The sequence below is a fragment of the Wenjunlia tyrosinilytica genome, from assembly GCF_014646055.1.
Classification (GTDB): Bacteria; Actinomycetota; Actinomycetes; order Streptomycetales; family Streptomycetaceae; genus Wenjunlia; species Wenjunlia tyrosinilytica.
The window spans coordinates 1-86108 of record NZ_BMMS01000034.1; the positions used below are offsets into that span (position 1 = coordinate 1).

75 protein-coding genes and 1 pseudogene are annotated in these 86108 nt (G+C 70.7%); 45 read left to right on the forward strand and 31 right to left on the reverse strand.

Features of this window, described 5'->3' with window-relative positions:
- Window positions 1-318: 318 nt before the first annotated feature.
- The 12 genes from IEY86_RS29365 to IEY86_RS29420 all read left to right on the forward strand — a co-directional run bounded on the left by IEY86_RS29365 (window position 319) and on the right by IEY86_RS29420 (window position 11049).
- Window positions 319-1857 (forward strand): GntP family permease, encoded by a 1539-nt coding sequence (locus IEY86_RS29365; RefSeq protein ID WP_229698861.1) that lies wholly within the window; start codon window positions 319-321, stop codon window positions 1855-1857.
- A 280-nt stretch (window positions 1858-2137) separates the two neighbouring features.
- Window positions 2138-2977, forward strand: a complete 840-nt coding sequence (locus IEY86_RS29370; protein WP_229698862.1) for a hypothetical protein — start codon at window positions 2138-2140, stop codon at window positions 2975-2977.
- On the forward strand, window positions 2977-3702 hold the full coding sequence (gene cpaB / locus IEY86_RS29375; RefSeq protein ID WP_189134930.1) for a Flp pilus assembly protein CpaB: 726 nt from the start codon (window positions 2977-2979) through the stop codon (window positions 3700-3702). Before IEY86_RS29370 ends, cpaB begins: the two co-directional genes overlap by 1 nt.
- Before the next feature lie 12 nt (window positions 3703-3714).
- The gene (locus IEY86_RS29380; protein ID WP_189134931.1) at window positions 3715-5316 is read left to right on the forward strand and encodes a CpaE/TadZ family protein; all 1602 of its coding nucleotides are present in this window, start codon (window positions 3715-3717) and stop codon (window positions 5314-5316) included.
- Window positions 5313-5747: a TadE/TadG family type IV pilus assembly protein gene (locus IEY86_RS29385; RefSeq protein ID WP_189134932.1), complete on the forward strand. Its 435-nt coding sequence runs from the start codon at window positions 5313-5315 to the stop codon at window positions 5745-5747. Before IEY86_RS29380 ends, IEY86_RS29385 begins: the two co-directional genes overlap by 4 nt.
- Before the next feature lie 7 nt (window positions 5748-5754).
- Entirely contained in the window at window positions 5755-7092 is a 1338-nt protein-coding gene (locus tag IEY86_RS29390; protein WP_189134933.1) for a TadA family conjugal transfer-associated ATPase, read from the forward strand.
- Window positions 7093-7094: 2 nt separating this feature from the next.
- Window positions 7095-8045 (forward strand): type II secretion system F family protein, encoded by a 951-nt coding sequence (locus IEY86_RS29395; protein WP_189134934.1) that lies wholly within the window; start codon window positions 7095-7097, stop codon window positions 8043-8045.
- A 1-nt stretch (window position 8046) separates the two neighbouring features.
- Window positions 8047-8934 carry a DUF5936 domain-containing protein gene (locus IEY86_RS29400; protein ID WP_189134935.1) on the forward strand — a complete coding sequence of 296 codons (888 nt, stop codon included), beginning with the start codon at window positions 8047-8049 and terminating at the stop codon, window positions 8932-8934.
- Between the two features lie 84 nt (window positions 8935-9018).
- Entirely contained in the window at window positions 9019-9246 is a 228-nt protein-coding gene (locus tag IEY86_RS29405) for a hypothetical protein (protein WP_189134936.1), read from the forward strand.
- Entirely contained in the window at window positions 9243-9836 is a 594-nt protein-coding gene (locus tag IEY86_RS29410; protein WP_189134937.1) for a pilus assembly protein TadG-related protein, read from the forward strand. Before IEY86_RS29405 ends, IEY86_RS29410 begins: the two co-directional genes overlap by 4 nt.
- Before the next feature lie 32 nt (window positions 9837-9868).
- Entirely contained in the window at window positions 9869-10432 is a 564-nt protein-coding gene (locus IEY86_RS29415; RefSeq protein ID WP_308425185.1) for a hypothetical protein, read from the forward strand.
- Between the two features lie 8 nt (window positions 10433-10440).
- Complete coding sequence (locus IEY86_RS29420; RefSeq protein ID WP_189134938.1) at window positions 10441-11049, forward strand: OmpA family protein; 609 nt, start codon at window positions 10441-10443, stop codon at window positions 11047-11049.
- Here the strand turns inward: IEY86_RS29420 and IEY86_RS29425 are convergent.
- Window positions 11024-11434 carry an ATP-binding protein gene (locus IEY86_RS29425; RefSeq protein ID WP_189134939.1) on the reverse strand — a complete coding sequence of 137 codons (411 nt, stop codon included), beginning with the start codon at window positions 11432-11434 and terminating at the stop codon, window positions 11024-11026. The genes IEY86_RS29420 and IEY86_RS29425 overlap by 26 nt on opposite strands.
- Before the next feature lie 133 nt (window positions 11435-11567).
- Here IEY86_RS29425 and IEY86_RS29430 point away from each other — a divergent pair, with 133 nt between their 5' ends.
- Window positions 11568-11987, forward strand: coding sequence for a hypothetical protein (locus tag IEY86_RS29430; protein WP_189134940.1), 420 nt, complete (start codon window positions 11568-11570; stop codon window positions 11985-11987).
- Here the strand turns inward: IEY86_RS29430 and IEY86_RS29435 are convergent.
- On the reverse strand, window positions 11965-12165 hold the full coding sequence (locus tag IEY86_RS29435; RefSeq protein ID WP_189134941.1) for a hypothetical protein: 201 nt from the start codon (window positions 12163-12165) through the stop codon (window positions 11965-11967). The two genes, IEY86_RS29430 and IEY86_RS29435, sit on opposite strands and share 23 nt — an antisense overlap.
- An 84-nt stretch (window positions 12166-12249) precedes the next feature.
- On the opposite strand from IEY86_RS29435, the gene IEY86_RS29440 reads away from it, so the two are divergent.
- Complete coding sequence (locus tag IEY86_RS29440; protein ID WP_189134942.1) at window positions 12250-12765, forward strand: hypothetical protein; 516 nt, start codon at window positions 12250-12252, stop codon at window positions 12763-12765.
- Here the strand turns inward: IEY86_RS29440 and IEY86_RS29445 are convergent.
- Window positions 12749-13168, reverse strand: coding sequence for a DUF192 domain-containing protein (locus tag IEY86_RS29445; protein ID WP_189134943.1), 420 nt, complete (start codon window positions 13166-13168; stop codon window positions 12749-12751). The genes IEY86_RS29440 and IEY86_RS29445 overlap by 17 nt on opposite strands.
- 10 nt (window positions 13169-13178) lie before the next feature.
- Between IEY86_RS29445 and IEY86_RS29450 the strand changes: the two genes are divergently transcribed.
- Window positions 13179-13889, forward strand: coding sequence for a prepilin peptidase (locus tag IEY86_RS29450; RefSeq protein WP_189134944.1), 711 nt, complete (start codon window positions 13179-13181; stop codon window positions 13887-13889).
- Window positions 13890-13948: 59 nt separating this feature from the next.
- Here the strand turns inward: IEY86_RS29450 and mgrA are convergent, their stop codons facing one another.
- Window positions 13949-15037 (reverse strand): L-glyceraldehyde 3-phosphate reductase, encoded by a 1089-nt coding sequence (mgrA, locus tag IEY86_RS29455; protein WP_373287109.1) that lies wholly within the window; start codon window positions 15035-15037, stop codon window positions 13949-13951.
- Window positions 15038-15191: 154 nt separating this feature from the next.
- Here mgrA and IEY86_RS29460 point away from each other — a divergent pair, with 154 nt between their 5' ends.
- From IEY86_RS29460 to IEY86_RS29475, 4 genes are all read left to right on the forward strand, one after another.
- Window positions 15192-15953: an isoprenyl transferase gene (locus IEY86_RS29460; protein WP_189134945.1), complete on the forward strand. Its 762-nt coding sequence runs from the start codon at window positions 15192-15194 to the stop codon at window positions 15951-15953.
- 351 nt (window positions 15954-16304) lie between these two features.
- A complete protein-coding gene (gene phoH2, locus IEY86_RS29465; protein ID WP_189134946.1) occupies window positions 16305-17639 on the forward strand; it encodes an RNA 5'-3' helicase PhoH2 in 1335 nt (444 codons plus the stop codon).
- Window positions 17640-18173: 534 nt separating this feature from the next.
- The gene (locus tag IEY86_RS29470; RefSeq protein WP_189134947.1) at window positions 18174-18878 is read left to right on the forward strand and encodes an aggregation-promoting factor C-terminal-like domain-containing protein; all 705 of its coding nucleotides are present in this window, start codon (window positions 18174-18176) and stop codon (window positions 18876-18878) included.
- Window positions 18879-19068: 190 nt separating this feature from the next.
- Window positions 19069-20412, forward strand: a complete 1344-nt coding sequence (locus tag IEY86_RS29475; RefSeq protein WP_189134948.1) for an AI-2E family transporter — start codon at window positions 19069-19071, stop codon at window positions 20410-20412.
- Between the two features lie 15 nt (window positions 20413-20427).
- On the opposite strand, the gene IEY86_RS37665 is transcribed toward IEY86_RS29475, so the two are convergent.
- The gene (locus IEY86_RS37665; protein ID WP_265805827.1) at window positions 20428-20562 is read right to left on the reverse strand and encodes a hypothetical protein; all 135 of its coding nucleotides are present in this window, start codon (window positions 20560-20562) and stop codon (window positions 20428-20430) included.
- Between the two features lie 188 nt (window positions 20563-20750).
- On the opposite strand from IEY86_RS37665, the gene IEY86_RS29480 reads away from it, so the two are divergent.
- Window positions 20751-21653 carry a hydrogen peroxide-inducible genes activator gene (locus tag IEY86_RS29480; protein ID WP_229698867.1) on the forward strand — a complete coding sequence of 301 codons (903 nt, stop codon included), beginning with the start codon at window positions 20751-20753 and terminating at the stop codon, window positions 21651-21653.
- A 249-nt stretch (window positions 21654-21902) separates the two neighbouring features.
- Here the strand turns inward: IEY86_RS29480 and IEY86_RS29485 are convergent, their stop codons facing one another.
- The 5 genes and pseudogenes from IEY86_RS29485 to IEY86_RS29505 all read right to left on the reverse strand — a co-directional run.
- Window positions 21903-24032: an ATP-binding SpoIIE family protein phosphatase gene (locus tag IEY86_RS29485; protein ID WP_308425186.1), complete on the reverse strand. Its 2130-nt coding sequence runs from the start codon at window positions 24030-24032 to the stop codon at window positions 21903-21905.
- A gap of 46 nt (window positions 24033-24078) precedes the next feature.
- Complete coding sequence (locus tag IEY86_RS29490; RefSeq protein WP_189134949.1) at window positions 24079-24735, reverse strand: class I SAM-dependent DNA methyltransferase; 657 nt, start codon at window positions 24733-24735, stop codon at window positions 24079-24081.
- Between the two features lie 184 nt (window positions 24736-24919).
- Window positions 24920-25606, reverse strand: coding sequence for a cytidylyl-2-hydroxypropylphosphonate hydrolase (fomD, locus tag IEY86_RS29495; RefSeq protein ID WP_189134950.1), 687 nt, complete (start codon window positions 25604-25606; stop codon window positions 24920-24922).
- 105 nt (window positions 25607-25711) lie between these two features.
- Window positions 25712-27097, reverse strand: a complete 1386-nt coding sequence (locus IEY86_RS29500; protein ID WP_189134951.1) for a class II fumarate hydratase — start codon at window positions 27095-27097, stop codon at window positions 25712-25714.
- 386 nt (window positions 27098-27483) lie between these two features.
- Window positions 27484-27695, reverse strand: a pseudogene (locus IEY86_RS29505) (LysR family transcriptional regulator); the annotation flags it as partial.
- 73 nt (window positions 27696-27768) lie between these two features.
- On the opposite strand from IEY86_RS29505, the gene IEY86_RS29510 reads away from it, so the two are divergent.
- Window positions 27769-28302: a DinB family protein gene (locus tag IEY86_RS29510; RefSeq protein WP_189134952.1), complete on the forward strand. Its 534-nt coding sequence runs from the start codon at window positions 27769-27771 to the stop codon at window positions 28300-28302.
- A 95-nt stretch (window positions 28303-28397) separates the two neighbouring features.
- On the opposite strand, the gene IEY86_RS29515 is transcribed toward IEY86_RS29510, so the two are convergent.
- The 8 genes from IEY86_RS29515 to IEY86_RS29550 all read right to left on the reverse strand — a co-directional run bounded on the left by IEY86_RS29515 (window position 28398) and on the right by IEY86_RS29550 (window position 38136).
- Complete coding sequence (locus IEY86_RS29515; protein WP_189134953.1) at window positions 28398-29954, reverse strand: alpha/beta hydrolase; 1557 nt, start codon at window positions 29952-29954, stop codon at window positions 28398-28400.
- A gap of 422 nt (window positions 29955-30376) precedes the next feature.
- The gene (locus IEY86_RS29520; protein ID WP_189134954.1) at window positions 30377-31159 is read right to left on the reverse strand and encodes a GntR family transcriptional regulator; all 783 of its coding nucleotides are present in this window, start codon (window positions 31157-31159) and stop codon (window positions 30377-30379) included.
- 59 nt (window positions 31160-31218) lie between these two features.
- A complete protein-coding gene (locus tag IEY86_RS29525; protein ID WP_229698864.1) occupies window positions 31219-31902 on the reverse strand; it encodes an HAD family hydrolase in 684 nt (227 codons plus the stop codon).
- A complete protein-coding gene (locus tag IEY86_RS29530; protein WP_189134955.1) occupies window positions 31899-32996 on the reverse strand; it encodes an ABC transporter ATP-binding protein in 1098 nt (365 codons plus the stop codon). Before IEY86_RS29530 ends, IEY86_RS29525 begins: the two co-directional genes overlap by 4 nt.
- A 5-nt stretch (window positions 32997-33001) precedes the next feature.
- Entirely contained in the window at window positions 33002-33895 is an 894-nt protein-coding gene (locus tag IEY86_RS29535) for an ABC transporter permease (RefSeq protein WP_189134956.1), read from the reverse strand.
- Window positions 33883-34884: an ABC transporter permease gene (locus IEY86_RS29540; RefSeq protein WP_189134957.1), complete on the reverse strand. Its 1002-nt coding sequence runs from the start codon at window positions 34882-34884 to the stop codon at window positions 33883-33885. Before IEY86_RS29540 ends, IEY86_RS29535 begins: the two co-directional genes overlap by 13 nt.
- A gap of 7 nt (window positions 34885-34891) precedes the next feature.
- A complete protein-coding gene (locus tag IEY86_RS29545) occupies window positions 34892-36052 on the reverse strand; it encodes an ABC transporter substrate-binding protein (protein WP_189134998.1) in 1161 nt (386 codons plus the stop codon).
- Between the two features lie 428 nt (window positions 36053-36480).
- Window positions 36481-38136 carry a fumarate hydratase gene (locus tag IEY86_RS29550; protein ID WP_189134958.1) on the reverse strand — a complete coding sequence of 552 codons (1656 nt, stop codon included), beginning with the start codon at window positions 38134-38136 and terminating at the stop codon, window positions 36481-36483.
- A gap of 243 nt (window positions 38137-38379) precedes the next feature.
- Here IEY86_RS29550 and IEY86_RS29555 point away from each other — a divergent pair, with 243 nt between their 5' ends.
- Together IEY86_RS29555 and IEY86_RS29560 are read left to right on the forward strand one after the other, a co-directional pair.
- Window positions 38380-39060: a DUF1707 SHOCT-like domain-containing protein gene (locus IEY86_RS29555; RefSeq protein ID WP_189134959.1), complete on the forward strand. Its 681-nt coding sequence runs from the start codon at window positions 38380-38382 to the stop codon at window positions 39058-39060.
- 427 nt (window positions 39061-39487) lie between these two features.
- Window positions 39488-39892, forward strand: a complete 405-nt coding sequence (locus IEY86_RS29560; RefSeq protein ID WP_189134960.1) for a WhiB family transcriptional regulator — start codon at window positions 39488-39490, stop codon at window positions 39890-39892.
- Window positions 39893-39999: 107 nt separating this feature from the next.
- Here the strand turns inward: IEY86_RS29560 and glpX are convergent, their stop codons facing one another.
- Complete coding sequence (gene glpX, locus IEY86_RS29565) at window positions 40000-41031, reverse strand: class II fructose-bisphosphatase (RefSeq protein WP_189134961.1); 1032 nt, start codon at window positions 41029-41031, stop codon at window positions 40000-40002.
- Window positions 41032-41173: 142 nt separating this feature from the next.
- Here glpX and IEY86_RS29570 point away from each other — a divergent pair, with 142 nt between their 5' ends.
- Complete coding sequence (locus IEY86_RS29570; protein WP_265805810.1) at window positions 41174-41698, forward strand: DUF4245 domain-containing protein; 525 nt, start codon at window positions 41174-41176, stop codon at window positions 41696-41698.
- A 117-nt stretch (window positions 41699-41815) separates the two neighbouring features.
- Here IEY86_RS29570 and IEY86_RS29575 read toward each other — a convergent pair whose 3' ends face one another.
- From IEY86_RS29575 to xseA, 3 genes are all read right to left on the reverse strand, one after another.
- Window positions 41816-42406, reverse strand: a complete 591-nt coding sequence (locus IEY86_RS29575) for a malonic semialdehyde reductase (RefSeq protein WP_189134963.1) — start codon at window positions 42404-42406, stop codon at window positions 41816-41818.
- Window positions 42407-42539: 133 nt separating this feature from the next.
- The gene (locus IEY86_RS29580; protein WP_189134964.1) at window positions 42540-42848 is read right to left on the reverse strand and encodes an exodeoxyribonuclease VII small subunit; all 309 of its coding nucleotides are present in this window, start codon (window positions 42846-42848) and stop codon (window positions 42540-42542) included.
- A 104-nt stretch (window positions 42849-42952) separates the two neighbouring features.
- Entirely contained in the window at window positions 42953-44179 is a 1227-nt protein-coding gene (gene xseA, locus IEY86_RS29585) for an exodeoxyribonuclease VII large subunit (protein ID WP_189134965.1), read from the reverse strand.
- Between the two features lie 53 nt (window positions 44180-44232).
- On the opposite strand from xseA, the gene IEY86_RS29590 reads away from it, so the two are divergent.
- Both IEY86_RS29590 and ppgK read left to right on the forward strand, forming a co-directional pair.
- Window positions 44233-45231, forward strand: a complete 999-nt coding sequence (locus tag IEY86_RS29590) for a 4-hydroxy-3-methylbut-2-enyl diphosphate reductase (protein ID WP_189134966.1) — start codon at window positions 44233-44235, stop codon at window positions 45229-45231.
- A gap of 29 nt (window positions 45232-45260) precedes the next feature.
- Entirely contained in the window at window positions 45261-46061 is an 801-nt protein-coding gene (ppgK, locus tag IEY86_RS29595; protein ID WP_189134967.1) for a polyphosphate--glucose phosphotransferase, read from the forward strand.
- 45 nt (window positions 46062-46106) lie between these two features.
- Here the strand turns inward: ppgK and IEY86_RS29600 are convergent, their stop codons facing one another.
- Complete coding sequence (locus IEY86_RS29600) at window positions 46107-46760, reverse strand: DUF6542 domain-containing protein (protein ID WP_189134968.1); 654 nt, start codon at window positions 46758-46760, stop codon at window positions 46107-46109.
- A 312-nt stretch (window positions 46761-47072) separates the two neighbouring features.
- On the opposite strand from IEY86_RS29600, the gene IEY86_RS29605 reads away from it, so the two are divergent.
- The 5 genes from IEY86_RS29605 to IEY86_RS29625 all read left to right on the forward strand — a co-directional run bounded on the left by IEY86_RS29605 (window position 47073) and on the right by IEY86_RS29625 (window position 56695).
- Complete coding sequence (locus IEY86_RS29605) at window positions 47073-50039, forward strand: polysaccharide lyase 8 family protein (protein WP_189134969.1); 2967 nt, start codon at window positions 47073-47075, stop codon at window positions 50037-50039.
- Between the two features lie 81 nt (window positions 50040-50120).
- On the forward strand, window positions 50121-51194 hold the full coding sequence (ychF, locus tag IEY86_RS29610; RefSeq protein WP_189134970.1) for a redox-regulated ATPase YchF: 1074 nt from the start codon (window positions 50121-50123) through the stop codon (window positions 51192-51194).
- A 361-nt stretch (window positions 51195-51555) separates the two neighbouring features.
- Entirely contained in the window at window positions 51556-54201 is a 2646-nt protein-coding gene (locus tag IEY86_RS29615) for an AfsR/SARP family transcriptional regulator (RefSeq protein ID WP_189134971.1), read from the forward strand.
- 90 nt (window positions 54202-54291) lie between these two features.
- Window positions 54292-55032: a DUF4232 domain-containing protein gene (locus IEY86_RS29620; protein WP_189134972.1), complete on the forward strand. Its 741-nt coding sequence runs from the start codon at window positions 54292-54294 to the stop codon at window positions 55030-55032.
- 358 nt (window positions 55033-55390) lie between these two features.
- A complete protein-coding gene (locus IEY86_RS29625) occupies window positions 55391-56695 on the forward strand; it encodes a M64 family metallopeptidase (protein ID WP_189134973.1) in 1305 nt (434 codons plus the stop codon).
- Between the two features lie 137 nt (window positions 56696-56832).
- Here IEY86_RS29625 and IEY86_RS29630 read toward each other — a convergent pair whose 3' ends face one another.
- The 3 genes from IEY86_RS29630 to IEY86_RS29640 form a co-directional block, all read right to left on the reverse strand.
- Window positions 56833-57420, reverse strand: coding sequence for a Uma2 family endonuclease (locus IEY86_RS29630; protein ID WP_189134974.1), 588 nt, complete (start codon window positions 57418-57420; stop codon window positions 56833-56835).
- A 49-nt stretch (window positions 57421-57469) separates the two neighbouring features.
- The gene (locus IEY86_RS29635) at window positions 57470-58624 is read right to left on the reverse strand and encodes a MalY/PatB family protein (RefSeq protein ID WP_189134975.1); all 1155 of its coding nucleotides are present in this window, start codon (window positions 58622-58624) and stop codon (window positions 57470-57472) included.
- 156 nt (window positions 58625-58780) lie between these two features.
- The gene (locus IEY86_RS29640; RefSeq protein ID WP_189134976.1) at window positions 58781-60013 is read right to left on the reverse strand and encodes a PucR family transcriptional regulator; all 1233 of its coding nucleotides are present in this window, start codon (window positions 60011-60013) and stop codon (window positions 58781-58783) included.
- A gap of 308 nt (window positions 60014-60321) precedes the next feature.
- Between IEY86_RS29640 and lysA the strand changes: the two genes are divergently transcribed.
- Entirely contained in the window at window positions 60322-61662 is a 1341-nt protein-coding gene (gene lysA / locus IEY86_RS29645; RefSeq protein WP_189134977.1) for a diaminopimelate decarboxylase, read from the forward strand.
- 82 nt (window positions 61663-61744) lie between these two features.
- Complete coding sequence (locus tag IEY86_RS29650) at window positions 61745-63202, forward strand: APC family permease (RefSeq protein ID WP_189134978.1); 1458 nt, start codon at window positions 61745-61747, stop codon at window positions 63200-63202.
- A gap of 388 nt (window positions 63203-63590) precedes the next feature.
- Here the strand turns inward: IEY86_RS29650 and IEY86_RS29655 are convergent, their stop codons facing one another.
- Complete coding sequence (locus IEY86_RS29655; protein ID WP_265805825.1) at window positions 63591-64523, reverse strand: glutaminase; 933 nt, start codon at window positions 64521-64523, stop codon at window positions 63591-63593.
- A 223-nt stretch (window positions 64524-64746) separates the two neighbouring features.
- Between IEY86_RS29655 and IEY86_RS29660 the strand changes: the two genes are divergently transcribed.
- From IEY86_RS29660 to IEY86_RS29680, 5 genes are all read left to right on the forward strand, one after another.
- Window positions 64747-65499, forward strand: a complete 753-nt coding sequence (locus IEY86_RS29660; protein WP_189134980.1) for a GntR family transcriptional regulator — start codon at window positions 64747-64749, stop codon at window positions 65497-65499.
- Window positions 65500-65900: 401 nt separating this feature from the next.
- Window positions 65901-66341, forward strand: a complete 441-nt coding sequence (locus IEY86_RS29665; protein WP_189134981.1) for an RpiB/LacA/LacB family sugar-phosphate isomerase — start codon at window positions 65901-65903, stop codon at window positions 66339-66341.
- Between the two features lie 13 nt (window positions 66342-66354).
- Window positions 66355-66768, forward strand: a complete 414-nt coding sequence (locus tag IEY86_RS29670; protein ID WP_189134982.1) for a (deoxy)nucleoside triphosphate pyrophosphohydrolase — start codon at window positions 66355-66357, stop codon at window positions 66766-66768.
- Between the two features lie 146 nt (window positions 66769-66914).
- The gene (locus IEY86_RS29675) at window positions 66915-69458 is read left to right on the forward strand and encodes a SpoIIE family protein phosphatase (protein ID WP_229698865.1); all 2544 of its coding nucleotides are present in this window, start codon (window positions 66915-66917) and stop codon (window positions 69456-69458) included.
- A gap of 157 nt (window positions 69459-69615) precedes the next feature.
- Complete coding sequence (locus IEY86_RS29680) at window positions 69616-72258, forward strand: SpoIIE family protein phosphatase (RefSeq protein WP_189135000.1); 2643 nt, start codon at window positions 69616-69618, stop codon at window positions 72256-72258.
- 70 nt (window positions 72259-72328) lie between these two features.
- Here IEY86_RS29680 and IEY86_RS29685 read toward each other — a convergent pair whose 3' ends face one another.
- The 4 genes from IEY86_RS29685 to IEY86_RS29700 form a co-directional block, all read right to left on the reverse strand.
- On the reverse strand, window positions 72329-73096 hold the full coding sequence (locus IEY86_RS29685; RefSeq protein WP_189134983.1) for a succinate dehydrogenase/fumarate reductase iron-sulfur subunit: 768 nt from the start codon (window positions 73094-73096) through the stop codon (window positions 72329-72331).
- A complete protein-coding gene (locus IEY86_RS29690; RefSeq protein ID WP_189134984.1) occupies window positions 73093-75066 on the reverse strand; it encodes a fumarate reductase/succinate dehydrogenase flavoprotein subunit in 1974 nt (657 codons plus the stop codon). The genes IEY86_RS29685 and IEY86_RS29690 overlap by 4 nt, the downstream gene beginning before the upstream one ends.
- 15 nt (window positions 75067-75081) lie before the next feature.
- Complete coding sequence (gene sdhC / locus IEY86_RS29695; protein WP_189134985.1) at window positions 75082-75906, reverse strand: succinate dehydrogenase subunit SdhC; 825 nt, start codon at window positions 75904-75906, stop codon at window positions 75082-75084.
- Between the two features lie 102 nt (window positions 75907-76008).
- Window positions 76009-76305 (reverse strand): Rv0250c family protein, encoded by a 297-nt coding sequence (locus tag IEY86_RS29700; RefSeq protein WP_189134986.1) that lies wholly within the window; start codon window positions 76303-76305, stop codon window positions 76009-76011.
- Between the two features lie 289 nt (window positions 76306-76594).
- Between IEY86_RS29700 and IEY86_RS29705 the strand changes: the two genes are divergently transcribed.
- From IEY86_RS29705 to IEY86_RS29735, 7 genes are all read left to right on the forward strand, one after another.
- Complete coding sequence (locus IEY86_RS29705) at window positions 76595-78691, forward strand: ABC transporter family substrate-binding protein (protein ID WP_189134987.1); 2097 nt, start codon at window positions 76595-76597, stop codon at window positions 78689-78691.
- 177 nt (window positions 78692-78868) lie between these two features.
- The gene (gene typA / locus IEY86_RS29710; protein ID WP_189134988.1) at window positions 78869-80734 is read left to right on the forward strand and encodes a translational GTPase TypA; all 1866 of its coding nucleotides are present in this window, start codon (window positions 78869-78871) and stop codon (window positions 80732-80734) included.
- A gap of 203 nt (window positions 80735-80937) precedes the next feature.
- Complete coding sequence (locus IEY86_RS29715) at window positions 80938-81486, forward strand: hypothetical protein (protein WP_189134989.1); 549 nt, start codon at window positions 80938-80940, stop codon at window positions 81484-81486.
- Window positions 81487-81941: 455 nt separating this feature from the next.
- Window positions 81942-83594 (forward strand): peptide ABC transporter substrate-binding protein, encoded by a 1653-nt coding sequence (locus IEY86_RS29720; protein ID WP_189134990.1) that lies wholly within the window; start codon window positions 81942-81944, stop codon window positions 83592-83594.
- 132 nt (window positions 83595-83726) lie between these two features.
- Window positions 83727-84650: an ABC transporter permease gene (locus tag IEY86_RS29725; protein WP_189134991.1), complete on the forward strand. Its 924-nt coding sequence runs from the start codon at window positions 83727-83729 to the stop codon at window positions 84648-84650.
- Window positions 84643-85581: an ABC transporter permease gene (locus tag IEY86_RS29730; protein WP_189134992.1), complete on the forward strand. Its 939-nt coding sequence runs from the start codon at window positions 84643-84645 to the stop codon at window positions 85579-85581. The genes IEY86_RS29725 and IEY86_RS29730 overlap by 8 nt, the downstream gene beginning before the upstream one ends.
- A 13-nt stretch (window positions 85582-85594) precedes the next feature.
- Window positions 85595-86108: ATP-binding cassette domain-containing protein (locus IEY86_RS29735; RefSeq protein WP_189134993.1), on the forward strand; the 514-nt coding region annotated here is incomplete at its 3' end.

The following is an 86108-nucleotide window of genomic DNA, read 5'->3' on the forward strand; positions in this document are numbered from 1 at the left end:
CCGGCGGTTCCGAGTCCAACTGACCGTCCTGGACTGAGCCCGTAGGACCGTCCCCGGCGGTTCCGAGTCCAACTGACCGTCCTCCGGACGGATCCCGGGCCGGACGCCTGTCCTCCGGCGGTCCCGAGCCCCGAGGACCGTTCCCCCGACGAGCCGATCCCAGGACCGCCACCTCGACGGTCCCCGATTCCGAACGACCGGCCCGCCCGGCGTTCGGCCTCCCGGCCCGGCGGGCGGCCGTGGTTGATCCCGCCACCCTGTCTCGAGCCGCATCGCCGCCCCTTCCGCATGCCACTTTCACCCTCCCGGAGTCTCTTCATGCCAACAACGCCTCCGCCTCCCCACACGGGCGGTCTACTCCTACTGATCCCCGGCACCGCGGGTCTGCTGACCATCGCGGTCCTCGGGATAGCCCTGCTGCTCTACCTGATCATGAAGGTGCGGCTCCAGCCGTTCGTCGCCCTGCTCGGCGTCAGTTTCGTCGTGGCGCTCGGCGCCGGAATCAGCGTGGAGGAGCTCTTCGGGACCGTCCAGCGCAGCACCGTCGTCGGCCTGACCCAGGGCGGGTTCGGCGGCATCCTCGGCAGCGTCGCCATCGTCCTCGGGCTGGGCACGCTGCTCGGCTCGATCCTTGAGGTCTCCGGCGGAGCCGAGGTCCTGTCGAAGTGGCTGCTGAATCTGTTCGGTGAGCGCCGAGCCCCGCTCGCCGTGGGCCTGACCGGTGTCATCTTCGGCATCCCGGTCTTCTTCGACGTCGGCATCTTCGTCCTCGCGCCGCTGGTGTACGCCGCCGCCAAGCGCAGCGGCAAGTCCCTTCTGCTGTACGCGCTTCCGCTGCTGGCGGGGCTGTCGATGACACACGCGTTCCTGCCCCCGCACCCGGGCCCCGTCGCGGCGGCCGGACTGCTGGGCGTCGACCTCGGCTGGATGATCCTGATCGGCGCAGTCTGCGGCATCCCGGCGGTGGCCGCGTGCTGGGTGTTCGCGGCCTGGGTCGGCGAGAGGATCTTCGTCTCCGTGCCGCAGGACATGCTTGAGGCGGCGGAGGAGGCGAAGGCGGCGGTCGCCGCGGACCGCAAGGCGCGTGGGGCGACAGCGAGCACGGCGCACTCGCAGGTCGGAGCGACCCGGGGCGATGGCACCGGCGCGGTGGTGGACGCGGGCCGAACCGATGCGCCCGCGGAGGACCCGGTCCCGCTGTCCACCGTCCTGCTCATCATCTGCACCCCGCTGATCCTCATCCTGATGGCGACCTTCTCCTCGATCACGCTGGACAAGGGCAATCTGCGGTCCGTGCTGGAGTTCATCGGCGACCCGTTCGTCGCCCTGACCGTGGCGCTGCTGATGGCCTACTACCTGCTCGGCGTCCGCCGCGGCTGGAGCCGCAAGAGCCTGGAGACCGTCACCTCGGCCTCGTTGAAGCCCGTCGCGGCGATCGTGCTGGTGATCGGAGCCGGCGGCGTCTTCGGCAAGGTCCTCAGCGCCAGCGGTGTGGCCCAGGCGCTTGCCGACGCCTTCCAGGACGCGGGCCTGCCCGTCATCGTCCTGGCCTGGATGATCTCCTCCGTCATCCGTATCGCCCAGGGCTCGGCGACCGTGGCCATCATCACCACGGCGGCGATCGTCAAGCCGCTGCTGGACGCCGGCGACTTCTCCCAGCCCCACCTGGCGCTGGTGATCGTCGCGATCTCCGCGGGCTCGATCATCGCCTCGCACGTCAACGACGGCGGCTTCTGGATCGTGTCGAGGTACTTCGGCATCTCCGAGCGCGACACCCTGCGCACCTGGACCGTTCTTGAGACGATCCTGTCGGTGACCGGGTTCGCCACGGCGAGCCTGCTGAGCCTGGTCATCTGACCCGGCGACCCCGATCGGACGGCCGAGGCGGATCGAGCCCGCCGAGGCCGTCCGAAAGGGCGTCACCACCCGCCTTCCGCCCCACCGACACAACACCATGGGCAGCGGCGCGCAATCCACCGCGCCGCTGCCCCAAACGCATCCGCAGCGCTGGGTTTCGGTCGCGTTTAGTGAGATTTCCACTGTCCGCGACATCCCCAGATGCCCTGTCCGTGGCTAAGCTGACAACGCGGGTCCGCCGAGGGGGCGAAGTGGGGGTCGGGTGCCAACTGCCATTGCTGTGACCAGCGCTGACCTCCTCCTCCCGGAGTACGGCCCCAGGCCGCACCACAGGCTTCCCGCCGCGGTCGTGCTCCCCGTCTCCGGCGACCTGCTGCCGGACCTCGGCGAGCAGTTGAGCGCGACGACGGCCGCGCTCGACCTCCATGGCCATCTGATCGTCCTCGTTCCCGCCGCGCTCGGTGCCGCGGGGCGCAGACGCCTGCACACCATTCGGGCCATTCTCGAAAGTGACCGGATAGCGCTGGTCGAGACCGACCTTCCGCCGCTCGCCGTCGCCCTGCTCGCCCTTCAGCTGCGCCGGCTGACCGGCACCGACCTCGGCCCCGGCGTGGTCGCGGGTGCCGCGCGGCTGCTGACCTACTACCTGTACGCGGGCGCCGTGCTCGGCAGCGTCACCAGGCTCGACCGCGTCGAGGTCGATCTCAAGTCCCATCTGCGGTCCTGGGTCCCCGGGGCCCAGTTCGCGGTCATGGCCAACCCCGAGGCGGGCCTCGCGGAGGTCGGCCCTCACACCCGCGTCGCCGGGCCCAACTTCCTCACCCACCTGGCCGTCGCCGCCCACGGCATGCACGACGACTGGGTCAGGGAGGACCTCGCCCGCCAGTGGCAGCCCGGGCAGGTGCACGAGGTGCCCCTGCCCGCCGCCTCCACGCAGTGGTGGGGGAACCACAAGCTCGTCGAGTTCGCCGCCTACATCCCCGACATCGGTGTGCTCTACCGGCTCGTCACCTCCGTGCGCAGGGAGTCGTGCGCGTGGTGCGGTCTGGAAGTGATCGGCGACCAGTGCCTGTTCTGCTCCGCCCAGATCGCCCTGAACGAGATAGGTCTGATCGGCTGATGAACTCACGTCAACGGCGCGGCATCATCCTGCTCGTCCTCTCCGTCGTCTGCGCCATCGCGGCCTTCGCCGGGGTGGTGTCGGTGATAAACGACGTGGAGTCCAAGGTCGGCCCCGAGCAGGCCGCCTACGAGCTCAAGGACGACGTGGACGCGTACACGAAGCTCGACGCGGGCCAGTTCCGCAAGGTGAGCATGCCGAAGCGGTGGATCCCCTCGACCGCGGTGCGCGACCTCGATGAGATCAACGGGCGGATAGCGGCCACCAACCTCAAGAAGGGGTCGCTGCTCCAGAAGGACATGACGGCCGACGTCCCCGATCTGCGGCCGGGCCAGCTGGAGATCGCCATCATGATCGACGCCGAGACCGGGGTCGCGGGCAAGATCCGCCCCGGCGACACGGTCAACATCTTCGCCACCTTCGCCGCCGACAACCAGGGCGGGCGGGCCGACGCCAACGGCACCAGGGCGTCCTCGCAGATCATCGTCAGCAACGCCCGGATCATCCACGTCGGCGACACCAAGTCACTGGAGCCGGACCGCGACAAGGTCCGCCGGTCCAGCCAGGGCGTGGCCATCACCTTCGCCCTCTCGCCGATGGACGCCCAACGCGTCGCCTACGCCGAGTCGTTCGCCACCCACGTTCGTCTGGCGCTCGTCGCCCCCGGCGACAAGACTGCGCTGAAGCCCGGTGAGCGCACCTACACCCTCGACCAGGACCAGTGAGAGGGAGTGCCAGTGACCATTCGCATCCTCGGCGGGATCGGCGACGCCGACACGGCAAGGGCACTCACCACCCTGCTCGCGCAGCTGCCGGCCGCCGAGCCGGGGCAGGTCGTCACGGACTCCACCGCCCTGCTGAACACCCTCGGGCGCCTGGCCGACGAGTCCCTGGACGAGCTCCCCGAAGTGGTGCTGGTCCATGAGCGCATCGGGCCCGTTCCCGCGCTGGAGCTGATCCGCGACATCGGTATGCGCTTCCCCGCGGCAGGCGTCGTCCTGATGTCCCAGGCGCCCACCCCCGACCTGTACGCGGCGGCGATGGACGTCGGAGCCCGCGGGGTCGTCGGAATGCCGCTGTCCTACGAGGAGCTGGCCTCCCGCGTGACGGCGGCCGCGAGCTGGGCCTCGGGGGTGCGCCGCCATCTGAGCCCCGGCGGCGCCGAGTTCCCCTCCGGGCCCGGAGGGACGCTGGTGACCGTGACCGGCGCCAAGGGCGGGGTGGGCACGACCGTGGCGGCGGTGCAGCTCGCCCTCGCGGCACGGGCGGCCGGCCGGGCCACCGCGCTGGTGGACATGGACCTCCAGGCCGGGGACGTGGCCTCGTACCTCGAAGTGCAGTTCAGGCGCTCGGTCGCCGACCTCGCGGAGATCAACGAGATCTCGCCGCGGGTCCTCCAGGACGCGATGTTCACCCACCCCACCGGCCTGTCCCTCCTGCTAGCCCCCGCCGAGGGCGAGCGCTCCGAGGACATCACCGACCGGGCCGCGCGCCAGGTGATCAACGCTCTGAGGTCCCGTTTCGAGGTCGTGGTGGTGGACTGCGGAACGCAGATGAACGGGGCCAACGCCGTCGCCGTCGAGATGGCGGACACGGCGGTGCTCGTCACCACCCCCGATGTGGTGGCCGTGCGCGGTGCCAAGCGGATGGTGCGCATGTGGGACCGGCTGCAGATCCGCAAGGCCGAGGACACCGTCCTCCTGATCAACCGCCACACCCGCACGACCGAGATCCAGCCGCCGCTGGTCGAGCGGATCACCGGCACCAAGGCGGCCAAGTCCGTTGTCCCCGCCGCCTACCGGGAGCTCCAGCCAGTCGTCGACGCCGGGCGCCTCCAGGACCTCGACACCCGCTCCACGGTCAAGCAGGCGCTGTGGGCCCTCGCCGCAGAGCTGGGCATCCTGCACTCCAAGAGCCTGGAGCTCGCCGGCGGCGGCCGCAGGGCCGCCCGCCACCAGGCCAGGCAGAAACAGCGCCTCGGCAGACGGGGACGGTCGGCGGGGGACCAGGGACAGGCCAGCATCGAGTTCCTGGGGATGGTCCCGACGATCCTGATCGTGCTGGCGCTGGTGTGGCAGTGCGTGCTCATCGGCTACACCTTCTCCCTCGCGGGCAACGCCGCCGACAAGGCGGCCCGGGCGGTGGCCACCGGGCACTCCTGCGAGGACGGCAAGGAGGACCTGCCGGGATCCTGGGAGGCCACGATCACCTGCACGACCGACGGGGACACCGTCCAGGCGAAGGCGGCGCTCAAGGCGCCGGTCCTCTTCCCCGGGGTGGCGTCGTTCCCGTTCACCGTCCACGGCAGCGCGGGAGCGGCGAAGGAGGAGCGCCCATGAACGCGATCCGGCGGGCGGAGCCGATCCGGCACGGGAAACGGGGCCGCTTCGCAGGACGCCGCGGCCGCGAGTGCGACCGCTCGGGCCGTGAGCGCGGGCAGGCCTCCATCGAACTGCTCGGCGTCCTGCCGATCCTTCTCCTGATCGCCGTCGTCGGCATCCAGCTCGGCATCGTCGCGTACGCCGCCTCCCAGGCGAGCACCGCCGCCCGGACCGCCGCCCGCACGGCCTCGCAGGACCTGCCGGGCAGCGACCCGCAGGGCGCGGGGACCGCCGCCGTCGCCGACTGGCTCCAGGACGACCTCTCCCTCTCCGTCACCGTCGACGACGAGGACGTCTCCGCCACCGCCAGGATCAGCATCCCGGCCCTCGTTCCCGGCATGAAGTCCATCGGCACGATCAACCGAACCGCGCACATGCCCAAGGAGTGAGCACGCGATGACCAGTCTGCGGGCGCGGCTGACGCACGAGGAGGCCCCCGAGCACAGCCAGGAGAGCCACCTGGTCGCCGCCTACCGGGCCAAGCTCCTCCAGGAGATCGACCTCGCCGAGATGTCGGCCCTCACCGCCGCCGAGCGCCGCTCCCGCCTGGAGCGCGTCCTCGGGCACATCATCAGCCGCGAGGGCCCGGTGCTGTCCAACAAGGAGCGCGCCACCCTCGTCCGCCGAGTCGTCGACGAGGCCCTCGGCCTCGGTGTCCTCGAGCCGCTGCTCGAGGACGCGTCCATCACCGAGATCATGGTCAATGGGCCGGACCACATCTACGTCGAGCGCTCCGGACGCGTCGAGCTGCTGCCGACCCGGTTCGCCAGCAACGAGCAGCTGATGCAGACCATCGAACGCATCGTCTCCACCGTCAACCGCCGTGTCGACGAGTCCAATCCCATGGTGGACGCCCGTCTGCCGACCGGTGAGCGTGTCAACGTCATCATCCCGCCGCTGGCCCTGACCGGTCCGACGCTGACCATCCGCCGCTTCCCCAGGGCCTACAAGCTCCAGGAACTGCTGGGGCTAGGCACACTCGACGAGTCGATGGTCATGCTGCTGTCGTCGCTGATCCGGGCGAAGTTCAATGTGATCGTCTCGGGTGCCACGGGCTCAGGCAAGACCACCCTCCTGAACGCCCTGTCCGGTCTGATCCCCGAGGGCGAGCGCATCATCACCGTCGAGGACGCGGCGGAGCTCCAGCTCCAGCAGAACCACGTCATCCGGCTGGAGTCGAGGCCCCCCAATGTGGAGGGCAAGGGCCAGATCACCATCCGGGACCTGGTGCGCAACTCACTGCGCATGCGCCCCGACCGCATCATCGTCGGCGAGGTGCGCGGCGGCGAGACGCTGGACATGCTCCAGGCGATGTCCACCGGCCACGACGGCTCGCTGGCCACCGTCCACGCCAACTCGGCAGAGGACGGGGTGATGCGCCTGCAGACGCTCGCGTCGATGAGCGAGGTCAAGATCCCCTTCGAGGCGCTGCGCGACCAGATCAACAGCGCCGTGGACGTCGTCGTCCAGCTGACCCGCCATGTGGACGGCGCCCGGCGGGTGACCGAGATCGCCATGCTGTCCTCGCGCGGGCGGACGGTGTTCACGCTCACCAGCGTCTGCCGCTTCGTGGCCCGGCCGATGGGCGCCGACCGGATCGTGCGGGGCCACTTCGAGCACTACCCGCTGCCGAGGACGGTCGCCCAGCGGCTCCATCTGGCCGGTGAGCCCGTCCCGCCGAAGTTCGGGGTCGCCTCCTCCGACGACGACCTCGACACGAGGGAGGCGCGGTAGCCGTGGACCGTTCTGCCCTGCCGGCCATCGGCGCCGCCGCGGTGGCCTGTGTGCTCCTCGTGTGGGGAGTGCACTCCTGGTCGCGCGGCCGGGCGCAGAGCGAGGCCCTGGTCGAGCGGCTGGCACTCACCTCGGGGGCGTCGGGCGCCGCTCCCGGCCGGCGCCGTAGGGAGCGCTTCTCGCGGTTCGACGTATACGTACGGGGGACCCGCTACGGGAGGTGGGTGGAGCGCAGGATCGCGGCGACGGGCCTGACGCTGACGCCGGGCGAGTTCACGGCGGGGATGCTCGGCGGTGCCGGGGCACTGTGGATCGTCGCCCATGTCGTCCTCGCCCCGTTCTTCGGGCCGATCGCCGCCGTGCTGGGCTCCTGGGCCGCGTTCGCGTTCCTCAACTGGCGCCGCCAGGTGAGGATCGAACGCTTCATCAACCAGCTCCCCGAGCTCTCCCGCGTCCTCGCCAACGCCACCCAGGCCGGCCTCGCCCTGCGCACGGCGCTGCCGATGGCGGCGGAGGAACTGGAGGCCCCGGCGGGGGAGGAGCTGAGCAAGGTGGCCAACGCCCTGGCCGTCGGGCACTCCCTGGACGACGCCCTGCGTGAGCTCCAGGAGCGCCTGCCCTCACGGGAGCTGGCGGTCCTGGTCACCACCCTCATCCTGTCCGCCCGCACCGGCGGTTCCCTGGTCAACTCCCTGCGCAACCTCACCGAGACGCTGGAGGAGCGCAAGGAGACCCGGCGCGAGGTGCGCACCCAGCTCGCCCAGATCCGCCTGACCGCCTACGCCGTCCCCGTCATCGGCATCGGCGCCCTGCTGATGATCGACCAGATCACTCCGGGCGCTCTGGCCGCGATGACCGGCGGCGGAATCGGCCAGGCGGCGGTCGTCGTGTCGCTGTCGCTGTACGCGCTGGGGTTCTTCCTCATCCGGCGCATGTCCCGCATCGAGGTCTGAGATGGCACTGTTGCTCGCCGCGGCCGTCGGGTTGTGCGTTCTGGGAGCCGCCTACGGCATCGCCCTGTACCGCAGGGACGCCAAACTCCCCACCGACCTGGCCCTCGCCCTCGAAGTCGGCTCCACCAGGACCGGCGCCGTCGGTTCGGCCGTCGACCGGCTGGGGATGCGCTACGCCCCCGCCGTGCTGCGGATGATGGGGCCGGAGCGGGTCGCGAGGACCCGCAACCGCATCGACTACGCGGGCAACCCCGGCGGTCTGACCCTCCAGCGCTATGCCGCCCGCAGGGCCGTGTACGGGGTGCTGGGCGGCACGGCCGCGCTGGTCTTCCTCCTGCGCGGCCAGTTCCTCGTGACCGTCCTGTTCGCCGCCTTCGCCTGGTGGTGGGCGGACGTCGGCATCTGGGCGGCCGTCCGCAAGCGCAAGGAGGAGATCGACCGCACCCTCCCCGACTTCCTCGACGTCCTGTCGGTGGTGGTGAGCGCGGGGCTGGGCTTCCGGCAGGCGCTGGAGCGGGTCTCCACGATGTACCGGGGCCCGTGGTCGGACGAGGTCTCCATCACGCTGCGGCAGATGGAGATGGGCATGGGCCGCCGCCAGGCCTTCGACGAACTGCGGCGCCGCAACGAGTCCGAGCAGGTCGGCCAGTTCGTGACGGCGCTTCAGCAGGGGGAGGACCTGGGCGCGCCCATCGCGGAGACGCTGATGCAGATCGCCCAGGACATGAGGCGCACGGACGCGCAGAACGCCCGGCGCAAGGCGGCGCGCACGGTACCGAAGGCAACGTTGGTGGTGACGACCCTGATGGTCCCGGCGACGCTGATCCTGCTGGTCAGCAGTCTGTTGCTGGGTTCGGACCTCAACATCACGTCATTCATGGGCGGGTGACTTCACCCGTGCCCTCTACCGGATCTGTGATTCCGCCCTACCTTTCTGTTATCGGAGAGTTCCAGCCCCTGGGAGGGGATACGGATGGTCGACCTCGTGACGAAGACGGCGGTCAAGGCTCGGAACGCGGTGGACCAGCGACTGGAGGCGATGAGGTCACGTCAGGGGGACGCGGGGCAGACCGCTGTCGAGTATCTCGGGATCGTCGTCATCATTGCCGCGATCATTCTCGCCCTGTCCGGCACGGACATCGGCCAGGCGATCAAGGACGGCATCATGAGCATGATCGACAAGGTGCTGGGCGCTTCGTGACCTCGTCCCTTCGCGACGACGAGGGGCAGGCGATTCCGCTCTACCTGGTGGCGGGAGTCGCACTGCTCTTCGTCGCGCTGGCCTTTTTCACCGTGGGACGAGCCGAGGACTCGCGCAACCGCACCCAGACGGCCGCCGACGCGGCGGCGATAGCCGCGGCGAAGGCGGACCGGGACGAGTTGCGTCCCGCCTTCCTCGACGCCCTGGACAGCGGGGACCTCGAAGCTCTCGAGGAACTGCTGAAGGGGCTGGACTTCGGCCCCGACCACTGCGCCGACGCGCAGGCCTACGCGGCCGCCAACAACGCGACGTACGTCAGCTGCAATGCTGTTGACGGTCCGCCGGGCTACGAGGTCGAGGTCAAGTCGGCAAAGAGCATGGGCAAGTCCGTGATCGACGGCACCGAGAACAAGCACGCGCAGGCCAAGGCGACGGCCGTCATCGAGCCTCGCTGCGAACTCGCCGACGGGCAAGACGATTCGGGGCCCTATCGGTTCACGTGCGACCAGGGGGAGCAGGTACTCGACGAGGACAACCCCGAATGGGGCCTGGATCTGGGTGACTTCTTCAAGATTCGGCTAAGCGACTGACGGTGATCGACAACATGAGGAACGGGACATTGGTGAAGTCACGTACGAGGGTGGCGGCCGTGGTGCTCGCTGCCGGTCTTGCACTCACCGTCGGCGGTTGCGGCGGCAGCGGCAAGAGCGACGACTCGAAGCGCAGTTCCACGCCCCGGCCCGGGAGTTCCAAGCCGACACAGACGAACACTCCGGTGCCCGAACCCACGGAGACGCTCGCCGAGGTGAAGGGCGAGAAGGACATCGTCGTCGCCATCACCGAAGCGACCCGGGACTCGGGGGGCTTCGTGACCGTCAAGGGCACGCTCACCAATGGTGGCACCCAGAGCTTCAGCGCCACCCGCTGGGTCGGCCAGGAGACGGAGGTCCAGAAGTCCGGATCCTCGGTCGCGGGCGCCGTCCTGGTGGACCTGAAGGGCAAGAAGCGCTACTACGTGCTGCGGGACACTGAAGGCAGGTGCCTGTGCACCACCGGGCTGAACCTCATCAGGCCCAGGGAGACCCGGCCCATCTTCGCCCAGTTCCCCGCCCCGCCCGCCGGGGTGACCGAGGTCGACTTCGAGCTTCCGACCATGCCGCCCGCCAAGATCACGATTTCGGGGTGAGCGCGCCCATGACGCCGAAACCACGCCGACTCACGGCCGGAGCCGTCGTCGCCGCCGCTGGACTGATACTCCTGTGGGCGCACCCCGCGGCGGCCGACGGCCCCACGCCGAGCGCCGCACCCTCCGCGCCCGTCGAGGTCGACGGGCAGGACTCCGATCTCCAGCTCGCCAAGGACGCCCAGCTCGCCCCGCCCAAGGTGCTCGACATCAAGACCGTCATCGAGGACGGCGGGGGCAACGAGCGCCGTTCGGAGACCAACAAGGACGTCACCTTCGCCCTCCAGACGGAGGTGCTCTTCTCCAAGGACAGCGCCGAGCTCTCCCCGGCCGCCATGAACCGGATCAAGGCGATCGCCAACGAGATCGACGACCAGGAGGCCAAGCATGTGCGGGTCTTCGGCTTCACCGACGACCTCGGCAGCAGCTCTCATGGCGATGTGCTGTCCAAGCGCCGTGCCGAGTCGGTCCGGCAGGCCCTCTCGCGCAATCTGGCCCCCGGCGTCACCTATGACGTCAGGGGCTACGGGGAGGACTATCCGATCGCCGACAACTCCACCGAGGAGGGCCGCAGGAAGAACCGTCGGGTGGAGATCACCTTTCCCAAGACCGAGGACTGAGCTCGAACCACACATCCTTTCCGGGACCCGTCGGGCATGTCCGCACACCCCACGCCGAAGCGCACGCCTCCACGAGTAAGAGCCCGCGGCCGCCCTCGTCCCCGGGCTCGGGAGTGCGCTGCTGCGGGAGTTCGGGGCTGTCGTCGTGCACTCCCACGCGGAGCCTGCCGTCCTCCCACTCCATGTGGACGGTGACGGGCAGCCCGGAGTGCACGATGCTGTTGGTGGCCAGTTCGCTGGCCAACAGGCAGGCCGTGTCCACCAGTTCGGGCTGGTGCTGCTGGAAGAGAGCGGTCTTGAGCGAGTTGCGGACCAGGCTCACCATCCACGGCTGCGGAGCGATCCTGAGGGCGTAGCACCATGCGGTTGACGGGGTCTCGGTCATTGCTGCCTCCCGGAGATCGGGGTGGTGCACTTCCGAATTACGGCCCGGGGGGTCGTCCTGTTCAATCGTGGCGGTACCCTGCGGTGCCGTTTGTCCGGCGGGTGGCGCCGCGCGACGCAAGGGAGGTGGCCGGATGGCCATCCGGAAGTCGACGATGCAGGAACAGGTGGGTCAGGCGATCGCGGAGATCGCGCCGGGAGACCGTCCGATCGTCACGCTGCACAGCATCACGGGGCCGAGCCCGTGGCTGATGAACGGGCTGGGCGTCATCGGCCAGCTCTTCGTGAAGTACTACTTCATAACGGTCACCGAGCAGGCCGTGGTGTTCCACAAGGCGAGCCGTGTCAGCAACCGGCCGAAGGAGCTTCTGTTCGCGATCCCGCGGACCCAGGCGCAGACGCTGATCAGCGACATCAAGCGCAACACCCTGTGGAGCTCGTTCCGCTTCCACATCCCGGGTGAGGAGAAGCCCACCCGCATCAACATAGCCCGCTACTGGCGTGCCGAGATGGACCAGCTCGTCGAGGCGCTCACCGGTGCCCGAGCGGCCTGACCGCCGTGCGAGGGGTGGCGGTCGCCGTCGGCACCGCCACCCCGGTCGTGTGCCGGTCCGTGCCCAGCTTCTCGTAGAGGCGGACGGCGTCGGCGTTGGCGTCGTGGACCATCAACACCACCAGTTCGATCGCCGTACGGATTTTTGAGCGGCGGCGGGGGCTACCGCGCTCCAGCATCCACGCATGTCAGGATGAAACGGGCATGTGGTTGATGGTGTCCGGTGGATGGCGTCTTCGGCGGGCGAGAGGCGAGGGGCACGCATGGGCGCGTGGGTGAACGTCGGTGGCCCGGTGGCCGGGGCCGCGGTGGCCATGGCGATCCTGCTGGCCGTCGGAAGCGGTACCGGGAGCGGGGCGCCGGAGGGATGGCGGGCGATGCGTGCCGGGGACGTCCTGATCATGCACCCCAAGCGCGGCTGGACGGCGGTCGAGGGCCGGGCGCTGCGCGGCGCCGCCACCGCGGCCGTCCTGCGGAAGAAGGGCAGGGAGGTCGGCCGGATCGCGATCCGGCTGGGACCGACGGGGGCGGGTGCGTCGGCGGCCGGTCCGCTGAGTCCGCGGACGGAGGTCCGCAGCGGCAGGCAGTATCTGATGGACGGCCGGCTCGTGGAGAAGGTGGAGTACAGCTACCTGCGCCACGGCATGCGGGTCAGCGGGATCGACGTGGTGAGGATCGACGGGCCGGAGTCCGTGCGGATCACCGCGGTCGAGGGAGTCCTGCGGGACACGGTGTTCAGCCAGATCCTCAACAGCCTGAGCTTCAGCGCCCGGGCGTGAGCGGGAAGGCGTCCACCTCCACCCGTGCACCCCGGCGCAGTCCCCAGCGCTCCATCGTGCCCGCCTCGGACTCCAGGACGTGCCGGGAGCGCAGCCGCACCCAGCCGAGGCGGCCGGGCCGCATCGTCCGCACCGACAGCACGGTGAAACGGCGGTCGAGGTAGGCGACGTCGATGGGGAAGCGCATCCCCAGGGTGTGGACACTCGCGGCGGGGGTGAGCAGGACCGCTCCCTCGATGCCGTCCCGGCCGAGCAGACCGCGGGTGCGGGCCCGGTAGGAGGCGGCTATCTCCACAGGGATTTCCAACGGGACGCTCTCACCGTCTTCAATACGGACAGTGCCCCGGCCGTCGCGCCAACGCCCGCGCCCCTCGGGGCGCTCACGTCCGTCACGCCCACGCATCGGATCTCCCATGAACCTGCCGCTCGTCGTCTCCGCCGCCGGGTTCGGCGCGCTCGCCGGGGCGCTGCTGCCCGGCGCCGTCCACCGGATGGCCGTCGAGCCCGAGCAGCCGTGGCGGGACGTCTGCCCCAACGGCCACGCGCTGCGCGGCCTGCTGCCCAAGTGCGGCCGGTGCTCGGCATGGTACGGGCCCGACGCCCGGCTGGCCGCGGCGGTGACGGCGCTCGTGTGCGGGCTGCTGGCGCTGGCCTCGGGAGCGCGGCCGGAGACCGTGGTGTGGCTTCTGCTGGCGCCGTTCGCCGTGCTGCTCGCCGCGGTCGATCTGCGGGTGCGGCGGCTGCCGGACGTGCTGACGCTGCCCATGGCCGCCGGGACGGCCGCCCTGCTGGGTGTGGCCGCGCTGATGCCGCACGGCGGCGGGTCGTGGGTGCGGGCCCTGCTGGGCGCGGGGGCGCTGGCCTCCTTCTACTTCGCGATGTTCCTGATCAGCCCCAGGGGGATGGGCTTCGGCGATGTGAAGCTCGCCCTGACGCTGGGGCTCGTCCTGGGCTGGTACGGCTGGGACACCGTCCTCGCCGGGGCGTTCGCGGGGTTCCTGCTGGGGGCGACGGCGGGGTTGGCCCTGATCGTGCTGCGCAGGGCCAACCGCGGTACCGCCATCCCCTTCGGACCGTTCATGCTCGCGGGCGCGCTGCTGGGGGTGCTGCTCGCGGCGTCCTAGCCGGCCGGGCCAGGGCGCTTCCGGCTGACCGGCCGACCCCTCGCGGCGCCCACGCGCTGTCAGTCCTCGCTGCTGCGGGACCAGATGTTCACGCCCGGCCGGTCCGTGGCGTGCTCGTCGATCTCCGCAAGCTCCTCCTCGGTGAGTCCGGGGCCGTCGAGCGCGGCCACGTTCGCCTCGAGCTGGGCGACGGAGGAGGCGCCGATCAGTGCCGAGGTCACCCTGGGGTCGCGCAGCACCCAGCTGAGCGCGAGCTGGGCCAGGGACTGGCCGCGGCGCTCGGCGACGGCGTTGAGCGCGCGCAGGCGGGCCACCGTCTCGTCGTTGATCAGCCGGGGGTCGAGCGACTTGCCCTGGGCGGCGCGCGAGCCCTCCGGGATCCCGTTGAGGTACTTGTCGGTCAGCAGTCCCTGGGCGAGCGGCACAAAGCCGATGCAGCCCATGCCCTCCTCCTCGAGGACGTCGAGAAGGCTGCCGGTGCCCGAGTCGTCGGTCTCGATCCAGCGGTTGATCATCGAGTACGACGGCTGGTGGATCAGCGCCGGGACACCCATGTCGCGCAGCAGGTGCGCGGCCTCACGGGTGCGCTCGGCGCTGTAGGAGGAGACGCCGGCGTACAGCGCCTTGCCCTGGTGGACGGCGGAGGCGAGCGCGCCCATCGTCTCCTCGAGCGGGGTCTCCGGGTCGAAGCGGTGCGAGTAGAAGATGTCGACGTGGTCGAGGTTCATCCGCCGCAGCGAGGCGTCCAGCGAGGACAGCAGGTATTTGCGCGAGCCCCACTCGCCGTAGGGGCCGGGCTGCATGTCGTACCCGGCCTTGGTGGAGATGACCAGCTCGTCCCGGTACGGGCGGAGATCCTGGTCGAACAGCTTGCCGAAGTTCAGCTCGGCCGAGCCGGGCGGCGGCCCGTAGTTGTTCGCCAGGTCGAAATGGGTGATTCCCAGGTCGAAGGCGCGGCGCAGGATGGCGCGCTGCGCGTCCAGGGCCCGGTCGTCGCCGAAGTTGTGCCACAGGCCGAGCGAGACGGCGGGCAGCTTCAGACCGCTGCGGCCGGTGCGCCGGTACTGCATCGAGTCGTACCGGTCGTCCGCCGCGCGGTACAGGTAGGGGGACGTCAGCGGGGGTGTCAAGGGGGATGTCGTAGCCACACTCCATCTCCTATCACGTGAGAAAGCTCAGTAGATTTTCGTACTCATACAGGTGTCCGATCGTGTGGATCGTGGAAGCCGATTACTGCGCCGACGCGGGTCCGCAGTAACCTGGCTGAGCGGTGGGTCGGTACGCGGGAGGGCTGGAGCCACGATGAAGCTGCGCGACTTGGTATACGGCCTCTATGCGCGCCGGGTGGAGTCCAAGCTCGACACGACCCAGGTCCCCAAGCACATCGGTGTGATCCTCGACGGCAACCGGCGCTGGGCCCGCGCGTCCGGCGGCACCACGGAGCAGGGGCACCGCGCCGGGGCGGACAAGATCCGGGAGATGCTCGGCTGGTGCGAGGAGACCGGTGTCGAGGTGGTCACCCTGTGGCTGCTGTCCACCGACAACCTCAACCGTCCGGCCACGGAGCTCGACCCCCTCCTGAAGATCATCGAGGGTGCGGTCAGCGGCCTGGCCGAGACCGGCCGCTGGCGGGTGCACCACGTCGGCACGCTCGACCTGCTTCCCGCCCACACCCAGGAGGTGCTCAAGACCGCGGAGGAGGACACCGCCTCGATCGGCGGAATCCTCGTCAACGTGGCCGTGGGCTACGGAGGCCGCCAGGAGATCGCCGACGCGGTCCGCTCCCTGCTCAACGAGCACGCCGGGCGGGGTACCTCGATCGAGGAGATGGCCGAGATCCTCGACGTCGAGCACATCTCCGAACACCTCTACACCCGCGGCCAGCCGGACCCCGATCTGGTGATCCGCACCTCGGGCGAGCAGCGTCTGTCCGGTTTCATGCTGTGGCAGAGCGCGCATTCGGAGTACTACTTCTGTGAGGCCTTCTGGCCCGCCTTCCGCAAGGTCGATTTCCTCCGTGCCATCCGCAACTACGCCGACAGGCACCGGCGGTACGGGGTCTGAACGGGTGTCGGCCCGGCCGCACGGCAGGTGTCACTCGAATGAACGTTGGGCGCCCGACGGCATGCGCGTCCTCGTAAGGGGGAATATCACCTGCAGATCGGCGCTCGGGCCACGGGCGCCGGCTGGCAGCGGGTGGCATGGGGTCATCCGCCCGGGAGGCCCTTTGCGAGCACACGCGCCGTTGCGAGGCAGTGCTGCCGCGGCATACCAGGGGGCCGGCACCCGGCCCTCGGGCCTGGTCCCGGTCCCGTCCCGCGCAACACCGCAGCGACCCGCGTATCCCGTTGGTGCTCGGTTGCGCTATACCGTCCGGGGCGCCGGTGCGCGCCCTGCGAGGGGGTACGTCAACAGGTGGTGGCAACCAAGAACCGCCGGGTGCACGACCGGCGCACTTACGTTCTCGACACCAGTGTGCTACTGGCCGACCCGGTCGCCATGACCCGCTTCGAGGAGCACGAGGTCGTGCTCCCCGTCGTCGTGGTCACCGAGCTCGAGGCCAAGCGGCATCACCCGGAGCTCGGCTACTTCGCCCGCCAGGCGCTGAGGCTGCTCGACGAATACCGGATCAAGTACGGCCGGCTCGACGCCCCCATTCCGATCGGGGAGCTCGGCGGCACCATCCGGGTCGAGCTCAACCACAGCGACCCCGGTGTCCTGCCCCCCGCCCTCCTGCCCAACGGGGCCCGGATGGGGGACAACGACTCGCGGATCCTCGCCGTCGCCCGCAATCTTCAGGCGGAGGGATACGACGTGACGGTCGTCTCCAAGGATCTGCCGATGCGGGTCAAGGCGTCCTCCGTGGGGCTTCTCGCGGAGGAGTACCGGGCAGAGCTGGCCATCACCTCGGGCTGGACGGGGATGGCGGAGCTCCACCCGTCCGCCGAGGACGTGGACGCGCTGTTCTCCGAGGACTCCGTCGACCTGCCGGAGGCGCGCGAGCTCCCCGTCCACACGGGGCTGGTCCTTCAGTCCGAACGCGGCAAGGCCCTGGGGCGGGTCACCGCCGACGGGCGGGTGCGGCTGGTGCGCGGGGACCGTGAAGTGTTCGGCATCCACGGGCGCAGCGCGGAGCAGCGGATCGCGCTGGACCTGCTGCTCGACCCGGAGGTCGGCATCGTCTCCCTCGGCGGCCGGGCGGGCACGGGCAAATCGGCACTGGCGCTGTGCGCGGGTCTGGAGTCGGTGCTCGAGCGCAGGCAGCACCGCAAGGTGATGGTCTTCCGTCCGCTGTACGCGGTCGGCGGCCAGGACCTCGGCTATCTGCCGGGCAACGAGTCCGAGAAGATGAGCCCCTGGGCGCAGGCGGTCTTCGACACCCTCTCGGCGGTGACGTCGGCGGAGGTGATCGAGGAGGTCGTCGGGCGGGGCATGCTGGAGGTGCTCCCGCTCACCCACATCCGCGGCCGTTCGCTGCATGACGCGTTCGTCGTCGTCGATGAGGCGCAGTCGTTGGAACGCAATGTCCTTCTGACCGTTTTGTCGCGGATCGGTGCCGGTTCGCGCGTGGTCCTCACCCATGACGTCGCCCAGCGCGACAACCTCCGGGTGGGCCGCTACGACGGTGTGGTCGCGGTCGTGGAGAAGCTGAAGGGGCATCCGCTCTTCGCGCATGTCACCCTCACCCGCTCCGAACGTTCCCCAATTGCCGCTCTCGTGACGGAAATGCTCGAAGACGGACAAATCTAGAAGAGGCGGTGCGGCGGAGCGCACATTCGGCCGATGCGCCGGGGCGAGGTCGGGAACGGGTCTTTCGAGGCTTTGGTCCCGGCCTCGCCGTCGTTCGCGGCCCGTGCCGGGGATGACCGCGTACGGTGGCCGTACGCCCCTCAAATCCCTTTTGTGCTGCGCGAATGCGCGAGGAACATCAGACTTTAGGGTGCCGGTGGCTACCCGCGCGGGCGAATGAGCAAACTCCCCCCGTAAGAACCGTGTGAGCTTTCCCACGCAACGGAGAATTGCGTCCGCACGTCCGGCTCGGGCAGGGTGTGGGTTCTGTCAGGCCCCGCGTACGGCAGTGATTACGGCGCCTCCTGAGGCGTCAGAGCACTACGCCAGAACTGAAGATGGATGCGCCGTACGCCGCCCGAGCACCATGCGACCCCTTCCCCGGGGACCGCACCGGGCCCGTGCCTTCCGTGACCACTGCCAAGGGAGGGCCAGCGCCAGGGGCACGATTTCGGCCGCGCGGTCACCACGCGGCCGGTGCTGGAAGGAACGCATGTGACTCGGATCTCGGTCCGGGGATTCGCCGTGGCATCCGCCACCGCGGTCACCGCTGTCGGTGCCGTCGTTGGTGTCGCCGCAGGCAACGAGCAGGGAGACACGCAGCCGTCCGCCGAGGCGGCCGGCGCCACTCTCCTCGCCGACATACCCAGCGGGCAGCATGCCCAGCAGGTCTCCGCCAACTTCGGTCAGCAGGCGCAGGCGCAGTCCGACGCCGCCGACGCGGCGGCGAAGAGGACCGCTCAGGACGCCGCCCGCAAGAAGGCCGCAAAGGACGCGGCCGACAAGAAGGCCGCGGCCGACCTCGCCAAGAAGAAGAAGGCCGAGGCCGCCCGTCTGGCCAAGGAGCGCGCGAGCCGCGACGAGTCGCGTCCGCCGGTCGTCGTCCCCAAGTCGACCGGCGGCAGCTACACGGTGGCCCAGGTCCAGGCGATGGCCCGCCAGATGGTCGGCAGCGGCCAGTACTCCTGCTTCAGCAACATCGTCAGCCGTGAGAGCGGCTGGAACTACCACGCCACCAACGCCTCCTCGGGCGCCTACGGTCTGGTGCAGGCGCTCCCGGGCTCGAAGATGGCCTCCGCCGGGGCGGACTGGCAGACCAACCCCGCGACCCAGATCAAGTGGGGCCTGAACTACATGAACAGCCGCTACGGCAGCCCCTGCGGCGCCTGGTCGTTCTGGCAGGCCAACCACTGGTACTAGGAGCCCCCGGCTCCGGGAGTGCCTGACTCCGGAGCCCTCGGTACCGAAGCAACGAAGCAGCCCCCGCCGGCGTCCTTGTCGGTCGGGGGCTGTTTCGCGTTCGGATCGCGTGTGAACGCGGCGATGCCTGGAATGAGCGGCTGAGGTAGCGTCTAGGCCGTTGTTGCTTTGGAAGGGTAGAGATCGCGTCATGTCCCGATTGCACGAGTGGGGCGCGGGATGGGTTGATGCCCTGTCCAGGCTCTCCGGGCGGCTGGCCGAAAGCCGCGCGGAACGACAGCAGGAACTCGAGCGGGAGGAACTCGCCGACCGTCCCGAGCCGGTGGCGGCCCCGCACGCCGGACCCGCCGCCAAGTCCGTCCCCGACCCCGTGGCCATGGTGCCGTGGGGCATGCGGGTCGCCACCGAGGTCGCCTGGCGGCTGCTGGTGCTCGCCGGTGCCGTCTGGGTGCTGATGCGGATCATCAGCGAGGTGCGGCTGGTGGTGCTGGCCTTCTCCGCCGCCCTGCTGATCACCGCCCTCCTCCAGCCGACCGTCTCCTGGCTCAAACGGCTCGGCCTCCCGCGCGGCCTCGCGACCGCCGTCACGTTCCTCACCGGCTTCGTCATCATGGGACTGGTCGGCTGGTTCGTGGTCTGGCAGGTCATGGAGAACGTCGACAATCTGTCCAACCAGGTCCAGCACGGCATCGAGGACCTCAAGCAGTGGCTTCTCGACAGTCCCTTCCATGTGACCGAGAAGCAGATCAACGACATCGCGAAGAACCTCAGCGACGCCATCGGGCACAACACCGAGGCGCTGACCTCGGCCGGGCTCCAGGGTGTCACCGTCGTCGTCGAGGCCCTGACCGGCATCCTGCTCACCGCGTTCTGCACGCTGTTCCTGCTCTACGACGGCAAGCGGATCTGGCGCTGGGTGCTCAAACTCTTCCCGCACGCCGCCCGTGAGGGCCTCACCGGGGCCGGACCCCGGGTGTGGGCGACGCTGACCGGCTATGTGCGCGGCACGGTGATAGTGGCGCTGATCGACGCGGTCTTCATCGGCGTCGGCCTCTTCCTGCTCGATGTGCCGATGGCGGTGCCGCTCGCCGTCATCATCTTCCTCGGGGCGTTCATCCCGCTCGTGGGCGCGGTGGCCTCGGGGGCGCTGGCCTGTGTGGTGGCCCTGGTCACCGAGGGCCCGTTCACGGCGCTGATGGTCCTGATCGTCGTGCTGGCGGTGCAGCAGATCGAGGGCCACATCCTCCAGCCGTTCATCCTCGGCCGGGCGGTGCGGGTGCATCCGCTGGCCGTGGTCCTCGCGGTCGCCTGCGGCTCGCTGATCGCCGGGATCGGCGGCGCGGTGGTGGCCGTGCCGCTGGTGGCGGTCCTCAACACCCTGGTGGGCTATCTGCGCTCCCGCGGCCGTGAGGAGGTGCTCGCGACCACGGGCGGGCAGCCCGGCGCGGCGGCCGTGACGATCGCGGCCGAGCCCGCCCTGCGGCCCGACGCCGGGCCGAGGCCGGAAGACCTGCGGGAGCCCGGCAACGCCTGACGCGGCCGCGCCGCGTCAGGCGCCCAGGGACCGTCGGGCATTGCCCAGGACGGCTTCGGCGTCGAGCGTGATGCCGACGGCCCGGACGACCGAGGCGATCTTGAACGCCTCCTGGAGGGTCTCCCGCCGCACACCCGCCTTGCGCGGCACCCGCTCTTTCGACTCCAGGCACATCCCTCAGCCGCTGCCGACCCCCGTGAGCCGGCCGTCGTGCCGCCCCGTCGCCTCCGCCGACGCCCGGCAGGATGACGCTGCGCATTGATCGGGGCAATCGCTATGATCCAAAGTGTTGATCGGAGGTCCCTGTCAGTTCGCCCGCACAACCCGCACTCGGGCAGCTGCGCGCCTTCTCCGCGGTCGCCGAACATCTGCACTTCAGGGAGGCTGCGTCCGTCATCGGCATGAGCCGGCCCGCTCTGCCGGGGGCGGTGGCCGCGCTCGAGGAGACGCTCGGAACCCAGCTGGTCGAGCGCACCACCCGCAAGGTACTGCTCACCTCGGCAGGGATACGTCTGGCGGCGAGGGCACAGGCGGTCCTGGAAAGCGTCGGAGAACTCATGGACGAGGCCGAAGCGGTCAGGGCGCCGCTCACCGGAGTGCTCCGGTTCGGCGTCATCCCCACCGTGGCCCCCTACCTCCTGCCCACCGTGCTGCGGCTGGTGCACGACCGCTACCCGGAGCTGGAACTCCAAGTCCACGAGGAACAGACCGCTTCCCTGCTCGACGGCCTCGGCCAGGGCCGGCTCGATCTCCTCCTGCTCGCGGTGCCCCTGCACGCACCGGGTGTCACCGAGCTGCCGCTGTTCTCCGAGGACTTCGTCCTGGTCACTCCGCGGATGCACCCCCTCGCCGGGCGTGGTGACCTGCCCCGTGAGGTGCTGCGCGACCTGGACCTGCTCCTGCTGGAGGAGGGCCACTGCCTGCGCGACCAGGCACTCGACGTCTGCCGTGAAGCGGGCAGGGCGCTCGAAGCCCCGGCCACGACGAGCGCGGCAGGACTGTCCACCCTCGTACAGCTCGTCGCCGGCGGCCTCGGGGTGACCCTGCTGCCGCGCACCGCGCTGAAGGTGGAGACGGGGCGCAGCGGACGGCTGTCCACGGCCCACTTCCGCGACCCGGCGCCGGAGCGGCGCATCGCTCTCGCGATGCGGTCCGGCGTGGCCCGGCAGGAGGAGTTCGCCGCCTTCGCCGGGGCGCTGCGCGAGCGGCTGCGCCCGCTGCCGGTGCGCATCGAGGAGTAGGGGAAGGGGTTCGCGGGAACGCGGCAGCCCCGGGCACGGAGGGGGGAGTCACGTGCCGCGGGGCTGCGCTCCGGATCCGGGGGCCACCTTCGGGGGAGGAAGGGGTCAGCCGCCGTTCGCCTTGGCGGCGATCCGGTCACCGACCTTGTCGTCGATGTTCCTCCAATACTCCAAGGCCCTCTCGAGAACGGGTCGAGTCGCCCCGTTCCGCGGCGGGCACCCGGAATCCCCGGTGCCCCTGGCATCCCGTCAATCCGGCTTCCGGTCCTCCGGCCGGGACGGGAGCGTATGCTCGAACCAGACGACCTTGCCCGTGCTCAGCCTCGTGGCGCCCCACCGCTTCGCCACCCGGCTCACCAGATAGAGTCCGCGGCCGTCCTCGTCGCTGGGTGCGGCATGCCGCATCCGGGGCAGTTGCGGAGCGTCGTCGCCCACCTCGCAGCGCAGCACATCCGTCCGCAGCAGGCGCAAGGTGATCGGCCGCTCGGCGAAGCGCACGGCGTTGGTCACCACCTCGCTGACCAGGAGTTCGGTGGCGTCGATCAGCTCGGGCAGGTCCCACCGGCGCAGCGCCCGGCGCACGAGACGGCGGGCCCGTCCCGCCGTCTGCGGGTGCGGCTCCAGGAACCAGTACGCGACATCCTGAGGCGGTATCCCCTCGAACCGGGCCGCGAGCAGGGCCACGTCGTCGTCGCGGTCACCGGGGCCGAGGACGTCCAGGGCCTCGTCGCACAGCGGTTCGAGCGGTGGATCGGAGATCGCCCCGGCAGCGGCGGCGAGCCGGTCGCGCAGCTGCTCCACCCCGGTCCACACGTCCCGGGAGCGCGATTCGACCAGGCCGTCGGTGTAGAGCACGAGGGTGGCGCCCGCGGGCGCGGGCAGCTCCACCGACTCGAAGGCGACCCCGCCGACCCCGATCGGCGCCCCCGCGGGGAGCCGCAGCACCTCGGCGCGGCCGTCGCGGTGGAGCAGGACGGGCGGGACATGTCCCGCGTTCGCCAGCAGGAGCCGGTGCGCCACGGGGTCGTAGACGGCGTACAGGCAGGTGGCCATGCGGTCGCTTCCGAGCCGCTGCGCCTGCTCGTCGAGGTGGTACAGGACCTCCTCGGGCGGCAGGTCGAGCATGGCCAGCGTCTGCACGGTCGTGCGCAGCTGCCCCATGATCGCCGCCGAGGTCATGGAGTGGCCCATGACGTCTCCGACGACGAGCGCGACCCGGTTGCCCGGAAGCGGTATCGAGTCGTACCAGTCGCCGCCGACGCGGGCGGTCTCCGCGGCGGGCAGATAGCGGTGGGCGAGGCGGACCCCGGTGGGTTGGGGCAGGGAGGTGGGCAGCATCGCCCGCTGGAGGGCGTCGGCGATGTACGCCTCACGGCCGTAGAGGACCGCCTTGTCGACACCGAGGGCGGTGTGCGTGGCGAGCTGGGCGGCCACGAGCAGGTCGTCGGGCTGGTAGCCCGCGCGGTCGGGGCCGCGCACGAGGAGCACGGTGCCCAGGACGCTGCGGCGTCCGCGCAGGGGAGCCAGGATGACCCGGGAGCCCGTGGGCAGGACCTGGGGAGCGGCGGGGCCCAGGAGCTCGTTGAGTGCCTGCGCGTGCCGGCCGCCGTCGGCGAAGACCGGGCGGCCCTCGCGGAGGATCTCGGTCAGCGGCCCGTTGGGGTCCAAATGGATCGGTTCCGCGCGCCCGGGCCCGTCGATCCGGTCGGTGAGCAGCGGTGTCGCGGCCCCGTCCACCCCCTGCGGGACGCGGTCGGTGCGGCGCAGCCGCAGCACGACCGGGCCGACCGGACGGTACTGGCCCACCGGCAGCGGGTCGCGAAGGTAGACGACGACCGAGTCGGCGAAGACGGGCACACAGGCGCGGCAGACCCCGTGCAGGGTCGCGTCGAGGTCCAGTCCGCGTCCGATGCGCCGGGCGGCGGCGTCGAGGTAGCGCAGGCGGTCGCGCTCACGGGCGAGAACGGGGTGCTCGGCGGGGCCCTCGGCGACCGTGTGCGGCGTTAGGCCGTCCGGGTGATCCGCGGGACCCACCCCGCCCCGGCGGCCCGTGTCGCGCTCGGTGAGGTGCTCCGCACCGTGCTCGAACGTACGTTCGAGTCCGGGCTCGGTGGCGCACTCGGCTGCCCGCTCGCCCAGCCGCTCGCCAAGTGGCTCGGCGGACCGGTCGCCGCCCCGCTCCGGGGAGCGGTCGGCAGCCCTGTCCGGGGGCCTGTCCCCGGGGCGAGGCGCCCCGGCTCCCGCGGTCGGGCGTCGGGCGGCGAAGCCCTCCAGGGGACGCGGCCCCGTCGCCTCGGCGTCTGCCTGAGCGCCGTGCCCCGCGGGGTGAACGGCGAGTCTGCCGGGGCGTTCGTGGGGGAGGTGGTGCTGATCCGTCACGGCTGTGCCGATCCATCCGAATGGTGCGCTGCTGTTCGAGGTCGCACTACTTCCTTCTGCAGTGCAGGAACAGTTCCTCTTCCGGGGGTACGTCCGAACTCGCTGGTGCATACGTGTACGAGGATCCTCCGAGGACCTCGAATCCGGCTTCCTCGACGAGCTTGTGCAGGTCCTCGCGAAGATATCCGGTCACTCTGATGGTGTTGCCGATGAACGGGATGGAGAAGTCGTCGAGATCCGCCTCCACCATCCCGAGGGCGAAGAGCCCTCCGGGGTTCAGCAGGTCGTGGCACAGTCGCAGAGCGTGGGGGATCTCCGCGCGCGGGAGCATGAGTATCGAGAAGAACGCCGCGACCGCGTCGAAGCGTCCGATGTCCAGCGGTCCCGCCGGAGCCAGATCGGCGAGGTCCGCGTGGTGGAAGGTGGCGTCCGGGACGTTCCGCCCGGAGAGCTCGATCATCTTTCGCGACAGGTCGACGCCGACGACCTCGTGGCCCGCCTCGGCGAGCTGCAGTGCCGTCGGCAGGCCCGTGCCGCATCCGAGGTCGAGCAGACGGGACCCGGCGGGCAGGTTCTTCAGCAGCCACTCGCCCGCCGCGATCTGGCCCTCCTTGTGCGGGAACGCCTCGTCGTAGCGATCGCCTATCGCGTCGAACGCCTCGGCCTGCCCGGTACGGTCGCGCCTGACGTCTGCGTAACTCAAAGGAGTGTGCCGTCCCTTCGCACGGGTCCGCCTTCTCCATGACGCACACCCGAGTGGCTCTGTGTCAAACCCTGACCAGGACCATGGGAATTGCTCTTGGGAACGACGGGCGATTCTGCGTTTGATTACCCCATACCCACCGTGACCCTACTGGGCTACCTCCGTAGCCAAGGTCACGGAATCATCAAGAAAAACGGGCGTCCGGAGCCCGGTCCCAGTCGTCCGGAAGGGCCGGCGTGGCCCAGGACGGGTTCGGTCGCCAGTGCTCCCAGCCGTCGCGGAACGGCCAGCCCCAGGCCTGGACCTCCCGGACGGCGCTCAGCCCCGCGGCCCTGATCCGCTCGGCCTGCTGATCGCCGATCAGCCCGGCCTCACGGGCCGCCGCGAACTCGTCCTCGTCCTTCCACTCCCACGAGCGATCGGGGTAGACGGCGACATCGAGCACATGGTCCTCCGAGTCGATGCCGCCCGCCCAGCGCACGCGCGGCTCCTCGAGGTTGACGTACCAGTTGCGCAGCCGCCATCCCCGGTCCCAGAACAGCCAGACCGACCACGGGTCACCGGGCCGGGCGAGCTTGAGCACCCCGGTGCCGAACCATGTGGACCGCCGTACGTCACGGGGTTTGCGGAAGCGGGTGGCCAGCGGTTCACGGGCGATCTCGGAGCCGTCGTGGAGCACGGGCCGGATGCACTCGGTCCCCGCGGCCAGCCATACGGCGAGCATCTCGGCGTCGTCGCGGACCACGGTCACCGGGCGGCACAGGTGGAACCGCTCGGTCGCGTTGCCCCGGTACCGCCACAGCACCGTCTCCCCGGGCGCCCAATGGCCCGCGGCCTGGTCTCCTTGTGCGCGCACTGTTTCCGCCGTCATGGACAGATCTTAGAGGTGTCGCGCTCGAGCTTCGCCGATATGCGAAACAAATACGGCGCAAATGCGACTGTCGGCGCGTCAATTCACGCCCTCGACTCAAATGCGCTACGGGCGGGTCATCCGGAGCACGTCGAGCGCCTCGTCGAGCTGGGCCTCCGTCAGCATGCCCCGCTCGACGTAGCCGCGCTCCAGCACGACCTGGCGGATCGTCTTGCGCTCGGCCAGGGACTGCTTGGCGACCTTGGCCGCCTCCTCGTAGCCGATGTACCGGTTGAGCGGGGTCACGACGGAGGGGGAGGACTCGGCGTACTCACGGGCCCTTTCGGCGTTGGCCGTGATCCCGTCGATCGTGCGGTCGGCCAGCAGGCGGGAGATGTTGGCCAGCAGCCGTACGGACTCCAGGACATTCCTGGCCAGCACGGGCAGCATCACATTGAGCTCGAAATTGCCGCACGCCCCGGCGAAGGCGATCGCCGCGTCATTGCCGATGACCTGGGCGGCCACCATCAGGGCCGCCTCGGGGACGACGGGGTTCACCTTGCCCGGCATGATCGACGAACCGGGCTGGAGGTCGGGCAGGTTGATCTCGGCCAGGCCGGTGCGCGGACCGGAGCCCATCCAGCGGATGTCGTTGCAGATCTTCGTCAGGCTCACCGCGACGGTGCGCATCTGGCCCGACACCTCCACGAGCCCGTCGCGCGCCCCCTGCGCCTCGAAGTGGTCGCGCGCCTCGGTGAGCGGAAGGCCCGTGTCACGGGCGACTTCGGCGATGACGGCGGCGGCGAAGCCCTTCGGGGTGTTGATGCCCGTGCCCACCGCCGTGCCGCCCAGGGGGAGTTCGGCCAGTCGCGGCAGCGCGGCGTGCAACCGCTCGACGCCGTGCCGGACCTGGGCCGCGTAGCCGCCGAACTCCTGCCCGAGGGTGACCGGGGTGGCGTCCATCAGATGGGTACGGCCGGACTTCACCACATCGGCGAACTCGGCCGACTTGCGCTCCAGCGAGGCCGCGAGGTGCTCCAGGGCCGGGATGAGGTCGCGGACGACCGCGGAGGTGGCGGCGATGTGGATCGAGGAGGGGAAGACGTCGTTGGAGGACTGGCTGGCGTTGACGTGGTCGTTGGGGTGGACCGGGCGGCCCAGGCGCTCGGAGGCCAGGGTCGCGATCACTTCGTTGGCGTTCATGTTCGACGACGTGCCGGAGCCGGTCTGGAAGACATCGACGGGGAAGTGGCCGTCCCAGCGGCCCTGCGCGACCTCCAGCGCGGCCCGCGCCACGGCGTCGGCGATGTCGGGGTCGAGCACGCCCAACTCGGCGTTGACCTTCGCGGCGGCCGCCTTGATCCTGGCCAGCGCCTCGATGTGGGAGCGCTCGATGCGCTGCCCGGAGACGGGGAAGTTCTCCACCGCCCGCTGGGTCTGCGCCCGCCACTTGGCGTCGGCGGGGACACGCACCTCGCCCATGGAGTCGTGCTCGACGCGGAACTCAGCCATGGGTGGACCGCCTCCTGATCGTGGTCGTCCCACGATATTCGCGACGCTCTACTACTTCACAGTAGAACCGCTCAGTAGGACATCGCGTGCGCACGATCCATTCCCGCTGGCAGCCGCCCAGGAGGCTCGAATGGGTTGTACCACGCACAGGCCGGGGAAGAGACGCGGCCGCCGCCGCGTGATCGCGCTGACGGCCGCGTTCGCCTGCGCCCTCGGCGCGGGGGCGCTGCTCGCGCCGGCGACGGCGTCGGCCGACACACCGCCGAGGGCGTCGAGCACGTCGAGCACGTCCGCCGCGGTGGCGGCCAGGACTTCACGAAGAGCGCGGGAACGATCCACCCGGTGGCCGCGCCGAACCTGTGCCTGTCGGCCGCGAAGGACCGCACTTCCCGGGCCGTCGCCGCGAGCGCACGGGCCGCGTCCGTCACGACCACCCCGCGCCCGCGCCGCTCCAGCACAACGTCCTGGTCTCCCGTTCCAGCTTGGAGATCTGCTGCGACACCGCCGACGGCGTGGAGCCCAGGGACGCCGCCGCCGCGCCCACCGACCCGTGCACCACCACCGCGTGCAGCGCCCGCAGGCGCCCGAGATCCATCATGTAGCGATACTAAAACGAGAGGTGAAGCCAAATTTGCTGGTGCTCGTACTTCGCGCTGCCCGATGCTCTTCGCATGATCACCCCTGACACCAAGGACTGGACCTGGGTCGTCCAGCGCCAGTGCCCCGAATGCGGCTTCGACGCCTCCGCCTTCCCCCGCGAGGAGGTGGCGGACCGGCTCCGGCGCAATGCCGAGGTGTGGACGGCACTGCTCGCCGAGGACCCCGAGGGACTGCGGCTGCGCCCCGATCCGCAGACCTGGTCCGCGCTGGAGTACGCGTGCCACGTCCGCGACGTGTGCCGGACCTACGACAGGCGGCTCGGCCTGATGACGACGCTGGACAACCCGCTCTACCCCGACTGGGACCAGGACACCACGGCGGTGGAGGAGCGGTACAACGAGCAGGACCCGGCCACCGTCGCGAACGATCTGCGGACGGCGGCCGGGTCCCTGGCGTCGGGCTTCGACCGGGTCGAGGGCGGGGCATGGGCACGTCCTGGCCGGCGCAGCGACGGCGCCCGGTTCACCGTGGACTCCTTCGCCCGCTACTTCCTCCACGACGTGGTGCACCACCTGTACGACGTGACCGGTGTGAAGGCGGACTGAGTCCCGCGGGTCCGGGGCGAACGGGCCGCCGGACCCGCGGGTGGGGGGGACCGGTTCCGGGGGGAGAACGGGGGGGCCGGTCCCACGTACGGGCCCTACCGCTCGCAGACGGTGCCCTCCTTGGGGAGCGTGCCGTCGAGCAGGTAGGTGTCCACCGCCTTGGTCACACACTTCCCCTTGCCGTAGCCGCCGTGGCCATCGCCCTTGTTCGTGATCGTGACGGCGACGTCCTTGCCGAGGGCCTCGGCCATGTGCCGGGTGCCTTCGAACGGGGTGGCCGGGTCGCTTGTGGTGCCGACGAGGACGATGGGCGCGGAGCCCTTGGCGGAGACGGGCGGGTGCTCCCACTTGCCCTCGACCGGCCACCCGGTGCACATGGACAGGCTCCATGCCATGGACTCGCCGAAGACCGGTGAGACCGCGCGGTACTCGGGGACCTTCGACTTGGCGTACGCGTCCGGGAGGCGCTGCTTCTCATCGGCGCACAGCACCGCGGTGTTCGCGTCGCCCATATTGCTGTAGTGACCCTGCGGGCTCCGGCCCGCCCCCATGTCGGACAGGGCGAGCAGGATGTTCCCGGTCCCGTGTTCCTGGGCCTCCAGCAGCCCCTTCTTCAGCGGTGCCCAGAAGTCCTTCGAGAACATGGCGATGCCGATGGCGCCCCGCGCGTGCTCCTGGGTCAGTTCACGGCCGCTCTTGGTCGGCAGCGGCTTGCTGTCCAGCCGTTCGAGCAGGTCGGTGATCTTCTCGGTTCCCCGCTTCGGGTCCGGGCCGGTCGGGCAGGAGTCGCCGTCGGTCTTCGCACAGGCGGTCATGAAGTGCTCGAACGCCACCTGGAAGCTCTTGACCTTGACCTGAAGCCGTTCCTCGGGACCCTGGGTGGGGTCCATCACGGCGTCGAGGACCGCGCGGCCCACGTTCTTCGGGAACAGATGGGCGTAGACGGCTCCGAGTTCGGTGCCGTACGAGGTGCCGAAGTAGTGCAGCTTGTCGTCGCCGAGGACCTGGCGCAGCAGGTCCATGTCGCGTGCGGCCGAGGCGGTGTCCACATGGGGGAGCACGTCGCCGGAGTTCTTCCGGCAGGCCTTGACGGACGCGGCGTTGGCGGCGAGAGCCAGGGCCATTTCCTCGGCGTTGTCCGGAGTGCCGTCCGTCGTGGCCGACATCAGGTCCCTGGCCTTGTCGCCCAGGCAGTGCACCGGAGCGCTGGCCCCCACGCCACGCGGATCGAAGCTGACCAGGTCGTAGCGCTCGTGAAGCTTCTTGTACTGATCCTTGGCCGCCAGGGGCAAGGTGGTGACACCGGAGCCGCCGGGCCCGCCGAAGTTGAACACCAGCGAGCCGATCCGCTGGTCCGCGTCCTTGGCCCTGGCGCGGATCAGGGCCAGACGGATCAGCTTGCCGTCCGGATTCACCCAGTCCAGCGGGACACTCATCGTTCCGCATTCCCAACGGGTGCCGTCGGCCATGGGGGCGGGCCTGCCCCGACCGCCCTGGAGCGGCGTCGGGGCGGCGCACGCCTTCCAGGCGATCTTCTGTGCGGCGAGCCGGGCGATCGGATCGCTCGCGCTCGCATCGGTGCCGTCGCCATTGCACGCGGAAACAGCCGTCGCGACCAGCAGCGCGGTCGCGGCCAGGGCCCCGGTCCTCATGGATCGCGTCTTCCTCGACAAACTCGGCAAAGTATTCCCTGTCTTGTGCTTCGCGCCCGCCGCCACGCATCGCGGTGGTACTCAGCGAGGGTTCATGCGTCTCGGGAACCCGGCGGATGTCCGCCGCCGCGAAGGATCGGCGCTGTATTTCCCCTCGAAGCTAGCCTTCGACCAGCCCGGAAGGCATGACGGTCTGTACCGGCAGGTTTGCGCCCGAAGGCGGACCCGGTACCGAAACGGCCGGCGCGTTGGCGCGGCCGTCATGTCCGGGCAACCGCAGGGCCGTCGCACCCTGCCCACCGCCGCCATATGACCCAAGGTCAGCTGGACGGCCTTCCCTCGATCCGGCTCAGGGACAACTGCCCCTCGACGGCAACGGGCCCCTGGACGCCTCGGCGTCCAGGGGCGCCAGCCGGTGGGCCTCAGCCCGCGGTCCTGGGGCGGCGGTCCAGCTGCCGTCCCAGCGCCGTGGTCGCCGTCGAGTTGTGCACCGTGAAGGCCACCGTGCCCGGCAGATACCGGTCCTGGGACCACTCCACCGGGGTGCCGCCGGGGTCGGTCGTGCAGCGCCACTCCCGCAGCAGCGGGTCCCCGACCGCGCAGCCCAGCAGCTTCGCGTCGTCGGCGTCCGCCACGACCACGTCGATGGTGTGGTCGGCGTCGGCGAAGATCACCCCGTGCTCCTCCAGGGGCTCGGAATGGGAGACCGCGCCCTTGGGCAGGGCGGCCACGATCGCCCCCACCCGCTCCGGGTACGTGGTGCGCTCGACCATCACCGGCCGCCCCGACAGCGTCCTGAGCCGAAGGACCCGGTGCACCGACGCGCCCTCGGGCAGCCGCAGATGATGCGCCTCGGCCTCGTCGGCGGTCGCGTGCTCGACGCGCACCACACGCCCGCCCGGCTCCTCGCCCAGCGAGCGGGCCCAGCGGGTGAAGCTGCGCAGTTCCTCGAAGCTCTGGAGCCGCGACGGTCCCAGCACCACCCGGCGCGTTCCCCGGCGGGAGGTCACCAGGCCGTCGGCGCGCAGCACCCCGAGGGCCTGGCGGACCGTTCCACGGGAGACCCCGTACCGTTCGGCGAGCTCGTCCTCGGCCGGAAGCCGGGCCCCGGAGGCGTAGTCGCCGCGCAGGATCGCCTGCCTGAGGTCCTCGGCGACCCTGCGGTAGATCGGGCTCCTGCCGCCTGCCGCGCCCGCGACGTCCACGACCCTTGCCTCCTGAGTGAATTCGCCTCCTGCCGGATGAACGACCCTATCCACGTCCACTAGGAGAGTCGGACGAGCGAGCGCAGCAGGGCGAGGTCGGCGTCCACGAGCGTGCCGAGCACCGTGCGGCCCGGTCCCTCGGGGATCGGCGCCAGCGAGGGCACGGCGAGCACCCGGCAGCCCGCGGCCTCCGCCGAGGACACCCCGGCGAGCGTGTCCTCCACGGCCACGCAGTGCGACGGGCTGGCGCCCAGGGCGCCGGCCGCCGCCCAGTAGGGGTCGGGCGCGGGCTTGGTCCGCTCGGTGTCCTCGGCCCCGTACACCGCGTCGAAACGATGGTCGGTGAAGGAGCGCAGGACCAGTTCCACGACGGAGCGGGGGGAGGCGGAGACCAGCGCCGTCGGCACGCCGTGCTCGCGCAGCTCGGCCAGCAGCCGCAGCACCCCCGGCCGCGGCGGCGCCCCGCACTCCTCGATCCGGGCGGCGAACCCCGCCCGCAGGTGCTCCGCCAGCTGTTCGGGGGCGAGCCCGGTGCCGGTGGTGAGGTGCAGATGGGCGGCGGTGTCCTCCACGGCCCGCCCGAGCACGGCGGGCCGGTCGGCCGCGCCGAGGGTGCGGCCCAGCCTGAGCGCCAGGGCCGCGGCGGTCTCCCACCACAGCCCTTCGGTGTCCACGAGGGTTCCGTCCATGTCGAACAGGACCGCGTGCGGGGTGACGGCCCCGGTCGCCGCGGCCGCCGTCACGTGGCCGCCCGCCGGTCGACCAGCACCGGCCGGGCGTGGGGAGCGACGGTCACCAGGGTGCCGGAGGGCAGTTCGGCGGCGGCGTGGGTGGCCATGTCGGCCTTGACCGCCGTGCCGTCGGCCAGCCGGATGCTCAGCCGGGTGGTGGCACCGAGGAAGGTGGTCCCGACGACCCGCGCCGTGCCGCCGTCGTCGGCCGCGACCTCCAGGCCCTCGGGCCTGATCAGCACATCCACCTCGCCGGCGTCGGTGTGCGGGCCCTCGACCGGCAGCCGGGTGCCCAGCACCTCGACCTCGCCGGAACCGCCGACGTGTCCGGGTATGCGGTTCATGGCGCCCACGAACTCGGCGACGAACGCCGTGGCGGGCCGTGCGTACAGCTCGGCCGGGGCGGCGCACTGCTCGAGCCGCCCGCCGCGCATCACCGCGACCCGGTCGGCCATCGACAGGGCCTCCTCCTGGTCATGGGTGACGAAGACGGTGGTGATGCCCAGCTCCAGCTGGAGCCGCCTGATCTCCTCACGCAGGGTGAGGCGCACCTTGGCGTCCAGCGCCGACAGCGGCTCGTCCAGCAGGAGCAGCCGCGGCCGCACCGCCAGCGCGCGGGCCAGCGCTACCCGCTGCTGCTGACCGCCGGAGAGCTGGTGGGGGTAGTGGGTGCCGTGGTCGGGCAGGCCCACCAGCGCCAGCAGCTCCTCGGCGCGGGCGCGCCGCTCGGCGGAGGCGACCTTGCGCATCCGCAGCCCGAAAGCGACGTTGCCGCGGGCGTCGAGGTTCGGGAAGAGGCTGTACGACTGGAAGACCATGCCGGTGTCGCGGCGGTGCGCGGGAACCCTGGTGATGTCCTCGCCGTCGACCAGCACCGCGCCGGAGTCGGGCCGCTCGAAGCCGGCCAGCACCCGCAGCGCCGTCGTCTTGCCGCAGCCGGAGGGACCGAGCAGGGCGACCAGCTCACCCGGCTCGACGGTCAGGTCCAGGCCGTCGAGGGCGGTGGTGGCGCCGAAGGTGCGGCGCAGGCCCCGCAGTTCGAGGGCCGCGCCGGACCCGGCGGCCCGTTCGGCGTCCAGGACGGCCGCGGTGGCAGCTGACGTCATGTCGGTCACTCCTTGTCGGCCGCGGCGGCGGTGGAGACCGCGGTCGCGGGGGTGCGGTTCTTGGCGCCCCGGCCGCCGAGGGCGGCGAGCGCGAGCAGCAGGGCCCAGGTCAGCAGCAGGCTCAGCAGCGACACGGCCACGGAGAGCTGGGCGTTGGAGCCGGAGGCCTGCACGATCCAGACGGCGAACGGCTGGAAGCCGAGCAGCTGGGCCACGGTGAACTCGCCGAGGACCAGGGCCAGGGTCAGGAACGAGGCCCCCAGCAGCGCGGACTTCAGATTCGGCAGCACCACCCGCAGCAGGACGTGCGGCCAGGAGGCACCGAGGTTCCGCGCGGCCTCGACGAGCGTGCGCAGGTCGATCGAGCGCAGCCCGGAGTCGAGCGCCCGGTGGACGAAGGGCAGCGCCATCACCACATAGGCGAGCACCAGCACCACGGGGAAGCCGGGATCCTGGATGGCCACGAACGTCCGGTACAGCGGGGTCCTGGACAGATGGTCCGGGCCCCACTTCAGGACCGTGCCGATGCCCGCGACAAGGGCCACGGACGGTACGACGAGCGGCAGCGAGCAGACCACTTCGAGGACCGGCCGCAGCCGGGGCGCGGACAGCCGCACCGCGATCTCGGCGGGCACCATCAGCGCCAGCACGACCACGATCGTCGCCACGCCGAGGCCGATGGACAGCAGCAGGCTCGAGGTGAAGCCGTCCGCGCTGAAGATGTGCGTGTACGCGTCCAGCGTCAGGCCCTCGTTGGGGATGTCCACCGTGAACACCGCCGAGGCGACCAGCGGAACGAGGAAGTACAGGCCCGCAACCAGCAGGACGGCGCCGCGCCACAGGCGCGGGCGCTGCCGGGCGGGGGCCGCGGCGCAGACGGTCGGATTCAGGCCAGCCACCGGGTGCTCCTTCGCTGGAGGGGCAGATGGACGGCCATGACCAGGCCCGCGACGACCACCATGTCGAGGCTGAGCGCCAGGGCGACGTTCTCCTGGCCGACCAGGACATTGCCGGACAGCGCGTCGGCGATCTGCAGGGTGATCAGCGGAACCGAGCTGCCCACCATCGCCGCCGCCGTCGCGTACGCGGCGAAAGCGCTGCCGAACAGCAGCACGAGGCCGCCGAGCAGCGACGGCATGAGCACCGGCAGCCCGACGTGGTGCCAGTACTGCCAGGTGGTGGCGCCCGAGCTCTGGGCGGCCTCGCGCCACGACGGACGCAAGCCGTCGAGCGCGGGAACGACCGCGAGGACCATCAGCGGGACCAGGAAGTACAGATAGGTCAGCGCCAGCCCCCAGAAGCTGTAGAGGCTCCAGCCGTGCCGGTCCAGGCCCAGCCGGGTGGTGAGCACACCGGCGTTGCCGAGGGTGGCGACGAAGGCGAACGCGAGCGGCACACCGCCGAAGTTCGCCAGGACGCCGGAGGCGGTCAGCACCGCCTCGCGCAGCGCCCGGTGGCGGGAGGTCACCACGGCCTGGGCGAGGAGCAGTCCGAGGACGGCGCCGATGACCGCGCACACCGCGGACAGCTTCACGCTGCCCCACAGGGCGGTCAGGTAGGCCCCGCGCAGGGACTCGTCGAGGTTGCCGAAGGTGGCCGAGGAGGCGCCGGTCTGCGGATCGGTGGAGGTGAACGCTCCCTGCACCATGGCGGCCAGCGGCAGGCCGAAGGCCACGGCGACGAAGAGGAGGAGCGGGACGACGGCGAGCCAGGCACGGCCGGAGCCCCTCCCGGACCGGCGAGCGGTCCGGGAGGGGCGGGCCTCGGCCTGCGTGCCGCCGGCGGGAGCGGCCGCGGCCTCGGGGGAGCCGGCGCCGTGTCGCGCGCCGGTCACCGCCCCGGGGCCGTCGGCGACCGCCGCGTCGCAGGAGTGGGCTGAGGGGGTCATCGCCGGATCAGCCCGCGACTGCCTTGGCCCAGCCCTGCGCGATGGTCTCCTTGGCCTTGGAGGCCTGCGCCTCGGTGGGGAACTTCGGCGTGCCGGCGACGGCCGGGAGCTTGGCGGCGGCGTCCTTGTCGAGGGTGCCGTCGCTCTGCATGGCGGCCATCAGCGCGGGACGGGCGTAGCCCTTGAGCCACAGGTTCTGGCCCTCGGCGCTGTAGAGGTACTCCTCCCACAGGCGGGCGGCCGCGGGGTGCGGGGCGTCCTTGTTGATGGCCTGGGAGTAGTACTGGGCGTAGACGCCGTCGCTGGGGACGGAGACCTTCCAGTCCACGCCCTTGGTGCGGAACTCGTCGGCGTAGCCGGAGTTGAGGTAGTCCCAGTCGATGCTGATCGGGGTCTCGCCCTTTTCGATCGTGGCGGGGGTGGACTCGACGGGGTTGAAGTTGCCGTTCTTCTTCAGCTTGCCGAAGAAGTCCAGGCCCGGCTGGATGTCGTCGAACGAGCCGCCGTTGGCGAGCGCCGCCGCGTACACACCGCCGAAGGCGGAGCCGGACTTGGTGGGGTTGCCGTTGAGCGCGACCTTGCCCTTGTACCGCGGCTTGAGCAGGTCGGCGAAGGTCTTGGGGCACTCCTTGACGCGCTTGGCGTCGCAGCCGATGGAGACGTAGCCGCCGTAGTCGTTGAACCAGCGGCTCTGGGTGTCGCGCTGCTCGGCCGGGATCTTGTCGAACGAGGCGACCTGGTACGGCGCCAGCAGGCCCTGCTGGGCGGCTGCCTGGGCGAAGGAGCTGCCGAGGTCCAGCACATCGGGGGCGCGGCCCTGGCCCTTGCGGGTCTTCACGGCGTTGATCTCGTCCTGGCTGGAGCCGTCGGGGTTCTCGACCGCGACCTTGATGCCGTACTTCTTGGTGAAGCCGTCGATGATGGCGCCGTAGTTGGCCCAGTCGCGGGGGAGGGTGATGGCGTTGAGCTTCCCCTCCTTCTTCGCGGCCTTCACCAGGGCGTCGAGGCCGCCGGCGGCCTTGGCCGAAGCGGCGGTCTTGAGGTCGGTGCCCGCGGCGCCGCCCGTCTTCTCGGTGGGCGCCGCACCGCAGGCGCTCAGGGTAAGGGCCGCGGTGGCGGCCATGCAGGCCAGTCCAGCCACGCGGGCACGGGTACGGGCACGGGACATGGTCACGGGGGCTCCAGTGCTGAGGTCTCGCCAAGGAGGTTGTATGAACAACTTGGCCAAGTACCCCCGACGGCCGTGACGGGACGGTGAACCCCGGAAGACGTTCCGGGTGCGATTGGACGGCGGATGTGAAGGCAAGGCACGAAAACGCGCCCAGGAGGCCCCGATGAAGGGCCTCCTGGGCGGTTTTGCGTTATGGGGCGCTACGCCCCGGGACGGAGCCGGTGACGGCTGTTCCAGGCGCTGGGGCGGACGGGGATGCTGGTGAAGGTGGGTACCGGCGGCTGGGGGGCGAAGAAGTCATTGCCCTTGACTGCTTGCCGATGGCCGTCCTCGCACTGCTCGGCCCCCCGGGGGGCCTTGCGGGCTTCGGACGGCTGCGCCGGACTCCGTCCGTCGTCGTGCTGCCGCGGCCGGTGACGGCTGTTCTAGGCGCTGGGGCGGACGGGGATGCTGGTGAAGGTGGGTTCCGGCTGCTGGGGGGCGAAGAAGTCATTGCCCTTGTCGTCCACCACGATGAAGGCCGGGAAGTCCTCGACCTCGATCTTCCACACCGCCTCCATGCCGAGCTCGGCGTACTCCAGGACCTCGACCGATCTGATGCAGTCCTGTGCCAGCCGAGCCGCCGGGCCGCCGATCGAGCCGAGGTAGAAGCCGCCGTGCCTGGCGCACGCGTCGGTGACCTGCTGGGAGCGGTTGCCCTTCGCCAGCATCACGAACGAGCCGCCCGCCGCCTGGAACTGCTCGACGTAGGCGTCCATCCGGCCCGCCGTCGTCGGGCCGAACGAACCCGAGGCATAGCCCTCGGGCGTCTTCGCGGGACCGGCGTAGTAGACGGCGTGGTCGCGCAGGTACTGCGGCATCTCCTCGCCCGCGTCCAGCCGCTCCTTGATCTTGGCGTGCGCGATGTCGCGGGCCACCACCAGCGAACCCGACAGCGACAGGCGGGTCTTGACCGGGTGCTTGGACAGCTCCTCGCGGATCCGCGGCATCGGCTGGTTCAGGTCGATCCTGACCACGTCGTCGTTGAGGTGCTCGTCCGTCGTCTCCGGCAGGTACTGCGCCGGGTCGGTCTCCAGCCGCTCGAGGAAGACGCCCTCGGCGGTGATCTTCGCCTGCGCCTGGCGGTCCGCCGAGCACGAGACGGCGATGGCGACCGGGCAGGAGGCGCCGTGCCGGGGCAGCCGGACCACGCGCACGTCGTGGCAGAAGTACTTGCCGCCGAACTGCGCGCCGATCCCGATCTTCTGGGTCAGTTCGAAGACCTGCTGTTCGAGGTCGAGGTCGCGGAAGCCGTGCCCGGCGGGGGAACCGGAGGTCGGCAGCGCGTCCAGGTAGTGCGCCGAGGCGTACTTGGCGGTCTTGAGCGCGTACTCGGCGGAGGTGCCGCCGACCACGATCGCCAGGTGGTACGGCGGGCACGCGGCCGTGCCCAGCGAGCGGATCTTCTGCTCCAGGAAGCGCAGCATCGACGCCTCGTTGAGCACCGCCTTCGTCTCCTGGTACAGGAACGACTTGTTGGCGGAGCCGCCGCCCTTGGCCATGAACAGGAACTTGTACGCGTCCCCGTCCGTCGCGTACAGCTCGATCTGCGCGGGCAGGTTCGAGCCGGTGTTCTTCTCGTCCCACATGGTCAGCGGGGCCATCTGCGAGTACCGCAGGTTCAGCTTCGTGTACGCGTCGAAGACGCCGCGCGAGAGGGCCTCCTCGTCGCCGCCGTGCGTGAGCACGCCCTGTCCGCGCTTGCCCATCACGATCGCCGTGCCGGTGTCCTGGCACATGGGCAGCACGCCCGCAGCCGCGATGTTCGCGTTCTTCAGCAGGTCCAGCGCGACGAAGCGGTCGTTGGGGCTGGCCTCGGGGTCGTCGAGGATGCGGCGCAGCTGCGCGAGGTGCGCCGGGCGCAGGTAGTGCGAGATGTCGTGCATCGCCTCGGCGGCGAGCAGGCGCAGCGCCTCGGGCTCGACGGTGAGGAAGCGGCGGCCTCCGGCCTGATGCGTGCTCACGCCCTCCGAGGTCAGCAGGCGGTAAGGAGTGGGGTCCTCGCCGAGGGGGAGCAGATCGGTGTACTCGAATTCGGGCATCTTCGTCGTGGTCCTCACTCGGCGGCCGGTCACCTGACGACGTCGTCGGCGTCAGCGCCATCCAGGGTAGAACGTGGAACCGCACCCTCCGGTGTGAGGTAGGGCTCACCTCCCCGCGGAGGGCGGCCGGTAGCGGCCGGCACGGCGGCGGACGGCCGATACCGGTCGGCGCCCTGCGCGCGTGAGCCCGCGGGGACCGCGCGGGCTAGTCACGATGTATCGCGTTTGGCTAAAGTGTCGAACGTGGACGAGTCGCAGCTTCAGAAGCGAGACCAGCAGCCCGCGCCTGCCCGAAAGCCGGTCGCGCAGGCCGAGATCCGGGCATCGGACGCCGACCGCGACAAGGTCGCCGACATCCTGCGCGACGCGCTCGCGGAGGGGCGGCTGACCCCGGAGGAGCACTCCGAGCGCATAGAGACGCTGTACACCGCGAAGACCATGGGCGAGCTGGAACCGCTCACGCGCGACCTCCCCGCCCCGGGTCGGCGGCCCGCCGAGACCCCGCCGCCGACGCCCACCGCCCCCTTCGAGCCCCCGAGGGCCGAGTCGCCGGCCATGGTCGCCATCTTCGGCGGGGCCAGCCGCAAGGGCCGCTGGCGGGTCGGCGGCTCGATCAACGCCGTGGCGATCTTCGGCGGTGTCGAGATCGACCTCACCGAGGCGGTCTTCGAGTCCCCGAACGTCGTGATCAATGTGACGGCGATCTTCGGCGGCGCGGAGATCAAGGTGCCGGAGAACGTGACCGTGCGCGGAGGCGGCGGTGTGGGCATCTTCGGCGGCTTCGACGTCAGCGGCTACGAGTCCGGCGATCCCAACGCCCCGGTGATCCACGTCCGAGGGCTGGCCCTGTTCGGCGGTGTCGAGGTCAAGCGGAAGAAGGGCAAGCGCCTCAAGGAATGGGTCCGCAAGGAACTCGGCGACTGAGGGACGGGCGCCGGACGGGCGCGGCGCACGGCTCGGTGAACGGGCCCGGCGCCGCCGGACCGGCTCCGGACCGGCTCCGGACCGGCTCCGGACCGGCTCGGCGGACGGTGAATTCTCCCTGGCCGACTCGGGTTTGAGCCCAGTTCCGGTGCCGTGCCGGTGGCGGCGCGGTCAGGTTCTGGTCAGAGATCGATCAAGTGCCGCTCCAGCATGGATCAACGGCGGATCGATCGCTGAACGGCGGTTCGGTCGAGGCGTACTTGACCTGGGCTTCGACACGGTGTGCATGAAGCTCGCCACAGCGGGTAGGCCTTGCTTCATCGTCTCTCGTACGGCTGCGCCCTGGTTGGTCAGTGCGGTACGGACAGCTGTGCGCAGCGGACGGGCAAGCGCTTAAACGCCGCCGAGCCGTCGTCAGGAGTACGCCGTGCTGCAACCGATCCAGTCCCCGAAGGACGCCGCCCTGCCTGGTCAGCGCAACCAGGCGCTGCCACCGGGGGCCGCCGCCGCCTTGGCGCACCCAGGTGACGCGGGCGGTCCCTGGCACGCGGGAGCCGCGTGCCGCAGGGACGAGGCCGGCCTGTTCTTCGCACCGTCCAAGGAGCCCACGGCGGCGCGGCTCGCCCGTGAGGAGGCGGCGAAGCGCGTCTGCTCCAACTGCCCGGTGCTGCTGGAATGCCGAGAACACGCCCTGCTGCAACCCGAGCCGTACGGGGTGTGGGGCGGACTGACCGCGGCGGAGCGTCGTGTGGTGCTGGCCCGGCGGCGGCGCCGCGAGGCGGAGCTGAGCCCGGCGGCCACGGCACACAGGGCGCGGATAGCCGTGGGATGAAGGGCAGCGTGTGACGGGGGCGCGGACGAGCAACGGGGCGGGGCACCGATGAGGTGCCCCGCCCCGTTGCCTGCCCGGGTGACCTGCCGCCCCGCCGGGCTTCCGCCTCAGCGGGCCCGGTCGAAGTCGACCGCGCTGTAGGCGCGCAGCTTCGACAGGCGGTGCGTGGAGTCGATCTGCCGAATCGTTCCGCTCTTGGAGCGCATGACCAGCGACTGCGTGAGGGCGGTGTCCGCGCGGTACCGCACGCCCCGCAGCAGCTCGCCGTCGGTGATGCCGGTCGCGACGAAGAAGACGTTCTCGCCCCAGACCAGGTCGTCGTTGGTCAGTACCCGGTCCAGGTCGTGCCCCGCGTCGAGGGCCCGTCGGCGCTCCTCGTCGTCCTTGGGCCACAGCCGGCCCTGGATGGTGCCGCCGAGGCACTTCATCGCACAGGCGGTGATGATGCCCTCGGGGGTGCCGCCGATGCCGAGCAGCAGGTCGATGCCGGTCCCCTCGGTGGCGGCCATGATCGCTCCTGCGACGTCGCCGTCGGAGATGAACTTGATCCGCGCCCCCGCCTCGCGGATCTCCTTGATCATGCCGTCGTGGCGGGGACGGTCGAGGATGACGACGGTGACGTCCTCGGGGGCGGAGTGCTTGGCCTTGGCGACCCGGCGGATGTTCTCCGCGACGGGAGCGCCGATGTCCACGACGGCGGCGGCCTCGGGTCCGGTGGCCAGCTTCTCCATGTAGAACACCGCGGACGGGTCGAACATGGTGCCGCGCTCGGCGACCGCGAGGACCGACAGGGCGTTGGTCATGCCCTTGGCGGTGAGCGTCGTGCCGTCGATCGGGTCCACGGCGACGTCGCACTCCGCGCCGGTCCCGTCGCCGACCTGTTCCCCGTTGTAGAGCATGGGCGCCTCGTCCTTCTCGCCCTCGCCGATGACGACCACGCCGTTCATGGAGACGGTGGAGACCAGGGTGCGCATGGCCCGGACCGCGGCGCCGTCGGCGCCGTTCTTGTCGCCGCGCCCGACCCAGCGTCCGGCGGCCATGGCGGCGGCCTCGGTGACGCGGACGAGCTCGAGGGCGAGGTTGCGGTCGGGGGCTTCCGGAGCTACTTCCAACTGCGGGGGAAGATTCTGCTCGGTCATCTGTCCGTACCTTTCTGTACGTCGACGGCCAAGGGCCCCCCTGCCCGCGTGCGGACAAGGAGGGATGAGGGTTGCTACGACCTTATCCACCCTGCCCGCCCCCTGAGCAGGGCGCTCCCCGGACACCTGAGAACATGGTCGGGTGGCGAGTACGAAACGCGGCAGGCAGACGGTCCGGGACATGGTGTTGTCCCTGGCGGCGATCGGGGGAGTCGTCGCCCTCATCTACGTCTTCATCCCGCACAGCGAGAAGGACCCGGTCAGGCCCGTGGACTACCGGGTGGAGCTGCTGACGGCGCGGCGCGCCGCGCCGTTCCCCCTGCTGGCCCCCGAGGGGCTGTCCAAGGACTGGCGGGCGACCTCGGTGGAGTACACCGGCGACGACCGGCGGGCCAGGGGAGCCGTCTGGCACCTGGGCTTCATCAATCCGCACGACGAGTACGCCGCCGTCGAGCAGACCAACGGTCCGGCGCTGCCGTTCATCGAGGACAAGAGCCGTCGGGCCACCAAGGAGGGCACCACCGAGGTCGCGGGTCACAAGTGGGACCGCTACGCCGGGCCGAAGTACAACGCGCTGGTGCGCCGGGGCAAGGATGTCACCACGGTGGTCACCGGCACCGCGCCGCACGCGCAGCTCGCCCAGCTGGCCGCGGCCCTCAAGGGCTGACCCTCGGACAAGGGCTGACCCGGACAAGGGGCCGACCCCCGGAACCACGCGAACGAGCCCCCGGCCGCGGGTGCGGCCGAGGGCTCGTCGTGCGCGAGGGCAGGCGACCGCCGGGGGTCACACGGTGGTGACGACCTCGTCGTACTCCAGGCGGGGGGAGCGGGGGAAGGCGTCCGGGCCGGGCTTGCCGATGTTCACCACGGCGAGGACCTTGTGCTTGCCGTCGCCGAAGAACTCCTTGTTGAGCGCGTCGGCGTCGAAGCCGGTCATCGGGCCCGCGGCGAGCCCGGCGGCGCGTATGCCCACGATGAAGTAGCCGACCTGGATCGCGCCGTTGAAGGTGCTGGACTTCTCCCGCGCCTGCGCCTCGGAGAAGAAGACGTCCTTGGCCTGCGGGAAGTGCGGGAAGAGCCGCGGCAGCTCCTCGTGGAACTCCAGGTCGGCGGCGAGGACGGCGGTCAGCGGCGCGGCCTCGGTCTTGGCCTTGTTGCCGTCGGCCATGTGCTGCACGAGGCGCCTGCGGCCCTCCTCGGAGCGGACGAGGACCACGCGCAGCGGGGACTGGTTGAACGCGGTGGGGGCGTACTTCACCAGGTCGTAGACGGCCTTGACCGTCTCGTCGGAGACGGGCTCGTCGGTGAAGGTGCCGGCGGTACGCGCCTGACGGAAGAGCAGGTCCTGGGCGGCGGCATCGAGCACGAGTGCCATGGCAAACACACCTTGTGGGTAGGAAGTGGAGGCGGTGGGTGGGAAGTGAGGGCGTCGGCAGGGTGGGACGTGGCCGGGAACCGCGTCGCCGCGGCGCACGCCCACTCGCCTCTACGACCTTAACCCACTTGAATTAATTTTCAACCTCTTCTTGAGAAATCTTCTCTTCCTCGCGACTCCCGCCGCCCTCGCCCCGCTCCTGCGCGTTCTGCGCGGCCAGTGCCGCGTCCAGGCGGGCGCGCGCCCCGTCGAGCCAGCGCCGGCAGACCCTCGCCAGTTCCTCGCCGCGCTCCCACAGCGCCAGGGACTCCTCCAGCGAGGACCCGCCCGCCTCGAGCCGCCGCACGACGTCGATCAGCTCGTCCCTGGCCTGCTCGTAGCCGAGGGAGTCGAGGGAGGCGGCCTCAGCGGGAGCGGCCGGGTCGGATTCGTGGTTCGCCATGGCCCCACCCTATGAGCCCGCGGGCACTCGGCCGGGCGCGCCGGGGACATCCCCCCGCCCGGTGCCGACCCGTGCCCACCCGGCGTCCACTCGGGGCCCATGCCCTACTCGGGACCCATGCCCTGCTCGCTGACCCGGACCGCGAACCCGCCCTCGGCCACCCGGGCCCGCAGCTTGTCCCCCTCGGCCACCTCGGCGGCGTCGCGCACCACCGAGCCGTCCTCCCGTTGCAGCACGGAGTAGCCGCGCTTGAGCGTCGCCGCGGGAGAGAGGGCGACCACCCGGGCGAGCGTGTGCTCCAGCTCCCCGTCCGCCCGGTCGAGCCGGTGCCCCAGACAGCGCCGGGAACGCTCCACCACCGCGTCCACCTGTGCCTCCCGCTCCTCGACCATCCGGTGCGGCGCCGCCATCGAGGGCCGGCTCACCGCCGCCTCCAGGCCCCGCTCCTCCCGGTCCAGGATCGCGGTGAGCGTCCGCAGGGACCGTTCCCGCAGGTGCTGCACGCGCGACAGCTCCTCCGTCACGTCCGGGACGACCTTCTTCGCCGCGTCCGTGGGCGTCGAGGCACGAAGATCGGCCACCAGATCGAGCAGCGGACTGTCCGGTTCATGCCCAATGGCGCTCACCACGGGGGTGCGGCACGAGGCCACCGCCCGTACCAGCCGCTCGTCCGAGAACGGCAGCAGATCCTCCACACTGCCGCCGCCGCGCGCCACGACGATCACATCCACGTGGCGGTGCTCGTCCAGGTCCCGCAGCGCCCCGATGACCTGCGGCACCGCGCTCACGCCCTGCACGGCCACGTTCCGCACCTCGAACCGGACGGCGGGCCAGCGCAGCCGCGCGTTCTCCAGCACATCCCGTTCCGCCGCCGAGGCGCGCCCGGTGACCAGGCCGATCAGCTGCGGCAGGAACGGCAGCGGCCGCTTGCGCTCCGCGGCGAACAGCCCCTCGGCGGCCAGGGTCTTCTTCAGCGTCTCCAGCCGCGCCAGCAGCTCGCCGATCCCCACCGGGCGGATCTGCGTCGCCCGCAGCGACAGAGTGCCGCGCGGCGCGTACCACTCCGGCTTGGCGTACACGACGACCCGGGCGCCCTCGGCGACGGTGTCCGCGATCACGTCGAACACCTTGCGGTAGCAGGTGACCTCGATCGAGATGTCCGACGACGGATCGCGCAGCGTCAGGAAGACCACGCCCGCCCCGGGCCGCCGCGACAGCTGGGTGATCTGCCCCTCCACCCAGACGGCGCCGAGCCGGTCGATCCAGCCGCCGATGAGCCGGGAGACCTCGCCGACCCGGATCGGCGACTCGGGTGAGGTGTTCAAAGCCATACCGGCGAGCCTAGGGCTTGTGCCCGGGGAGTCGGCACGTCCAGGACCGTACGATGGTGCACATGACTGCAGCCACCACTTCCCGCCGGGTCCTGCTCGCCGCCCCCCGCGGCTACTGCGCGGGCGTGGACCGAGCGGTGATCGCCGTCGAGAAGGCCCTGGAGCAGTACGGGGCCCCGATCTACGTCCGCAAGGAGATCGTGCACAACAAGTACGTTGTGCGCACCCTCGAGAAGAAGGGCGCCGTCTTCGTCGACGAGACGGAGGAGGTGCCCGAGGGCAATATCGTGATCTTCTCGGCGCACGGCGTCGCCCCGGTCGTCCACGAGGAGGCCGCGGAGCGCAGGCTCGCGTCCATCGACGCGACCTGCCCGCTGGTGACCAAGGTCCACAAGGAAGCCGTCCGCTTCGCCAACGAGGACTACGACATCCTCCTCATCGGCCATGAGGGCCACGAGGAGGTCGTCGGCACGATGGGTGAGGCCCCCGAGCGCATCCACCTCGTCGACGGCCCGGACGACGTCGCCTCGGTGAAGGTCCGTGACGAGAGCAAGGTCGTCTGGCTCTCGCAGACCACCCTGTCCGTCGACGAGACGATGGCCACCGTGGGGCAGCTCAAGGACCGCTTCCCGGCGCTGGTCAGCCCGCCCAGCGACGACATCTGCTACGCCACGCAGAACCGCCAGGTCGCGGTCAAGCAGATCGCCGCCGAGTCCGAGCTGGTGATCGTCGTCGGCTCGAAGAACTCGTCCAACTCCAAGCGGCTCGTCGATGTCGCCCTCGACGCCGGAGCCCGTGCCTCCCACCTCGTGGACGGCGCCGACGAGATCGCCGAGGCCTGGCTCGAGGGCGTCAGCACGATCGGCCTGACCAGCGGTGCCTCCGTGCCCGAGATCCTGGTCGAGGGTGTCCTGGAGTGGCTGGCCGAGCGCGGCTTCGCAGATGTCGAGGTCGTCCGGTCGGTGGAGGAGAGCATCCAGTTCTCGCTGCCGAAGGAACTGCGCCGGGACCTGCGGACCGAGGCGGCCAAGGCCGCGGGGGGCGGGGAGTAGAGCGGGTCCCATCGGGAAAGGTTCGCTTCATGAACCTTTTCGGTGTCGACATCGGGGGCTCCGGCATCAAGGGCGCGCCCGTTGACCTGAGCGTCGGCGCGCTGGCGCAGGAGCGCCACAAGGTGCCCACCCCGCACCCGTCCGAGCCCCGGGCAGTGGCGGCGTGCGTCAAGGAGGTCGTGGACCACTTCGGCTGGTCGGGGCCGGTCGGTATCACCTTCCCGGCCGTCGTCACCGGCGGGGTGACCCGCTCGGCGGCGAACGTGGACCAGGCGTGGGTCGACTTCGAGGCGCGCAAGCTGTTCACCGATGTACTCGGGGCCCCGGCCACGGTGGTCAACGACGCCGACGCCGCCGGGATCGCCGAGGTCGCCTTCGGCTCGGGCCGCGACCGCGACGGCGTGGTCGTCCTGCTGACCTTCGGCACGGGCATAGGCAGCGCGCTGTTCATCGACGGCAAGCTGGTGCCCAACACGGAGCTCGGCCATCTGGAGCTGCGGGGCAAGGACGCGGAGAAGCGCGCCTCCTCGCACGCGAAGGAAGTCCACGAGCTGAGCTGGCACGAGTGGGCGAAGCGGGTGGAGGAGTACCTCCGGTACGTCGAGAAGCTGTTCTCGCCGGACCTGTTCGTCATCGGCGGCGGGGTCAGCCGCAAGCACGACAAGTTCCTGCCCCTGATCGAGGGGGTCCGCGCCACGATCGTGCCGGCGGCGCTGCACAACGACGCCGGGATCGTGGGCGCGGCTATGGCCGCCGCGAAGGAGCAGGAAGCGGCGAAGGCGAAGGGCGCCCAGCGCGACGGCGGGGTCGGCGCGGAGGCGTCCGCGTAGCGGGCGGGGGGGGGAACCGGCCCGCGTAGCGGGTCGGAGGAACCGTCAGGCCTCCGGTCGGTTTCCCGGGGCTCGGCCCCCGGACCCGGACCCCGGCCCCGGGGCGTTGCGCAGCGCGAAGTGGCGGGTCAGGGCGAGGCCGCCGGCGATGAAGGTGCCGCCGTAGAGCCAGCCCGCGTGCACGGCCAGGCTCGTGGCGACCCCGATCAGCTGCCCGGTGATCCCGTCGCCGTCACCGGGCACGGTCAACAGAAGCGTCACAGCGAAGGCGATGGGAGCGCAGATCGGTGCCGCCACCAGGTCGCTGGAGCGCACCCGGGTCGCCGCGAAGAAGCACGCCCCGAGGAAGCACAGCCCGAACAACGCGCCGGGGCCGTCCAGGACCAGCGCGTCGAGCACTCCTCCCGCGAGGGTGATGACGCAGGTGATCACCCCGATGCCGACGGCGGTGAAACGCGTCGGCGCGCCCGTCCCCGACTTCGTCCCCTCGGCCGGCCGGGGACGGCGGGGGATCCGGTCGGCGAGCGCCGGGGTCTCGGCGCCCGGGCGCTCGGCCGGGCCGCGCGGCGGTACGGGCCGGGACGCCCGGGTCGGCGACGACGGAGGCCGCTGCGGCGGTGTGGTGGGAGTCGGCGGGGCGAGGACCTGACGCGGCGCGGGCGTGGCCGGGGGCTCGGTTCGTGCGCGTTGTTGCTCCACTGGACCAAGGTAGGCGGCCACCCCGGTCGGGGTACGTACAGGACACGCGCTTTGACCAGGGTTGGGTAATGTGTTCGACCCGGCGTGCGGAAGACGGCCCGTCAGTGCGGGGCCCGGGAGGCCGCGGTGACAGTTCGTTGGAACGGTGGTGCTGGTGCTGCCGGTAGCGGTGAGGGTGACGACGGCGGGGCCGGTGCTGGCGGCCGTGCCGGTGCCGGTGGCTGTGACCTCGGCAGGTCCGGTGCCGGTGGCTGTGCGGGTGACGGCGCCCGTGCCGATGGTGCTGCCGGGGCGGTGCGCCGGAGGGCCGTCGTGGTCGCCGCAGCCGGAGCCCTCGCGCTGGCCGCCCTCCCCGGGGGCCGTGCCCGTGCGGCGGGGAGGGCGTCCTCGGCCGCGGATGTCTACTCCGAACTGCTGAACCGCTGGACCGGCGTTCTCGTCGGCACCGATGCGCCATTGGCCGATGCCGACTACACCGCCGCCGTCCGGGCACAGGACCGCGCCTCGGGCGGCTGGCTGGCGACGTTGAGGACCGGCGCGGGACGTACCACCCCCTGGGACGACCTGCCGCTGGGCTCCGCGTCGGCCAATGTCACCGCGGTGGCCAACCGTCTGCGCGCCATCGCGCTGTCGTTCGCCACCCCCGCCTCAGCCCTCCACCGGAACGCCGAGGCCGCGGCGTCGCTCGCCGCCGGGGTTGGGCTCCTGCACGACGCCGCCTACCACGCGGGCCAGAAGGAGTACGGCAACTGGTGGGACTGGGAGATAGGGACCTCCAAGGCGCTCGGCGACACCTGTGTCCTGCTCGGCGAGGCGCTGCCCGCGGACACGCTCGGCGAGGTCATGGCGGCGATCGACCACTTCGTTCCCGATCCGCGGCGGATGCTGGACGACAGCCTGGTCTCCACGGGCGCCAACCGCGTGGACCTGTGCCGGGCGGTCGCGGTGCGCGGCGCGCTGGGGCGGTCACCGGAGCGGCTGTCGCTGGCCTCGTCGTCGCTGGCCGGGGTGCTGGATCCGGTGCTGATCGGGGACGGATTCCACCCTGATGGCTCGTTCGTCATGCACACGTGGGTGGCGTACCCGGGCACGTACGGCGAGGTGCTGGTCCGGGGCATGGCCGAGCTGATGCGGCTGCTGGCGGGGACGCAATGGGAGGTGGCGGCCAACGAGCGCCAGAGAATCGTTTCCGTCGTGGAGGAGACATTCGTTCCCTTCCTCAATGGCGGCCTGGTGGCCGACTGCGTCCGCGGCCGGGCGATCTCGCGGACGGGCGAACGGGACGCGGACGACGGCTTCCTGCTCGCCGTGGACGTGCTGAACCTGGCGGGAGCGCTCCGGGCGGGTGCCCTCCGGGCGGGGGACGGTGCTGTTGCCGGGGACGGTTCCGCCGTCGCCGCCGGGGCGAGGTCACCCCTGGACGCCGGGGCGAGGTCACCCCTGGACGCCACCACCGCGCGCCGTCTGCGCGGACTCGCCAAGGGATGGCTGCGGGCCAACACCTGGCGCCCCCTCTCCACCCGCCAGCCCGTGCAGATCGCCGTCGTCGTCCCCGTCCTGGCCGACGACTCCACCCCGCCCGTCGAAGCGCCGCCCGGCCACTTCCCGTTCCCCGACATGGAGCGGTTCGCCCACCGCCGCCCCGGCTGGGCGATGACGCTGGCGCTCAACTCCGACCGTGTGGCCCGCTACGAGTACATGAACGAGGAGAACGCCAGGGGCTGGCACACCGGCGACGGCATGGCGCAGCTCCACCTGGACGCCGACCCGTTCCACTACACCGACGGCTACTGGCCGACTGTCGACGCCAAGCGGCTGCCGGGGACCACCGTGGACACCACCCCGCTCGCCCCCGGCCAGGGCGGCGACAACGACCACGAGCCCCTCACCGGCACCCGCTGGTCCGGCGGTGTCCGGCTGGGCTCGTTCGGCATGGCGTCCATCGGCCTGACCGGGATCGCATCCCCGTTGACCGCCCGCAAGTCCTGGCTGTTCCTCGACGACGCCGTGGTCGTCGCGGGCTCGGCCATCACCGCCTCCGGCGGCCGCCGGGTCGAGACGGTGATCGAGAACCGCCGCACCGAAGCCGCCCCGACCACCCACCCGGGCTGGGCGCACCTGGCGGGCGTCGGCGGATATGTCCTCCTGAGGGAACGGCCCAAGCGGCCCGAGCGGCCTTCCGCGGGTGCGGCGCGTTCCCTGCCCGAGCGGCCTTCCGCGGGTGCGGCGCGTTCCCTGCCCGAGCTGCGTTCCCTGAGCGAGGTGCGGACCGGGGCCTGGCGCGACCTCAACAAGGGCGGTCCCACCACTCCCGTCACCCGCCCGTACACCACCCTGTGGCTCGACCACGGCGCCGACCCGTCCGACGCCTCCTACGCCTGCCTCCAGCTTCCGGCGGCCTCGCTCTCCACGACGGCCGCCAGAGCCGAGGCCCCGGGGGTGGAGGTGGTCGCCCTCACCCCCACCGTCCATGCCTTCCGGGCCGCCCCGGGCCTGACCGCCGCTGTCTTCTTCGCCCCGGGCTCGGCCGCCGGGATCACGGTCGACGCTCCGTGCTCGGTCCTCGTCCTGGAGGACGGCGCCGAGGTGCGCGTCGCGGTGAGCGACCCCTCCCGTACCTCTCCCCTGGTCACCGTCACCCTGGCCGAGCCCGCCCACGCCACCCTGACCGCATCCGACGACGGTGTCGCCGTCCTGTCCACGAGCCCTGCGCGCCTGCTCGTCGAGACCGGCGCCCGGCACGGAGCGACCCTTGCCGCGACCCTGCGCCGGGGCCGCTCCCCGCACCATGGGCGCCTTCACCGGCTCACCCCCGTCACCGACGCCACGGTGCGGGACGGCGAGGTCGACAGCACATCCCCGTTGCTGACGGTCTCCGCCACGAGCACCGCCTGCCTGACCTTCGACCTCACCCGCGTCCACCGCCCGGTCCGCCGCGCCCGCCTGTGGCTGTACGGCCGGATCCCCGACGACCCGGCCACCCGCGCCGACGACATGCTCCAGACCCTTCTGCGCGCCCACGGCCCGGTGGCCGAGGACCGCGCGACCCCCGGCCCGGGCCCCGCCTTGGGACAGGGGTGGGCCACCACCTACCCGGACTGGTTCTCGTTCGACGTGACCGGGGCGGTCCGAGCGGCGGCCGCGACGGCGGTGGGCCGGGGCTGCCTGAAGCTGGCGGTGACCCCTGCGGGGGCGGAGGGCGGTGAGATCCACGAGGCCCGGATCCACAGCAGGGAGAACCCTGCCCACCCGCCGCTGCTGCACCTGATCACGGACTGACCCCGCCGGGACCAGGCCGTAGACTCAAAGGTCGCCAGTCCCGTCCGGTACCGCGGTCCCGCCCAGTCCAGGAAGTCAGACATGTCGCTCAGCATCGGAATCGTCGGCCTGCCCAATGTCGGCAAGTCGACCCTGTTCAACGCCCTGACCAAGAACGACGTGCTGGCGGCGAACTACCCGTTCGCCACGATCGAGCCCAACATCGGCGTGGTCGGTGTACCGGACCCCCGCCTGGACAAGCTCGCCGAGATCTTCGGCTCGCAGCGCAAGCTCCCGGCGACGGTGGACTTCGTGGACATCGCGGGCATCGTCCGCGGCGCCTCCGAGGGACAGGGCCTGGGCAACAAGTTCCTGGCGAACATCCGCGAGTCCGACGCCATCTGCCAGGTGATCCGCGCGTTCGAGGACCCTGACGTGGTGCACGTGGACGGCAAGATCTCGCCCGGGGACGACATCGAGACGATCAACACCGAGCTGATCCTGGCTGACCTCCAGACCATCGAGAAGGCCCTTCCGCGTCTGCAGAAGGAGGCGCGCCTGAAGAAGGAGACGGCGGCCGTCGTCACCGCCGTCGAGGAGGCCCAGAAGATCCTGGAGCAGGGCACCACGGTCTTCGCCGCGGGCCTGGACCGCGAGCCCCTGCGCGAGCTCCACCTGCTGACCGCCAAGCCCTTCCTCTACGTCTTCAACGTGGACGAGGAGGAACTGGTCAACGAGGAGTTCAAGGACCGCATGCGCGCTCTGGTCGCCCCGGCCGAGGCGATCTTCCTCAACGCCAAGATCGAGTCCGAGCTGATCGAACTCGACGACGCCGAGGCCCTCGAACTCCTCCAGGCCATGGGCCAGGAGGAACCCGGCCTCGCCACCCTCGGCCGCGTCGGCTTCAACACGCTGGGCCTCCAGACCTACCTCACGGCCGGCCCCAAGGAATCCCGCGCCTGGACCATCAAGAAGGGCGCGACGGCCCCCGAGGCAGCCGGCGTGATCCACACGGACTTCCAGAAGGGCTTCATCAAGGCCGAGGTCATCTCGTACGACGACCTGGTCGCCACCGGCTCAGTGGCCGAAGCCCGCTCCGCGGGCAAGGCCCGCATGGAGGGCAAGGACTACGTGATGCAGGACGGCGACGTGGTGGAGTTCAGGTTCAATGTCTGAGTGATCAACGGAAAGGCCGTCCGGCCTGCGGCGCCGTGAGGATTCAGCTCTCGGGCCCATCGGTGGGGAAGTCCCGAAGCGGCGGACTGCCGGGCTGAGGCGGGCGAGGGTGACCTGGTGGGCGATGGCGGTCGGCCGGAGTAGGCAGGCCCCGCTGTCCAGCAGCAGGTCTGATGCGCTCGCGAAATGCTTCGGCGTCGTGTGGTGCGGCGGCCCAGGCTCGCCCAGCCGCTGGACGAGTCCTCGATGCGGGATGCCATACTGCCCGCCGCGGCGGGGGCATTGACAGAGGCGGCGTCGCAGGCCGGCATCCGCTGCGTATCCTCGGTTTCTGGCGGGACGCGGATCACGGAGGTGTCAGGTGGAGTTCCGGCTGCTCGGCTCCGTTGCCGTCGTGACGGAGAACGGGGACTTGGCACTGGGGCCCGCCAAGCGCTCCAGCCTGCTGGCCATGATGCTATTGCGGCCCAACACCCCTGTGAATGTGGCCCAGTTGATCGACGCCCTCTGGGAGGACGAGCCGCCCGCCCACGCCAAGACCGTCCTGCAAGGCCATGTCTCACGGCTGCGCGCGCTGCTCGCTGAGCACGGAGCGTCGGCGTACGGGGTCGAGCTCGCCACCCAGGGGTCCGCGTACGCGATGCAGATGCCGGAATCACTGGTGGACGCACACCGCTTCGAGGAGCTCGTCGCGCTCGCCGGGGTGCAGCGTCGGCCCGCCGACGCCGTGCGGATGCTGCGGGAGGCGCTCTCCTTCTGGCAGGGGCCCGCGCTCACCGGGACCGTGCGGAGCCGGCCGCTGGAGGCGGCGGCCGGCGGCCTGGAGGAGCTGCGGCTGGCCTCGGTGGAGGCGCTCGCCGATGCGTACGGCCAACTCGGGGAGCACGGCCGGGCCGCCGCCGTGCTCCGTACCGAAGCCGTCGCGCACCCGCTGCGTGAATCCCTGGCGGCCGCGCTGATGTTGGCGCTGGGCCGCTCAGGGCGCCAGTCGGACGCGATCGGCTGGTACCACCGCACCCGGCGGCTGCTCGCCGAAGAGCTCGGTGTGGACCCCGGTGAGGTGCTCAGTGAGGCGTATGGGACGCTCCTGCGCTCCGCCCAACCCGTGTCGGCAAAGCGGCCCGCCCTCCCCGCCGCGGTCGCGATCCCCGAGCTGCTGCCACGGCCGCCGCGCGGATTCACCGGGCGGGGCGCCGAACTGGCTTCGCTCACCAGGGCCGTCGGCGCCGGGGACGCACCCGTCTGCCTGGTCACCGGTCCCGCCGGCGTCGGCAAGACCGCCTTCGCGGTGCACTGGGCGTACGATCGGCGCGCCGACTTCCCGGACGGACGGCTCTTCGCCGACCTGCGCGGCTTCAGTGACACCCCGGCGCCCGAATCCGTCGCCGTGCTGCGGGAGTTCCTCCTGGCGCTCGGTACCCCGCCGCAGCGGATGCCGGAGACCGCCGGCGCGATGGGTGCGCTGTTCCGTTCCCTCACCGCGGGGAGCCGACTCCTCGTCGTCCTCGACAACGCACGCTCCTCCGAGCAGGTCCGGCCGCTGCTTCCCGGCGGAGACCGCTGCGCGACGCTGGTCACCAGCCGCGACCGGCTCGGCGGCCTCATCGCCTCCGACGCCGCCCGGCCGGTACCCCTCAGGCATCTTCCGCCGGCCGACTCGGTAGCACTGCTCGGCAGCGTGCTGGGCGCGGAGCGGGTCGCCGCCGAACCCGACGCCGCCGCGCGGCTGGCCGGACTCTGCGACGGGCTGCCGCTCGCACTGCGGGTGACGGCGGCCCGCCTGGCCGAGCGGCCGCAGTGGACACTCGACGCGATGGTCGGCGAACTGGCCGACGAACAGAGATGTTTGGCTCTCCTGAACGCCGAGGACACCAGTGTCTCGGCCGCACTGGGCCTTACTGTGCAGCAATTGCCCGAGCCCGCCGCCCGGATGTTCCGCGCGCTGGGCCTGCACACGGGATCCGACCTGGACCGTTTCGCGGCGGGCGCGCTCGCCGGGACGTCCCCCGCGCAGGCCTCTGACGACCTGGACCGTCTCGCCGCGGCCCATCTGCTCACCGAGTCCGTCCCCGGCCGCTGGGCGCCGCACGATCTGGTGCGTCTCTACGCCCGCCATCTCGCCCCGCAGGCGGACCCCGAGGGCCTGCACCGCCTCCTCGACCACTACCTCTACACGGGGCTCGCGGCGAACGCCGCCGCCGAACCGGGTTCCCAGCCCTGTTACTCGCTGCCCCCCGATGTCCGGCGGCCCCCGGCGACAAGGGAATTCGAGGGTCGTTCGGCGGCGCTGGCCTGGTACGAGGCGGAGCGTCCGGCCTTGGAGGGCGCGGCCGCCGCCGCCGCTGCTCTGGGCCTCCACGACCGGGCCTGGAGGCTCGCCCTCGTGCAGTGGCCGCTGATGCTGCGGCGGATCAGGGACGGCTGGGTGCCGCTCCTCCAGGCCGGGCTCGGCTCGGCGGAGCACGAGGGCGACCTGGATGCGCAGTCGCGGGTGCGGGCGCTGCTCGGCTGGGTACTGCACGAGGAGGGCCGGGATGCCGAGGCCCTCGTCCATCTGGAGAAGGCGCCCGAGCTGGCCGCGCGGGCGGGCGATGCGATCAGTGAGGCGGTCGCCTGCGTCAACCTCGGGGCCGTCCTGGACTCCACCGGGGATCACGGGCGGGCAGGAGCGCTGATGTCCCAGGCGGTCTCGCTCGCCGCCCGGGCGGGCCATCCCTCCACCCAGGTGCTGACCCTCCAGCACCTGGCCGGCCACTGCCTGAACACGGGGGCGTACGAGGCGGCGCTCGCGCACACGGTTTGCGCGGCGGAACTCCTCCCACCCGACGCGGTGGTCGGCCGGGCGCGGCTGCAGATCGTCGGCGGCGAGGCGCTGGCCGGACTGGGCCGTCTTGAGGAAGCCGGTGACCAGCTGAGAGGGGCGGCGGCGGCAGCCGACGCGGTCGGGTTCACGGAGGGCTCCGCACGGGCCGTGGAACTGCTGTCGCGGCTGTCAGCGAATCGTTAGCGGTACGTAAGTGGGACGGCAGCGCGCCACCGGAGGCTGTAATTCAGCACCGAATGCGTGCCCTGACCATCCTTACGAGGGAGAACCACCATGCGTACCCGCCGCAAGAACACCGTCGCCGCCGCCGTCGCCGTCGCCGCTCTCTCGCTGGGACTGACCGCCTGCGGCGACAGTGACACCGACTCCAAGGGTGCGGGGAGCCCGACCGCTGCGCAGACCCTCGCGGGCACCGCTTCGAAGCCGGCGTCCGGCACGGCGGGCACCCGGTCGGCGGGCACCGGGTCGGCGGGCACCGGGTCGGCGGGCACCGGATCGGTGGATCCGGCCGCGTCCCAGAGCAGGACGAGGGACACCTCCGGCGGCGGTACGGCTTCGACCGGCTCGACGGGCACTGCCAAGGTCCCCGCCTGCACCTACAAGGATGTGAAGATCACGATGGCGAAGGCGGACGAGACGCCCACCGAGCACATCGTCCTGACCGCCGCCAACACCTCCGGCCGCTCGTGCCGCCTCTTCGGTTACCCGCTGATCGCCTTCGGCGACATCCAGACCGCCAAGGACATCCCGGCCGTCGCGAAGAGCAAGCCGTCGACCCCGATCGTCCTGAAGTCCGGCACGTCGGCGTACGCGAACGTACGCGTCGCCCTGGGTGGCGTGCATGAGGACAACAAGGTGGTCGCGCGCTTCAACGTGAATTTCTTCGGCGCCGACGGCCCGGCCGAGGGCAGCGACGTCGTCACCGCGCCCTCGGGGCGCCTTGCCGTCAACGAGGCTGCCGCGAAGACCGGCTACTGGACGTACGAGCTCCGCAGCGGCGCCGACGACTTCTGAACGGCTCGCTCAGGCGTCTGCCGCCGCCCGCATCAGAGGTGGCCGCTCTGTCCCCGTCCACATACGCGGGGGCGGGGCGTCCCGGCTGCCGGAAGCGCCCGGCGCGCGCACTTCGACCGTCACTCAACCGCCCGCTTCGAGCACCGGCGAGCTCATCGTCGAAGCCGTGAACGCTAAAGGGCTGGTCAACTCCGGACAAATGCAGTCCATATAGGGCTCGCTTTGGGCTGAAAGTGATCCAGCTCACTCAAGAACAAGGGAACGGGACGTCACCCTGATTCGTCTCCCGAGGCGTCCTGTCACGCGGCCGCCGCAGGAGCGGGCGCGATCACCGCTCCGTGCTCAGAAGAGGTGCCTCTTGCGCACGCCCACCAGATCCACGCAGCTCCGGATGCTCGCCGCGGCCGGGATCGTCGCCGCTGCCGCGTTCGTGATACCCGCGACGGCCAACTCCGCGCCGGCCTCCACCCCGGCCTCCGCGGACAGGGCACACCCGCCGGCCGAGGTCGTCGAGGCGTTCCAGCCGAACGGGGACATCTCCCGCGTGAAGGTGGAGCCCCGCAGGGCCAAGGGCGAGCGCGTCCAGGTTCCGGCCAGCAAGGTCCGATCCATCGTCAAGAACGGCCCCCCGTCCGACCGTTTCGACATCGTCTTCGTGGCCGACGGCTATACGGCCTCGCAGATGGACCGCTTCCGGACCGCGGTGTCGGCGAAGTGGAAGGACATCACCGCCGTCGAGCCGTTCAAGAGCTACGCGCCGCTGTTCAACGTCTGGGCCGTCGAGGCCGTCTCCAAGCAGTCGGGCATATCCGGGGACCCGACCGCCAATGTCCACAAGGACACCGCGGTCCGGTCCTACTTCTGGTGCGAGGACACCGAGCGCCTCCTGTGCACCGACACCGAGATCGCCAACGCGTACGCCAGGCAGGCGCCCGCCCATGACGCGACCGTGGTACTCGCCAACACCAAGAAGTACGGCGGCGCCGGCTACCCCTCCGTCAGCACCGTTGCCGGGGGCAACGAGGAGGCCAGCCAGATCCTCGTTCACGAAATGGGACACTCCATCGGCGGACTGGCCGACGAGTACATCTATGGTGAGGAGGGCCCGTACACGGGACCCGAGCCCCTGGAACCCAACGTCAGCAAGCTCAGTGCCCGCAAGATGACCGAGGGCAAGCGCAAGTGGTACCGGTGGATCGGCGAGCCCGACCCCAACGGCGGCAAGGTCGGCACCTTCGTCGGCGCTTACTACCACACCAAGGGGGTGAACCGGCCCACCGGGGACTCGATCATGCAGACGCTCGGGCTCGAGTTCAATCTCCCCAGCCGCGAGTCGATGATCGCCGCGTTCTACGGGGGCGTCGACATCGCCGACACCCCGGCGGGCTCTCCGCGCCCCAACGCGACGCTGAAGCGCACGTCCACCGCGCGCATCACCGTGCCGAAGCTGCCCGCGAAGAGGCTGAAGATCACCTGGAGCGTCGACGGCCGGACCGTGCCCGCGCTGAGCGGTGCCAAGTCGGCGAGTGTCAGCGAGCTGGGGCTCGACTCCCGGGCGCACACCCTGAAGGTGAAGGTCGAGGACACCACGTCCAAGGTCCGCGACCCCGAACTGCGCAAGATGCTCAAGGACTCGGTGGCCTGGAAGATCGCCGCCTCCTGACCCTCCCGGAACGACCCGCCACCCGGGGGCGCCGGCCCGTCCACGACGCGAGTCGGCGCCCCCGGTCGGCGTTGTGCTCAGGCCGTGCGCCAATCCCGCGCGCCAGTCCCGCGTGCCAATCCCGCGCCCGCGCCGCCTCAGTCGGCCTCGGCCCTGTGCGGGACGAAGGCGCCGAGGTCCAGGCTGATGTCGAACGGAACGGGACGTTTCACGGTGCCCCGGAAGATTCCGGCTGGGGCGTACCGGCGGGTCGGGGCGTCCAGCTCGTAGACATGCGTGACCGGCGTGCCGCCCTCGTCCTCGATGCACCAGTAGTGGTCGATGCCGGCCTCCGCGTATTTGCGGAGTTTGACGGTTCGGTCCCGGTGGGCGGACTCGGGCGGGACGACCTCCACGACCAGTTGCACATCGGCGGGATCGAACCATGTGCGGTCGGGATCGTACGGCGCGGTGGTCACGAGGAGGTCCGGCTCCGGCCGGTTGCGCTGGTCGAGCCGGATGGTCATCTCCCGCTCCACTTCGACTCCGGCGGGTGCCTGCTCGGCGAGCGCGACGGTGAGCGCGGTGACCAGGCGCCCATGCCAGGACCGTAGCGGGGACATCATGAAGACGAGGGCTCCGTCGATCAGCTCGGTGCGGCGGGGCGCCTCGGGGAGGCGGTCCAGGTCCTCCGCGAACCAGCCTTCCGCGCGCGGCGGGCGCATCCAGTCGGGCAGTGCGGTCATGGGACAACGCTGGCGACTCCGGCTGTCGGCGGAGGAGGGCTCGGGCTGGTCAGACGGCCGCGGCCATGCGCTTCACCGCTTCCCTCAGGAGGTCCGGGGACGTGGCCAGGTTCAGGCGGGCGTAGCCCTCGCCGCCTGTGCCGAAGCCTTGGTTCGAGGTGAGGGCCACGCGTCCCCGGTCCAGGAAGGTCTGGGCAGGGTCGTCGCCCAGGCCGAGGGCCCGGCAGTCCAGCCAGGCCAGGAAGGTGCCCTCGGGCGGGCGGTAGACGATTCCCGGCAGGCGCTCCGCCAGGAGGGTGGTCAGCAGGTGGCGGTTTTCGTCGAGGCCCGTCAGGAGGGCGTCCAGCCAGTCCCCTCCGTGGCGCAGGGCCGCCGCGTGGGCTATCGCGCCCAGGTGGCTCGGGCCGTGGCCGACCTCCTCCGGCATACGGGCCAGGTCGCCGAGGGCCTCGGGGCCCGCTATGGCCAGGGCCGCCTTGAGTCCGGCCAGGTTCCATGCCTTCGACGCCGACATCAGGGAGAACGCGCGCTCCGCGCCCGGCACCGACAGGTACGGCACATGCGTCGCGCCCGGCAGCACGATCGGGGCGTGGATCTCGTCGGCCACGACCCGCACACCGTGCGCGTTCGCCAGCCGCGTCACGGCGGACAGTTCGGCCTCGGTGTGGACGGTGCCGGTGGGGTTGTGCGGGCTGCACAGCAGGTAGGCGGCCGGTCGCCCGCCCTCCCTCGCGCGGAGGAACGCCGCCTCGGTGGCCTCGAGGTCGAGCCGGTGGTCGCAGCCGAGCGGGGCCTCGACGATCCGGCGGTCCATGTGCTCCACGAACAGGTAGAACGGCTGGTAGACCGGCGAGTTGACCACCACGGCGTCACCCGGGCCGGTCACCAGCTTCAGCATCTCGACGATGCCCAGCATCACATCGGGCACGATCGCCGTGTGCGCGGGTTCCACGTGCCAGCCCCAGCGCTTCGTCGCGAACTCGTCGAGCGCCTCGGCGTACGCCGGTCCCGCCGGGTAGCCGGTGTCGCCGAGGTCGAGCGCGTCGGCGAGCGCCCGCTTGATCGGCTCGGCGAGCGGCACGTCCATCTCCGCCACCCAGACGGGCAGGACGTCGTCGGGGTACTGGCGCCACTTCATGCTGGTGCGGCGGCGCAGTTCCTCCACGGACAGCTGGCAGAGCGGGTTGGATCCGCGGCTCTCCATATCTCAACTGTGCTGGGTGCGCCCACCGCCGGGCAACAGGTACGACCGGGGGTTTTGGGCCTGACAGTCCGGGCGCCCCGCCCCGCCCGATACCCAGGAGGCGCCCAGCCCCGCCCGGTACCCCGGACGCGCCCCGCCCCGATCGCCTGCCGCGCCTTACGTGGCCGGGTCCGCCACCGGGGCGGGTGGCTGGCGCTGGAGGCGCAGCTGCAACCAGCAGGAGAGCCGGTCGTCGGGGTGGTCGAGGTCGATGCCGAACAGCTCCCGGGCCCGCCTCAGCCGGTACTTGAGCGTGTTGGGGTGGACGGTCAGCCGCTGGGCCGCCTCCGCGACATTGCCGACCGCGTCCAGCCAGGCGGTGACCGAGGCGGCGTAGTCGGTGCCGCGGGCGCGGTCGTGCTCGACCATCGCGTCGATGCCCGGGTGGCGCAGCCCGGGCCTGCGGGCGAGCTGGTCCGACAGGTGGACGAGGAGCACCCGGGCATGCGTCGCCGCGAGGTCGGACACCGGCGGAGCGTCCGGATCGGTGGTGGTCACGCGCAGGATGTCGTCCACCTCGGCGCGCAGCTCGGGCAGCTCGGCCGGATCGGCGGCCTGGCGGCTCACGGCGGCGCGGACCGTTGCGTCCAGGGTGCGGCCGAGGGCGGCGACGGCCTGCTCGGCGAGACGGCGGGCGGTGGCCGGGGAGTCGTGCGGCAGGAGGACGTAGACGGTGCGCCCCACGGTGGCCACGGCCGACTCCGCGTGCACGGCCGCCCAGTGCCGGGCCGCGGCGGCGCTCAGCCGGACGGCGAGGGGGACCCCGCGCTCCGGGACACCGGCGGGCGCGAGACCGAGCAGGGTCAGGCGCGGACGGTCGGGCAGCCCCAGGCGGAACCGCGCTTCCTCGGGCCCCCAGCCGCCGTCCAGCGCGCCGCGCAGCGCGTCCTCATGGGCCCGCATCTCGAGCTCGGCGGCGCTGCGGCGGCGCAGCATGTGCAGGGCGGCGAGACGGGCGCCGTCCAGCAGGGCCCGGCCGCCGTCGGCGTCGATGGGGGTGTCTGCCTCGATGGCCCAGATGGTGCCGAGCGGCAGGTCGCCGGCCCGGATGGCGACCGCGGCGCGGGGCAGCTCGTCCGGGGCGAGGACCGCCAGGCGGACCACACCGGTGGCAGCCAGGACGTCCCGGTACTGGCGCAGCTGCTCGGGCTGGTCGGGCACGCGCCGGTTGAGGATGCCGCGGCGGCGCAGCTCGTCGATGCGCTGGCCGGGCAGCGAGGAGTACGCGAGCACGCGGTGGTCCAGGTCCTCGATCGCCACGGACCCGCCGATGACCGCCGCGATGGCGTTGGCCAGGGCGAACAGCTCCTCGCTGGTCCCGTCGAGGGTTGGCGATTCCGGCAATTCCATGGGCGGAGCCTAGGCGATTTCGCCAACGACCGGCAGGGCCGCAGCCCCCAGCATGGTGCGAACCGCCCGGTTCGCCGGACTGCCGGACTGCCGGTTCGCCGGTCCGTCGGTCCGTCGGTCCGTCGGTTCGCCGGTCCGTCGGTTCGCCGGTCCGTCGGTCCGTCGGTCCGTGGGTCCCCGGGATCGCCACCGGCACATCACCGCGCGCTCACCCCCCGATGAGCGACCAGCCGCCGCCCCCAACCAGCCGCCGCCCCCAACCACCCGCCGCCAACCAGCCGCCCCCACCAACCAGCGAGGAGAGGTCCATGCCACGTGGGACCACCACGACCGTGTCCCCGGCCGAGCCCCTTGACCGGACCCGGCCCCCGGCCGGGTCGTCCGCCACCGAGCGGCTGGCCGGGCTCTTTCCGCCCGGCACCACGGTCGGGCCGGACGGCGCCCTGGTCATCGGCGGATGCCACGTGGAGGAGCTCGCCGAGCGGTACGGCACCCCGGCGCTGGTCGTGGACGAGAACGCCCTGCGGGCCCGGGCCCGCAGATACGCGGACGGGCTCGCCGACCGGTGGCCGAACTCCCGGGTGGCCTTCGCCTCCAAGGCGTTCCCCTGCACCGGCGTGTACCGCGTGCTCTCCGACGAAGGCCTGGGCATCGACGTGGCGAGCGGCGGTGAGCTGACCCTGGCGCTCGCCGGGGGCGCCGACCCCGAGGGCCTGGTGGTGCACGGCAATGCCAAGACCGAGGAAGAGCTCCGGATGGCCGTGGACGCCGGCGCCGGTCTGATCGTCATCGACAACTTCGACGACATCGACCGCCTCGAGCGGATCCTCGCCGAGACGCGCGGCCGCGAGCAGGGTGTGCTGGTCCGGGTGACCCCCGACATCCGCCCCGACACCCATGAGGCGATCACCACCGGGCAGCGCGGCTCCAAGTTCGGCCTCCTGGTGGACCAGGCGCGTGAGGCAATCGCCAGGCTGCGCGGCAGCGACCGGCTGCGGCTCGACGGGGTCCATGTCCACGTGGGCTCGCAGATCCTCGACACGGAGCCCTTCGCCCGCGCGGTGGAGGCGGTGGCGGAGCTCGGCGAGTTCGCGGTGTACGACCTCGGCGGCGGCCTCGGCGCCCGTTACACCTACGACGACCGGCCACCGACGGTCGAGGAGTATCTGGACGCGCTGGTCGGCGTCGCCCGCCGGGTGCTGCCCGCCAAGGCCCGCGTCGTCATCGAGCCCGGCCGGTCGATGGTCGCCGAGGCGGGGGTGTCCCTCTACCGCGTGGTGACCGTCAAGCACAGCGGCGCCGAGACCTTCGTGGCCGTGGACGGCGGCATGGGCGACAACCTCGAGGTCTCGCTCTACGGGCAGCGTTTCGAGGCCGCCGTCGCCACCCGCGTGGGCGGCGGGCGCCCCGTTCGCCTGGTCGGCCGCCACTGCGAGTCCGGGGACGTGCTCAGCGCCGGGGTGCCGCTGCCCGATCCGCGGCCCGGCGACCTGATCGCCGTACCCGTCACCGGCGCCTACACCTACTCACTCAGCAACAACTACAACGGCGCCCGCAGGCCCCCCGTCGTGATGTGCCGCGACGGCGAGTCACGGCCGGTCGTGCGCCGCGAGACGTACGAGGACCTGATGCGCCGCGATCTGGTCTGAGTCCGCCGCTCCTGCTCACCTCCGCTCCCAGCACCGCCCCGTGAACGTGAACCGCGAACCGCGAACCGTGAAAGAGGCCGCCATGACCACCGATGTGACATTCCGTCACCAACTGCTCAGACGCAAGCCGGTGAACGCCTTCCTCGCCGACGCCGACGCGTCGGCCCACGGCGGCGGCCTGCGCCGCACGGTCGGAACCTTCCAGCTCACGATGATCGGCATCGGGGCGACCATCGGCACCGGCATCTTCTTCGCCCTCGACGCGGCCGTGCCCGAGGCCGGCCCCGCGGTGGTCCTCTCCTTCGTCATCGGCGCGGTCACCGCCGCGCTCACCGCGCTCTGCTACGCCGAACTGGCCTCCGCCGTCCCGGTCTCGGGCTCGTCGTACTCCTACGCCTACGCCACCCTAGGCGAGTTCGCGGCCTGCGCGGTCGGCTGGTGCCTCCTGCTGGAGTACGCGGTCTCCGGAGCGGCCATCGCGGTCAGCTGGGGACAGTACCTCAACGACCTGACGGAGCGCCTGTTCGGCTTCCACATGCCCGACGCGATATCCGCCCCGCCCGGCGCGGGCGGCTACCTCAATCTGCCCGGCGCGGTCCTGGTCCTCATGTGCTGCCTCCTCCTGGTTCGCGGCGCCAAGGAATCGGCCGTGGTCAACACGGTGATGGTGCTGCTGAAGCTGGGTGTACTGGCGCTGTTCGTGGTCGTGGGCGCCACCGGCTTCCACGCCGGGAACCTCCACCCCTTCGCCCCCATGGGCATGGCCGGCGTCGGCGCCGCGGCCTCCACCGTCTTCTTCTCCTTCATCGGCCTCGACGCCGTCTCCACCGCGGGCGAGGAGGTGCGCAATCCGCGCCGTACGCTGCCGCTGGCCATCATCTGCGCCCTGGTCGTCGTGACCACCGTCTACGTACTCGTGGCGCTGGTCGGTGTCGGTGCCCAGCCCTGGACCTCGTTCAAGGGCCAGGAGGCAGGCCTTTCGGTGATCCTGTCCGATGTGACGGGGGCGGGCTGGCCCGGTGTCCTGCTCTCGGCGGGCGCGGTGCTCTCGATCGTCAGCGTCACCCTCGTGGTGCTGTACGGGCAGACCCGCATCCTGTACTCGATGGGCCGGGACGGCATCCTGCCGAGCGCCTTCCACCGGGTGGACGCGCGCACCGGCACCCCGGTGCTGGGCACGGTGATCGTCGGCTCGTTCGTGGCGGTACTGGCCGCCGTCGTGCCCCTCGATGTGCTGGCGGACCTGACCAGCATGGGGACGCTGGTGGCGTTCGCCGTGGTCTCGATCGGGGTGATGATCCTTCGGCGGACGGCGCCCGGACTGGAGCGCGGCTTCAAGGTTCCGGGATACCCGGTGGTGCCGGTGCTCTCGGTCGCCTTCTGCGGCTACCTGCTGTACGGCCTGCCCCTGGCGACGTATGTGATGTTCGGCGTCTGGCTGGTCATGGCGCTGGCGGTGTACTTCTTCTACAGCCGCCACCACTCCAGGCTCCAGCCGGGCGACACGGACGAGGCCACCGAGCCGGCGCTGACGCTCTGAACCCACCGCGCTCCGGATCAACCGTCCCGGAAACCCCGAAGCCCGGAAGCCCGAAACCCCGAAGCCCGGAAGCCCGAAACCCGGAAACCCGGAAACCCGGAAACCCGGAAACCCGGAAAGCCGGAAACGGAAGCCGGAAACGAAACCCGGAAAGCAGAGTTCGCACCCGCCCCGCGGCCGCGGCCCTCATGGGGCCGTGGCCGCAGCGGCGAGCGGCCGGGTTCCCGCACGCGAAGGCGATGGCACGCGTGGAACCCCGTTGCCGCAGGGCCCCCGTTTCCCCCGTCACGTTCCCTGCGGCAAGGACAACTCTGCCCGGCCCCGCTGACGCCTCGCTGACGTCCGGCTGACTGGCGCACAGCCACTTGCCATCGGCCCGGGGCCGGCGTCAGAACACCGACCAGTCGGAGAGTGTCGTGAACGAGTCAAGGGCCGTTGTCGCGCCGACCGAGTTGCCCGACGGGTCCAGCGCGGGGCTCCACGCGCACAGCGCTCCCCTGCCCGGGACGATCGCCAGGATGCCGCCGCCCACGCCGCTCTTGCCGGGCAGGCCCACGCGGTAGGCGAACTCGCCTGCCGCGTCGTACGTTCCGCAGGTCAGCAGTACGGCGTTGACCCGCTTCGCGTCGCTGCGCGAGAGCAGCCGGGTGCCGTCCGCCCGCACGCCGTGCCGGGCGAGGAGTCCGCCGACCAGGGCGAGGTCACGGCAGCTCGCGACCATGGCGCAGTGGGCGTAGTAGTGCTCGAGAACGGTGTCCACAGGGTTGTGGAGATTGCCGAAGTGCGCGATGAAGTGGGCGAGCGCGGCATTGCGGTGGCCGTGCTGCGACTCGGAGAAGGCCACCTCGGGGTCGACGGCCACGAGCGGGTTGCCCGACTCGGCCCGTACGAAGTCCAGCACCGCGCCGAGAGCGTCACCGGTGACCGTGTGCAGGGCGTCGGTGACGACGAGCGCGCCCGCGTTGATGAAAGGATTCCGCGGAATGCCGTGCTCGGTCTCGAGCTGGATCAGGGAGTTGAACGGGTTTCCCGACGGCTCGCGCCCGACCCTCTTCCACAGCGCGTCGCCGCCATGGGCCAGGGCGAGGGCGAGGGTGAACAGTTTGGAGATGCTCTGCACGGAGAAGGGGCGGTCCCAGTCGCCCACGCCGTGCACCTCCCCGCCGACCGTGGCGAGCGCCATGCCGAACGCCTCGGGGTCCGCCGACGCCAGGGCCGGGATGTAGTCGGCCACCCTGCCGGTGCCGAGCACGGGGCGCGCGGCGGCCATGGCCTCGTTGAGCAGTTGCCGGTAGTCGACGTCGACGTTCACGGGCGCCATTGTGCCCGGCGGGGGCGCCGGGGCAGACGGAGCGGCCCCGGTACTCGTCATCCACCTGAAGGTCACTCAATGGTGTGGCCGGTCTCCGTTGGTGGTCTTGATTGCGGAAAGGATCTGTGATCATACTCTCCGTGACCGCGTGGCCGGAGCTTCGGACTCCGCTACGGGTCGTGGACTGTTTGAGCACCGTTGCGGGGTACCGGTCGACCTGTTGGAGGGGCACGTGCCATTCGGCGAGCAGCCCGCGTACCTACGGGTCGCGGCCGATCTGCGAAAGAAGATCATCGAGGGTGATCTCCTCCCCGGTGCACGGCTGCCCTCGCAGAAGCAGATCCGCGAGGACTACGACGTCTCCGACACGGTCGCCCTGGAGGCGCGCAAGATCCTGATCGTGGAGGGCTTCGTCGAGGGACGGTCGGGTTCGGGCACCTATGTGCGTGAGCGCACCAAGCCGCAGCGCCTGGCCCGCTCCGGACTGCGGCCGATAGGGCGTTCGACGCCGTTCCGGCAGGAGCAGGCCGACGAGGCCTCGAACGGCACCTGGCAGGCGGAGAGCTCGGCGGAGCAGGCGGCGCCCTGCGTCGCCGAGCGGCTGCGGATCGAGGCGGGGGACCGGGTGATGCGCACCCGCTATGTCTTCCGGACGGCGAACGAGCCGGTGATGCTGTCGACGTCCTGGGAGCCGCTGGCGGTGACCGGGCGTACGCCGGTGATGCTGCCCGAGGAGGGCCCGGTCGGCGGCCGGGGTGTCGTGGAGCGGATGTCGGCCATAGACATCGTCGTCGACAACGTAGTCGAGGAGGTCACCGCCCGGCCGTGCCTGGCCGAGGAGGCGACGGCGCTGGGCGGGGTCGCGGGGCATGTGGTCCTGGTGATCCACCGCACGTACTTCGCCTCGGACCGGCCGGTGGAGACCGCCGACATCGTGGTGCCGTCCGACCGGTTCCGGCTCTCGTACCACCTGCCGGTGCGCTGACCGCTCCCGGCGTGGGCGCGGCCGCCCCTGCCCCCTCCGTGCGCCGCAACCGCCCCGCCCGCCCGCCGCTCCACCGAAAGGATCCGGCCACTCCCGCACCGCGACTCGTCACGCTGTGCAGTGGCGGGGCGCAGCCGCCTTTGGTTGCCGCTGGAAACGGCGGCTCCCACTCCTGGCGGCCCAACCCGCGGAGCGCCTGGCGCCCCCGCCCGGCCCCGCGCGGCGGTGTGCGCGGGAGCCACCCTCCTGGTCCCCGCGCACACCATTCCCCGGCGCCACCCGGTGGTCGGTCGGCCGTGCGGTCCACGAGGGACCGTCGCCAGGACCGTGTGCCCACCTTGGGGGACCCGCCCGTTGCCTGCCTTGAGTCTCGGTGGAGTCCCGGGGGTAGGCTCACGAACATGCGGATCGCCGTCTCCTCGGACATGGACGAACCGGTGGCCAGGCTGCTCCTCGCGGAGCTGCGCCGCCGCGGACACGATGTGCTGGCGCACGGGGCGCTGCGGCCGGGGGACGATGCCCGGTGGGCCGCCTGCTCGGCGGCCGCGGCCCGGGACGTGGCCGAGGGCCGCGCCGATCAGGGTGTGGTGTGCTGCTGGACCGGGACCGGCGCCTCCATGGCCGCCAACAAGGTCCCGGGCGTGCGGGCGGCCCTGTGCCCGGACTCCGCCACGGCCGACGGGGCCCGCCGCTGGAACGACGCCAATGTCCTCGCCCTCAGCCTGCGCCTGACCTCGGAGCCGCTGCTGAGGGAGATCCTCGACGCCTGGTTCGCCGGGGAGCCGAGCGAGGACCCCGAGGACCGGGCGAATGTGAAGCTGCTCGAGGACGCCGAGCGGTGAAGGACGCCGAGCGGTGAGGGTCGTCGTCGGCGGCGCCGTCCTGCGCGAGGGGCGGCTGCTCGCCGCCCGGCGCAGCGCCCCCGCGGAGCTGGCGGGCGGCTGGGAGCTTCCCGGGGGCAAGATCGAGTCCGGGGAGGACGAGCCGGGCGCGCTGGTGCGGGAGCTGCGCGAGGAGCTGGGGGTCGAGGTCCGGCCTCTGGAGCGTGTTCCGGGCGAGTGGCCGCTGGGCCGCGGCCATGTGCTGCGGGTGTGGACCGCGGAACTGCTCAGCGGTGAGCCGGAGCCCCTTCAGGACCACGATGCCCTGCGCTGGCTGGGCCCTGACGACCTGGGGGAGGTCGAGTGGTTGGAGCAGGACCGCCCTGCGGTTGCCTTCGTGGCCGGGATGCTGGACGGTGTCGGGCAGGTGGAGCAACCGGTGGATTAGCGCCTTCCGGCGTGGGTACAGGGCCCGCAATATCGGGTATGTGACCCGATAGTCCGATATGACCAAAAGTCGCTTTTCTGATTTCCTGTTCCTGATTTCTCGGGGTCCACACCGGCCCCAGTTCCCATGGCCCGCTGGGGGACGACGTGACCGACGCGGTAGGCGCGCATGACGCGTCGTCCCGGCACGCCCGCCGCAACGCCGGTCTGCAACCCGCCTCCGCGCCGGCCAGCTACACCGCCACGGGCACCCTCCTCGACACCCTCCGCGTCGCCGTCGTCATGCTCGACACCTCCGGGCGCATCGTCCTGTGGAGCCCGCCCGCCGAGGAGATGCTGGGCTGGGCGGGGGAGCACGTCGTAGGACGCCGTGTCGGCGCCTTCCTCGACACCCGCGACCCCGCCGACGGGTTCGCCCAGGGCAAGCAGGTGCGAGCCGCGACCGTTCCCGTGCCGGGCGCCGGAGAGCGCATCCTCGCGCAACTGCTGCGCATCGGCCGGTGGAACGGCATCCTTCCGCTGCGCCACCGCGACGGGCGCACCGTGCAGGTCGAGGCCCGTGCCAGCCTGCTCGTGGACGGCGACGGCAAGCCGTTCGTGCTCGCCTCCTTCGCCGAGACCAGCACCGTGCGCACGGTCGAGCACGACCTCGCGGTCCTGGACTCCCTCTTCGACACCTCACCGCTGGGCGTGGGCGTCTTCGACACCCAGCTGCGCTTCGTCCGGGTCAACGAGGCCCTCGCCCGGATGAACAACCTGCCGATGGAGGCGCACCTCGGCCGCACCGTCAAGGAGATCCTCGACGAGCCCACCGCCCAGGAGCTCACCATCCTCCAGCAGAACGTGCTCAGGACCGGTGTCCCCGTCGTGGACCTGACCACGCTCGCCTCCGGCGGCGGAGGCTACCGCTCGGTCTCGTACCACCGGCTCGAGGACCGCAGCGGGAAGGTGCTCGGCATCAGCTGCACCGTCATGGACGCCACCGACCGCCACGCGGCCGCCGCCAACGTCGAGCGGGCCCGCCACCGCCTCGTCCTCCTCAACGACATCGGTGCCCGCCTCGCCGTGCACCTCGAGGTCCCCCGGATGGCGCAGGAGCTGGCGGAGGCCGTCGTCCCCCGCTTCAGCGACTACGCCGGGGTGATCCTGCTCCAGGACGTGGTCCGCGGCGGCGACCTCCCGAGGACCCCGCACACCCGGTTCACCCCGCTGGTGCAGCTCGGTGCCGCGGCCGCCGAGGACAGCATCGCGGCGGAGCGCATGCTCGGCCTCGGCGAGCGGATGGCGTTCAGCGAGGAGTCCATCTTCGAGTGTGTGCTCCACACCGGCCTGCCCCAGCTCGTGGACTCCCGGGAAGCGCTCGCCGACACCACCTTCCCCGGCGACCCCCGGGTGCAGATCGCGATGGACCTCGGCATCCACTCCCTGATGGTGCTGCCGCTGCGGGCCCGCGGCATCGTCCTCGGGCTGCTCGTCATCAGCAGGGCCGGCTCCCGTGAGCCGTTCGACCGCGACGACCTCCAGCTCGCCATGGAGATCGCCGACCGCGCCGGAGGGTCGCTGGACAACGCCCGCCTCTACGCGCGTGAACGCGAAGGCGCGCTCATGCTCCAGCGCAGCCTGCTCCCGCAGACCGTCCCCAAACCCCTCGGGGTCCAACTGGCCTTCCGCTATGTGCCCGGCAGCAGCGGCACCGAGGTCGGCGGCGACTGGTTCGACGTGATCGCGCTCGCGGGCGGCCGGGTGGCGTTCGTCGTCGGCGACGTCATGGGCCACGGGCTGCGCGCCGCCGCCACCATGGGCCGGCTGAGCACCGCCGTGCGCACCCTCGCCCAGCTCGACCTGCCGCCTGCCAAGCTGCTGAGCCACATCAACGACCTCGCGGACGACCTCGCGCACGGCCCGGACGAACCGCTCATGGCGACGTGCGTCTACGCCGTCTACGACCCCGCCACCCGCAAGGTCTGCGTCGCCAAGGCAGGGCACGTTCCCCCGCTCATCGTCGAACCCGGCCTCAACGGCAAGGTGCGCCAGGTCGAGATGCCGTCCGGGGCGCCGCTCGGCGTGGGCGGGGTGGACTTCGAGGGCGTCGAGTTCGAGGTGTCCGACGGCGCCGTGCTCGTCCTCTACAGCGATGGGCTGGTCGAGAACCGCGGGGAGGACATCTCCGCCGGGATCGACCGCCTCATCGGTGTGCTCAACCGCCGCCATGCCGACCTCGAGGACGCCTGCGACGACATCCTCGCCCGGCTCGAGCCGGGCCACGAGCCCGACGACGTCGCGGTGGTCATGGCCCGGCTCGGCGGGCTGCCGCAGGGCACGGCGAGCGCGTGGACGTTCACCGCGGATCCCACCGTCGTCTCCCGCGCCCGAAGGCTGGTGCGGCAGACCCTGCGCGAGTGGGAGCTGACGGCGCTCGACGACACCACGGTCCTGCTCGTCAGCGAGCTCATCACCAACAGCCTGCGGTACGCACGCGGCCCGATCGGACTGCGGATGGTACGCGGCTCCTCACTGCTCGTCGAGGTCTCCGACCCGCTGCCCGATCCCCCGCTGGAACGCCTGGTCGACACCACCGACGAGGGCGGCCGGGGGCTGCAACTGGTGGCCCACAGCTCCCGCCGGTGGGGTACCCGACACACCCCGAACGGCAAGGTCGTGTGGTTCGAACTCGCCCTGCCGGGTAGCTGACCCAGGATCGGAGCGGTACTGCCGTCCACCGGCGCGTGCGACGAAATGATGCTGTGATCGTCAACACCGTGCGACGCACGGTTGAAATGCTGAATACTCGGAGGCGGCCGGTTCCGGGTGGTGAGCTGCTGGAGGGGTCGGGTACGTGAGCGACGACATGCCAGCGAGGGCAGAAATCTCCAACGCGAGCGCCACCAACGGCGCGCATCGGGGCTCCTGCGCGCCCGCGGAGAGGACGGAGGCCGCCTCTGACGAGGCGGCAGGCGAACAGCGCGTGCCCGCGTGGAGCACGATCCCGCCCGGGTCCATCTACGACTACCTTCGGGTGGCCTCGTTCTCGATCGGGCCCGACGGGCGCGTGGACCAGTGGAGCGAGCGGGCCGCCGAGTTCTTCGGCATCACCGCCGAAGACGCCATCGGCAAGGATCCGCTCACCGTGTGCGTCCCCCGCGACCTGCGCGAGGACCAGGCCGACGCCTGGGAGCACATCCTCGACGGCCGTGAGTGGATAGGCATCGCGCCCTACCGCGACGCGGGCGGGCGCGAGGGGCTCGCCGAGATCTATGTGATGCCCGCCGACGACGGGGACCGCCGGCGCGGCGCCGTCTGCATAGCCGTGGACGTCCGTGTCCTGCGCGGCATAGAGACCGACCTGGCAGCCTCGCAGGCGGTGCTGGGCGAGTCACCGATGGGCTTCTTCCTCTTCGACGCCTCCCTGAAGATGCTGCGGGTCAACGAGCGCTTCGCGTGCGCCTTCGGCAAATCGGCCGCGGACATGCGCGGCATCACCGTCCACGACCTGCTGCCGCGGGTCGAGGCCGACCGGCTGTCCACCGCGCTCGGCCAGGTCCTCGATTCCGGCAGCCCCGTCTTCGACATGCAGGTCGTCGGCACCGTGCCCACGCAGCCCGGGCGCCGCCGCTGGGCGCTGTCCCTGTTCCGCCTCCACAGCGGCGGCGGCCGCCCGATAGGCGTGGCGGGACTGGCCGTTGACGTCACCGGACGGCAGCGGGCCGAACGGGAGGCGGCCAACGCCCGCCGCAACCTCGCCCTCCTCAACGAGGCCGGGGCCCGCATAGGCAACTCCCTCGACCTCGAGACCACCGCCCGCGAGCTCCTGGCGGTCACCGTCCCCCACTTCTGCGACCTGGCCTCCGTCGACCTCTACCAGGCGCTCTTGACCGGTGACGACCTCGACGCCGTGGGCGGTGGCGCGAGCGAGGGCAGCGGAGAGCTGCGCCGGGTCGCGTTCGCCAGCGCCGTCTCGGACGGGCCCGTCTCCCTGGGCTGCGAGGCGCCGGGCGAGGAGGGGCCGGTCCAGGTCGGGGGTGTGCACCGCTACCCGTTCGCCTCCGCGTGCGCGAAGGCGCTGTCCACCGCGCAGACCAGGACCATCGGGGTGGGCGGCGGCTCGGAGAGCGAACTGGGCAATGTCGTCCAGTCCACGCTCGTCGTGCCGATGGTCGCCCGCGACACCGTGCTCGGCCTGGTGCAGTTCGCCCGCGCCAAGGGCAGCGAGCCTTTCGGCGACCGCGACACCGCGCTCGCCGAGGAACTCGCCTCGCGCGCCGCGGTCTGCATCGACAACGCCCGCCTGTACCGCCGTGAGCACGAGCGGGCCCTGATACTGCAGCGCAGCCTGCTGCCACCGGGCAACCCCGAGGCGGCCGGCCTCGACATCGCCTGCCGCTACCTTCCCGGAGCCGCCGCCACCGAGGTCGGCGGCGACTGGTTCGACGTGATCGAACTGCCCGGCCACCGCACCGCCCTGGTCGTCGGCGACGTCATGGGCCGAGGGCTGAGGGCCGCCGTCGCCATGGGCGAACTGCGCACCGCCGTGCGGACCTTGGCGCTGCTCGACCTCGAGCCGGCCGAGGTGCTGACCGCGCTGGACGAGATCGCCCGGGGCCTCGGTGAGCCCGGCGGAGGGCGCAGCCGCCGCACCAAGGCCAAGGAACGCGAGGGCGCCGACCTGTCCGAGGTGTACCTGGCCACGTGCGTCTACGCCGTCTACGACGCGGTCACCCGCCGCTGTACGTTCGCCAACGCCGGCCATCTGCCGCCCGTCCTGGTGCAGCCCGGCGAGCGCGCTCTCATGCTGGATGTGCCGCCCGGCATGCCGCTGGGCGTCGGCGGGGAGCCGTTCGAGGAGATAGACGTCGAACTGCCCAACGGAGCGCTGCTCGGCCTCTACACCGACGGCCTGGTCGAGTCCCGCCACCAGTCCCTCGACGACGGCCTCGCCGCCTTCCGCAGCGCGCTGGACGGCCAGCCCAGGACGCTCGAGGACACCTGCGACCATGTCCTGGCCACGCTCGACACCCACCACGGCGAGGACGACATCGCCCTGCTGATGGCCAGGATCCAGGCGCTGTCCGACGACGTGGTGGGCGACTGGACACTCCCGCCCTCACCCACGTCCGTGGCCCGCGCCCGTGAACTCTCCCGCGCCCGGCTGGGCGACTGGGGGCTGGACGGGCTCGTCGACACCACCGAGCTGCTGGTCAGCGAGCTGGTCACCAACGCCCTGCGGCACGGCGAGGGCGACATCCGGCTGCGCCTCCTGCTGGACCGGACGCTGGTGTGCGAGGTGTGGGACGCGGGGCTGGTCCAGCCGCGCCGCCGCAGGGCCCGCGACACGGACGAGGGCGGGCGCGGACTGCAGCTGGTGAGCCTGCTCGCGGACGGCTGGGGGAGCCGGCGCACTCCGCTGGGGAAGACGGTCTGGTTCGAGCTGTCCCTGCCGGACGGCGACGCCCCGGCCCAGGACCCGGTGGACGCGCTGCTGAGCCTGTTCTGAACGCCCTCGAACGACATGTGAGGGAGCGCCCGGCCCCGCACGGGCCGGGCGCTCCCTCACGGATGCGCGCCTATCCCTCCCGGCGGCGGATCTTGTTGCCCAGCCAGACCAGCGGGTCGTACTTGCGGTCGGCAGCCCGTTCCTTCAGCGGGATGAGCGCATTGTCGGTGATCTTGATGTGCTCGGGGCAGACCTCGGTGCAGCACTTGGTGATGTTGCAGTAGCCGAGGCCGTGCTCCTCCTGCGCCGAGCGCTTGCGGTCCAGCCCCCGCTCCTCGGCGGCGTCCAGGGGATGCATGTCCAGCTCCGCGATGCGCATGAGGAACCGGGGCCCGGCGAAGACGGGCTTGTTCTCCTCGTGGTCGCGCACGACATGGCAGGTGTTCTGGCACAGGAAGCACTCGATGCACTTGCGGAACTCCTGCGAGCGACCCACGTCCTCCTGCATCATCCGGTACTCACCCGGCGCCACCCCGGCCGGAGGGGCGAACGACGGGATCTCACGTGCCTTCGTGTAGTTGAAGGACACATCGGTCACCAGGTCCCGGACGACCGGGAAGGCGCGCATCGGGGCGACCGTGATCGTCTCCGACTCGTCGAAGACCGACATCCGGGTCATGCACATCAGCCGCGGGCGGCCGTTGACCTCCGCGCTGCACGAACCGCACTTGCCCGCCTTGCAGTTCCACCGCACGGCCAGGTCGGACGCCTGGGTGGCCTGCAGCCGGTGGATGATGTCGAGGACGACCTCGCCCTCGTTCACCTCCACGTCGAAGTCGCGCAGTTCGCCGCTCTTGTCGTCGCCCCGCCACACCCTGAAGTGGGCTGTGTAGCTCACTGCGCAAGCTCCTCGTCCGTGAGGTACTTCAACAACTCGCCCTGCTCGAACAGGGCCAGCAGGTCAGGCCGGATCGGCGGGTTCTCCCGCCTGGTGAGCGAGATCTGCCCCGAGGCGGCGTCAGCGGTGCCGGCGAGGTCGCAGACGAGGTTGACGCGCCGCCATCGGCGGTCCATCTCGGGGTAGTCGTCGCGGGTGTGGCCGCCGCGGCTCTCGGAGCGCTCCAGAGCGGCCCTGGCCACGCACTCGGAGACGAGGAGCATATTGCGCAGGTCCAGCGCGAGGTGCCAGCCCGGATTGAACTGCCGGTGCCCCTCCACGCCGGCGCGGACGGCCTCCTGACGCAGCTTCGCCAGCCGCTCCAGCGCCTCTCCCATCTCCTCGGCCCGCCTGATGATGCCGACCAGGTCGTTCATCGTCTGCTGGAGGCGCTGATGGACGCTGTACGGGTTCTCCGGCAAAGTCCCGGCCGCCCCGTCGGCCTCCGGCACATGGAACGGGCTCAGCGCCTCGGCCGCCGCCGCGTCGACCTGCTGGGGCAGGATGCTCGGCCGCGCGTCCGCCAGCGAGGTGACATAGGTGGCGGCGTGCAGCCCGGCACGGCGGCCGAAGACCAGCAGGTCGGACAGCGAGTTGCCGCCTAGCCGGTTCGACCCGTGCATACCGCCCGCGACCTCGCCCGCCGCGTAGAGACCGGTCACGCCCCTCGCCGCCGCGGTGTCGGGCTCGACGTCCACACCGCCCATGACGTAGTGGCAGGTGGGCCCGACCTCCATCGGCTCCGCCGTGATGTCGACGTCCGCCAGTTCCTTGAACTGGTGGTGCATCGACGGCAGCCGGCGTTTGATCTCCTCGGCGGGCATCCGGGTGGAGACGTCGAGGAAGACCCCGCCGTGCGGGCTGCCGCGCCCGGCCTTGACCTCGGAGTTGATGGCGCGGGCCACCTCGTCCCTGGGCAGCAGCTCGGGCGGCCTTCGGTGCTTCTCCGGATCGGTGTACCAGCCGTCCGCCTCTTCCTCGGACTGCGCGTACTGGTTCTTGAACACGTCCGGGACGTAGTCGAACATGAAGCGCTTGTTCTCGCTGTTGCGCAGCACCCCGCCGTCCCCGCGCACCGACTCGGTGACGAGGATGCCCTTCACCGACGGCGGCCAGACCATCCCGGTGGGGTGGAACTGCACGAACTCCATATTGATCAGCGAGGCACCGGCCAGCAGCGCCAGGGCGTGGCCGTCGCCCGTGTACTCCCAGGAGTTCGACGTCACCTTGAAGGACTTGCCGATACCGCCGGTGGCCAGCACCACCGCGGGCGCCTCCACGACGAAGAACCGGCCGCTCTCCCGGGCGTATCCGAAGACCCCGCTGACCCGGGCGCCGCCGCCGGGGGAAGCGCCCGCGGCGGGCCCGCCCTCGGGGGAGCCACCGCCGGGCTCGGTGAGCACCCGGGTGACCGTGCACTCCTGGAAGACCTTCAGCCGTGCCTCGAAGTCCCCGAACTCCCGCTCGTCCTCCTGCTGGAGGGAGACGATCTTCTGCTGGAGGGTGCGGATCAGCTCCAGCCCCGTGCGGTCGCCGACGTGCGCCAGGCGCGGGTACTCATGACCGCCGAAGTTGCGCTGGCTGATCCTCCCTTCCTTCGTGCGGTCGAACAGGGCTCCCCAGGTCTCCAGTTCCCATACCCGGTCCGGGGCCTCCTGCGCGTGCAGCTCGGCCATCCTCCAGTTGTTGAGGAACTTGCCCCCGCGCATGGTGTCCCGAAAGTGGACCTTCCAGTTGTCGCCCGCGTTGACGTTGCCCATGCTGGCCGCGATTCCGCCCTCGGCCATCACGGTGTGCGCCTTGCCGAACAGCGACTTGCAGATGACCGCCGTCCGCATGCCCTGCGCCCTGGCCTCGATCGCCGCGCGCAGGCCCGCACCGCCCGCCCCCACCACCACCACGTCGTACGTGTGGCGCTCCGCCTCCGTCATTTCGCTCCTGGCTTTCTAGAAGAACCGCGGGTCGTCGAAGGCGCCGCTGGCGAGCAGGTACACATACAGGTCCGCCACCGCCACGCTGACCAGGGACGACCAGGCAAGGAGCATGTGGCGCTCGTTGAGCCTGCCCACCCAGCCCCACAGCCGGTAGCGCACGGGGTGCTTGGAGAAGTGCTTCAGCCGGCCGCCGACGATGTGCCGGCACGAGTGGCAGGAGACGGTGTAGGCCCAGATCAGGGCGATGTTCGCCCAGAGCACCAGGGTGCCCAGGCCCATGTGCCCCCACTCGCCGTCGGCGTCGCGGAAGGCGAGCACCGCGTCGAAGGTGAGGATCCCCGCCACCACGATCGCGAAGTAGAAGAAGTAGCGGTGGATGTTCTGCAGGATCAGCGGGAAGCGCGTCTCACCGGTGTAGCCACCGTGCGGCTCCGCCACCGCGCAGGCCGGGGGAGAGGCCCAGAACGACCGGTAGTAGGCCTTGCGGTAGTAGTAGCAGGTGAGCCGGAAGCCCAGCGGGAAGATCAGGATGATCAGCGCGGGGGACAGCTTCCACCAGTCGCCGAGCAGCTGCCAGTCGGCGCCGCCCTGCATGTCGACGCAGTTGGCCGCCAGACAGGGCGAGTAGAACGGTGAGACGTACGGCGCCGCGTAGTAGTCGCCGTTGGCGAACGCGCGCCAGGTCGAGTAGACGATGAAGGCCAGCAGGCCCAGAGCCGTGACCAGCGGCGCGAGCCACCAGCGGTCGGTCCGCAGGTGCTTGTCAGGGATGGCCGCGCGTCCCTGGGTGTGGATGCCGCCGCGGGTCGGGGCGGGGGACGCGCGTTGTGGTTCCACGTCATCGGCCGAACTGTCGGGGTCGGGTTGGATTTGGGTTCCGGTGGCCAAAGGGGTCTCCGAGTGGGCGGGTGACCGGATGGGGAGTGGACCGGAGCCTCGTCAGGGAGCGTGCCCGTGGGGTGAGCCGAGGCCCTCGTCCTCACCGGGCCCCCACAAAGTGGGGTCGTAGGGGGCGTCGGGAATCGTGACCATGCCGGGCTCGGGCGGCGGCTTCGGGGCGCTGGGATCCGTGGAGGACTCCCTCAGCAGCGCCAGGCTCTCGCGCAGGTGCGCGGCGTCGCTCCGCACACGGCGCAGGTCCAGGCTGTCGCCGAGTTCGCCGGAGAGGCGGTTCACCGAACGGACGAGGTCGTCCAGCGTGCGCTGGACGTGGTTCAGGTCGTCGTGCAAGGACATGGAGTGTCCTCACCTCCGCTGAGTGGCGGTGTGGCGTACATCACAGTCAAGGTTAGCGGTGTGGCCTGCGGCACGCGCAAGCGAGTCTCGCGCGGCGGGGTCCGCTTGTGAAGAGATCGGTCGGAACGAATCATGATTGGCCGAACCCCGCAGTGCTCCGGGCGGGTGGCCTTCGCCGGTCCGATGATGTGCCGGCTTCCTCGGCGGGCAGGCATCGGGTCCAACAGGTGCGATAAGTAGCAAATCACCCTGTATGGCCAACGCTGTCCGGATGGCACAAGGAGCGCCCATGCCCACTGGCGGACGACACACCGTGATCCGTGGCGGCACGGCCGCTCTCGCCGGTCTGCTGGTCCTCCCGGGGCTGGCCTCCTGCACGGCGCAGCCGCACAGGGCGACCCCTCTGATGCCCACCTCCGACATCGCGGCGGCGCCTCGGGCGCAGGTCAAGGACGGCGGGCAGCTGCGCTGGGCGATCGACGCGGTCCCCACCACGTTCAATGTCTTCCAGGCCGACGCCACCGCCGACAGCTCCCGGGTGACCGGCGCGGTCCTGCCGTCGCTGTTCGTCCTGGACGAACGCGGCCACCCCCGGCGCAACGGTGACTACCTGACCTCCGCCGAGGTCACCGCCAAGCGCCCCAAGCAGACCGTGGTCTACAAGATCAACCCCAAGGCCGTGTGGACCTCCGGCAAACCGATCACCGCCGCCGACTTCGAGGCGCAGTGGAAGGCGCTGGGCGGCTCCGACGCCTCGTTCTGGCCCGCGAGGAACGACGGCTACCGGCAGATCGAGAAGGTCGGCAAGGGCGGCTCCGACCGCGAGGTCGAGGTCACCTTCTCCCAGCCCTACGCGGACTGGCAGTCGCTGTTCACCCCGCTCTACCCGAAGTCCGTCACGGGCAAGCCGAGCTCCTTCAACGACGGCTCGCGCAAGAAGCTCAAGGAGACCGCGGGCCCGTTCACCCTGGGGAAGGTCGTCCGCAAGGGCTCCGGCGCCTCGGTGACGCTGACCCGCAACGGCAAGTGGTGGGGCGACCGCGCCAAGCTCGACAAGGTGGTCCTCGTCCCCGTCCCCCAGGACAAGCGCGTCGACGCGCTCGCCAAGGGCACCCTCGACCTCGCCGACCTGGACCCGGACCCGACCGCCGCCAAGAAGGGCAAGGACGGACCGCTCGCCCGGCTCTCCTCGGCCCCCGGGCTCACCGTGCGCAAGGCCGCCGAGGCCGCGTTCACCCAGCTCACCCTCAACGGCAGCACCGGCCCGCTCGCCGACGAGCAGGTCCGCCGGGCCGTGGCCCGCGCCATCGACCGGAAGGCACTGGCCAAGACGGTGCTGAGCCCACTCGGCCTGCCCGTGGGCACCCTCGGCAGCCACCTCTACATGGGCGCTCAGGACGGCTACAAGGACGGCAGCTCCGCGCTCGGCGGCCCCGACCGCAAGTCCGCCGAGGCACTGCTGAGCAAGTCGGGCTGGAAGCCGGGCCCCGCGGGCCGCGGCCCGTCGCCGTCGGGCGCCGCCGCCCCGGCCGAGTCCGCGAGCGCCCACCCGGAGCGGCCGAAGAAGCACGACGGCAAGAAGGACGAGCACAAGAAGGAGGAGGAGAAGGCAAAGAAGGCGGACGGCGAGGAGAACGCGGAGGGCGAGGAGAACGCGGGCGGCGAGGAGAAGGCGGGCCGCGAGGACAACACCGAGAAGGGCGAGAAGTCCGCCAAGAAGAAGGAGAAGAAGTCGAAGAGCGACCCGAACGCCAAGGTCGTCCACCTCGCCGAAGCCGGCTCGGGCTCGGGCTCCGGCTCCGGCTCGAACTCCAACTCCAACTCCCAGCGCACCGTGAGCGTCGTCGAACCCGGCTCGGTCCGCGTCAAGGAGGGCAAGTCCCTCTCCCTGCGCCTGCTCGTACCGCAGAGAGCCGCCGCCCTGAGCGCCGTCGGCGACCAGGTGGCCGCGATGCTCTCCAAGATCGGCGTGCGCACCGAGGTCACCCGCGTCGGGGACGACAGCTTCTTCCGGGACCACGTGGCCTCCGGTGACTTCGACCTGGCCCTGTTCTCCTGGCCCGCCACCGCCTTCCCGGCGACCGATGCCCGCTCGATCTACGCCAAGCCGCTGCCCGCGCCCGACGGCTCGCTGATCGTCGAGCAGAACTTCGCCCGCGTGGGCACCGACGAGATCGACCAGCTCTTCCACCAGGCCTCCCGGGAGCTGGACCCCAAGGAGTCGCGCAAGCTCGCCTCCCGCGCCGACGCCCGGATCTGGGCCGCCGCGGGCTCGCTGCCCCTCTACCAGCGCCCCGAGGTCGTCGCCGTGAAGCGGTCCGTGGCCAACGCCGGGGCGTTCGGATTCCTCACCCCCCGCTACCAGGACATCGGCTACACCCGATAGCACGCTCGCGGGCCGGGCGGCCGGGCCCGTCGGCCGAGGAGGATCAGCTAAGCGGGGTAGTAGCTCGCGGAGGGGCCGGAGCACGGGCACGTACCATGGGTGCTGAGCCGCGGCGCGCCCGCCCGGCGGGCGGATAGCCGCCGCGACCCACGACTCCCGAGAGAAGCGCTCACAGCCATGCCCACGCGTCACGACATCCGCAACGTCGCCATCGTCGCCCACGTCGACCACGGGAAGACCACTCTCGTCGACGCCATGCTCAAGCAGGCCGGCGCCTTCGCCGCCCACCAGCATCTGGACGACCGGATGATGGACTCCAACGACCTGGAGCGCGAAAAGGGCATCACCATCCTCGCCAAGAACACGGCGGTGAAGTACCACCCCAAGGGCGGCGGCGACCCGGTCACGATCAACATCATCGACACCCCGGGCCACGCCGACTTCGGCGGGGAGGTCGAGCGCGGGCTGTCCATGGTCGACGCGGTCGTCCTGCTCGTGGACGCCTCCGAGGGCCCGCTGCCGCAGACCCGCTTCGTGCTGCGCAAGGCGCTGACCGCGAAGCTCCCGGTGATCCTGTGCATCAACAAGACGGACCGCCCGGACTCCCGGATCGACGACGTGGTCAACGAGACCTACGACCTCTTCCTGGACCTGGACGCCACCGAGGACCAGATCGAGTTCCCGATCGTCTACGCGTGCGCCCGTGACGGCGTCGCCTCGCTGACCAAGCCGGAGGACGGCACCGTCCCGGCCGACAGCGACTCCCTGGAGCCGTTCTTCTCCACGCTGCTCGAGCACGTCCCCGCGCCGACGTACGACGACAGCGCCCCTCTCCAGGCCCACATCACCAACCTGGACGCCGACAACTTCCTCGGCCGTATCGCGCTGTGCCGCGTCGAGCAGGGCACTTTGAAGAAGGGCCAGACCGTCGCCTGGATCAAGCGCGACGGCAGCGTCTCGAGCGTGCGCATCACCGAGCTCCTGATGACCGAGGCGCTCACCCGCAAGCCCGCCGAGCAGGCCGGCCCCGGTGACATCTGCGCCGTCGCGGGCATCCCGGACATCATGATCGGCGAGACCCTGGCCGACCCGGAGAACCCGGTGGCGCTGCCGCTGATCACCGTGGACGAGCCCGCGATCTCCATGACCATCGGCACCAACACCTCGCCGCTGGTCGGCAAGGGCGGCAAGGGCCACAAGGTCACCGCCCGCATGGTCAAGGACCGCCTCGACAAGGAGCTCATCGGCAATGTGTCGCTGCGCGTCCTGCCGACCGAGCGCCCCGACGCCTGGGAGGTCCAGGGCCGCGGTGAACTGGCGCTGGCCATCCTCGTCGAGACCATGCGCCGGGAGGGCTTCGAGCTCACCGTCGGCAAGCCGCAGGTGGTCACCAAGACCATCGACGGCAAGGTCCACGAGCCGACCGAGCGCCTGACGATCGACTGCCCCGAGGAGTACCTCGGCGCGATCACCCAGCTCATGGCGACCCGCAAGGGCCGGATGGAGACCATGACCAACCATGGCTCCGGCTGGGTGCGCATGGAGTTCATCGTCCCCTCCCGCGGCCTGATCGGCTTCCGCACGGAGTTCCTGACGGACACTCGCGGCACCGGTATCGCCCACAGCATCCACGAGGGCCACGAGCCGTGGTTCGGCGAGCTGCGCACCCGCAACAACGGCTCCCTGGTGGCCGACCGCGCAGGTGTCGCGACCCCGTTCGCGATGATCAACCTCCAGGAGCGCGGCGTCATCTTCGTCGAGCCGGGCACCGAGGTGTACGAGGGCATGATCATCGGGGAGAACTCCCGCTCCGACGACATGGACGTGAACATCACCAAGGAGAAGAAGCTCACCAACATGCGCGCCGCGTCCGCGGACACCACCGAGAACCTGGTGCCGCCGCGCAAGCTGTCCCTGGAGCAGTCCCTGGAGTTCTGCCGTGAGGACGAGTGCATCGAGGTGACCCCCGAGACCGTGCGCATCCGCAAGGTCGTCCTGGACCAGAAGGAGCGCGGCCGCGCCCTCGCCCGCTCCAAGCGCTGACCCAGTGTGAGCAAGCATCCGAGCACCCGCTTCCTATCGTGTGGAAGCGGGTGCTCGCCTTCGCCGTGAGGGATTATCACGCCTGTCCAGAAGCCCCAAGTTGGCTCAAATTTGCCTCAGATTCCCTTGCGTATGCGTGCGGCTTCGCTAAGTTGTTGCCTGATCGAAAATTCGATCGAAAGACTAGAGGTGCACATTTCTGTGTGGGGGGAACATTGTTGGAAAAGGCCTGTTCTGTGATGCTCGTGGGCGCGACGGCTCTTACCGTGGCTCTCGCGAGTAGTCCTGCCTCCGCCGAGCCCATCCCCGGTTTCACCAACAAGGTCAAGGTGGGGGGCCCGAAGGAGGTCTACTCGGGTCAGGTGCAGTTCGATCAGACGGACATGCGCGGCTGCAAGAAGAACGCGTGGCTGATCGGTCACGCGCACTGGTACCTCGGAAAGGTCTCGAAGAAGAAGATCGAGGTCAGGAAGATAAAGCTTTCCTACCGTGCGGGTGTGGATTCCGAGCTGGCCGGTCAGTTCATGCAGCGGGGAAATGCGAACACCGTTTGGTCGACGCGGTGGGATGCTGGAATCATTAAGGGCGGGGGTCCTGAGAAGAGCAAGACCTTCAAGATCAACAAGACCGTCCCCCTGGACGGGCACGCCACCGTCCAGTTCAGCTCGAACTACAGCGTTTCTCGCACCGGGGGGCCCGCGGATTGTGGTGGAGACGGCACATTCGTCTTCAAGCTGAAGCCGGTCAAGTAGCGGCGTAGTGTGTTGTCGACCGACGGCCGGACGTCTCGGCCGTCGGTCGGCCCCTGTGCCAACATGGGCTTGTGTTCGTCTCTCCTGGGAGCCCGGCGACGCCAGTGAGGTCCTCGGCCTGCGGCGGCCCTGGTGCGGACCACCATCGACGTCCGTCTATCGGACCTAGCTGTCCGGCAAAGTAGGCCAACGGACCGATTCGTGCCTGTCTGTCTATGTTCTGTATGTCCGAATTTCGGGACGAATGCATGCGGCGTGTGATCAAAACGAGACCTTATGGAGATACACCAGCGGCCCAACGTGCCCGATAGTTGGAGCCGTTGAGCTCGGGTCAATGGGTCACGCGCGCAGGGGAGCGCCGACTCACGAGCGAGGGAGGCCATTTCGCTGTCAGGGGTGTCAGCGAAGCGGCTCATCTCTCATGTTCCGTAACTGAACTCTTGAGGAGGCAACCCATGCGCGGATCTACGCGTGCCAAGTGGGTCGTGAGTGCCGCTGTCATAGCCATGGCGGCCACCGCTTGTGGTGGCAGCAGCGACGATGACAAGGGCGACGAGGGCAAGGGCGGCGACTCCAAGGGCATCGTCCGCGCGTACTGGAGCGACCCGCAGAACCCGCTGGAGCCGTCCAACACCAACGAGGTGCAGGGCGGCAAGATTCTTGACATGATCTTCCGCGGTCTGAAGGAGTACGACCCGAAGACCGGCGCTGCCAAGGACGCGATGGCCCAGTCCATCGACACCAAGGACCAGCAGAACTTCACCATCAAGATCAAGTCCGGCTGGAAGTTCAGCGACGGTACCCCGGTCACCGCCAAGTCGTTCGTGGACGCCTGGAACTACGGCGCCTACCTCGACAACAAGCAGCTGAACGCCTACTTCTTCTCCGACATCGACGGCTACGCCGATGTGCACCCGGACAAGGAGGGCGCCAAGCCGACGGCCAAGACCATGAAGGGTGTGAAGGTCGTCGACGACACGACCTTCACGGTCAAGCTGACGCAGAAGTTCTCCACCTGGCCGAGCCGCCTGGGCTACAAGGCCTACTCGCCGCTGCCGGAGGCGTTCTTCAAGGACCACGCCGCCTGGCTGAAGAAGCCGATCGGCAACGGCCCCTACAAGCTGGAGTCCTACGTCAAGGGCCAGGGCGCCAAGCTCCGCGTCAACGCGGGCTACTCGGGCACCGACAAGCCGAAGAACGGCGGCGTGGACCTCAAGGTCTACACCGACGGCAACACCGCCTACAGCGACCTGCAGGCCGGCAACCTCGACCTTCTCGACGGTCTGCCCGCCGCCGCGCTGACGAACGTCAAGACGGACCTGAGCGGCCGCTACATCAACCAGCCGGCCGGCATCATCCAGACCATCTCGTTCCCGCTCTACAACAAGAAGTGGGGCACCGAGAAGGCCAAGAAGGTGCGCCAGGGCCTGTCCATGGCGATCGACCGCAAGTCGATCACCGAGAAGATCTTCCAGGGCTCCCGCACCCCGGCCAAGGACTTCACCTCTCCGGTGCTGGGCGCCCCGGGCGGCTACTCGGACGGCATCTGCGGTGAGCTGTGCGAGTTCAACCCGACCAAGGCCAAGCAGCTCATCCAAGAGGGCGGCGGCATCCCCGGCGGCAAGATGACCATCTCGGTCAACGGCGACACCGGTTCCCACAAGGACTGGGCCGACGCCGCGTGCAACAGCATCAACAAGGTGGTCGGCAACGACAAGGCCTGCACGACCAACCTGGTCGGCACCTTCGCGGACTTCCGCAACCAGATCACCAAGCACGAGATGACCGGTCCGTTCCGCGCCGGATGGCAGATGGACTACCCGCTCATCGACAACTTCCTGGGTCCGATCTACAAGACCGGCGCCTCCTCGAACGACTCGCTCTACAGCAGCAAGAAGTTCGACAAGCTGCTCAACCAGGCGAACGCCGAGGCCGACACCACCAAGGCCATCCAGCTGTACCAGGACGCCGAGAAGCTCCTCGTGCAGGACGTCCCCGCCATCCCGCTGTGGTACCAGAACGGTGACGCCGGCTACTCCGACAAGATCTCGAACGTGACGCTCAACGCCTTCTCCGTTCCGGTCTTCTCGGACATCACGGTCAAGTAGTCAGGCCGGTCGGACCTCCCCCGGGGTCAATTCGACTCCGGGGGAGTACCGCCGACCGATCCGAAGCACAATTGGCAGCCGGAGGTCCACGAGACCCCGGCTGCCGTTGTGCCGGACCTCAAAGGAGTCACCATGGGGCGCTACGTCATGCGACGACTGCTCCAGATGATCCCCGTCTTTCTGGGGACCACCTTTTTGATCTTTGTCATGGTCTATGCGCTCGGCGACCCTGTTGCCGCGATGTTCGGTGACAGAGCTCCCGATCCATCGACCGCCGCCAAGATCCGGCATGACCTGAATCTCGACAGGCCCCTCCTTACCCAGTACGTGCTGTACATGGGGAAGATCGTCACAGGGGACTTCGGTGAGGCGTTCAACGGCCAGAAGGTCACGGAACTGATGGGTAGCGCCTTCCCTGTCACTTTCCGGCTCACCATCGTGGCGATCCTCATCGAGATCGTCGTAGGTATCAGTCTTGGCCTGATCAGCGGTCTACGCCGAGGCAAGATCGTCGACAACGCGTCGCTGTTCTTCACCCTCGTCGTGATCTCTATTCCGACGTTCGTGTCGGGGTATCTGCTCCAGTACTTCCTGGGAGTCAAGTGGGGTGTAGTCGAACCCACTGTCTCCAGCGGAGCTCCGTTCGGTGAACTCATCGTTCCGGGGCTGGTTCTGGCGGGCGTCTCACTCGCCTACATCACTCGACTTACCCGGACTTCCATCGCAGAGAACATGCGCGCCGACTACCTCCGCACTGCTGTTGCCAAGGGACTCCCACGCCGTCGGGTGGTCACGGTGCACCTGCTGCGCAATTCCCTGATCCCAGTAGTCACCTTCCTCGGTACCGACGTCGGCGGCCTGATGGCCGGTGCTCTCGTGACTGAGCGCATCTTCAACATCCAGGGCGTCGGGTACCAGTTGTGGCAAGGGGTGCTGCGTCAGAATTCGCCGACGGTCGTGGGCTTCGTGACCATCCTCGTCATCGTCTTCCTGGTTGCCAACCTGCTCGTCGACCTCCTCTATGCCGTGCTCGACCCGAGGATCCGCTATGCCTGACCAGATAGAGAAGACCGACCCGGGCATCGTGGATGCCGGGACCGTCGTCGTGGATCCCGGCTTGACCCCCGAGCCCGAGCGGGAGAAGCCGCGCAGCCTGTGGGACGATGCCTGGCGCGATCTGCGGCGCAATCCCGTGTTCATCGTCTCCTCGTTGCTCATCCTGTTCCTGGTGATCCTCTCGCTGTGGCCTGGACTGTTCAGCTCGACCAGCCCGCTCTCTTGCGATCTCTCGAAGTCGCGCCAGACAAGTGAGTCGGGACACCCGTTCGGCTACGACCTGCAGGGCTGCGACGTGTACGCGCGCACCATCTACGGTGCCCGAGCCTCTGTGACCGTAGGTGTCTGTGCCACGGCGGGCGTTGCAATCCTCGGCAGCGTTCTGGGAGGGCTCGCAGGCTTCTACGGAGGCTGGTGGGACTCTGTGTTGTCGCGGATCACTGACATCTTCTTCGGTATTCCGATCCTGCTCGGCGGCCTGGTCTTCCTCTCCGTCATGAAGGACCGCTCCATCTGGACCGTGGTCTCCTTCATGATCCTTCTGGGCTGGCCGCAGATCGGCCGTATCGCACGAGGCGCCGTGATCACGGCGAAGCAACAGGATTATGTGCAGGCTGCCAAGGCGCTCGGCGCCAGCAGCGGTCGAATAATGATCCGACACATCCTGCCGAACGCGGTCGCGCCGGTAATCGTCGTGGCCACGATCGCCCTGGGTACCTACATCTCGCTCGAGGCGACATTGTCCTACCTGGGTGTCGGTCTCAAGGCTCCGACCGTGTCGTGGGGCATCGACATCTCCTCGGCGGCCGTCCAGTACCGCAACGCTCCGCACATGCTGCTCTACCCCGCGGGCGCGCTGAGCATCACGATCCTGGCGTTCATCATGCTCGGCGACGCGGTCCGCGACGCCCTCGACCCCAAGCTGCGCTGAGAGGAGCGTCACCATGTCAACGATTCAGACCAGCGACGCCCCCCACGGGCATGTCGAGGACGGCGAGGGCGGTCCGCTCCTCGACGTCCGCGACCTCCACGTGGAGTTCCACACCCGCGACGGCGTGGTGAAGGCCGTCAACGGTGTCAACTACAGCGTCAGCGCGGGCGAGACCCTCGCCGTGCTGGGCGAGTCCGGCTCCGGCAAGTCCGTGACCGCCCAGGCGATCATGGGCATTCTCGACATGCCGCCGGGGAAGATCCCGCAGGGCGAGATCCTCTACCGCGGCCGGGACATGCTCCGGATGTCCAACGAGGAGCGGCGCAGGATCCGCGGCCAGAAGATCGCCATGATCTTCCAGGACGCGCTGTCCTCGCTCAACCCCGTCCTGAGCGTGGGCTACCAGCTCAGTGAGATGTTCCGGGTCCACCAGGGGCTGTCCAAGAAGGAGGCGAAGCTCAGGGCGATCGAGTTGATGGACCGGGTGCGTATTCCGGCGGCGAGGGAGCGGGTGGGGGACTATCCGC

What these genes read in the sequence shown, in the direction of transcription:
- IEY86_RS29420 (WP_189134938.1), top strand. Translation starts at nt 10,441, where the DNA reads ATGACGCCGAAACCACGCCGACTCACGGCCGGAGCCGTCGTCGCCGCC.
- IEY86_RS29435 (WP_189134941.1), bottom strand. Translation starts at nt 12,165, where the DNA reads ATGCTGGAGCGCGGTAGCCCCCGCCGCCGCTCAAAAATCCGTACGGCG.
- IEY86_RS29405 (WP_189134936.1), top strand. Translation starts at nt 9,019, where the DNA reads ATGGTCGACCTCGTGACGAAGACGGCGGTCAAGGCTCGGAACGCGGTG.
- typA (WP_189134988.1), top strand. Translation starts at nt 78,869, where the DNA reads ATGCCCACGCGTCACGACATCCGCAACGTCGCCATCGTCGCCCACGTC.
- IEY86_RS29390 (WP_189134933.1), top strand. Translation starts at nt 5,755, where the DNA reads ATGACCAGTCTGCGGGCGCGGCTGACGCACGAGGAGGCCCCCGAGCAC.
- IEY86_RS29430 (WP_189134940.1), top strand. Translation starts at nt 11,568, where the DNA reads ATGGCCATCCGGAAGTCGACGATGCAGGAACAGGTGGGTCAGGCGATC.
- IEY86_RS29515 (WP_189134953.1), bottom strand. Translation starts at nt 29,954, where the DNA reads ATGAGGACCGGGGCCCTGGCCGCGACCGCGCTGCTGGTCGCGACGGCT.
- lysA (WP_189134977.1), top strand. Translation starts at nt 60,322, where the DNA reads ATGCCACGTGGGACCACCACGACCGTGTCCCCGGCCGAGCCCCTTGAC.
- IEY86_RS29475 (WP_189134948.1), top strand. Translation starts at nt 19,069, where the DNA reads ATGTCCCGATTGCACGAGTGGGGCGCGGGATGGGTTGATGCCCTGTCC.
- IEY86_RS29620 (WP_189134972.1), top strand. Translation starts at nt 54,292, where the DNA reads ATGCGTACCCGCCGCAAGAACACCGTCGCCGCCGCCGTCGCCGTCGCC.
- IEY86_RS29705 (WP_189134987.1), top strand. Translation starts at nt 76,595, where the DNA reads ATGCCCACTGGCGGACGACACACCGTGATCCGTGGCGGCACGGCCGCT.
- IEY86_RS29590 (WP_189134966.1), top strand. Translation starts at nt 44,233, where the DNA reads ATGGTGCACATGACTGCAGCCACCACTTCCCGCCGGGTCCTGCTCGCC.
- IEY86_RS29575 (WP_189134963.1), bottom strand. Translation starts at nt 42,406, where the DNA reads ATGGCACTCGTGCTCGATGCCGCCGCCCAGGACCTGCTCTTCCGTCAG.
- IEY86_RS29730 (WP_189134992.1), top strand. Translation starts at nt 84,643, where the DNA reads ATGCCTGACCAGATAGAGAAGACCGACCCGGGCATCGTGGATGCCGGG.
- glpX (WP_189134961.1), bottom strand. Translation starts at nt 41,031, where the DNA reads ATGACCGAGCAGAATCTTCCCCCGCAGTTGGAAGTAGCTCCGGAAGCC.
- IEY86_RS29460 (WP_189134945.1), top strand. Translation starts at nt 15,192, where the DNA reads ATGAAGCTGCGCGACTTGGTATACGGCCTCTATGCGCGCCGGGTGGAG.
- ychF (WP_189134970.1), top strand. Translation starts at nt 50,121, where the DNA reads ATGTCGCTCAGCATCGGAATCGTCGGCCTGCCCAATGTCGGCAAGTCG.
- IEY86_RS29530 (WP_189134955.1), bottom strand. Translation starts at nt 32,996, where the DNA reads ATGACGTCAGCTGCCACCGCGGCCGTCCTGGACGCCGAACGGGCCGCC.
- IEY86_RS29680 (WP_189135000.1), top strand. Translation starts at nt 69,616, where the DNA reads ATGCCAGCGAGGGCAGAAATCTCCAACGCGAGCGCCACCAACGGCGCG.
- IEY86_RS29500 (WP_189134951.1), bottom strand. Translation starts at nt 27,097, where the DNA reads ATGGCTGAGTTCCGCGTCGAGCACGACTCCATGGGCGAGGTGCGTGTC.
- IEY86_RS29440 (WP_189134942.1), top strand. Translation starts at nt 12,250, where the DNA reads ATGGGCGCGTGGGTGAACGTCGGTGGCCCGGTGGCCGGGGCCGCGGTG.
- IEY86_RS29725 (WP_189134991.1), top strand. Translation starts at nt 83,727, where the DNA reads ATGGGGCGCTACGTCATGCGACGACTGCTCCAGATGATCCCCGTCTTT.
- IEY86_RS29550 (WP_189134958.1), bottom strand. Translation starts at nt 38,136, where the DNA reads ATGCCCGAATTCGAGTACACCGATCTGCTCCCCCTCGGCGAGGACCCC.
- IEY86_RS29700 (WP_189134986.1), bottom strand. Translation starts at nt 76,305, where the DNA reads ATGTCCTTGCACGACGACCTGAACCACGTCCAGCGCACGCTGGACGAC.
- IEY86_RS29630 (WP_189134974.1), bottom strand. Translation starts at nt 57,420, where the DNA reads ATGACCGCACTGCCCGACTGGATGCGCCCGCCGCGCGCGGAAGGCTGG.
- IEY86_RS29425 (WP_189134939.1), bottom strand. Translation starts at nt 11,434, where the DNA reads ATGACCGAGACCCCGTCAACCGCATGGTGCTACGCCCTCAGGATCGCT.
- IEY86_RS29400 (WP_189134935.1), top strand. Translation starts at nt 8,047, where the DNA reads ATGGCACTGTTGCTCGCCGCGGCCGTCGGGTTGTGCGTTCTGGGAGCC.
- IEY86_RS29690 (WP_189134984.1), bottom strand. Translation starts at nt 75,066, where the DNA reads ATGACGGAGGCGGAGCGCCACACGTACGACGTGGTGGTGGTGGGGGCG.
- IEY86_RS29445 (WP_189134943.1), bottom strand. Translation starts at nt 13,168, where the DNA reads ATGCGTGGGCGTGACGGACGTGAGCGCCCCGAGGGGCGCGGGCGTTGG.
- cpaB (WP_189134930.1), top strand. Translation starts at nt 2,977, where the DNA reads ATGAACTCACGTCAACGGCGCGGCATCATCCTGCTCGTCCTCTCCGTC.
- IEY86_RS29540 (WP_189134957.1), bottom strand. Translation starts at nt 34,884, where the DNA reads ATGACCCCCTCAGCCCACTCCTGCGACGCGGCGGTCGCCGACGGCCCC.
- IEY86_RS29655 (WP_265805825.1), bottom strand. Translation starts at nt 64,523, where the DNA reads ATGGCGCCCGTGAACGTCGACGTCGACTACCGGCAACTGCTCAACGAG.
- IEY86_RS29580 (WP_189134964.1), bottom strand. Translation starts at nt 42,848, where the DNA reads ATGGCGAACCACGAATCCGACCCGGCCGCTCCCGCTGAGGCCGCCTCC.
- IEY86_RS29510 (WP_189134952.1), top strand. Translation starts at nt 27,769, where the DNA reads ATGATCACCCCTGACACCAAGGACTGGACCTGGGTCGTCCAGCGCCAG.
- fomD (WP_189134950.1), bottom strand. Translation starts at nt 25,606, where the DNA reads ATGACGGCGGAAACAGTGCGCGCACAAGGAGACCAGGCCGCGGGCCAT.
- IEY86_RS29385 (WP_189134932.1), top strand. Translation starts at nt 5,313, where the DNA reads ATGAACGCGATCCGGCGGGCGGAGCCGATCCGGCACGGGAAACGGGGC.
- IEY86_RS29545 (WP_189134998.1), bottom strand. Translation starts at nt 36,052, where the DNA reads ATGTCCCGTGCCCGTACCCGTGCCCGCGTGGCTGGACTGGCCTGCATG.
- IEY86_RS29450 (WP_189134944.1), top strand. Translation starts at nt 13,179, where the DNA reads ATGAACCTGCCGCTCGTCGTCTCCGCCGCCGGGTTCGGCGCGCTCGCC.
- IEY86_RS29720 (WP_189134990.1), top strand. Translation starts at nt 81,942, where the DNA reads ATGCGCGGATCTACGCGTGCCAAGTGGGTCGTGAGTGCCGCTGTCATA.
- ppgK (WP_189134967.1), top strand. Translation starts at nt 45,261, where the DNA reads ATGAACCTTTTCGGTGTCGACATCGGGGGCTCCGGCATCAAGGGCGCG.
- IEY86_RS29665 (WP_189134981.1), top strand. Translation starts at nt 65,901, where the DNA reads ATGCGGATCGCCGTCTCCTCGGACATGGACGAACCGGTGGCCAGGCTG.
- IEY86_RS29365 (WP_229698861.1), top strand. Translation starts at nt 319, where the DNA reads ATGCCAACAACGCCTCCGCCTCCCCACACGGGCGGTCTACTCCTACTG.
- xseA (WP_189134965.1), bottom strand. Translation starts at nt 44,179, where the DNA reads ATGGCTTTGAACACCTCACCCGAGTCGCCGATCCGGGTCGGCGAGGTC.
- IEY86_RS29640 (WP_189134976.1), bottom strand. Translation starts at nt 60,013, where the DNA reads ATGGAATTGCCGGAATCGCCAACCCTCGACGGGACCAGCGAGGAGCTG.
- IEY86_RS29635 (WP_189134975.1), bottom strand. Translation starts at nt 58,624, where the DNA reads ATGGAGAGCCGCGGATCCAACCCGCTCTGCCAGCTGTCCGTGGAGGAA.
- IEY86_RS29650 (WP_189134978.1), top strand. Translation starts at nt 61,745, where the DNA reads ATGACCACCGATGTGACATTCCGTCACCAACTGCTCAGACGCAAGCCG.